General features: G+C 45.1%; 108 protein-coding genes, 1 rRNA gene and 2 pseudogenes. 78 read left to right on the top strand and 33 right to left on the bottom strand.

Annotated features, from left to right (window positions below; genetic code table 11):
- The first annotated feature begins 8 nt into the window (after positions 1-8).
- The 6 genes from ACU1JV_RS22550 (at position 9) to ACU1JV_RS22525 (ending at position 6525) form a co-directional block, all read left to right on the top strand.
- Entirely contained in the window at positions 9-317 is a 309-nt protein-coding gene (locus tag ACU1JV_RS22550) for a hypothetical protein (protein ID WP_337684207.1), read from the top strand.
- Between the two features lie 719 nt (positions 318-1036).
- The gene (locus ACU1JV_RS22545) at positions 1037-1492 is read left to right on the top strand and encodes a MarR family winged helix-turn-helix transcriptional regulator (protein WP_014599429.1); all 456 of its coding nucleotides are present in this window, start codon (positions 1037-1039) and stop codon (positions 1490-1492) included.
- A gap of 153 nt (positions 1493-1645) precedes the next feature.
- On the top strand, positions 1646-2524 hold the full coding sequence (locus tag ACU1JV_RS22540; RefSeq protein ID WP_413987445.1) for a (Fe-S)-binding protein: 879 nt from the start codon (positions 1646-1648) through the stop codon (positions 2522-2524).
- A 121-nt stretch (positions 2525-2645) separates the two neighbouring features.
- Positions 2646-4148 carry an HD-GYP domain-containing protein gene (locus ACU1JV_RS22535; protein WP_413987446.1) on the top strand — a complete coding sequence of 501 codons (1503 nt, stop codon included), beginning with the start codon at positions 2646-2648 and terminating at the stop codon, positions 4146-4148.
- A 174-nt stretch (positions 4149-4322) separates the two neighbouring features.
- The gene (locus tag ACU1JV_RS22530) at positions 4323-5768 is read left to right on the top strand and encodes an ATP-binding protein (protein WP_413987447.1); all 1446 of its coding nucleotides are present in this window, start codon (positions 4323-4325) and stop codon (positions 5766-5768) included.
- Between the two features lie 37 nt (positions 5769-5805).
- Entirely contained in the window at positions 5806-6525 is a 720-nt protein-coding gene (locus ACU1JV_RS22525) for an NAD(P)H-binding protein (protein ID WP_058830599.1), read from the top strand.
- Between the two features lie 78 nt (positions 6526-6603).
- Here the strand turns inward: ACU1JV_RS22525 and ACU1JV_RS22520 are convergent, their stop codons facing one another.
- The gene (locus ACU1JV_RS22520) at positions 6604-7869 is read right to left on the bottom strand and encodes a DUF4179 domain-containing protein (protein WP_413987448.1); all 1266 of its coding nucleotides are present in this window, start codon (positions 7867-7869) and stop codon (positions 6604-6606) included.
- Positions 7866-8393: an RNA polymerase sigma factor gene (locus ACU1JV_RS22515; RefSeq protein WP_064964277.1), complete on the bottom strand. Its 528-nt coding sequence runs from the start codon at positions 8391-8393 to the stop codon at positions 7866-7868. The genes ACU1JV_RS22520 and ACU1JV_RS22515 overlap by 4 nt, the downstream gene beginning before the upstream one ends.
- Before the next feature lie 240 nt (positions 8394-8633).
- Between ACU1JV_RS22515 and ACU1JV_RS22510 the strand changes: the two genes are divergently transcribed.
- Positions 8634-9014 carry a RidA family protein gene (locus ACU1JV_RS22510; protein ID WP_013308546.1) on the top strand — a complete coding sequence of 127 codons (381 nt, stop codon included), beginning with the start codon at positions 8634-8636 and terminating at the stop codon, positions 9012-9014.
- A 124-nt stretch (positions 9015-9138) separates the two neighbouring features.
- Complete coding sequence (locus ACU1JV_RS22505) at positions 9139-10203, top strand: undecaprenyldiphospho-muramoylpentapeptide beta-N-acetylglucosaminyltransferase (RefSeq protein ID WP_413987536.1); 1065 nt, start codon at positions 9139-9141, stop codon at positions 10201-10203.
- Between the two features lie 93 nt (positions 10204-10296).
- Here the strand turns inward: ACU1JV_RS22505 and ACU1JV_RS22500 are convergent, their stop codons facing one another.
- Positions 10297-11052 carry a tryptophan-rich sensory protein gene (locus tag ACU1JV_RS22500; protein ID WP_025676216.1) on the bottom strand — a complete coding sequence of 252 codons (756 nt, stop codon included), beginning with the start codon at positions 11050-11052 and terminating at the stop codon, positions 10297-10299.
- A gap of 297 nt (positions 11053-11349) precedes the next feature.
- Here ACU1JV_RS22500 and ACU1JV_RS22495 point away from each other — a divergent pair, with 297 nt between their 5' ends.
- From ACU1JV_RS22495 to ACU1JV_RS22485, 3 genes are all read left to right on the top strand, one after another.
- Positions 11350-12300: a bile acid:sodium symporter family protein gene (locus ACU1JV_RS22495; protein ID WP_040102248.1), complete on the top strand. Its 951-nt coding sequence runs from the start codon at positions 11350-11352 to the stop codon at positions 12298-12300.
- A gap of 255 nt (positions 12301-12555) precedes the next feature.
- Positions 12556-13680, top strand: a complete 1125-nt coding sequence (locus tag ACU1JV_RS22490; RefSeq protein ID WP_058710976.1) for an NADH-dependent flavin oxidoreductase — start codon at positions 12556-12558, stop codon at positions 13678-13680.
- A 109-nt stretch (positions 13681-13789) separates the two neighbouring features.
- The gene (locus ACU1JV_RS22485; RefSeq protein WP_165083502.1) at positions 13790-14377 is read left to right on the top strand and encodes a GNAT family N-acetyltransferase; all 588 of its coding nucleotides are present in this window, start codon (positions 13790-13792) and stop codon (positions 14375-14377) included.
- Here the strand turns inward: ACU1JV_RS22485 and ACU1JV_RS22480 are convergent.
- Together ACU1JV_RS22480 and ACU1JV_RS22475 are read right to left on the bottom strand one after the other, a co-directional pair.
- A complete protein-coding gene (locus ACU1JV_RS22480; protein WP_058830592.1) occupies positions 14307-15959 on the bottom strand; it encodes a response regulator in 1653 nt (550 codons plus the stop codon). The two genes, ACU1JV_RS22485 and ACU1JV_RS22480, sit on opposite strands and share 71 nt — an antisense overlap.
- A gap of 7 nt (positions 15960-15966) precedes the next feature.
- Positions 15967-17781 (bottom strand): sensor histidine kinase, encoded by a 1815-nt coding sequence (locus ACU1JV_RS22475; protein ID WP_413987449.1) that lies wholly within the window; start codon positions 17779-17781, stop codon positions 15967-15969.
- A gap of 207 nt (positions 17782-17988) precedes the next feature.
- Between ACU1JV_RS22475 and ACU1JV_RS22470 the strand changes: the two genes are divergently transcribed.
- Genes ACU1JV_RS22470 through ACU1JV_RS22460 form a run of 3 tightly spaced genes read left to right on the top strand, consistent with a single transcriptional unit; the run spans position 17989 to position 21050 of the window.
- The gene (locus tag ACU1JV_RS22470) at positions 17989-18870 is read left to right on the top strand and encodes a carbohydrate ABC transporter permease (protein ID WP_013369185.1); all 882 of its coding nucleotides are present in this window, start codon (positions 17989-17991) and stop codon (positions 18868-18870) included.
- Entirely contained in the window at positions 18871-19707 is an 837-nt protein-coding gene (locus tag ACU1JV_RS22465) for a carbohydrate ABC transporter permease (protein ID WP_013369186.1), read from the top strand.
- Between the two features lie 47 nt (positions 19708-19754).
- Entirely contained in the window at positions 19755-21050 is a 1296-nt protein-coding gene (locus tag ACU1JV_RS22460; protein WP_165083510.1) for an ABC transporter substrate-binding protein, read from the top strand.
- An 83-nt stretch (positions 21051-21133) separates the two neighbouring features.
- On the opposite strand, the gene ACU1JV_RS22455 is transcribed toward ACU1JV_RS22460, so the two are convergent.
- Positions 21134-21673, bottom strand: coding sequence for a dihydrofolate reductase family protein (locus ACU1JV_RS22455; protein ID WP_040102242.1), 540 nt, complete (start codon positions 21671-21673; stop codon positions 21134-21136).
- 103 nt (positions 21674-21776) lie between these two features.
- Between ACU1JV_RS22455 and ACU1JV_RS22450 the strand changes: the two genes are divergently transcribed.
- From ACU1JV_RS22450 to ACU1JV_RS22410, 9 genes are all read left to right on the top strand, one after another.
- Positions 21777-22709, top strand: coding sequence for a helix-turn-helix transcriptional regulator (locus tag ACU1JV_RS22450; protein ID WP_165083512.1), 933 nt, complete (start codon positions 21777-21779; stop codon positions 22707-22709).
- A 145-nt stretch (positions 22710-22854) separates the two neighbouring features.
- Positions 22855-25980 (top strand): DEAD/DEAH box helicase, encoded by a 3126-nt coding sequence (locus ACU1JV_RS22445; RefSeq protein ID WP_413987450.1) that lies wholly within the window; start codon positions 22855-22857, stop codon positions 25978-25980.
- A 20-nt stretch (positions 25981-26000) separates the two neighbouring features.
- Positions 26001-26726 (top strand): hypothetical protein, encoded by a 726-nt coding sequence (locus ACU1JV_RS22440; RefSeq protein ID WP_058710970.1) that lies wholly within the window; start codon positions 26001-26003, stop codon positions 26724-26726.
- 151 nt (positions 26727-26877) lie between these two features.
- Positions 26878-27783 carry a M15 family metallopeptidase gene (locus ACU1JV_RS22435; RefSeq protein ID WP_013369192.1) on the top strand — a complete coding sequence of 302 codons (906 nt, stop codon included), beginning with the start codon at positions 26878-26880 and terminating at the stop codon, positions 27781-27783.
- 352 nt (positions 27784-28135) lie between these two features.
- Complete coding sequence (locus ACU1JV_RS22430) at positions 28136-28429, top strand: hypothetical protein (protein ID WP_235329958.1); 294 nt, start codon at positions 28136-28138, stop codon at positions 28427-28429.
- Complete coding sequence (locus ACU1JV_RS22425; protein WP_013369194.1) at positions 28429-28767, top strand: hypothetical protein; 339 nt, start codon at positions 28429-28431, stop codon at positions 28765-28767. Before ACU1JV_RS22430 ends, ACU1JV_RS22425 begins: the two co-directional genes overlap by 1 nt.
- Before the next feature lies 1 nt (position 28768).
- Positions 28769-30202, top strand: a complete 1434-nt coding sequence (locus ACU1JV_RS22420; RefSeq protein WP_446724677.1) for a glutathionylspermidine synthase family protein — start codon at positions 28769-28771, stop codon at positions 30200-30202.
- Positions 30203-30273: 71 nt separating this feature from the next.
- Positions 30274-30687, top strand: coding sequence for a DUF350 domain-containing protein (locus ACU1JV_RS22415; protein WP_016819503.1), 414 nt, complete (start codon positions 30274-30276; stop codon positions 30685-30687).
- Positions 30688-30924: 237 nt separating this feature from the next.
- On the top strand, positions 30925-32001 hold the full coding sequence (locus ACU1JV_RS22410; RefSeq protein WP_413987452.1) for a Gfo/Idh/MocA family protein: 1077 nt from the start codon (positions 30925-30927) through the stop codon (positions 31999-32001).
- A 49-nt stretch (positions 32002-32050) separates the two neighbouring features.
- On the opposite strand, the gene ACU1JV_RS22405 is transcribed toward ACU1JV_RS22410, so the two are convergent.
- Positions 32051-33520: an MFS transporter gene (locus tag ACU1JV_RS22405; protein ID WP_413987537.1), complete on the bottom strand. Its 1470-nt coding sequence runs from the start codon at positions 33518-33520 to the stop codon at positions 32051-32053.
- A 164-nt stretch (positions 33521-33684) separates the two neighbouring features.
- Here ACU1JV_RS22405 and ACU1JV_RS22400 point away from each other — a divergent pair, with 164 nt between their 5' ends.
- Complete coding sequence (locus tag ACU1JV_RS22400) at positions 33685-34107, top strand: MarR family winged helix-turn-helix transcriptional regulator (RefSeq protein ID WP_025675684.1); 423 nt, start codon at positions 33685-33687, stop codon at positions 34105-34107.
- A 119-nt stretch (positions 34108-34226) separates the two neighbouring features.
- Here ACU1JV_RS22400 and ACU1JV_RS22395 read toward each other — a convergent pair whose 3' ends face one another.
- Complete coding sequence (locus ACU1JV_RS22395; RefSeq protein WP_346835139.1) at positions 34227-34805, bottom strand: TetR/AcrR family transcriptional regulator; 579 nt, start codon at positions 34803-34805, stop codon at positions 34227-34229.
- Between the two features lie 188 nt (positions 34806-34993).
- Between ACU1JV_RS22395 and ACU1JV_RS22390 the strand changes: the two genes are divergently transcribed.
- Positions 34994-36217, top strand: a complete 1224-nt coding sequence (locus tag ACU1JV_RS22390; RefSeq protein ID WP_413987453.1) for an MFS transporter — start codon at positions 34994-34996, stop codon at positions 36215-36217.
- A 14-nt stretch (positions 36218-36231) separates the two neighbouring features.
- On the opposite strand, the gene ACU1JV_RS22385 is transcribed toward ACU1JV_RS22390, so the two are convergent.
- Together ACU1JV_RS22385 and ACU1JV_RS22380 are read right to left on the bottom strand one after the other, a co-directional pair.
- Positions 36232-36660, bottom strand: a complete 429-nt coding sequence (locus ACU1JV_RS22385) for a DUF3995 domain-containing protein (protein WP_013369203.1) — start codon at positions 36658-36660, stop codon at positions 36232-36234.
- 12 nt (positions 36661-36672) lie between these two features.
- Positions 36673-37182, bottom strand: a complete 510-nt coding sequence (locus ACU1JV_RS22380; RefSeq protein WP_413987454.1) for a TetR/AcrR family transcriptional regulator — start codon at positions 37180-37182, stop codon at positions 36673-36675.
- 592 nt (positions 37183-37774) lie between these two features.
- Between ACU1JV_RS22380 and thrS the strand changes: the two genes are divergently transcribed.
- Entirely contained in the window at positions 37775-39688 is a 1914-nt protein-coding gene (gene thrS / locus ACU1JV_RS22375; protein WP_413987455.1) for a threonine--tRNA ligase, read from the top strand.
- A gap of 159 nt (positions 39689-39847) precedes the next feature.
- Here the strand turns inward: thrS and ACU1JV_RS22370 are convergent, their stop codons facing one another.
- Complete coding sequence (locus tag ACU1JV_RS22370) at positions 39848-40648, bottom strand: GTP pyrophosphokinase (protein WP_013369207.1); 801 nt, start codon at positions 40646-40648, stop codon at positions 39848-39850.
- Between the two features lie 276 nt (positions 40649-40924).
- Here ACU1JV_RS22370 and ACU1JV_RS22365 point away from each other — a divergent pair, with 276 nt between their 5' ends.
- Genes ACU1JV_RS22365 through ACU1JV_RS22355 form a run of 3 tightly spaced genes read left to right on the top strand, consistent with a single transcriptional unit; the run spans position 40925 to position 43073 of the window.
- Complete coding sequence (locus tag ACU1JV_RS22365; protein ID WP_013369209.1) at positions 40925-41386, top strand: S-ribosylhomocysteine lyase; 462 nt, start codon at positions 40925-40927, stop codon at positions 41384-41386.
- A gap of 5 nt (positions 41387-41391) precedes the next feature.
- Entirely contained in the window at positions 41392-42162 is a 771-nt protein-coding gene (locus ACU1JV_RS22360) for an SDR family NAD(P)-dependent oxidoreductase (protein ID WP_413987456.1), read from the top strand.
- A gap of 29 nt (positions 42163-42191) precedes the next feature.
- Positions 42192-43073, top strand: a complete 882-nt coding sequence (locus tag ACU1JV_RS22355; protein WP_413987457.1) for a MetQ/NlpA family ABC transporter substrate-binding protein — start codon at positions 42192-42194, stop codon at positions 43071-43073.
- A 66-nt stretch (positions 43074-43139) separates the two neighbouring features.
- On the opposite strand, the gene ACU1JV_RS22350 is transcribed toward ACU1JV_RS22355, so the two are convergent.
- Complete coding sequence (locus ACU1JV_RS22350; protein ID WP_413987458.1) at positions 43140-43979, bottom strand: AraC family transcriptional regulator; 840 nt, start codon at positions 43977-43979, stop codon at positions 43140-43142.
- A gap of 241 nt (positions 43980-44220) precedes the next feature.
- Between ACU1JV_RS22350 and ACU1JV_RS22345 the strand changes: the two genes are divergently transcribed.
- The 6 genes from ACU1JV_RS22345 (at position 44221) to ACU1JV_RS22320 (ending at position 53576) form a co-directional block, all read left to right on the top strand.
- Positions 44221-46404, top strand: coding sequence for an alpha-galactosidase (locus tag ACU1JV_RS22345; protein ID WP_413987459.1), 2184 nt, complete (start codon positions 44221-44223; stop codon positions 46402-46404).
- 129 nt (positions 46405-46533) lie between these two features.
- Positions 46534-48315, top strand: a complete 1782-nt coding sequence (locus ACU1JV_RS22340; RefSeq protein ID WP_413987460.1) for a sensor histidine kinase — start codon at positions 46534-46536, stop codon at positions 48313-48315.
- Positions 48312-49862 (top strand): response regulator transcription factor, encoded by a 1551-nt coding sequence (locus ACU1JV_RS22335; RefSeq protein ID WP_264218028.1) that lies wholly within the window; start codon positions 48312-48314, stop codon positions 49860-49862. The genes ACU1JV_RS22340 and ACU1JV_RS22335 overlap by 4 nt, the downstream gene beginning before the upstream one ends.
- Positions 49863-49948: 86 nt before the next feature.
- Positions 49949-50905, top strand: a complete 957-nt coding sequence (locus ACU1JV_RS22330) for an ABC transporter permease (RefSeq protein WP_264218027.1) — start codon at positions 49949-49951, stop codon at positions 50903-50905.
- A gap of 14 nt (positions 50906-50919) precedes the next feature.
- Positions 50920-51858, top strand: a complete 939-nt coding sequence (locus tag ACU1JV_RS22325; protein WP_264218026.1) for a carbohydrate ABC transporter permease — start codon at positions 50920-50922, stop codon at positions 51856-51858.
- A 38-nt stretch (positions 51859-51896) separates the two neighbouring features.
- The gene (locus ACU1JV_RS22320; protein ID WP_040102227.1) at positions 51897-53576 is read left to right on the top strand and encodes an ABC transporter substrate-binding protein; all 1680 of its coding nucleotides are present in this window, start codon (positions 51897-51899) and stop codon (positions 53574-53576) included.
- Positions 53577-53868: 292 nt separating this feature from the next.
- Here ACU1JV_RS22320 and ACU1JV_RS22315 read toward each other — a convergent pair whose 3' ends face one another.
- On the bottom strand, positions 53869-55839 hold the full coding sequence (locus ACU1JV_RS22315) for a glycosyl hydrolase (protein WP_434954335.1): 1971 nt from the start codon (positions 55837-55839) through the stop codon (positions 53869-53871).
- A gap of 442 nt (positions 55840-56281) precedes the next feature.
- On the opposite strand from ACU1JV_RS22315, the gene ACU1JV_RS22310 reads away from it, so the two are divergent.
- From ACU1JV_RS22310 to ACU1JV_RS22300, 3 genes are all read left to right on the top strand, one after another.
- Complete coding sequence (locus ACU1JV_RS22310; protein WP_413987462.1) at positions 56282-57076, top strand: GNAT family N-acetyltransferase; 795 nt, start codon at positions 56282-56284, stop codon at positions 57074-57076.
- A gap of 21 nt (positions 57077-57097) precedes the next feature.
- Positions 57098-57364 carry a hypothetical protein gene (locus ACU1JV_RS22305; RefSeq protein WP_413987463.1) on the top strand — a complete coding sequence of 89 codons (267 nt, stop codon included), beginning with the start codon at positions 57098-57100 and terminating at the stop codon, positions 57362-57364.
- A 129-nt stretch (positions 57365-57493) separates the two neighbouring features.
- A complete protein-coding gene (locus ACU1JV_RS22300) occupies positions 57494-58828 on the top strand; it encodes an SMI1/KNR4 family protein (RefSeq protein ID WP_413987464.1) in 1335 nt (444 codons plus the stop codon).
- A 112-nt stretch (positions 58829-58940) separates the two neighbouring features.
- On the opposite strand, the gene ACU1JV_RS22295 is transcribed toward ACU1JV_RS22300, so the two are convergent.
- Positions 58941-59702: an SDR family oxidoreductase gene (locus ACU1JV_RS22295; RefSeq protein WP_064964304.1), complete on the bottom strand. Its 762-nt coding sequence runs from the start codon at positions 59700-59702 to the stop codon at positions 58941-58943.
- 290 nt (positions 59703-59992) lie between these two features.
- Positions 59993-62428: a UvrD-helicase domain-containing protein gene (locus ACU1JV_RS22290; RefSeq protein WP_413987465.1), complete on the bottom strand. Its 2436-nt coding sequence runs from the start codon at positions 62426-62428 to the stop codon at positions 59993-59995.
- 312 nt (positions 62429-62740) lie between these two features.
- On the opposite strand from ACU1JV_RS22290, the gene ACU1JV_RS22285 reads away from it, so the two are divergent.
- Together ACU1JV_RS22285 and ACU1JV_RS22280 are read left to right on the top strand one after the other, a co-directional pair.
- Positions 62741-63586, top strand: coding sequence for a zinc ribbon domain-containing protein (locus ACU1JV_RS22285; RefSeq protein WP_019686039.1), 846 nt, complete (start codon positions 62741-62743; stop codon positions 63584-63586).
- 65 nt (positions 63587-63651) lie between these two features.
- Positions 63652-64440, top strand: coding sequence for a TrmB family transcriptional regulator (locus tag ACU1JV_RS22280; RefSeq protein WP_413987538.1), 789 nt, complete (start codon positions 63652-63654; stop codon positions 64438-64440).
- Positions 64441-64448: 8 nt separating this feature from the next.
- On the opposite strand, the gene ACU1JV_RS22275 is transcribed toward ACU1JV_RS22280, so the two are convergent.
- Positions 64449-65081: an NUDIX hydrolase gene (locus ACU1JV_RS22275; protein ID WP_413987466.1), complete on the bottom strand. Its 633-nt coding sequence runs from the start codon at positions 65079-65081 to the stop codon at positions 64449-64451.
- Between the two features lie 172 nt (positions 65082-65253).
- Here ACU1JV_RS22275 and ACU1JV_RS22270 point away from each other — a divergent pair, with 172 nt between their 5' ends.
- Together ACU1JV_RS22270 and ACU1JV_RS22265 are read left to right on the top strand one after the other, a co-directional pair.
- Positions 65254-65547 (top strand): hypothetical protein, encoded by a 294-nt coding sequence (locus ACU1JV_RS22270; protein ID WP_013308601.1) that lies wholly within the window; start codon positions 65254-65256, stop codon positions 65545-65547.
- A 72-nt stretch (positions 65548-65619) separates the two neighbouring features.
- The gene (locus ACU1JV_RS22265; protein ID WP_264218017.1) at positions 65620-66321 is read left to right on the top strand and encodes a histidine phosphatase family protein; all 702 of its coding nucleotides are present in this window, start codon (positions 65620-65622) and stop codon (positions 66319-66321) included.
- An 84-nt stretch (positions 66322-66405) separates the two neighbouring features.
- Here ACU1JV_RS22265 and mscL read toward each other — a convergent pair whose 3' ends face one another.
- Positions 66406-66900, bottom strand: a complete 495-nt coding sequence (gene mscL, locus ACU1JV_RS22260; protein WP_413987467.1) for a large conductance mechanosensitive channel protein MscL — start codon at positions 66898-66900, stop codon at positions 66406-66408.
- 151 nt (positions 66901-67051) lie between these two features.
- Between mscL and ACU1JV_RS22255 the strand changes: the two genes are divergently transcribed.
- The gene (locus ACU1JV_RS22255) at positions 67052-67495 is read left to right on the top strand and encodes a carboxymuconolactone decarboxylase family protein (protein ID WP_337684139.1); all 444 of its coding nucleotides are present in this window, start codon (positions 67052-67054) and stop codon (positions 67493-67495) included.
- 18 nt (positions 67496-67513) lie between these two features.
- On the top strand, positions 67514-68452 hold the full coding sequence (locus tag ACU1JV_RS22250) for a sigma-70 family RNA polymerase sigma factor (protein WP_413987468.1): 939 nt from the start codon (positions 67514-67516) through the stop codon (positions 68450-68452).
- Positions 68453-68536: 84 nt separating this feature from the next.
- Here ACU1JV_RS22250 and ACU1JV_RS22245 read toward each other — a convergent pair whose 3' ends face one another.
- The 5 genes from ACU1JV_RS22245 to ACU1JV_RS22225 all read right to left on the bottom strand — a co-directional run bounded on the left by ACU1JV_RS22245 (position 68537) and on the right by ACU1JV_RS22225 (position 72706).
- Complete coding sequence (locus ACU1JV_RS22245) at positions 68537-68875, bottom strand: DUF4870 domain-containing protein (protein ID WP_040102217.1); 339 nt, start codon at positions 68873-68875, stop codon at positions 68537-68539.
- A 144-nt stretch (positions 68876-69019) separates the two neighbouring features.
- The gene (locus tag ACU1JV_RS22240) at positions 69020-69703 is read right to left on the bottom strand and encodes an MOSC domain-containing protein (RefSeq protein ID WP_043886083.1); all 684 of its coding nucleotides are present in this window, start codon (positions 69701-69703) and stop codon (positions 69020-69022) included.
- Between the two features lie 458 nt (positions 69704-70161).
- Positions 70162-70443, bottom strand: coding sequence for a hypothetical protein (locus tag ACU1JV_RS22235; RefSeq protein ID WP_019686045.1), 282 nt, complete (start codon positions 70441-70443; stop codon positions 70162-70164).
- A 30-nt stretch (positions 70444-70473) separates the two neighbouring features.
- Entirely contained in the window at positions 70474-71625 is a 1152-nt protein-coding gene (locus tag ACU1JV_RS22230) for an MGDG synthase family glycosyltransferase (protein ID WP_413987469.1), read from the bottom strand.
- 43 nt (positions 71626-71668) lie between these two features.
- Positions 71669-72706, bottom strand: coding sequence for a serine hydrolase domain-containing protein (locus ACU1JV_RS22225; protein ID WP_413987470.1), 1038 nt, complete (start codon positions 72704-72706; stop codon positions 71669-71671).
- A 363-nt stretch (positions 72707-73069) separates the two neighbouring features.
- Between ACU1JV_RS22225 and ACU1JV_RS22220 the strand changes: the two genes are divergently transcribed.
- From ACU1JV_RS22220 to ACU1JV_RS22210, 3 genes are all read left to right on the top strand, one after another.
- A complete protein-coding gene (locus tag ACU1JV_RS22220) occupies positions 73070-73258 on the top strand; it encodes a hypothetical protein (protein WP_007428354.1) in 189 nt (62 codons plus the stop codon).
- 102 nt (positions 73259-73360) lie between these two features.
- On the top strand, positions 73361-74143 hold the full coding sequence (gene map, locus ACU1JV_RS22215) for a type I methionyl aminopeptidase (RefSeq protein ID WP_013369239.1): 783 nt from the start codon (positions 73361-73363) through the stop codon (positions 74141-74143).
- A 183-nt stretch (positions 74144-74326) separates the two neighbouring features.
- Positions 74327-74839, top strand: a complete 513-nt coding sequence (locus ACU1JV_RS22210) for a GNAT family N-acetyltransferase (protein ID WP_264218078.1) — start codon at positions 74327-74329, stop codon at positions 74837-74839.
- Here the strand turns inward: ACU1JV_RS22210 and ACU1JV_RS22205 are convergent.
- Positions 74828-76087, bottom strand: a complete 1260-nt coding sequence (locus ACU1JV_RS22205; RefSeq protein WP_413987471.1) for a DUF438 domain-containing protein — start codon at positions 76085-76087, stop codon at positions 74828-74830. The genes ACU1JV_RS22210 and ACU1JV_RS22205 overlap by 12 nt on opposite strands.
- Positions 76088-76101: 14 nt before the next feature.
- The gene (locus ACU1JV_RS22200) at positions 76102-76329 is read right to left on the bottom strand and encodes a DUF1858 domain-containing protein (protein WP_025675801.1); all 228 of its coding nucleotides are present in this window, start codon (positions 76327-76329) and stop codon (positions 76102-76104) included.
- A gap of 237 nt (positions 76330-76566) precedes the next feature.
- Here ACU1JV_RS22200 and ACU1JV_RS22195 point away from each other — a divergent pair, with 237 nt between their 5' ends.
- Genes ACU1JV_RS22195 through ACU1JV_RS22175 form a run of 5 tightly spaced genes read left to right on the top strand, consistent with a single transcriptional unit; the run spans position 76567 to position 80911 of the window.
- Positions 76567-77286: a hypothetical protein gene (locus ACU1JV_RS22195; protein WP_025675800.1), complete on the top strand. Its 720-nt coding sequence runs from the start codon at positions 76567-76569 to the stop codon at positions 77284-77286.
- 41 nt (positions 77287-77327) lie between these two features.
- Positions 77328-77729, top strand: coding sequence for a GntR family transcriptional regulator (locus ACU1JV_RS22190; RefSeq protein WP_013369244.1), 402 nt, complete (start codon positions 77328-77330; stop codon positions 77727-77729).
- Positions 77730-77734: 5 nt separating this feature from the next.
- Positions 77735-78700 carry an ABC transporter ATP-binding protein gene (locus ACU1JV_RS22185; RefSeq protein ID WP_013369245.1) on the top strand — a complete coding sequence of 322 codons (966 nt, stop codon included), beginning with the start codon at positions 77735-77737 and terminating at the stop codon, positions 78698-78700.
- Positions 78697-79599 carry an ABC transporter ATP-binding protein gene (locus ACU1JV_RS22180; RefSeq protein ID WP_413987472.1) on the top strand — a complete coding sequence of 301 codons (903 nt, stop codon included), beginning with the start codon at positions 78697-78699 and terminating at the stop codon, positions 79597-79599. The genes ACU1JV_RS22185 and ACU1JV_RS22180 overlap by 4 nt, the downstream gene beginning before the upstream one ends.
- A complete protein-coding gene (locus ACU1JV_RS22175; protein ID WP_413987473.1) occupies positions 79592-80911 on the top strand; it encodes an ABC transporter permease in 1320 nt (439 codons plus the stop codon). Before ACU1JV_RS22180 ends, ACU1JV_RS22175 begins: the two co-directional genes overlap by 8 nt.
- Before the next feature lie 211 nt (positions 80912-81122).
- Here the strand turns inward: ACU1JV_RS22175 and ACU1JV_RS22170 are convergent.
- From ACU1JV_RS22170 to ACU1JV_RS22160, 3 genes and pseudogenes are all read right to left on the bottom strand, one after another.
- Positions 81123-81407: pseudogene (locus tag ACU1JV_RS22170) on the bottom strand (Tn3 family transposase); the annotation flags it as partial.
- A 139-nt stretch (positions 81408-81546) separates the two neighbouring features.
- Positions 81547-82398: a radical SAM protein gene (locus ACU1JV_RS22165; RefSeq protein ID WP_446724675.1), complete on the bottom strand. Its 852-nt coding sequence runs from the start codon at positions 82396-82398 to the stop codon at positions 81547-81549.
- Between the two features lie 120 nt (positions 82399-82518).
- On the bottom strand, positions 82519-82959 hold the full coding sequence (locus tag ACU1JV_RS22160) for a YybH family protein (RefSeq protein ID WP_058712425.1): 441 nt from the start codon (positions 82957-82959) through the stop codon (positions 82519-82521).
- Between the two features lie 137 nt (positions 82960-83096).
- Between ACU1JV_RS22160 and ACU1JV_RS22155 the strand changes: the two genes are divergently transcribed.
- From ACU1JV_RS22155 to ACU1JV_RS22140, 4 genes and pseudogenes are all read left to right on the top strand, one after another.
- Positions 83097-83990, top strand: coding sequence for a helix-turn-helix domain-containing protein (locus ACU1JV_RS22155; RefSeq protein WP_040102208.1), 894 nt, complete (start codon positions 83097-83099; stop codon positions 83988-83990).
- Positions 83991-84113: 123 nt separating this feature from the next.
- Positions 84114-85442: pseudogene (locus ACU1JV_RS22150) on the top strand (replication-associated recombination protein A).
- 47 nt (positions 85443-85489) lie between these two features.
- On the top strand, positions 85490-85837 hold the full coding sequence (locus ACU1JV_RS22145; protein WP_413987474.1) for an MmcQ/YjbR family DNA-binding protein: 348 nt from the start codon (positions 85490-85492) through the stop codon (positions 85835-85837).
- 74 nt (positions 85838-85911) lie between these two features.
- Entirely contained in the window at positions 85912-86337 is a 426-nt protein-coding gene (locus ACU1JV_RS22140) for a MaoC family dehydratase (RefSeq protein ID WP_129548662.1), read from the top strand.
- Between the two features lie 92 nt (positions 86338-86429).
- On the opposite strand, the gene ACU1JV_RS22135 is transcribed toward ACU1JV_RS22140, so the two are convergent.
- Together ACU1JV_RS22135 and ACU1JV_RS22130 are read right to left on the bottom strand one after the other, a co-directional pair.
- Complete coding sequence (locus ACU1JV_RS22135) at positions 86430-86558, bottom strand: hypothetical protein (RefSeq protein WP_434954151.1); 129 nt, start codon at positions 86556-86558, stop codon at positions 86430-86432.
- A 166-nt stretch (positions 86559-86724) separates the two neighbouring features.
- A complete protein-coding gene (locus ACU1JV_RS22130; RefSeq protein WP_165084255.1) occupies positions 86725-86892 on the bottom strand; it encodes a hypothetical protein in 168 nt (55 codons plus the stop codon).
- A gap of 523 nt (positions 86893-87415) precedes the next feature.
- On the opposite strand from ACU1JV_RS22130, the gene ACU1JV_RS22125 reads away from it, so the two are divergent.
- Positions 87416-88015, top strand: a complete 600-nt coding sequence (locus ACU1JV_RS22125; RefSeq protein ID WP_058830556.1) for a hypothetical protein — start codon at positions 87416-87418, stop codon at positions 88013-88015.
- A gap of 167 nt (positions 88016-88182) precedes the next feature.
- Here the strand turns inward: ACU1JV_RS22125 and ACU1JV_RS22120 are convergent, their stop codons facing one another.
- Entirely contained in the window at positions 88183-88785 is a 603-nt protein-coding gene (locus ACU1JV_RS22120) for a lysozyme (protein ID WP_058830555.1), read from the bottom strand.
- Positions 88786-89082: 297 nt separating this feature from the next.
- On the opposite strand from ACU1JV_RS22120, the gene ACU1JV_RS22115 reads away from it, so the two are divergent.
- From ACU1JV_RS22115 to ACU1JV_RS22055, 13 genes are all read left to right on the top strand, one after another.
- Positions 89083-89502: a VOC family protein gene (locus tag ACU1JV_RS22115; protein WP_058830554.1), complete on the top strand. Its 420-nt coding sequence runs from the start codon at positions 89083-89085 to the stop codon at positions 89500-89502.
- 220 nt (positions 89503-89722) lie between these two features.
- Complete coding sequence (locus ACU1JV_RS22110) at positions 89723-90421, top strand: response regulator transcription factor (RefSeq protein ID WP_058830553.1); 699 nt, start codon at positions 89723-89725, stop codon at positions 90419-90421.
- A gap of 2 nt (positions 90422-90423) precedes the next feature.
- Positions 90424-91884 carry an ATP-binding protein gene (locus ACU1JV_RS22105; RefSeq protein ID WP_446724673.1) on the top strand — a complete coding sequence of 487 codons (1461 nt, stop codon included), beginning with the start codon at positions 90424-90426 and terminating at the stop codon, positions 91882-91884.
- A gap of 3 nt (positions 91885-91887) precedes the next feature.
- Positions 91888-92523: a hypothetical protein gene (locus ACU1JV_RS22100; protein WP_413987475.1), complete on the top strand. Its 636-nt coding sequence runs from the start codon at positions 91888-91890 to the stop codon at positions 92521-92523.
- Between the two features lie 466 nt (positions 92524-92989).
- Positions 92990-93511, top strand: coding sequence for a GH-E family nuclease (locus ACU1JV_RS22095; protein WP_434954046.1), 522 nt, complete (start codon positions 92990-92992; stop codon positions 93509-93511).
- Positions 93512-93530: 19 nt separating this feature from the next.
- Positions 93531-93947, top strand: coding sequence for a hypothetical protein (locus tag ACU1JV_RS22090; RefSeq protein WP_322161578.1), 417 nt, complete (start codon positions 93531-93533; stop codon positions 93945-93947).
- Positions 93948-93958: 11 nt separating this feature from the next.
- Entirely contained in the window at positions 93959-94381 is a 423-nt protein-coding gene (locus ACU1JV_RS22085; protein WP_337684117.1) for a hypothetical protein, read from the top strand.
- Positions 94382-94951: 570 nt separating this feature from the next.
- The gene (locus ACU1JV_RS22080; protein WP_413987477.1) at positions 94952-95260 is read left to right on the top strand and encodes a hypothetical protein; all 309 of its coding nucleotides are present in this window, start codon (positions 94952-94954) and stop codon (positions 95258-95260) included.
- A 251-nt stretch (positions 95261-95511) separates the two neighbouring features.
- Positions 95512-96021 carry a hypothetical protein gene (locus tag ACU1JV_RS22075; protein ID WP_337684115.1) on the top strand — a complete coding sequence of 170 codons (510 nt, stop codon included), beginning with the start codon at positions 95512-95514 and terminating at the stop codon, positions 96019-96021.
- Positions 96022-96514: 493 nt separating this feature from the next.
- The gene (locus ACU1JV_RS22070) at positions 96515-97477 is read left to right on the top strand and encodes an ABC transporter substrate-binding protein (RefSeq protein WP_413987478.1); all 963 of its coding nucleotides are present in this window, start codon (positions 96515-96517) and stop codon (positions 97475-97477) included.
- Between the two features lie 159 nt (positions 97478-97636).
- Positions 97637-99304 carry a helix-turn-helix domain-containing protein gene (locus ACU1JV_RS22065; RefSeq protein ID WP_413987479.1) on the top strand — a complete coding sequence of 556 codons (1668 nt, stop codon included), beginning with the start codon at positions 97637-97639 and terminating at the stop codon, positions 99302-99304.
- Between the two features lie 272 nt (positions 99305-99576).
- A complete protein-coding gene (locus tag ACU1JV_RS22060) occupies positions 99577-100311 on the top strand; it encodes an SDR family NAD(P)-dependent oxidoreductase (RefSeq protein WP_413987480.1) in 735 nt (244 codons plus the stop codon).
- Between the two features lie 131 nt (positions 100312-100442).
- Positions 100443-100871: a MarR family winged helix-turn-helix transcriptional regulator gene (locus ACU1JV_RS22055; protein ID WP_090739142.1), complete on the top strand. Its 429-nt coding sequence runs from the start codon at positions 100443-100445 to the stop codon at positions 100869-100871.
- 67 nt (positions 100872-100938) lie between these two features.
- On the opposite strand, the gene ACU1JV_RS22050 is transcribed toward ACU1JV_RS22055, so the two are convergent.
- Both ACU1JV_RS22050 and ACU1JV_RS22045 read right to left on the bottom strand, forming a co-directional pair.
- A complete protein-coding gene (locus ACU1JV_RS22050) occupies positions 100939-101913 on the bottom strand; it encodes a bile acid:sodium symporter family protein (protein WP_013369275.1) in 975 nt (324 codons plus the stop codon).
- 84 nt (positions 101914-101997) lie between these two features.
- Positions 101998-102879 (bottom strand): AraC family transcriptional regulator, encoded by an 882-nt coding sequence (locus tag ACU1JV_RS22045; protein ID WP_413987481.1) that lies wholly within the window; start codon positions 102877-102879, stop codon positions 101998-102000.
- Between the two features lie 249 nt (positions 102880-103128).
- On the opposite strand from ACU1JV_RS22045, the gene ACU1JV_RS22040 reads away from it, so the two are divergent.
- Positions 103129-104415 carry a cellulase-like family protein gene (locus tag ACU1JV_RS22040; protein WP_045245097.1) on the top strand — a complete coding sequence of 429 codons (1287 nt, stop codon included), beginning with the start codon at positions 103129-103131 and terminating at the stop codon, positions 104413-104415.
- Between the two features lie 78 nt (positions 104416-104493).
- Positions 104494-106851 carry a beta-galactosidase gene (locus ACU1JV_RS22035; protein ID WP_413987482.1) on the top strand — a complete coding sequence of 786 codons (2358 nt, stop codon included), beginning with the start codon at positions 104494-104496 and terminating at the stop codon, positions 106849-106851.
- A gap of 117 nt (positions 106852-106968) precedes the next feature.
- On the opposite strand, the gene ACU1JV_RS22030 is transcribed toward ACU1JV_RS22035, so the two are convergent.
- Positions 106969-107952, bottom strand: a complete 984-nt coding sequence (locus ACU1JV_RS22030) for a glycoside hydrolase family 5 protein (RefSeq protein ID WP_413987483.1) — start codon at positions 107950-107952, stop codon at positions 106969-106971.
- A gap of 495 nt (positions 107953-108447) precedes the next feature.
- Here ACU1JV_RS22030 and ACU1JV_RS22025 point away from each other — a divergent pair, with 495 nt between their 5' ends.
- From ACU1JV_RS22025 to ACU1JV_RS22000, 6 genes are all read left to right on the top strand, one after another.
- Positions 108448-109011 carry a 5' nucleotidase, NT5C type gene (locus ACU1JV_RS22025; RefSeq protein WP_016819574.1) on the top strand — a complete coding sequence of 188 codons (564 nt, stop codon included), beginning with the start codon at positions 108448-108450 and terminating at the stop codon, positions 109009-109011.
- 126 nt (positions 109012-109137) lie between these two features.
- Positions 109138-109932, top strand: coding sequence for a Nif3-like dinuclear metal center hexameric protein (locus ACU1JV_RS22020; RefSeq protein ID WP_017427980.1), 795 nt, complete (start codon positions 109138-109140; stop codon positions 109930-109932).
- A gap of 81 nt (positions 109933-110013) precedes the next feature.
- Positions 110014-112356, top strand: coding sequence for a glycoside hydrolase family 2 TIM barrel-domain containing protein (locus ACU1JV_RS22015; RefSeq protein ID WP_413987484.1), 2343 nt, complete (start codon positions 110014-110016; stop codon positions 112354-112356).
- A 150-nt stretch (positions 112357-112506) separates the two neighbouring features.
- A complete protein-coding gene (locus ACU1JV_RS22010) occupies positions 112507-113172 on the top strand; it encodes an ArsR/SmtB family transcription factor (RefSeq protein WP_013369284.1) in 666 nt (221 codons plus the stop codon).
- A 77-nt stretch (positions 113173-113249) separates the two neighbouring features.
- Positions 113250-114533 carry an MFS transporter gene (locus ACU1JV_RS22005; protein WP_413987485.1) on the top strand — a complete coding sequence of 428 codons (1284 nt, stop codon included), beginning with the start codon at positions 113250-113252 and terminating at the stop codon, positions 114531-114533.
- Between the two features lie 604 nt (positions 114534-115137).
- Positions 115138-115343: ribosomal RNA gene (locus ACU1JV_RS22000) — 16S ribosomal RNA — on the top strand; the annotation flags it as partial.

The following is a 115343-nucleotide window of genomic DNA, read 5'->3' as shown; positions in this document are numbered from 1 at the left end:
GATAGATGATGTTGCCGGATTTGGAACGGAAGTTACTGCGTATTTTGTATAATTATTTTGCCCAGCATCGCCACATGCCTACAATGGCTGAATTGTCAGCAAAAACGGGTAGGCGAGATTCTGAAATTACAGCCGCATTGCGGCATATGGAACAAGAGCGCTATATCACATGGGAAAATAACACAGGTACCCAGCATATTGTGTTACTGGAAGGATGGGAGCGTCCTTCCACCTACAAGCCTGCCCAAGTGGAAGCTGGACGCCCTACTACCCAAACGATACAGTCTGGTAGTACGGATTATTGGACGAATTATTAGCAGCGATATATAGCTGGAAAATTAATGAGTTTTTAAGGTGCATATCATTTAGTTTTAAGAAAGCAAGACTATAATGACCCTATTAACCCCTTTTTGATCAAGCTATAGGCCCTGTCGATGTATCGGCAGGGTCACTTTTTTGTTCATAGATACGTTTTCCGTATATAAAAAATCCCCCGGGGATCATCCGGAGGATGTGTGCAGCTTGCGTATACTGCACGGCCTGCTCAAACTTCATCGTTTGACGGCATAATATATATTTAACCCCTGCTACCTTGTATTATATGGTCAGCATGTTCATAAGGGGCAGTCTGATTCCTCTGTTCATTTTCCAAACGACAAAAGCCCTACCTCTCTTTCGTCCTTGCGGCTCCGATGACCGCGCCAGTGTGAATGTGAAAATCTTCGGCAAAAGCTCAAAATTCTACATTAGGGTTATACATAAAATTTGGAGAAGCTCCATGCGGTATTAGGAGTATAGCTTCTTGCGTGGAATCCTATGGGGTTAATACATATTTTATTAGTATAACAAGCTAAATTCTAAAACGCAAGGTATTTATGGTTTTTTTTGATTGTAGACTGGAAATGATGCACTTTCTGCAATGAATTAGACTTATTTGCATTTGCAGAGAATGGAGACTGTGATAAATTGCCCTGACAAAGCACCCGAATTTTGAAATAGTGTAGTTACACGAAAAGATGGAAGGAAATTAAGAACTATGACTGCCTCAAGGAAAGACAAAAAAACATCACAGAATAACTCGCCCTCAGTCTGCACATGCATTAATCTGCGTCGTGCCTCGATGGCTGTAACAGGGCTGTATGACCAGTATCTGGCTCCAAGCGGACTCAATATCAGCCAGTTTTCGCTGCTCAAGCATTTAACGGTACTGGGACCGGTAAGCGTAAGCGAATTAGCATTGGAGATGCGACTCGACCGAACCACGCTTGTGCGCAATTTGAAGGCACTGGAGCAAAGCGGGTATGTGGAGGATACATCCGCCGAGGGAAGCCGGAACCGCTGCCTTACCCTGACGGAGAGTGGAAAAGCACTATATAACGATGCAGCAGAGCTCTGGGAGGAGGCGCAGTTATTTTTACAGGAGTCACTGGGAAGCGCCGATTTGCAGATATTGACTACACTGTTATCTAAAATTGAAAAATTGAGACTGTGATTAGCTTTTGCCTAATAAGGGAAGTATGCCGACTCATTCGTGTATATACACGAAAAGGGTTCGGATGTGTAACGCAGCCATTCATCGGTCAACAGGTATCCACAAGGAAGTCGAGAGAAGTCACAATAACTTAAGAAGAGGGATGTGGACAGGATGGTAACGCCCGTACCGGACATGAAAGAACTTATCGCAGTTCAGATGAAAGCCTATGTGAGCGAAGACAAGGGCAATTTCTGCGAAGAATTACAGAGCCCGTACTACGAGGAACCGATTATTCAATTTGCAGAGGCCAATGATCCTTTGTTTGAGCAGTATAAAACAGTGGTGGGCTCCGACCATGCTACGCCGCAGGAAGCCTTCGAACGGACCTTCGGCACAGGAAGTTTTGGTGGAGGCACCGTTGTCAGTGTTGTGCTGCCGATCAGTGAGACAATCCGCAAGGCCAATCGTGTGCAAAAAGCAAGAGCCTCCAGAGAGTGGGCGCTGCTACGGACCTTTGGCGATGAATATTTTGTGCGTTCGGCAAGGCAGCATTTGGCGGGATATCTGATCGGGCTTGGTTACCGAGCTGTGGCGCCGCTGGATACGGATTGGTACAGCATCCACGGTGCCGCAGGTGGTCCGGTCTCTAACTGGTCGGAACGGCATATCGCGTATGCAGCCGGTCTTGGCACCTTCAGTATCAACGATGGCTTTATCACCGAGAAAGGAATTGCCATCCGTCTGCTGTCTGTAGTAACGGATCTGCAGGTGCCGCCTGATGTCAGGGTGTCCTCGAACCTGAGCCACACCGGAAACTGCCTGCTGTGCAGCAAAGGCATTTGCGGTGTGTGCATTACTCGCTGCCCTGTGCAGGCCATCAGCAAGGAAGGTGGTCATGACAAAATCGCCTGCATGAAATTTGTGTATGGTGAGGAATCCCGAAAGTGGGCCGTGTTAAACGGCGGTGAGGCTAAATCGGGTGCCGGCTGCGGACTTTGCCAGACCAAGGTGCCCTGCGAAAGCCGCAATCCGATGCGGACCGCTCGCTAGTGTTATTTTCCTAAGATCTATGCAAATTGCTCAAGCAAGAAGGTTAACTTTTGACGGCTGGACTCCGATATTGAATACAAAGATATCTTATGAGCGTACGGATGAAAAGAGGGGTAGCATTTTGCCGATCTATAAGCGCTTTATTCAGCATGTTATCCTGAACTATATTATAGGTTCATTTATTGCTGTACTACTGGTATGTATGATTTTTGTATTTTCCACGTTAAATGTAGCCCACTATGAGCTTCTGGGTCTTGTCAAAATTGTTGCATTTTCCAGCGTCATTATGATTGTTTGTGAAACCATAGTGTTTCGAATGCATTTAAGACCTGTTCATCGTTTTTTTCAAGGAAACCAGGAGACGCTCAAGGATGTAGAAGCGGTGTACATTCGGGTTCACCATCTGCCTAATTTGTCAGTTTTGCGTATTGTTGGGCCGCATTTGTTAGGCTTCTCTATCCCGGCAGCCGTTATTGCATTATGGATGATACATACTGGACAACTTACCTTTCCCTTTTATTATGTAGGAATCGCCTGTATAGGAGCTTGTCTGGTCGCTTCCATGCATGCACTGGTTGAATTTTTTCTGACCATGAGAGCAATCAAACCGCTACTGGAGGAAATTCGGGATCGGACCTACCAGCAATATGGATTGAACCTTTCCCTGCGAGGACGAGTTCTGCTATCACTTCGGCATAAGTTTCAGTTAAGTGCAACGTTAATTGGTGCTTTTCCTCTGTTTCTGTTTTGTTTAGCTACACAGATTCGGCTGGAACGTTTGGAAGCGACGGATTCCGGCTCCTATTGGGCATGGGCGGGTACGATTTTAATATTTGGTGTAGCTTTTGCTTATCTGGGGGGAAGATTGCTGACCCGTGAGATCGAACAGCCCATCCATCACTTGTTGGAAAAAATGAATGAAGTGAAGGAAGGCCGCCTGAATAGTAACGCCAGTGACTTGTATTCGGACGAATTTGCGGAGCTTGTCGAAGGATTTAACATGATGATCGAGGGCCTGAAGGAACGAGAGGAAAAGAACGGTCAGCTATTAGACAGTTATTTTGCCACTTTGGCTGCAGCGCTGGATGCGCGGGATGCCTATACCGCAGGACATTCGTTGCGCGTGGCTGAATACTCTGTACTCATTGGGCGAAAGGGCGGTTTGAGCGAGACGGACCTTGACTTGCTGCGTAAAACAGCCTTGCTGCATGATATCGGTAAAATCGGTGTGGCTGACGCTGTGCTGTTTAAGGATGGCAAGCTGACGGACGAGGAGTTTGACCAGATTAAAATGCATCCGGTTATGGGGGAGAGTATTCTTCGGCAAGTGGAGCCGGCTTATGCTATGGCCCCTTATCTGCCTGGGGTGCGCTCTCATCATGAGCGTTACGATGGCAAGGGATACCCTGATCAGCTCTCCGGGGAAGATATTCCCCTATTTGGGCGAATCATAGCCGTAGCAGATGCCTATGATGCGATGACGTCGGATCGCCCTTATCGGAAAGGGATGAAGGAAGAGAAGGCGGTTATGATATTGGAAGAGGGTAAAGGAACCCAGTGGGACCCTTACTTTGCCGAATTATTTGTCAAGGAGTGGCGCCGGAACAAAGGCATTCTAAGCTGACTCTATAGATACTCCCACTAGGGCGAGCCGTTGCGGTTCGCTTTTTTTATACACACACGCAAGCCTCTTTGGATATGTCGAAAGATGGGGCTTCATGTTATGATGTACGAGTAAGGCAAAATCGGCTAGCATAGGCCTGGCATCCAATTTCTTGCGCAATGGGAGTGTGAATCCATGCAATTTTCAATGATGTTTCTAATGAATTTGGGGATGCTGATTGCTGTTGCCTATGTGGCGAACGTGATTTATAAATATGGTTTGAGTCGTACGTCTACGCGGTTCAAATATGTCAGTTCGGTGTTGCTGGTGGTATTTGGCGGATGGGTCAGCTCTTGCTTTGGTTTTAACTTCAATGAAACCGTTATTTTTGATCTGCGTTTTGTTCCGCTAATTATCGCAGCGTTGGTGTATCCCCGTTCCTACACGCTGATTATTATTGGGGTAGCGATCGGTCTTACAAGATTTTCTTTCGGTCTGAATATGGCGGCGTGGGTCGGGTTTCTGAATATGAGCATTTTGGGTGTATTGTGTGCCGGATTGAACTACTGGATGCGCCGCTCCACCTGGCGCTTGATTATTAAGGCATCCGTAACCATTTTAGCGGTTAATATTGTAAATACGTTAAATATTGCTTTCCTGGGCGTCATTCCCTGGCGCTATTATGTAGCAGAGGTTGTTCCTCTTACACTGCCTATCGGCGTGATCCTCAGCTTTTTATTTGCACTGATATTACGTGATTTTCAGATGGAGCAGCAGCGAAACTATCAGATTCAACAGGCGAATGAGTTATTGTCAGAGCAGCGTGATAAGTTGCAGAAGGCAAAGGTTATTTTAGAGGAACGCGCCAAGCAGCTCATGATGGCTTCCCAGTATAAATCGGATTTTATGGCAACGATGTCGCATGAGTTACGTACACCACTTAACAGCATTATTAACCTGGCACAGATTATCAACGAGCAGGGAAAAGAGCTGGATGAGGACGAGCTATACCAGTACAGTGATCTAATCTATGCCTCGGGGCATGATTTGCTCCAACTGATCAATGACATTCTGGACTTATCCAAGGTCGAGGCTGGGCACATGGAAATCGTAAGTGAGCCAGTCAGTGTGCGTGAGATTGCGCAGGGGATGATGATGCATTTTGAAGTCACAGCGAAGGATAAAAACCTGGAATTCAACTTGAAAGTGCATGAATATATACCGGATGAAATCCGATCCGATTCCAAACGAGTACAGCAAATTTTACGCAATCTATTGTCCAATGCCTTTAAGTTTACTCATAAAGGACGTGTATTGCTGGAAATCAGCACACAGCATTTGGATCGAAAAGGCCAGGAGGGAGATTGGGTTGTATTTGCTGTAAAAGATACAGGCATCGGTATATCCAAGCTTCAGCAACATGTTATTTTTGAGGCATTCCAGCAGGCGAACGGTTCGATTAATCGTAAATATGGTGGAACCGGGCTGGGGTTGTCCATCAGCCGTGATTTTTCCCGCTTGTTAGGCGGGTTTATCCGTCTGGAGAGTGAAGAGGGCAAGGGAAGTACTTTTTCCCTGTACCTGCCTATGTGTCCGTCCGACAGCAAGGAGGCGGACGAACAGCCGTTTAAATTAACCTGATCGCAATCATGGGAACAAGGAGCGTTAGGAGGTATATATGGAACGTAAAGCGGTCGTTGTGGGTGGCACAGGGCTTGTCGGGGGTTATGTTGTACGTGAGCTGCTGGTGCAAAAAGAATACACCCGCGTCATGGTTATGGGCAGGCGTCCATTGGACATCAAGCATCCCAAGCTGGAGCAGGCGTTAATCGACTGGAAACAACCACAGAAGTCGGCCTTCGCCCTCGAAGGGGTGGATGATGTGTTTTGCTGCCTTGGGACAACGATGAAAAAGGCAGGCTCCAAGGAGCGATTTCGACAGGTGGATCTGGACTATCCCGTTCTGACAGCCCAGTTGGGCAAAGAAGCTGGAGCGGTACAAATGCTTGCGGTCTCTGCAATGGGCGCTGATCCGGATTCACGTGTGTTTTATAACCGCACCAAGGGTGAAGCTGAAGAGGCGCTTGCCGCGATTGGGCTGCCTGCACTGCATTTGTTCCGTCCATCGCTCATTTTGGGAGCGAGGTCTGAACGGCGTTTTGGCGAAGCCGCAGCCACGGTTGTCATGAAGGCGCTAGACGGCCTGATGACAGGCAGGCTCGCTTCCTACCGCGCTATCCCCGCTTCGTTCATCGCACGAGCTATGGTCCGAATTGCTCTCGCGCAGGCGAGCGGTGTACATATTTATCCGAACGACATCATTCGGGTCATCGGTGCGGAACTAACCTCCGATGATGAGGAACCTGGTACAGGAACTATTCCTGATGACAATGTATAAAACCATGCTTAGGATTAGAAAATGACAATAACGCCGCTGTTGCCCAATGACTCGGGTAGCAGCGGCGTTATTCGTGTTTTATGAGTGGTTTGTATTTTGCGGCACATCGATCGTAATCTCTAATTCATCCATGTAATGGCGTGGCCAGTTGCCATTAGCATCGAGTAGGGCACTACCTCCTGGTTGGGTTGGCAAGATATACGGCTTGAAGATGATCTTCTGGGGAGTGTCCACAAAAGGAGTAAACAGTGTGATCATTTTGCTGTCACGTTCTTGGGTATGGGGAACTCCAGAACCGCTCAGCAATTGAAGCTCTCTTCCCTGCTCGTCGAATACAGCATAATCGAGTATATCCAATTCCCTTTTGGTGTACTGGATCGTGTGTCCGTTCTTCATGTTATTGTACTCACGCTCTACAGTGTACTCATCTGGCATATGTGCAATATCGGTCAGCATTTTGAATGACGTTGTGATCTTGGTTGTGATGGGGGTAATTTCTAACTTTTCTACCGTAAATGCAAGATACGGATTAGATTTGCTCATTTGCGGCTGAAGTATCTTGTTATTTATTTTAGTTTTGTGAACCGTGGTTTGTATGCGGAACGGCTCGGGTACACCTTTTAACTTTGCATATACCTCTAGCTCAAACTGATCTGGTAAGGCGGATTTACCACTGGCAGGGTCACGCATATACGCAATCAGCATAGAATTATTGTCTTTGCCCGGACGACCATACATGAGATTGAAGGCGCTACTGTTGCTGTTGACCGACGTCCCATTGATGAACAGGTCTATTTTCTCCACCATATCCTCTTCCTGTCCTTGCGTATTGGTAGTTGGATACAGGGGTTCATGTGGTGAATCCCCACCACTCTTTTCCAACGCCACGACCAAGCGTGTCCCGTCAAATATGATTTGAGGTACCTTCAATGTAATACCGCTATGGGTAATACTAAGGTTTACGGAAGTGGCCAACCCTTTCTGGTCAGCGGTTTGCAGCCCAAGATCCCCAGCTAGCTTGAACACACTATCAACAAGAGGGACCTGTTTCAATGACTCCGCCATTGTAGGCGAAACAAAGGCGCTACCAATGATCATAACGCCAATGAGCGCTGCAGAAGCAGCGGTAATTGCAGTTCCCCGAAAAAACCTTTTAACGGATAGATGGGAGGATGGGCGGTTGGGTAGCAGTTCCGGATCCGATTCCATTTGTGCATAAAATGCATCTAGGCGTTGCCTTACCAAATCAGGGATTACTACCATTTCTGCTTCCAAGTTTTCCTTTTCCAATTGTAATTTCTCATCCAGCTCTTGATCCTGTTTTTCAAACCCTGAAGGATTCATTGAAAGGTCACCTTCCTTTCTCCGCGATTTTGTAGCAGGTCCATTAATGTTCTGCGAGCACGGTGCAATCGTGTTTTGACGGCACCCTCTGATAGATCCAGTAACTCTGATATTTCCCTGATCGGCATATCGCGCAAATAGTGCAGGGAAATCACGGTTCGCATGGATTCCTCCAAATGGTCGATGGCCTCGCGCAGTTCGATTTTTTCGTATCCGCCCGAGGTGGACGGTTCCTTTATAAATTCCGCGACGGGTACAACCCGTTTTTGCTTGCGGATCATGAGATGGCATTCATTAATGAGAATACGAAGCAGCCATGTTTTAAAATAGCGAGGTTCACGTAGCTCACCCAGAGACTTGTATGCTTTGAGCATCGCTTCTTGCATTGCGTCCGCGCAATCCTCATTGCTGCGAAGAATGGAACGCGCCATGCCATACATATCGGATTCCATATGTTTCATCAAGGCGACGAACGCCTTGCGGTCCCCATTCCTTGCTTGGTGTAAAATTGTTTCGAGATTCAAAGGATGGTACTCCTTTCCCGTCTATACTACTAGCTATAATCATTGTACTTGTACCTGTATTTGATTTTGTACAATCTATTGTGTAGCAGGTTACAGGAATTAGATGTTACATGGGCGTTAAAGGTTACAGCGGAAATAAAAAAATGTAGCACCATTGCAAACCGTCACACGGAATAGTGGCTTTGGACTTCACATGCTATAATACGGTGAACCAGTATCAGGAAGGAGAATCCAACCCTTATGAAAAAAACAATTGCTACTGAAAAAGCACCCGGTGCGATCGGACCCTATAGTCAAGCGGTAGAGGCAGGCGGGTTTATTTACACCTCAGGACAGCTTGGGCTGAATCCGGCAACAGGTGAGTTTGGCAAGGATGTACAGGAGCAGGCTCGCCTGTCCTTGAGCAATGTACAAGCTATTCTGGAAGCAGCAGGCAGCAACATGAACCAGGTTGTGAAAGCGACTGTATTCCTGAAGGACATGAACGATTTTGTCAGCGTCAATGAGGTGTACAGTTCTTTCTTTGAGCAACCGTATCCAGCGCGCAGTGCGGTCGAGGTAGCTCGTCTGCCTAAGGATGCACTGGTGGAGATTGAAGTCATTGCACTGAAGGGCGAATAGTTGGCAAGGTTTGTTCATAAAATATATAGTTTGCATGACAACCGGGTGTCACTACTATAGTGGCATCCGGTTGTTTTGAATGTAATATGTGTTGTTCTTTGTATACAAAGTGGAGGTGGAGATGATGAATAAAAAAATAATGTTCACTGGTGGAGGCTCTTCAGGACATGTAGCAGTAAACCTAGCTTTGATTCCTCACTTACTGGAACAACATTGGAGTGTCCAATACATAGGCTCAGAACAAGGGATTGAAAAGAATTTGATCTCGGGGCTAGAAGATGTGTGTTATTTTAGTGTCGCAACTGGGAAACTACGTAGATATTTTGACTGGAATAATGTTAAGGACCCGTTTAAAGTGCTAAAGGGGATTTCTCAAGCATACCGGATTATAAAGAAAGAAAAACCGGATATTATTTTTTCAAAAGGCGGGTTTGTTTCTGTTCCTGTGGTATTGGCTGGGTGGCTGAACAAAGTCCCAGTCATCATCCATGAATCTGATCTTACCCCTGGATTAGCGAATAAGATTTCCAGCATGTTTGCTACCGAAATTTGTACTACTTTTCCTGAAACAACTGAATATTTTCGCTCAAAGAATACCCGGTATATTGGTGCTATTGTGAGAGATGAACTAAAAGAGGGGAAGGCAGCCAAAGGGTTGGCCTACTGCGGTTTTACTCGAAATAAGCCCAGCATGCTGATCATGGGTGGGAGTTTAGGTTCCAAGAAGATCAATGAGCTGGTCTGGTTAAATTTAGAGGCTTTGCTTGCTCATTTTCAAATCGTGCATATTTGTGGTAAGGACCAAGTGAATGAATCTATTCGTACGAATGGTTATAAGCAATTTGAATACATAAACGATGAATTGGCGGATGTAATGACGATGGCAGATATGGTTGTTTCCAGGGCAGGTTCAAATTCCATTTTTGAATTCTTGACGCTGCGCAAGCCTATGCTGTTGATTCCTCTTTCAAAGGCAGTCAGCAGGGGAGATCAGATTCTAAATGCAAAATCATTTAAAGCACAAGGCTTGTGTGAGTTTTTAGAAGAAGAAGATCTGGAATCTGAACGATTTGTCGACATGATTCTTCGTTTGTATGAAAAAAGGTCGGATTACATTCGTAATATGGAGAAAATAAATACTGATCAATCGACAAGCAAGCTTTTAGATTTGATTAAAGTCTATGCCTGATCATATTTAATAAAAAACGAAGCAAGCGAGCTTGGGTTAAATAATTCAGACCCATGCTCGCTTGTGCTTGTTAGGAGATTATATTCGTTGACTTTAATCCCGGTCTCGATTACGGGCAAAGAATAGCCATAGCGCGTATACCAGGATGATTGCCGACAAGATCCATGCAGCCAGCCGTACATTTTCATTGTTCGGATGCTCGATGGCGATAGCGACATAGGCCCATACAAATACAAGCGGGTAGATGCTGTCACGATAAGGAAAGCTGACCAAGATGGCTAATGCGGCGCCAATAAGCAGGATGATGATCGCCCATATCGTATCGCTGAGCCCCCAGCCACTCCATTCATTCTTTTCCAGTGCTACTGCAATGTTGATGAGGGTAGCAACGGATACCCAACCGAGGTTCAGACTGAAAGGCAGCTTGACGAACCACATTTCTCCGCGAGTTGGTTGCGGTGTACGGGTACGTGTATATACGACGAATAGGGAGAGCAAGTATAGAATAATGACGATCACGCACAGCTCTACGTATACATACTGCCATAGGAAAATCCAGATGATGTTGAAGAGACAGCTCAAAATAAAGAAAATACCGATAGACTGAACGCTTGTCTTGGCTTGCCCTGTAGATGTAGCTTGGTACACGGCAAAACAGGCGAGCAGCACGTAGATGACCGACCAGATGGAAAAAGCGTAACCTGCTGGCGTAATTAAGGTAGGATACATGTTGGATACAGCCGCAGTGCTTCTTCCGCCAATAGGAAGTGTAGAAGCCAGAATGTTAACGAGAACGACAGCGATGAATGCGATAATATTCCACCATTTATACGGATGGCTTCGTGACATAGGAATAACTCCTCCTCAACGAATGATGTTCAAAATGACCGACTGGTCACTATCTTCTACTATGAATATACCCACTTTGCTTTCAAATATGTCCGAACGGGAAAAAGTTTCTTGAACCCAATATAATCATAAAAAGTTGTATGTATATACATTCATATGTAGTACAATGGTAAAAATTTTAAGCACTATATGAGCTGAATGAAGAGTTCACATTGGGGAGCTAATACGCAGACGGAAGATGCTTCCGATGTGAATTTACTTAAATTCAGCTTATATAGAAATAAGGGGATTAGTAGAATGAGAGGATTAGAGAAAGCAGGTAAATTTGTAGGTGGGACCTTTTCCATCTGGGTGCTTTTGTTTGCATGTTTGGGATTTTTCTTTCCTACGGCGTTTACAGGGTTGAAAGGATACATACAGCTATTTCTGGGCATTGTCATGTTCGGGATGGGACTGACTTTATCTGCAGCTGACTTTCGTGAAGTATTCCGGCGTCCAGTGGATGTGGCTATAGGAGTGGTCGGGCATTATCTGATCATGCCATTTCTCGCTTTTGTATTGGCATTAGTATTACAGCTTCCACCGGATATTGCGGTGGGTGTTATTTTGGTCGGCTGTTGCCCGAGTGGAACTGCATCCAACGTAATGACGCTCTTATCCAAAGGCGACGTGGCGCTTGGCGTATCGATTGCCTCAGTGTCGACGCTGATTGCTCCACTGGCGACCCCGGCGATGATTAGTCTGCTTGCCGGACGCTGGATGAATATTGATGCAAAGTCGCTGATCATGGATATTCTCATCGTAGTTATTGTCCCGATCGTGTTGGGTGTAATCGTCAAGTCGCTATTTCGCAAACAGGCGGAAGCGAGTGTTAAGGCGCTGCCGCTCATTTCAACATTGGCAATTGTACTCATTGTGGCTATTGTGGTTGCAGGCAGCAAAGGCAAGATTTTGGAGACAGGCCCGATTATTTTTGCTGTGGTTATTTTGCATAACGGTATCGGCTTTCTGCTCGGATATTGGTTTGCCAAGCTGTTTGGCATGAATCTTTCCAAACGTAAGGCCGTTACGCTGGAAACGGGAATGCAGAATTCCGGGCTGGGCGCTGCGTTGGCAGCAGCTCATTTTAATCCGATTGCTGCTGTACCGAGTGCGATTTTTAGCGTGTGGCATAATATTTCCGGCTCGTTGCTGGCGACCTGGTTCTCCCGCCGAGAGGAGAAAGATAGCATAGCCGGAGGCAATTAAGCGACTGTCAATAGCTAATGACAAGTGGCTGAAATTCGGTTTTTTCGGACAGTTTAAGGGAGATCAGAAAGGATAGATTTGACTTTGTAGGGGCGGATCATTATACTGTGGTTATTATAACCACTGTATTTAAGTAAGCACGGTAGATAGGCTTTGTCATGGAAGAAAAATGATATCGAATTCGTATTCGCAATCGTTTCATGCTCAAAAGCCTTATATGATCTGTTCTGACTTAAACTGAAGGAGAGAGAACGAATGAATCCGAAATATAATCCTTTATTTGAAGCATTTACTCTGCCATCCGGTGTTACATTGAAGAACCGCATTACGATGGCCCCTATGACTAACTTTGCTTCCCACGAAAATGGCGAAGTCAGTGATGAGGAACTGGCATACTACCGTGAACGCTCCGGTGGTGTGGGCGCGGTTATTACCGCTTGTGTGTATGTAACTCCAGATGGTAAAGGATTTGTTAATGAGTTTGGTGCGGACAAGGATGAAATGATTCCTAGCCTACGCCGTCTGGCAGATACGATTCATCAGGAGGGCGCGAAAGCGATCCTGCAAATTTATCATGGTGGCCGTCTGTGTCCGCCGGATCAAATTCCAGACGGACAACCAATTAGTGCAAGCGCAGTAGCCGAGGAAAAAGAAGGCGCACCTGTGCCGCGTGAAATGACATCTGACGATATCCACCGCGTCATCCGTGCCTATGGCGAAGCAACTCGCCGCGCGATTGAAGCAGGCTATGATGGTGTGGAACTTCACGGAGCGAACGGCTACCTGGTGCAGCAGTTCTTTTCCCCACATTCCAACATTCGTACGGATGAATGGGGAGGAAGCCTTGAAAAACGCTTGACCTTTCCGCTGGCGATTGTTCACGAAGTGAAGAAAGTGATCGCAGAACATGCGAAGCGTCCGTTCATCTTCGGATACCGCTTGTCTCCTGAGGAAGGACACACGCCAGGCATCACGCTGGATGATACGATGGTGCTTGTAGACCGCCTGGCAGATGAAGGGCTGGATTACCTGCACATTTCCGTAAATCATTTCTTCGGCGGTTCGTTCCGTGACCGTAGTGACGAACGGTCACGTACGGTTCTCATCCATGAAAAGGTTGGGAACCGTGTGCCAGTCATGGGCGTTGGTTCACTGAATACACCGGATGAGGCGCTTGCAGCACTGGAGACAGGTGTACCGCTTGTTTCATTGGGACGTCCGTTGCTGATGGAGCCGCAATGGGTTCAGAAGGTGCAAAACGGCACAGAAGATACCATTCGCACGACATTATCCAAGCAAGCCCAGCAGGAGCTGGTCATTCCTGATTATTTGTGGGGTGCACTGACGACCATCCCTGGCTGGATGCCGGTTACGGACTAAATTTTGAATAATAATACCCTAGGCTGCGTTCATGCGCCTAGGGTATTTTCTTGTCTCATAACCGTGATTTACAATTATATAGGAATAACATAGAAAGAAGGTAATAATAATGTTTCATGAAACGAATGGTGTGATTTCGATGAGGTCCACCCATCTGGGGTTACAGATTCGATTGTTACAAGTAAGTGATGCTGAACGTTTATTGGAGATCAGACGTGAAAATTTTGATTTCTTCAAGCCGTACGAGCCAGAACGACCTGAATATTACTTTACCCTGGAAGAACAGGCGCGTCTGATTTCCAACGGCTTAGAAGCCGCACAAGCTGGACAGGGATATACGTTCGGACTTTTTTTGCCGGAAAATGACAAGCTAATCGGCAGAATGGAGCTGTCTGGTGTTGCCAGAGGTCCTTTCCAAAATGCCAATCTGGGCTACCTCGTAGATCCTGCATATCATGGACAAGGCTATGCAACCTCCGCAGTGAAGGATATTGTGCACTATGCCTTGAATGAGTTGGAATTACACCGTATTCAAGCTGGAGTCATGCCAAGAAATACGCCCTCCCATCGAGTGATGGAAAAGGCGGGATTTCGCCGCGAAGGGCTGGCTCTCAACTATTTGAAGATTAATGGTGTGTGGGAAGATCATGTGTTATATGCGATGACGGCTGAGGATTTGCAGAATGGCGCCTTCTGAATTCGCCAGGCGTGACACCCTCAAGCTTTTTGAACACCTTGCCAAAGTATTTCTCATCCTGATATCCGACCATACCGGCAATATGATGAAGCCGCAGCTTGTCATTCAGCAGTAGTAGCTTTGCCTTGCCCATCCTGATCTGGCACAAATAATCGGACAGATTGACCCCGTACTCCTGCTTGAACTTACGAGAAATATATTCTCGGCTGAGATAAAAGCGGCTCGCTATATCCTGTAGAGAAATGTCCTCGTCGTAGTGAGCATCCAGATAGCGGGCAATATCACGGATCGTCGGATTGTTGGGGCTATGGCTTGGTGTAAGTGCCTGACCGGCTGCCAGCAATCGATTTTCGATTTGTTTTTTCCATAAAGGCAGGGAAAGCATGCCGCGATTGTCGACCGGCAAGGCAGGAATGGTGCTCGACTCATCCGTCAGTTCCTCGCCTTCGGTATCTCCAGGTCTGTCATTCAGCCAGCGAGCCAGCATCCAATCCAGCTCTTGATTCCAGCCGGCTAGCTGCTCTGCTGTAACCGAAGGCAGTACGGCTACGGCTTCCATCCAGCTGCTTACCGCCATAGATACGCGACTGGCATTACAGCTGAGCGCACTAAGCCGTAGTTCTTCTTCCATTTCAGACAACTGGGGAAGACGAACGGTCTGCCGGGCCGGAGAACTCTCGTGCATCCAGTTGGTGGCCTGTAGCACATCCCGTTTCCACAGTGCTTGCCGTGCTTCTTGGTAGGCTGTGGCTGCCCCCACGGGAAAGGTTCCGAAAGAACCAATCCCGATGTGCATGTAGCATCGCAGCGCCGTTCTAATCCCTGCGTGAATGTCCTGCAAGAGCACTGGCCAACGAGCCGGCTCCCCCCAATATAGCAGAATAATTTCGTCCGTACGCTCCAGATGACGGAATGCAACTCCGGTCTGAGAGGTACCCAGAAATTCGTTGCAGATGTTCATGAGGGAAAAGCCTAGAAGCGCGCGACGCGTTTTATATTTGTCGAGTATATCGGCATCCAGTTGAGTGGTACTCATCACTGCCGCATTACATACCTGAATAGCTGGCGGGAGACGCAGCTCCTCACGTAAAGGCGTGATGGAAAGCGATGTACCGGAAATGAGCTCGGTCAGGAGTTTATCAGCATAGTGCGGCCTCATCCGGTTGACCTCCATAGCCTGCATGGTCTGCCTGTTCCGGTCTTGTTCCGCTGTCCGCCAAGCTTGAGTAGCTTTACTGAGCGCCTCATTGATCTCTACCGGATCTACAGGCTTAAGAATATAGTCCATACCTCCCCGGCGAATGGCCTGCCGAACTAACTCAAAATCATCATAGCCACTGACCACCACGACTCTGGTAGCTGGAGAATTCGCCTGAATCCACTCCATCAAGGCTACTCCATCTCTACCAGGCATTCGCATATCTGTGAGTACCACGGGCGGGGAAAGTGCGGTAATGACCTCAATCGCCTGATCGCCCGATTCAGCCTCAATCACCTCGGTCACACCGTAAGCTTCCCAATGTACAAGCATCCGAATGGCGTGACGTACATGCTTTTCATCATCCACAATCAGGACCTTCATTGACAGATCACTCTCCCTTAATATGAATTTCTGTATGGGGCTCAGTGCGAATTTCAAGTGTGAAACGAACGCCATGAGGCAGAATATTGTCTACACACAGGGTATTAGAACCATCCTCCGAGTGAAGTTGGATACGTAATAGAACATTACGAAGACCAATGGAGTTCTGCTCGCTAGGGTCTGATTCTTCATGGGCTTTCAGCGGACGTTTCAGCATTTGCTGGAGCTGCTCCAACTCGGTTGGTGGAATCGACGCGCCGTTATTTTCCACTTCAATCCTCACAATGCCTTCCCGGATTCGGAAGGCTGTAATACGAATCTTACCAGGCCCCAGCCGGGGATCGGCACCGTGTTTAAAGTAGTTTTCCACCAATGGCTGGAGAATCATTTTAGGCACTCGATCATTCAGAACTTGATCATCCCATTGATAGGTGACTTCTAATTGCTCACCGAAGCGTTCCTTTTGCAAATCAAGATATTGTTTTACATGCTCAGCTTCTTCCTTAAGTGTAACAACCGTATGGTCTCGCATGTTATAGCGCAGCATTTTGGCAAGGGAAGAGAGCAGAGAATAGATTCGCGGCACCTCATGCTGTAGAGCCAGTGTTCCAATAGACTGTAGCGTATTATATAAAAAATGAGGATTAATCTGTGCCTGAAGCGCTTTCAATTGGTGTGTCTTGTTAGCCAGTTCCAGCTTGTATTCCCGCAAAATGAGGTTATTGATGGTATCCATCATCTGTCTGAAACGACGCGACAGCACTCCAATCTCATCGTTACTCATCGCCCGGATGTCTACATCCAGCTGACCGGACTGAATCTGGTTTATGTAGCGAGTCAGCCGTTTAATAGGTTCCGTAATTTTTATTGAAATCCATAACGTGGCAACAATAACGAGCAGCAACGCTGTGCCTGTAATGACCGCATTGATCTGGGTCAGTTGGGTAGCCCGCAAATAAAGCGTCCGATGAGGGATTTTCTTGACGAGCGTCCAGCCTGACAGATTGGCATCCAGTTTGCCATATACGTGCAGTGCTGTATCATCTTCAATTACACCGTGCTCGTCTTCTTTAGAAATTCGCTTGAGTAGGCCAGATTCCTTCCAGTGTGTTCCAATGGATGATTCTTTTCCGCTATATATGATCGTTCCGTTCCGATCAATTAAAAATAGCTCCTCTGTATCTGCATCATACAACTGACGGCAAATACTGCGCAGCGGCTCCAGATCAACATCTATAGCCAGTACCCCAAGCGTTTCTGAAGACGGAATGTTCCGAATCGCCCGGTGGAGTGTAAATACCTGCCGCTTTGTATTCTGCTCAGCATAGGAAACTGCTGAAAAGCCGTACAAATGCTTTATGTGCGAGGGTTGTATGAACAGCCCGGAAGAACCGTAATGAATAGAACCGGTGAAGGGCTCCAGCCGGAACTCCCGTAGAGGGACCGTGCTGGTAATCAGTGTAGATTGCCCAGCCTCAAACGAATGCAAGTACACCTGGTCAATGCCTGAGGAAGCATTCATCATCGTTTGCAGCGTGGTGTAAATCTCGGCAACGGCCCGGTAATCATCCGGAATTTTAGCCAGGTTGCGCAGAAAATGAGGGTCATTATAGACTCCGATCGATGCGCGATTTAATCCCTGTAAATAGTTATCCAGATTCGTAATTCCCTGAAAAATAAGCCGTTCGTTTTCTTGGGTGGCCTGTTCCCGTAAGGATTGCTTGGTGAGGATGAAGGTCATGGTCATTGAAAGCAGCAACGGAAGAGTGACCGCAATGAGTAGAAACCAGATTAGGCGAGAACGAATGCTATGAAATTTCATGCAGGTAGCTCCTTTCACAATTCAAGGCAAGCCAGAGGTCAATATTTTCCCCCCTAATGGTTCACGATCTTGCGTGTTCTCCAGAGCGCTTATTCGACATAATGAACATGTGAATCGCATATCCATACGGATTCAACGTCCACACTGCTTGCAAGGATGCCGTAGAGGAGCGTTCCAGACACCAAAGAGAACAAAGGGGGGATCGGTTTGAATCGCGCCAAGTCGTCGCAATGGCTCCAGCAATGGATTTTTGTAGGGCCATCGACGTTATTTTTCGTTATCATTATTGTAATCCCTTTCATGCTAGGAATGTACTATTCTTTTACAGAGTGGAATGGGGTAGCCAATCAGGCAAAGTGGGTCGGGCTGGATAATTTCAGTCACATTTTATTTAATGATGACAAATTCGGGACAGCGTTCTGGTTTACCGTCCGTTTTACGGTGATTGGAGTGGTAGCTGCCAATATTTTTGGTTTTCTGCTGGCGTATTTTCTAACCAAGCCGCTAAAAACAAAAAATGTGCTTCGAACTATTTTTTTCATGCCTAATGTGATCGGAGGTCTGTTGCTCGGTTTTATCTGGCAGTTTATTTTCGTCAAGGGATTTGCAGCGATCGGCGAGAGTACGGGGTTATCCTTCTTCAACCTATCCTGGCTGGGAGATGAGATTACGGCCTTTTGGGGCATTGTGATCGTGTTTATCTGGCAAACAGCCGGATATTTAATGGTGATTTATATCTCTTCCCTTACCAATGTGCCCCGGGATATGCTGGAGGCAGCCGAGATTGATGGGGCGAGTCGGATGCAAATCTTGCGGTCGATTATACTGCCTTTGATCATGCCCGCCATTACGGTATGTCTCTTCCTGGCGATATCATGGTCGTTTAAAATGTTCGATCTCAACCTGTCATTGACGAAGGGTGGTCCCTTTGGTTCTACAGAGTCAGTGGCACTCAATATATACAATGAAGCGTTTGTCAATAATCGTTATGGGTTGGGAACGGCTAAAGCACTTATCTTCTTTATCATTGTTGCTCTCGTTACGAGCCTTCAGGTACGCCTGACGAAAAGCCGGGAGGTGGAATCGTAAATGGAAACAAACAATCGCTACCGCGTTGGAACCTGGGCGACCGAGTTGGTGATGATCCTCGTCGCATTGGTATTCCTCGTCCCGTTTTACTTTTTGTTCGTGAATTCAGTCAAAAGCTTTGGTGACTTGCTCACCGATTCTGCGGCCTGGCCACAAACCTTTGTATGGAGCAACTATGCTAGAGCTTGGAGCATCACGCGTTTTCCTGAAGCGTTATGGAACTCACTCGTGGTTACGGTGGTCAGCAATCTGCTGCTCGTACTGATCAGCTCAATGGCTGCCTATCGAATGGTTCGGCGTCCAACACGTTACAATCGGGTACTGTTCAGCCTGTTCGTGGCTGCGATGGTCATTCCTTTCCAATCGGTGATGATTCCTTTGGTCAAGGTTGTAAGTACGCTGGATTTAATGAACAGTATTAGTGGTCTGGTAATCTGTTATCTGGGATTCGGGGCTCCTATGTCCATCTTTCTCTTTCACGGATTCGTCAAAGGTGTGCCTGTTGAGGTGGAAGAAGCAGCTACAGTGGACGGTTGCACGCCTTACGGGGTGTTTTTCCGGATTGTATATCCGTTGATGCTGCCCATGATGGTAACGGTTATTATTTTGAATACACTCTGGATCTGGAATGACTATCTACTGCCTTCTCTGGTACTGCAAAAGGCTGAATTGCGCACCATTCCGATTGCAACCTATGCCTTTTTCGGACAATACACGAAGCAGTGGGATTTGGCTTTGCCAGCTCTGGTGCTGGGTATTTTGCCGGTCATCGCGTTCTTTCTGGCCATGCAAAAATATATTATACAAGGTATCATGGCAGGCTCGGTTAAAGGTTGAGTGTTGATTATGGTGCTATGAAACCTAGAATAGAAAGGAACATCAAAATGAAAACGCATACTTTTAAGAAGAAAGCCCAAGCACTGATTTTGCTTTTTGCAGCTTTTGCTCTGGTTTTGGCGGGATGTAACAGCAGTGGGGGGCAAGATGCAAGCAATGAGGAAGTTAAGGAGAAAACCATTCACATTTTTCAGTTTAAAGTAGAGATTGCAGAAGCACTAAATCGCATGAAGGGGGAGTATGAAGCGACTCACCCGGGGATTAAGCTCGACATTCAGACCGTAGGTGGGGGTAGTGACTATGGGGCGGCGTTGAAGGCCAAGTTTGCCTCTGGCGAACAGCCGGATGTTTTTAACGTCGGCGGTTATCGTGAGCTGGATACGTGGCTGGAATATTTGGAGGACCTGTCCGACCAGCCTTGGGTTGGTGATGTGGTCGATGTCGCCAAAGAACCGATGACCAAGGAAGGCAAACTGTACGGTCAGCCGATGAATCTGGAAGGGTACGGCTTTATTTACAATAAGGATTTGTTCAAAAAGGCTGGAATCACCGAGCCTCCTAAAACACTATCCGAGCTGGAGGCTGCTGCGCAAAAGCTGCAAGCCGCAGGGATCACACCTTTTTCCAATGGATACCAGGAGTTTTGGGTGCTGGGTAATCATTTGCTGAACGTGGCATTTGCCAATCAGCCAGACCCCTCGGCCTTCGTCAAGGGACTGAATGATGGTACAGCCAAAATTCCAGGCAATGCTGTATTCGCCGAATGGATTAAGCTGCTCGATCTGACGCTCAAGTATGGCAATTCGAAGCCACTCACGACTGATTACAATACGCAGGTAACGAACTTTGCCACTGGCAAAGCTGCCATGATGCAGCAAGGGAACTGGACTCAGGTCCAAATTGACGGAATTAATCCGAAGCTGAATCTGGGTATCCTGCCTATGCCGATTGGTGAAGACGCAACAGCCGGAGATAAGCTGTTTGTAGGGGTTGCCAATAACTGGGTGGTTAATAAAAATTCGTCTGTCAAAGCTGAGGCCAAAGAGTTCTTAAACTGGATAGTGACATCCGAGCAGGGGAAAAAGTATATCACCAAGGAGTTTAAGTTCATTCCGGCGTTCAAGAGCATCAAAGGCGACGAGGCCGATATGGGTCAACTGGGTGCCGAAGTAGTGAAATATAGTCAGGAAAATAAACTGCTGGGCTGGTTCTTTAGCCGTTATCCTGAAGGAGCACAGCAAGAATTCGGAAGTCAGATGCAAGCCTATGTGGCAGGTAAATCGGATGCCGGGAAGCTGTTCGAGGATTTCCAGAGAACATGGGATAATTTAAAGACCAAATAATGAAATGAAATACGCAGTAGAGCCTTCGTATGTCAGGGAGATTGCATGATCCTGAGCATACGAAGGTTTTTTTGTGAACATAATTATAAATGATAATGAAGTAGAACAATATCCCCGCGGCGTTCGATTTCTTGGAGTTCAAAAGTACTTGGCAGCGTTCCTTCTGGGAATAAGGGTATTCCTTGTCCCAGTACTTTGGGAATGATCGCAATGATCGCCTTTTCCAGTAGCCCAGCCTGCATGAAGGCCTGAACTAACTGACCCCCACCTACTAACCATACCAAACCTTCCGATTGTTTTTGTAGACGCGGAACCAGTTCAGACAAAGCCTCGTCCGTAAATGTAACATGTGGTGCCTGCTGTTGCTCCGTCAATGACCGGGTGAGTACATAACACGGCTTTCCGGCATAAGGAAAATCATCCGAAAGCTTTAACACTTCCTCATACGTCAGCCTGCCCATCAGCACTGTACTTACAGTATCGTAAAAATCAGCGTATCCATTGTCCCCGCCATCTCCTTTGACATCATACAGCCAGTCCACCGACCCGTCAGGCAACGCAATATACCCGTCGAGACTCATGGCGATATACAGCACTACTTCATTTGATTTCAAATCCTTCATCGTTCATCACTCCTTTTTATCTCTATGTTACAATCTATTTATGACATACTTTGTCGTAGTTAAATGATCGTCTAAACTTTATTTTTGATTAGAGGAGTACCTTATGAACGAACGCAGAATTGCTCTTATGAGGATACTGGATTCCCGAAAAAAATATACGGCGCGTGAGTTGGCCGAACGCTTTGGCGTCTCCGTCAGAACGATACAAAGAGATCTCGATTATCTGCAGCAAACCGGGTTGCCCCTGTATACCGAGACGGGCCCTCATGGCGGATACCGGGCACTTCCCAATCGGCTTCTTCCTCCCCTTCATCTTGCGCGCGACGAGGCACTGGGTCTTTTTCTCATGCTGCAACTGCTGGAAGACATTCCGGATATCCCTTTTGGATCGGTTCGTGGACATTTGTCCGAGCATTATTATGCCGAGCTTCCCCAGGATGTACAGGACAGCATTGACCAATTAAAGGATTACATTTCTTTTCGTATGATACCTACTCACGCAGACTCACCCTACACCTCGCTCATTTTGGAGGCTGCACTAAACAAGCGCAGGGTGAACATGCACTACCGCTCCGCTTCCGGGGCAAAGTGGACCCAGGTATATCCGATTGGGCTTTATTTTGATCACGGATATTGGTATATGCCAGCGCATAACAAAGACCGCATCATTCTGTACCGTTCAGATCGGGTGATCACCATCACGATACTAGATGAAACCTTGGACAGCCTCCCCACCCTTCAAGCATGGTTGGCTTCAGAGGATTCCCGTGTAGGAATTCCGTCCAAAATAAAATTTACCGCATTGGGTGCTAGGTTGGCCGAATCAGATACCCTCTTCCACAATGTCTCCCATCAGGAAGGCCTGGGTCAGGAATGGCACGGACATATCCCCGTTGAAGAGTTTAGGTATGTATCCAGACTTTTGTTAAAGTATGGGCCAGAAGCCGAGGTCGTATATCCGCAAGAACTGCGTATGCTGGTCAGGAAATTGCTGCAAGACAGCCTGAATCCTTATCTGAAGGATGATGAAGAATAAGAGGCAGTGCTTATAGTTAATCACATGAATATTTAAGGTTATTAACGTATGACTTTCCATTTATTTTTGTGATAAAGTTTTGAAATGAGCCCGTTTTCGTATATGATGAAGAGTAATAATTCAAAAGGCTGGACGGGAGACAGATATGAATCAACCGCTTTATGGAATATGGCTCGGAGATGTGTTTTTTTGCTTTTCTGGTGAGACGTCGGAACCACGTATTGATGCGTGGAGCAGTGTAATCCGCAGGCTGACGCTAAAGGGAGACCTTCGGCCGTTTCGGCAGGCTGCGTTGCGTCTTGCCGAGGTGCGGATACCTAACAATGCTCGCGTGGAAACCGCAGGCAGAGGTGGCAAGAGACGTTCCATGCTGGGGCGTACGCTGGAGGGTCTGGCACTGGAACCCCGCGAGACGATGACTCTGCTGACTCGCATGGACGAGAAGGGCTGTGCGGCATCGGGCATTACGCTTGGCGAGGAAATGCAATATTGGCAAAAGGCTGCTTATTTTGCGCTGGAGCTGATGCAGCGGGGCGAAATCGTGCCATCACTTACAGAGGCGCGTCCATCTGGACCGCGACGGCGCGGCCCGGATGCGGCGGTAGGGGTGTGGATTCCTCGGCTTCGCGAAGAGGAGGACATCCGCCGCTTTCATGAGCTGGCAGCTGCGATGCCGGCTGTTTGTATGGCAGCTCCGGCCGTTTTTGCGGGCAAGGAGCCAGAAACACGTGAGGATGCAGCTGGAATGGTGCTGTATTCCTTCTTGTGTGCGGTCGTTCATGCAGAAACGACCGCGGTGCTGGCTGCGTCAGATCGTGAATTGGGACGATATCGGGCAGATTATCGGCGCGGAGGATCACCACTGGCGGAGCTGTGGTGGAACAGTCTGTTGACAGGTTCGCGTCAGGTTGCGATTCAGGGAACGCCTGCTGAGATGGAGGAGCTGGTGCTTCAGGCGTCCTCTCTTAAGGGAAGCACGATGCCTATAACGGAACGGGAAGCCAAGGAACCCGTTGAAGGGCAATTGCGTCTGTGCCTTCGTTTGGAGCCTTCTTTGGAAGAGAGTATCCAGGAATGGCGCATTACCTTTTGGGCAGAAAGCGATGCTGAGCCCGGATTACGACTGCCTGCTTTGGCATTGTGGGCATATCCGGAACGTGATCTGGTTCGCGGTGAAATTGTGTACCGTCAAGTACAGGCGCAACTGCTGACGAGGCTCGGACAGGCGGCTGAAGCGGCACCTATATTGCAGGAAGCATTAAACCGCCCTTATCCCGAGGGACTGACCCTGGAGCCGGAGATGTTCTTCCGCTTCCTGACGGAAGCCGTACCTTCTTTACAAAAGAATGGTATCACTGTGCAAATGCCTTCACGCTGGAGCCGGGAGGGGCGAAGACGTGCAGGCTTGCGGCTTAAAATGCGCTCGACAGAGCAGGGTGCCAAGCCAGATGGTGTGATCGCCGATACATCGTCGGTTGGCATTAACCGCATGATTTCGTTTGATGCCGAGGCTGTGCTGGGGGATACGACCTTGACGATGGAGGAATTGGAAAGCATCGTCGCGGCCAATTTGCCTTATGTACGTCTCGGAGGGGAATGGATTGAGGTAGATCCCAAGGAAATTCGTCAGGTGCTGCGTTTTATCAAGCGCGGAGAAAACGGTGAAATGAGCTTGTCTGAATGGATGCATTTGGCTGCGGAAAATGAAAGTGCAGGCGAGGCCTCGTGGAAGGGCTTGTCCATCTTTGGCGCGGAATCCGCCGGATTGCTTGCCTCGTTGGCTGAGGGCGGGGTACTCCGTTCCGTAGAGCCGCGGCCTGTGCCGGAGACGCTGCATGGTGCACTACGGCCGTATCAAGAGCGTGGCTTTCAATGGCTGGCTGCGATGCGCGGATTGGGCTTTGGTGTGTGTCTTGCCGACGACATGGGGCTGGGTAAAACGATTCAGGTTATTACCTGTTTGCTCGATGGTGGCATCGGCGCAGATGATCAGCGTCCGGCGTTAATTATCTGTCCGACGTCTTTGCTTGGCAACTGGCAGCGGGAATTGAAGCGTTTTTCACCGGATTTGTCGCTTTATATTCACCATGGCAACCAGCGACTCCACGGTGAGCTGTTTCAGGAAAATGTACGAGAGTATGATATCGTCCTCACTACCTATCATTTGGCGGGCCGGGACGGCAGCGATTTATCTGCGGTCTACTGGTCTTCCATTGTGTTGGATGAGGCGCAATATATAAAAAATGCACGCACTAAGCAGGCACAAAGCGTCATGAAGTTGTCCGCCCCGCATCGAATTGCCATGACGGGCACGCCGGTAGAGAATCGGCTAAGCGAGCTGTGGTCTATTTTTCAGTTTTTGAATCCAGGGTATCTCGGTACGGCATCTTCATTCCGCCAGCGGTACAGTCTGGCAGGAGAGGAGCGAGGGTCCGCGTTGCGTGAGCTTCATCGCCTCGTCTCCCCGTTCATGCTGCGTCGGCTCAAAAGCGACCCGGATATTCGCAAGGATTTGCCAGAGAAGCTGGAGTTGAAGTCCTATTGTGTACTGACACCAGAACAGGCCGGATTATACCGCGGTGTGGTGGATCAATTATTAGGAACATTGGATGGGCAGGTCGGTATGGCCCGTAAGGGGCTTGTTCTGTCATCGCTGACCAAGTTGAAGCAAATCTGTGACCATCCGGGTTTGATCATCCCAGGCCGTGCTGACAGCAGTAAAACAGAAAACTCGGGTAAAATGGAGCGACTGCTGGAATTGGTAGAAACCATTCGCGAGAACGATGAATCGGCGCTGATTTTCACCCAATATGTGTCGATGGGAGAACTGCTGGTATCCCGTTTGGCCAAGATTTTGGGAGAAGAGCCATATTTCCTGCATGGAGGACTGGCGAAAACCAGACGGGACGAAATGGTTCACAACTTCCAGCAGGGAAAAGGACCGAATATATTCGTACTTTCCTTGCGTGCAGGTGGCGTGGGTCTGAACCTGACGCGTGCCAGCCATGTCATTCACTATGATCGCTGGTGGAATCCTGCGGTGGAAAATCAGGCGACAGACCGAGTATTCCGTATTGGCCAAAGCCGCAACGTACAAGTGCACAAGCTGATTTGTCAGGGGACACTGGAGGAAAGAATCGACGAGCTGATCGAGAGCAAAAAGGCCCTTTCCGAGCAGGTTGTCGGCTCTGGAGAACATTGGCTCACCGAAATGTCTGATGATGAACTGCGTGGTCTGATTGCGTTGCAAAATGACGTATGGATCGAGTGAGCAGAGAAAGGATGAAGGCGATGACGAGACCGCAAGTGAAGCTGAAAGTAACTGACGGTCGATGGATCGTGGAATTAGACGGCAATGGGCCAGAAGGTAAATCGACGGGTGTACCTTTCGCACATCCCGTTCAATGGACTGGCCCAGTGCCTGTACTGAACCTGGAACAGCGAGGGGCATGGCTGGAGCAGTTAAAAGCGGAGCCTTTGGACATCTACCGTCTTCTGAAAGGGGAAGCATGCCTGTCGCTGGATGAGATTGTTCAACTCGCAGCTGAGACCGCCATCTCCAGCAGAGAGAATGGGCTGGGTGCGGTTGAAGACGTGAAGAAAGCTCTTCAGGCCGGACTGGAAAACGAGCCACAACACTGTCCGGCGTTGATCGGAATGACGCAGGAAGAGCTGCTGGAATACGTGTTTAGTGCTTGGGCTGGAGAGTTATCCCATATGCAGAGAACATCCCCCGCGCTTGAGCCTACCTCACGCGCGGAGGGCGGACGCAGCGGAACGGCAGCGATTAGCGAGTGGATTGCAGAATCTGCAGCTGAAGGAGCGTTACATCGTCCCGGAGCAGGCTTTCATGCCATTGAAATCCGCCTACCGCAGAAACTTGCTTCCAAAAAGGAGACCGATATTACGTCCTTGCTGCCAGGGTTACCCCGTGCCGAAGAAGCATTGAAACTCATACGTGAACGGGTAGCCGAGCGAGCCCAGGCTGCAATCCCGCAAAAACGTCATAATCCGTAATAATTCGGGTATATGCTTTCTTTTTCGAGTCTGTTCACCCTCATTGGATAGGATAACGGCTTCGAAGAGTGTCCAAAGTTCAGTTACAATGAGGGAACGGAAAAGTCACTGCAAGTCATGTATCAATTGCAATATTGGAGGAGATACCAGCATGAAACGACATATACAACAGACGCGCACATCTCAGCGATGGACCAAAGCGCTCATTCCGGGGCTGATCTTGCCAGGGCTATTGCTGGCAGCTTGCCAGCAAGGAGGATCAGGTGGACAGGAAAGTGAGCCATTAAAATCATCCACAACGGTACAGGAGAATGTACAGCCTTCCACCCAGACGGATGCGGGGAATGGCAGTACTAGCGCTGGACAAGCCTCTGCGGATACAGGAAGTGGACAGGCTGATCCTGTGATGGCGTTGCGAAGCCAAAGTGCACTGCAGGCCACAGTTAAGGAAGAGGATGGAACTGCGGTTGTAACCAATGCGACTTCGGATACAGTCGTGGTGAACAAAAAGCGCAGCTTGCCTGTGGGCTACGTCCCGGATGATCTGGTAGAGCCGCAGGTGCCTTTTTCCTTCGAGGGACCGCATGAGAAGCGGCATTTGCGTAAGGAAGCGGCAGAGGCACTGGAGAAGCTGTTCGACGGTGCGAAAAAGGACGGCATTGAGCTGCGTGCGGTATCGGGATACCGTTCCTATAAGCGTCAGGTGTCTATTTTCGACAACAATGTAAAGACAAAGGGGCAGGAATATGCCTCTAAAGTCAGCGCTGTACCAGGTACGAGTGAGCATCAGACGGGATTGTCCATTGACGTATCCAGCCCCAGCGTAGGCAATGTGCTGGAGCAATCGTTCGGAGCTTCCAAGGAAGGTCAATGGCTGGAACAACATGCACCGGAATACGGATTTATTATTCGTTATATGCAGGGTAAGGAAGATGTGACCGGCTATGTGTACGAGCCTTGGCATATCCGTTATGTGGGAGTAGACATTGCAGAGGATGTAGCCAAGCAAGGGTTGACGCTGGAGGAATATTTCGACGAAAACAATATCAAGCTATAGGCGCTACAACCAAGCCGTAATCCTGGGGATTGCGGCTTTTTGTCGTATTTTTCTTCCAAATTGAACCTTTTCAAGGTAGAATCTCGTATAGTGAACGACGACAGAAGCTTGAATTTATAGTAAACCTCATGACAGAAGCGTACAGGAAGGGAAGGGAATCATCATTTATTATTCATTAACGTATCGCGAATGGTCAGAAGACACTCAAAAGGAACTGCGCAGCCTGACACGGGAATCCGTATCGGGAGATGAGCTGTTTCTGCGCAAGCTTGTAGACGCTACGCGTCTCCATGACAAACTATGGGCGCATACCTCGAATGAAAGTGAGGAGCATACGGATCATTCCGTCTATGTGACCGAATTTACAGGGGAACGTGCAAAGCCTTACGGCGCGTCGATCACGGACCTCGTGCTAGCCAGTGAGGGAGGCTATACGTCCACATTCAGCGCATTGTACTGGGTATGGCATGAGCCTGCGTTCCGTAGCATGGATCAGCGGGAAGGCTCGGTATTTACCTTAGACTTAGCCCAACGGCTATTGGATCACTATACGGTATTGGGTGGCAAAACATACGAATTTATATATTCGGTATTGGACCCTCAGTTGAAAAAGGTGCATTTGTTTGTGAAGGAGGTCGATCTGTGATGGAGCATTCTTGGGAAACCATGAAATCCAAGCCCGGCTCTCGTGCACGGATGGCGGCCTTTGCCCTGATGTTGGCTGTCCCGGCCGCTCTGACGGGTTGCGGTGATGACGAGTATTATGACTGCGACGAGCTCCCTGTATCAGAGCAAACGGCCTGTCGGGATTCAGGCAGCAGCGGGTATTATTATGGCGGATCGACCTATTATAGTGGAGGCTCCTCATATCATAGCAGCCGTTCTTCCTCCAGCTCTTATCGCAAAAGCTCGTCCTCATCTTCCAGTTCACACAGTGGTTTTGGCAGCAGTGGCTCACGCAGCGGCTTTTTTTCTGGGGGTTAAGATGAGCATGCGTACGATTCGGCAATTACCTTATGAACATGACGAGCTTTTTAAGGGTGAAATCAGCCATATGATTCCGTATCATCGCATGTACGGCAAGTCCTACTGCGTGCCGGCCTTAACGGTGTATCGGGAAAGCGAGCTGGCAGAGCTTCAGGCTGCTTCTGAGGCGGTACATCGTATTTATCGCAAGGTTCAGCAATTTATCCAGCACTATATGCCGGATGAATATCTGGTAGAGCGTTTGGGGATTCATCCAGGCTTGCTGCGTGCTGCACGGATGGAAGCCGCGCCGGATGGGATCACCCGTCAGGACTGGATTGTGGGGGAAGCGGGGATCAAGTGCATTGAGAATAACACCGATACCCCGACCGGGATTCCCGAGGTGGCTTATCTCGAAGGAAAGCTGTTGGAAGTGCTGCGTTGTGAGGGAATGTCAAGGGATGACATTGATTTACATGGACCCTCATCAGGAATGGATGAGGCGATTCAGTCTGCCTTGACGGAGCTCATTCATTTTTATAGTCGTAAGGGTTTGGGGACAAAGGTGTATTTCACTTGCTATGAATGGCATATCGAGGATCAGACGAATACCAAATATATCATGCGTTTATGTGAACAAGCCGGGTTTGAAGTGGTTTATGCGCCATTGGAAGAACTGGAAATTATCCCAAATGAAGGATTGTATCACCGTGGAGAGCAGATTCACATCCTCTATCGCCTGTATCCGCTGGAGTATCTGATTGAAGATCGGGAAGAGGACACAGGGCTTGAGGTGGGGCAGGCGTTAATGGATATGGTGGCAGACGGAAAAATAGGACTAATCAATCCGCCGCAGCATATCATTACGCAGAGCAAAGGGTTCACCGCAACCGTATGGTCGCTGTACGAGCGCAATGAACAGACACCAGCGTTCTGCGGTTTTCGTTTGTTTGACGAACGGGAGCTGGAGGTGATACGAACCTACCTGCTACCTACATATTTTGAGCCATCCGTGTTTCTGCAAAATAAAGAGCCTTATGTCGCCAAAGGCATATGGGGCCGAGAGGGTAAAGGCACGCATTTGATTGAGCAGCCTGAACCCGAGAAGAGACTGGAAGGTGTCTTGGGAGTGGCCCAAAATGCGAAGGCTGACCAGCCTGATCTGCATCATCAAGCTGATGCTCCACTAACACCTGAACAGGAGGAAGCCGCACATATTGCCGCTTATTACGAGGGACAGCCTAAGATTTATCAGCGGCTGTGGCCCATGCAGAGCGCAGAGTTGCAGACCGAGGAAGGGCTATTTCACGGCTATGTACTGACAGGCATATTCGTGATCGGGGGGCGTTTTGCGGGGGTTCTGCCGCGAATCGGTGAAAAGGTAACAGGCGATATGGCCTACTATTGCGCTGCCGCCGTTGCCAACGAACCTTCTAATCCACCCGCTGTATAAGCTGAATTGTGAAATGTAAAATATTCGAACAGATCTGTTCCTATTCACAAGTATCATAAGGAGGAAAAAAATTGGACTCTCATATCAGTTTGGGCAACGCATTGGGCAATGTAGGTATCGGCCTGCTTATCTTGTTTGCCATCTTAATCGTAGGTTATTTTGTGTTCAGCTTGCTGACACGTTATAACGATAATCAGGAAATCGCACGCGGCAATGAAGCGGCAGGCATCTATATGGGGGCAAAGCTGCTAGGTCTGTGTATCATCGTGGGAATGGTGTCGTATAGCAGCCATTCATGGCTCGATATGCTGACCTGGTCGGCCGTGGGCATTGTGGTGCTGTGCCTGGTGTATGTGATTTTTGATCTGGTGACGCCGCGCACCAAGGTGTGCGAGGAAATTGCCAAAGGTAATGTAGCTCTGGCACAGCTGTTGCGCTCAATCATCATCGGGGTATCTTTTGTCGTAGGTACATTTTTGATGTAGTCGATGTAGTCGATATAAAGAAGAAGCATAAAGGATCTGCAAAACCTGACAACGGAGCTGCAGATCCTTTTTTTATGGGGAATTGTATTCACTGTCTGCTATCTGTCTGTGGAAGTAAAACTTACGACGATCACTTCTGATGGGGACTATTCTACGAAGGTACGGGTGATACTGCATAGCAAAAAGGAATGTGCTCCAGATATCAAACCAAATTGTAGAGAAGGGAATTCTGAACATATGAGTACCTCTACCTCCCCAACCCTACCCATTCGGATGGGTATCATCGGCTTGGGCCTGATCGCTGAATATCACATCAGATCATTACACAGCATGTCGGGGGTATCGATTGTGGCCGTTAGTGATGTAAATGCGAACCGCCTTCAAGCCATCGGAGAGCAATTGCAACTGCCTGCCTCCAAGCGGTACTCCCATTATGAAGCATTGATCCGTGACCCAGAGGTAGATGCGATTCTGTCGCTGACACCCAATGATGTGCATTTTGACATTATTCGTATTGCGCTGGAAGAACACAAAGCTGTACTGGCAGAGAAACCATTGACACTCACGTGGTCGGAGGCAGGTCAGTTGAAAAAGCTGTATACCGCGAATCCGGTGCCTTTGCTGGTTCACTACAAGCATCGCTACGGCGCGGCCTTCCAATATACCAAGCAACTGCTGGATGAGCACAAGCTGGGCAAAATCTATAATATTCAATTTCGTTATCTAATGGATGCATTTTCACCGTATCGTCAGCATCCGTATACATGGCGACACAATTTAGCCAAGGCCGGCTCTGGAGTAGTGGGGGATACGGCCTCACATATTATTGATCTGGCCCGTTTTCTGATTGGTGAATTTAAAAGCGTCGCGGCGCTGCTACATATCATTACACCTGAGCGGCCCGATCCGGTCACGGGTCTGCCTGTAAAAGTGGATGTGGAAGATCTCGCCGCCTTTCATGGCATCATTGGCGATAATACTGTGGGTACCTTCATCACTCACAAAAATGCCATCGGCAAGCGCCACGATATCGAAGTGGATATTTACGGTGAGCTCGGTACGCTGCACGCAAGTCTCAATAATCCGGAAAATATTCGCATCGTGTTGCGTGACCTAGAACACCCGGATGCCGAATACGAGACTTGGGCTGTTCCTGCAATCTATAATCATACAGCCGATGGAGACTTTATTAAGCTGGCAAGAGGGGAGTTCGTAGACCGAGCTCCCTTGTTCGATGACGGATACAAGAATCAATGGGTACTTGAGAAAATTCTGCAATCCTGGAGAGAGAACGGACGTTTAGTAGAAGTGTAAGAGGATACGTAATCCTTATTACAATAGCCTGTTTGGCATCCTGAAGGCTCTATCTCTTTTCTTGCTGCGTTCTTGCCCGTTTTGCCCCGATCAGCCTCCAGCCTGTTAACAATGCCGACACAAGACAGATGGAGGCAGACGTCATAAAGACTGCATGCATTCCTTCCAGAAAAATTTCAGGGTGACCCGGAACCAATCCGGTGACTCGATAACCAGCCTCTTTACTCATAACATTAAAGAGAATGGTTGTGGCCAGCGTGATCCCTACAACCATCCCGACGTTGCGCACCAGTGAATTAACACTTCCGGCTGAGCCAAGCTGTGTACGGGGTACCTTTGACATAATCAGCGAATTGTTCGGCGATTGGAATAAACCACTGCCAATACCCAGCATGGCAATCCACAGACCGACGAGCGGGATGGAGCTACCTGCATGCAGCTCCGCTAATCCAATTTGGGCAACGACCATAACGACCAGCCCGGCGAAGGTGAGTAGTTCAGACCCGATTTTATCGGAAAGCGCGCCGCTGAGCGGGGCCACAATAACCATAGAGATGGGGAACAACATCAGCAGAAATCCGGCATAAAAAGGCGACAAGTTCAGCATATTCTGTGCATAGAAAGGCGAAATGATGTTAAAGCAGAAGTTAGCGACAAACACCAGAAAAGCACACAAAATACTGAGCGAAAACAACGGATTTTTGAATAGAGCGAGCTGTAACAGCGGCTGTGGACGACGCAATTCTAACCAAATGAATATGGCAAAAGCAACTACGGCTACTAGCAGCGAAGCAATAATACGTGGGTCTCCATACCCGACCTGCTGTCCCAGCAACAATCCGACGAATAAAGTGAGAATAAAAATAGCAAACACCAGGCTGCCAGGAACGTCGATCTTATCCTTCACCTTGATCAGATCCTTAGGCAGAAGCCTCCAGCCTAGAAAGACAGCGATCAGGCCTATCGGTACATTGACCCAGAAAATGTATTGCCAACCCAGCGAGGAGACAATAATACCGCCCAAGCTCGGCCCGGCGATACTACCCAAAGAAACGAAGGTTCCGATGAGGCCAAGCGCTTTGCCCCGTTCAGTAGACGGGAAGATATCTGTTACGATCCCTTGGCTGTTCGCCATGGTCATGGATGCTCCAATTGCCTGAATGATGCGCGAAATCAGCAATAGGGAGAGTGAAGAGCTAAGACCGCACAATAGGGAGCCAAGAATGAATATGATGGTGCCGATTTTGAATATTTTGATTTTACCGACCATATCCCCTAGCTTGCCAAAAAATAAAATAGCGGTACATATCGCCATTAAATAGGCGGTTGTCACCCATTCAATCTGTGCCACAGGTAAATGTAACGTGCGAGACAACACAGGAAGAGCAATATTAACAATACTTCCATCCAAGGTGGACATAAACGTAAACAGATTTAAAACAATCAAAATCATCCAACGTTTCTTCTGAACTTCGATATTCTCTTGATAGGTTGCAGCAGTTGTAGCAGTTGAACTCATCATTAACACCTCTTTATCGTTGACAGTTCCTCTTTAGTTGCATACGCAACTAAATGAACGGTTCTAGTTTACAGCAAATTAGTTGCGTGCGCAACAATATTATTGTAAACTTTGTTTTGGTCCCAGCTGGGGATTGCCATTTTCAAGCCAATGAGGTGTATTTAATGAGGAAAAAACCGATTGGAAAGCTAATTTCCCACCTGTACCGTCGAAATCAAAAAATACTGTCCAAAAAACTGGCTCCTTACGGAATCGGCAGTGGGGGGCAACACAGTTTTTTAAAGATTATTTTGCAGCGGCCAGGTATTACACAGGAGCAGCTGACGAATGAACTTAAATTTGATAAGGCAACCACGGCACGCTCTGTAAAACAATTAGAGGAATCAGGCTACATTGAACGTAAAACGGATCCGAATGATCGACGTTCTCAACTTGTGTCTCCCACGGCCAAGGCATTAGAATTCGCTCCTGTCCTACAAGCAATACTGGACGAGCTCAATGCCGGTCTTGTCCACAATTTATCCGAAGAGGAAGAGGACCTTCTGATCGACTTACTGCAAAAGATTAGTATAGATCCTGACGAATAAATAAAGCAGGAGTTAGCATAGAGGATCGGCGGGTAAAAGAAAAAGGAAAAAAGAAATAAGCAGCCACCACGGAGAATACTCTGTGGTGGCTGCCAGCCCCGCTATATGGCATTCGCCATTCAGTCCAAGCTAATTCCTTCGAACGCATTCATGACTAATTGTCGTACATAGGCATCGTCTAATGGATAACCGGTCACCAGCAAACGATAAAAAATCGGTCCATAAATGAGATCGATACATAATTCAACATCCAGATGCTCCCTCAATTCCCCGCGCTCAATTCCCCGCTCAATAAGATGCCGGGCTTCAAGTCGCCGTGGATGGAAATATCGTGTTCGGTATGCCTCTGACAACCCTGCATCAAGTTGCCCTTCACCAATTAACTCCGTAATGATTTTACCTTCTCGACTTATTAAGAACCGCACTAAATTCGTAGCATGAATGAGAATATCGTCCAATACACGACCCGTGTCGGGCACGGGCAATCTTGCCATGGTAGCTGACAGGAAACCATCCATCACTACGGCAGCTTTGTTAGGCCACCATTTATATATGGTGGCTTTGCTCACTTTTGCTCGCTCAGCAATTTTTTCTACCGTAACAGCCCCAAAGCCTTGCTCCAACAGTAGATCATAAGAGGCGGCAAGGATAGATTTTTGCGACTCGACATTACGCGGACGTCCTCTTTTACTCTGCACTGGAATGCTCACCTTCTTACATAGATATAAGAAAACATTAAAATAAACTATACGTTCAGTATATCAAATATCAGGTAAGAATAAAAAGTTGAATTTGCCTATTTACAAAACGAAACGTTCAGTATATTATTTGATTATCGAATTAAAGAACTATACGTTCAGTATTTAAATTATTGAGGAGGATTATCATGCAAAGAGAACAACAAGCCGTAGAAGGTAACCGTATTTCAAATTGGATGATGTTTCTGTTGGCAGCGGCATGCGGCCTTATTGTTGCCAACCTTTACTATGCTCAAACCCTGGTAGGACCTATTCATGTAGCGATGGGCCTTTCTTCCACAACAGCGGGCTTCATTGTCACTTTAACTCAAATCGGTTATGTTGTGGGACTGCTGTTTATCGTACCCATTAGCGACATTATTGAAAATCGACGGCTCATGGTCGTATCGCTCATCATTACAGTCTGTGCATTGCTTGTTGCTGCCTTTGCCCCCAATGCCACGTCGTTCCTGACCGCATCCTTGTTCATTGGAGTTGGATCTGTAGTAGCCCAAATACTGGTACCGTACGCTACCTATTTAGCATCCGAAGAACAGCGCGGTCGGGTTGTCGGGAATGTCATGAGTGGACTCCTGCTAGGCATTATGTTCGCACGTCCATTGGCAAGCTTCATAACCAGCATTTGGGGATGGAAAGCCGTATTTATTATGTCCGCCATCGTTCTGACATTGTTGACGATTCTTCTCTCGCGGGCTCTTCCAGAGCGCAAGCCTGTACCTACGGTATCTTACAGTAAACTGATTCTCTCGCTAGGTACTCTTTTCAAACAAACGCCTGCATTGCGCCGCCGTGCCTTATATCAAGCCTGCCTATTTGGTGCTTTCAGCCTGTTTTGGACGGTTGTTCCTCTACGCTTGGCGGATGATTTCGGCATGTCCCAGCAAGGAATTGCACTGTTTGCTCTAGTAGGTGTAGGGGGCGCAATAGCAGCTCCGATTGCCGGGAGATTGGCTGATAAAGGTTGGAGCAAAGGTTTAACCGGGCTAGCTATGGTCATTGCCGCCTTGTCCTTTTTGGTCATCTATATTTTCCAAAGTCATTCGACGGCTGCGCTCATCCTTCTCTTTGTTTCAGCGATTACACTGGATATGGCTGTATCAGGAAACCTTGTGCTTGGGCAACGCGTTATTTACTCCTTGGGAAGTGAAGCGAGAGGGCGTCTGAATGGATTATTCATGTCTATCTTTTTCATAGGTGGAGCGATTGGATCATCATTAGGTGGTTGGTCTTATGCGTTGGGTGGTTGGAATTTCAGCGCTCTGATTGGAGTCATTTTGCCTGTGCTGGCTTTACTGTACTATTTCACTGAGAAAGAAACTGGTGGAGACGTACGAAAGAAACAAATCGGGTAAAGATCAGCTTTAAGCTATGCCGTACGTAAAAGCATCATCATTAAAATGGCTGTTCCCAAGAGAAAACAAAGGGGCGAATAGAGCACAGTATCCCATTTTGCAAAAACCGTTCCTTTTTTTCTCTTGAAGAACCCTACCCATTTGAAATCTCCTATAGAACGTAAAATAAATAAACATGACAACAAGCCTGCACCGTAGAAATAGAAGAAATGGAAAAACTGAATTGGCACGACTCTCCCTAACTCCAAAACGAACCAAGCGGCTAAGGCTAGTAAAATGGCAACAATCGACGTCCCTATTTTGGAGGGTTTAAAAAGCAAATCCGTTCCCGTGCTTGGGATCGCTGCCTTAGCACCTTTTTGTCCGCCGAATACCCAATATAAGTGCATACCGCTCAGTACAAATAGAATTCCGCCAACTGCCCATGTAAGTAACTCCAACATCTGATATCCCCCTTAATTTGAAATCCACTCTGTCCAAATCATATGAATATGCTGCTGGATCGCTTCTTCACTTAACGTCTCTTGCTTGTGACGCTCATACCAACCCAAATAGTAATGGTACAACATCCATGACCTCTGAGAGGCTTTCTCTGGCTGCATTCCCTTCTGGACTAAAAGCTCTTTCATAAACTCCATTCGCATCTGTTCGACTTCATTGAGCAAGGAACGGTAACTATCATCCTTCAATGACAGCTTGCGCAGATAAAACAGAAAATCGCCCCGTTTTGTCTTGCCAAACATCTGGGTTAGCAACTCTTGGATTCGCTCATCTATAGCAGCATGGGTGATGGACGCGGTCATCACCTGTTGTGTCGTCTGTGCCTTCCATGTCTCTACAATTTGTCTAATATAGCTGCTGCGATTGGTAAAATACCAATAAAAACTGCTCTTACTGCACCCTAAAGCAGTAGCCATTTTTTCAACAATGAGTTGATCAATTCCGCCCTGTTCAAAACGTTCCATTCCTTTTTGAATCCATTGTTCTTCTGTGACAATGATCTTAGGTATCTCTTTCTCCTTCTTTCTGTACGGTATCGTCTAGATGAGAAATATTCTACAGTGTTTTTAGTGGGGTGTAAATATAGGCTTATTCGTCTTCATAGCTGGATGATAAATAAGACAGAAACTTACATAAACGTCCACTTGAAATACCTGCAAATTTGATCTATAATGCTGTAGCATATAGTAATATTCAAGGCATTGACCAAAGACATGATTTCCTTGAAGGGCCGTTCAGAGAGAAAAGACGAGGCTGAGAGCTTTTCCGGCAACCGCATGTGAAGTTACCCCTTTGTAGCCGTGACGTTGAACGTGTAGCTGTGCAAGCTGGCAGTGACATCAGTAAGCGCCCACCGATTTATCCCCGTTAACGGATACCAATGGAGGGCCATGCAGGTCGTGCATGAGCATGTTTGGATGAACATGAATGTATGTACAGTAGCGGGCCGAACTAGGGTGGAACCACGAGCTGAACGCACTCGTCCCTTGAGGGAGAGAGGCGTTTTTTTGCGTTCAATTTTGATATAGCACACAATTTGAAATGGAGGCTTTAATCGTGAGTATTCAAGTGAAATTGCCGGATGGAGCCGTACGTGAGTACGAGCATGGCGTAACTATCGCCGACGTGGCGGGTTCGATCAGCTCCGGGCTGAAAAAAAACGCAGTAGCAGGTAAAGTGAACGGGAAGGCTGTCGATCTGAACACCGTTTTGGATCAGAACGTTGACCTTGAAATTGTTACGCTGGACAGTGCAGATGGTCTGGAAATTTACCGTCACAGCACAGCGCATTTGCTGGCCCAGGCGCTCAAACGCATTTACGGTGAGAAAAATGTGAAGCTGGGTATTGGTCCAGTCATCGACAGCGGCTTCTATTATGACATTGATATCGAAAACCCACTGTCCGTTGACGATCTGGCGAAGATCGAAAAGGAAATGGCGAAGATCACGCAGGAAAATCTGCCGATTACACGTCGTGTGGTTAGCCGTGAGGAAGCAACTCGTATTTTTGGTGAAATGGAAGATCCATTGAAGCTGGAACTGATCCGTGATTTGCCAGAAGAAGCGGAAATTACGATTTATGATCAAGGCGAATTTTTTGACCTGTGTCGTGGCCCGCATCTGCCGTCCACTGGCCGTATCAAGGCTTTCAAACTGTTAAGTGTAGCGGGTGCATACTGGAGAGGCGATTCCAACAACAAGATGCTGCAACGTATCTACGGAACAGCTTTCCCTAAAAAAGCACAACTGGATGAGCATCTGCACTTGCTGGAGGAAGCAAAAAAACGCGATCATCGCAAGCTGGGTAAGGAGCTGGAACTGTTCATGTTCTCCGAAGAAGCACCTGGCATGCCGTTCTACCTGCCTAAAGGTATGGTTGTGCGTACTGCGTTGGAAGATTACTCCCGTGACATTCAACGTCTGCATGGCTATGAGGAAGTACGTACACCGCTGATGATGAACAACCGTCTGTGGGAACAATCGGGACACTATGAGCATTACAAGGAAAACATGTACTTCTCCGAAGTAGATGAAACTACTTTTGCTTTGAAACCGATGAACTGCCCGGGGCATATGCTTGTATTTAAAAATGAACTTCATTCTTACCGCGATCTGCCGATTCGTATATCCGAATTTGGACAAGTGCATCGTCATGAGCTGTCCGGCGCGCTGAACGGTATGATGCGTGTTCGTACATTCTGTCAGGATGATGCGCATATTTTCGTTACACCAGGTCAGATTGAAAAAGAGATTACGGACGTAATCAAGCTGATTAACGAAATGTATAGTGTGTTTGGCTTTGACTTCACAGTGGAATTGTCCACACGTCCAGATGACTTTATGGGCGAGCCAGCGCTGTGGGATCAAGCGGAACAAGCTCTGCAAAACGTGCTGGATCACCTGGGCATCAACTACCGTATTAATGCGGGAGATGGAGCATTTTACGGTCCGAAAATTGACTTCCACATTCTCGATGCGCTCAAACGCAGCTGGCAGTGCGGAACGATCCAATTGGACTTCCAAATGCCTGAAAAATTCGACCTCACTTATGTGGGCGAGGACAACCAGAAGCACCGTCCGGTCGTTATTCACCGTGCTATCTACGGTTCAATCGACCGCTTCATGGGCATCCTGACTGAGCATTTTACAGGTGCATTCCCATTGTGGCTGGCTCCTGTTCATGCGAAACTGTTGCCTGTATCCGAGAACTATATCGAGACTGCCAATGAGGTGCAGGAAGCGTTGCTGAAAGCGGGTCTACGCGTCGAAGTGGATACTCGGAATGAGAAGCTTGGTTATAAAATCCGTGAAGCGCAATTGGAGAAGGTTCCATACATGTTCGTTATCGGGGAAAATGAAAAAACAACCGGTACTGTAGCCGTGCGCAAACGGGGCGAAGGCGATCTGGGGTCATTCAGCATTGCGGACATCGTTGAGAAAATCAGCACAGAGATTCATGAGAAGCAGTAATATTTGATTTGACTGAAAAAAAGTGTAAAAGAGCCGTCAAAACCATGATCATAGTGGTGTTGACGGCTCTTTATTTATACATTTTACATAAGTTCCTAAGTTCCAGCACGAGGGGGAACAGCCTAGAATGAATGATTTAGTTATCCTGTGGCTGTATGCCTAGCACGTCTGCGACCGAGAAGTGGCGTGATCTGCGGGGAGGGAAAGTGCCTTCAAAGCTGACTCCTCGGCTCGTTTGACCGGGGCCTCTTCCACATCCTGTTCCTCGCTAAGCGATAAAATTTCCCCGCGCAGCTTGAGCATTTTCTGATCCAGTTCGTAGGTTGCACGTGCAGCTTCGGTCAATCCGTTAACGACATGTTCGGGCACTTTCTTATCAAACTTATAGTACAAAATATGCTCCATACTGGCCCAAAAATCCATAGCCAATGTGCGCAATTGAATCTCGACCTTAATCCAGCGTGTGCCCTCAAACAGAATCAGTGGAATTTCCACAATAACATGTAGGCTCTGATAGCCGTTGGGCTTAGGATGGGCAATATAGTCCTTGACCTCCAGTATGCGAATGTCTTCCCGTGTGCGGAGGTGATCCATCAGGCGATAGATATCTTTGACAAATGCGCATACCACACGCATGCCTGCGATATCATGAATTTCACGCAATATATTGTCCAGGGTGACCTCATGCCCTTTGCGCCGAACTTTTTCCACAATGCTGTGGGGTTCTTTGATCCGGGTTTTAATGTGCTCAATCGGGCTAAAACCATCTATCAGCTTCCATTCCGTTTGGATCAGCTTAATTTTGTTCTTTAATTCCTCCAGAGCTAGTTGATAAAGGACGGGGATTTTTTTCCATTCCTCTAGTTGCTTGGCGTCAACACTGTTCTGGTCCAGCTGTAGCTGAAATTCCTGCAAGGGCAAAGGGACAGCATTCAAGTGCTTCCAATCCGGTTCATTCACAGAGCATTCTCCTAAATGAGGCTTACGATGTCCTCGATCTATTTCGTAAAGATGGATTACCGTATATATTGTACACTATGTCAAAACGTACAGGCAAAGGAGAAACGGACAAAGAAATGAGAAATAAAATAATAATTATAGTGGTAAAACCGAGTAATCCGATGTATAATTGCAAAAATGCTGATTTAAAGCATTAAATTTTAAAAAAATAGCACAAATGTTGAGTAGTCGTCATTAGACTAAAAATAAAAATTACAGAAAATGAGGATGAGAAAAATGGCAAAAGTAGAAAGCTTCCAATTAGACCACACGATTGTAAAGGCTCCTTATGTAAGAGCAGCAGGAGTAGAGCATGATGAAAAAGGAAGCACGGTACAAAAGTATGACTTGAGATTTCTGCAACCGAATGAAGACGCACTGCCAACAGCAGCTGTACATACGCTGGAGCATTTATTGGCAACGTATCTGAGAGACGAAATCAAAGGCATTATTGATATTTCTCCTATGGGCTGCAGAACGGGATTCTACTTGATTTTATGGAATGAACACGAGCCTGAGGAAATTGCACTTGCTTTGGAAAAAACCTTGAAAAGAATTCTGGAAACGACAGAAGTTCCGGCTGTTACTGCTTTGGAATGCGGGAACTATAAGGATCATTCTCTTTTTTCAGCACAGGAATATGTGAAGATTGTGTTGGAGGCTGGCATTAGCCGCGATCCTTTCAAAAGAGTATTTTAAAATCTATGATTTCAATAGACCTATCTCATCAAACAGCAGTAGTGACAGGCGGCAAGTCAGGTATAGGCAAGGGGATTGTAGAGCTGTTCATTCAGAGTGGAGCTAAAGTCATTTCTGCTGATATTTCTTATGAAGAGCCGTATAGAGTGGTCAATTCACAGCTAGTTGAAACTCAATTGGACATATCCAAACCGGGTGATATCGAAAGATGGTGCAATCTGCTAATCAGCGAATCGGGAGTTCCTGACATTTTAGTGAACTGCGCAGGTACTTCTACGATGGATTATGTCATTGATAGTGAGTTGGCTGATTGGGAAAAAGTATTTTCGATTAATTCAACTGGGCTGTATGTAGCGTCCAAACGGTTTGCCAAGGAAATGGTGGATGCGCGTAAACCAGGGCGAATTATCCAAATTGCTTCGCAGGCTGGTAAAAATGGATATCGGGCCATGGGCGGATATTGTGCATCCAAACATGCGGTTCTCGGCTTGACCAAGGTGATGGCCATTGAGCTTGCTCCGCACCAAATTTTGGTGAATGCGGTTTGTCCAGGTATCGTAGAAACGCCGATGAAGCATCGCGAGCGGATTGAAGGGGGCGTTATTCGCGGAATGACCGCCCAGGATATATATGAAGAAGATTGTTCGCAGGTACCTTTGGGGAGAACGGCTGAGGTAGAGGATGTCGCCAATGTGGTGTTGTTTCTGGCAAGTCCGCTCTCCGCATATATGACAGGACAAGCGATTAATGTTACAGGTGGAATGACGATGCACTAGCATACTAGCATGATCTGGGGGAAAACAACATGAAAAAATCGTTCGTTTTACTATTAGGGATTAGTTTGTTACTCGTAGCCGCAGGATGCGGTAATAAAAGCACAGACAGTAATGGATCCAGCTCCGCTTCCGGTGCGGAAAAGCAAAAAGTAGTCATTGGTTCCATGGGGTCTGACGCGCAGATTTGGAAGCATATTGCCCAATCCCAGGCCGCCAAGGATGCCAAGCTGGATATTGAAGTAAAGGAAATTAACGGTGGGATCGAAACGAACAATGCGACTAGACAAGGCGATGTGGACGTGAATGCATTCCAATCATGGGCGTATCTGGTGAGCTATAACAAAGAGAGCAAAGCCGATTTGAAGGCGATAGCCACTACCTACCTGGAGCCGATGGGGATTTATTCGCAAAAGTTCAAAAGCATTGATGAAGTGACTGACGGAGCGTTGGTGGCTTTGGCGGACAACCCGGCGAATACAGCAAGAGGTTTGAAGCTGTTGGAAGCATCCGGTTTAATTAAGCTTAAAGCTGACTTTAATGATGCTTTAGGTACAGTCAATGATATTACTAGTAATCCTAAAAACCTGAAATTTGAACTAATCGACGACAAAACAGGTCCGCGCGTGATTCAGGATGTAGGCTTGGTGTTGATCGGGAACACGATTGCTTTAGAAGGCGGTCTGAACGTACTGAAGGATTCCTTGTTCCACGAAGAGATCAGTCAGGCAACAAAGAACAATATTAACGTCCTGGTTACTTCATCGGATAAGGCAAACGATAAGGGACTACAAAAATTAGCGGATCTCTATCATAACGAGGATACCCAAAAATACATTAAGGATGAATTTGGGGGCACCAAAGTAGAGGTTAAAGAACCTGTTTCTTATTTGGAAGGGCAAACCACAAAATAAATAAAAGAGGTCAGCCAGTTTTTCTGGTTGACCTCTTTTGTTCATTAGAGGTTTCTACTTGTAATTTCAGTAGTCGTTTTGAATTTGAGCATGGGTTTCGGATCGATAATGCTTGGGAGAGAATCCCTTTACCTTTTTAAAAATTTTGGAGAAGAGCAAAGGATCATTATAGCCGACTGAACGGGAAATATCGCCTATTGAAAGTTCAGCGTTACCCATCATTTCACAAGCTTTGTTGATCCTATAGCGAATCAAATAATTCTGAATGCTTGTGTTTACTCGTTGTTTAAATAACGAACATAAATAGCTCCGATTGAGTCCGATAAAATGTGCAATATGCTCAATGGTAATTTTCTGAGCATAATTCATTTCAATAAAATCCTTCACTTTTTCAACGTAAATCTCCGCCCGACCTTCTTTTTGTTCGGAGGATGTTGCCGGGCTGAATTCTATAAGCTCCGATAACATTAAGTAAAGCAGCCCGGTCAGTTTAGTTTCCCGAGCTTTAAGGCACCTACTTGATTCGTTCATTTGCTGCAAATACTGATAAATCAAATGGTCTCCTTCAAAGTAGAGGATTGGGGACGTCATCGTCAGGCCTGCTTGCTTGAGGAGTGTTTCTGCCAGTGTCCCGTTAAAACCAAACCAGCAATAAGACCAGGGATTTACGGCATCGGCTTGATAATAAGTGATGACTTGCGGGCAGATTAGAAACCACTGTCCTTTCCGCAAGCTATAACTGAACCCGCCAACCTCGAAGGTACCCTCTCCGTCCAAAACATAATGGAGCAAATAGTGATCTCTTATAGCAGGTCCAAAAAAGTGACTGGGTATGCATTTCTCTATGCCAAACTGAGTTAGATACAATTCAGAGTGCTGTTTACTACGTGGCAAATACTCTATCACGGTAAAATCTCCTTATGTAAATTATCAAGCATTATAACATAAATAGTGAGCACCATGCCATGTACTTCATATCTAAAATTAATATATGATTTCTGTAGAACCTACTGCTATATTGTTGGATCTTATCAAGCTTTACACCATATGAACTTAGTTGATGGTTGTTACAAAATGCTTCTTCTGAGTGCCTTTTTAGGTGTGGAACTCTGATGATTATTATTTAAGAGAGGGGTTATTTTTCCCAATGGCTATCATTGTTCAAGAGCAACCGGGGCTGTTTCATTTGCAGTCGTCGGGCATGAGTTATATTATTCAGATTGTCGATGGATTTCCTGTGCATGTATACTGGGGAGACAGGTTGAAGCACCGTGAGCCCATGGCTGATCTTTTGCTTCACACTCCTACGACGGCTGGATTGGATCGGCTGCCGCAAGAATACCCACAGTATGGAAGTGGGGACTTCCGTACCCCGGCGTATCAAGTAGAGCTTGAGGATGGAACTCGCATCACGGAATTAAAGTACGATGGTTACCGGATTATTAAGGGAAAGCCATCTCTACCGGGTCTTCCGGCCGTATATACCGAGAATGAAGCTGAAGCGGATACGTTGGAACTGGAATTAAAAGATGCCTTTTCAGGTCTTAAAGTGGTTCTTCTTTATACTGTTTTTGCGGATCGAAACGTAATCGCTCGTTCGGCTCGTCTAAGTAATGAGGGGGAACAAAGTCTTCGACTCCTCCGTGCGCTAAGTGCCAGTGTCGATTTCTCGGGGAAAAGCGATTTAGAGTTCATGTATCTTTCGGGAGCATGGGCACGGGAAGGGAATATTACCCGTAAACCGATCCTTCAAGGTGAAACCCGAATTGATAGTAAAAGGGGCATGAGCAGTCACCAACTTAATCCTTTTACTGCATTGGTCACGCAGGAGACAACAGAACGCCATGGTGAGGCATTCGGCTTTAGCCTTGTGTACAGCGGGGGCTTTGAGGCTGGCGCGGAATTAGATTCATTTGGCTCTACACGGTTTAGCATTGGCGTAAACTCCTTTGACTTTTCATGGTTACTGAGCCCAGGAGAGAGCTTCCAGACACCAGAAGCCGTTATGGTTTACTCTGGTCAAGGACTGGGAGAAATGTCGCGTACATATCATCGCTTGTATCGAACTCGGCTTTGCCGAGGGACATATCGGGATGAAGAACGCCCTATTCTGGTCAATAACTGGGAAGCTACCTATTTTGACTTCAATGCAGATAAGCTGGTATCGATAGCGAAAGAGGGGGCAGAGCTAGGCATCGAACTTTTTGTCTTGGATGACGGTTGGTTCGGAAAACGGGATTCTGACAATTCGTCTCTCGGTGATTGGTACGAGGATCGTCGGAAGCTGCCAGACGGACTGGCTGATGTCGCGAAACGTATCAATCAATTGGGGCTTAAATTCGGGCTCTGGTTCGAGCCGGAGATGATCTCCCCAGACAGTGAGCTGTACCGGAAGCATCCAGATTGGTGCCTTCACGTTCCAGGACGGCGGCGCAGCGAAGCCAGATGGCAGCTGGTGCTGGACTATACTCGCAAGGAAGTACGCGATTACATCTACGATTCGCTGGCTGCCATTTTCTCCAGCGCCCCGGTCTCTTATGTGAAATGGGATATGAATCGCTGTCTGACGGAAATTGGTTCCGCCGAACTGCCGCCGGAACGTCAATCCGAGACTGCGCATCGCTATGTTCTTGGATTGTATGAGCTGCTAGAGCGCGTCACCACCGAATTTCCGCATATTCTTTTTGAGAGCTGTTCAAGTGGCGGAGGACGCTTTGACCCAGGCATGCTTTACTACATGCCTCAAGTCTGGACTAGTGATAATACCGATGCGGTGGAACGCCTGAAGATTCAATATGGAACTAGCCTTGTCTATCCTGTAAGCGCCACCGGAGCGCATGTGTCAGCAGTTCCGAACCATCAAGTTGGACGCATAACCCCCCTTGATTTTCGAGGTGATGTGGCCATGTCCGGAAATTTTGGATATGAGCTTGATCTCACGAAATTCACCGATGAGGAAAAAGAGACGGTCAAACGCCAAATCGCAGTATATAAGCAGATACGTGGCTTAGTACAGAAGGGTGACTTGTATCGCCTAAAGAGCCCGTTTGAAGATAACGAATCGGCTTGGATGTTTGTTTCTGAAGACCAAGAGGATGCCATCGTCTACTATTTCCAAGTGATGGCTGTTCCGAACGCGCCTTGGCGAGCCCTGCGCCTTGATGGACTAAATCCAGAGCTTGAATATGAAGTTCAGTCAGGAAATAGCGGGCAAAAGTCTATCCATGGGGGGGATCGGCTTATGAAGTTGGGCCTCCCTCTTGTCTACAGACAGAAAGACTATGAAAGTGGATGGTTCAGGCTTCGGGCATTAAGGTCCAACAAGGCTTAAGGCTTAAAGGATCAGTACAACAGTACAATTGGCGAAAGTTAGAAAACAATTGATTGAGTTATGCATGCCCCTTTTTGTATAAAAGGGGCATTTTGCGCGCATCAGCGTACTGATTGGGGAGGACAAGCCATGTTTTTTATACGAATGATGAATGACATGAAACTGAGAAAGAAGATGACGCTTACATTCATTTCGGTAGCTGTTCTTCCCTTGCTGTTATGCGGCCTGTTTCTGACAGGGAAGCTTCGAGAGTCCGTCATTAAGGACGCCTTTATGCAAGCATCCAACAATGTCGAGCGGGTCCAAAATCGTACAGAAGAACTGATTAAAGTGCCGCTGGACATCTCGTATCGGCTAACCAATGACAATCGGATGAAAATGGTGGCCAGCCAAAAGTATGACAGCTACATCGAAGTCATTCAGGCTTACCGGGAGTATACAGGTATTCGTGACTACCTCCAATTGTACAAAGAGATATCCGGCATTCGTGTCTATGTCCCTAATCCTGGAGCACTTAATAATTGGGAATTTATCCAGCCGGACGAAAGAATCACAACCGCAGGTTGGTACAAGGAGGCCATAGAGCAGAAAGGATTGGTTGGCTGGAATTTAATTAAGGATGAGAGGTACAATGCCGATTATCTCAGCCTGATTCGATCATTCTCAGTAAATTCACCAGGGCGCAAAGGGGTTCTGGTCATAAATGTTAACAAGCGCCAATTAAATTCAATTCTGAATCAGGAATCGTTCCCTACCTTGATCGTGGATAACCGGAATCAGATTGTCGCGTCCAATGAAGCAGAGTTGTTTGGGAAGAATCTTTCTGAAATTCATGCCGACGAAAATATACTTTTCCAACAGGAAGGAAGTTACAACACACTCATTAACGGAAAAGCATCGAAAGTGGTGATCGCAAATCTAACTCCACAGAACAGCTGGAATGGACTTCGCATTATTTCCGTTTTTACCGTTTCTGAAATTACCCGAGATGCTAATCAAGTGATATGGCTCGGCGGAGTCGTGATCACAGCTAGTCTAATATTTGCAGCCTTACTTATCTATGCTTCTGCTTCGCTATTATCCAGAAGGCTTCTCCGCTTGAGCAAGCATATGACCCAAGTAGGAGCGGGCTCGTGGGAAACCTATCTCCATATCGACGGAAAAGATGAAGTTGGTCTACTATCGAGGGAATTTAACGCGCTCGTCAGTAACGTAAACCATTTGGTCCAGGAGGTTCAAGAAACGAATCGTCAGAAAAGCCTGGTGGAGCAGAGACAGAACGAGATCAAGTTCAAAATGCTGGCAAGCCAGATCAACCCGCATTTTCTCTTCAATTCTCTAGAGTCCATTAGAATGGAGGCCCACATTCGCCAACAGGACGATATCGCTAAAGCCGTATGGCAGTTGAGCGCGTTGTTGCGCAGCAGTCTGGAGGCCGGTAACGACAAGATTCCACTGCGTAAAGAGCTTGAGCAAGTGTGCTGTTATCTTGATCTTCAAAAATTCCGGTATGAAGACCGTTTGGAGTATCGCTTAATGGTTGATCCGGATTTGGAGGAAACACTGGTTCCACCTCTGATTATTCAACCATTGGTGGAGAATTCTATTGTACACGGTCTGGATAATCAAGCAGAAGGAGCTGTCATTGAAGTGAAAGTTAAGAAAATCCCGGAGGGGGTTCGAGTTATAGTATGTGACAACGGCGCCGGTTTCACGGACGATCGTCTCGTCCTTGTACAAGCAGAGCTTGCTGCATCTGTACATGAACAGGAGGTCCAGCGAATTGGACTACGAAACGTAAATGATCGTCTCGTCTTACTGTATGGGACCTCTAGTGCCTTACATATTGAGAGCGAGCCTGGAAAAGGCACTTGTATTCAGTTTTTCATACCTGGAGGTGAAACCAAATGATTAAGGTAGTCATCGTTGACGATGAACCGAAGCTTCGTCAAGGGCTTCAAACATTGATTCCATGGGAAAGCCTCGGATGTATCGTTACAGCTACGGCAGCCAATGGAAAAGAAGCATTGGAAGTCATCGAGGAAAAAGCTCCTGATGTCGTAATTGTCGATATCCGCATGCCGGTTATGGATGGCTTACAGTTGATTGAGCACTTGAGGTCCGGTGGTCATCATTTGCATTTTATTATCCTCAGTGGATATGCCGACTTCGAGTATGCCAAACAAGCGATTAAATACGGGGTGTTCGGCTATCTCCTTAAACCGGTCGACATTGATGAAATGACGTCCAGTATAAAACGGATACGCGAGCGAATCGAAGAGGAGCGCCTTCAAGAGGAGTGGCGTAAGAGAGAAGTTATTAATCGCGATTTATACCTGCACAGTCTGCTCGTCCCTCAAGAGAAAACTGAAGATCCCGCCAAGTTGAGAAGTAAAGCAATAGAAGCGGATTTGTTGTGGACCAGCTACGAAGTCGTGGTCGTTTACCCGCGTGTTTCTGAAGTGGACCGTTCCGATGTCGCATACCAGCTTTCGAATGGATTAAAGGCAAAGATCGAGGGGCAGATGATAGGGCTTGTCACAGTAATCCCACCGTATACAGTCCTGTTGCTCAACGCGCCGCTGCGCGGAAGAGAACGGCGTGAAATTCTGCACAATGAGATTCGTAATGCTGCGGATAATGTTAGGTTCGTCGCTGCAACCGGAGGGGCAGTATCTGCTCCTGAAGATATTTGTAAATCTTTTTTAAAGGCCCAGGAAGCGGTAAAACAATCCTTTTTCAGTGAGAAGAACCGACTGCTAGGTCCGTATCCTTTCTTTTCTCCTGCGCTGGATTCCCCCCGATTATCTGCTGATAAAGCTGAAGAAACGATGGAGGAATTCATCTTCCGCCTGTATTACAGTCTGGAAGTAGGGAACCAGACTGTAATACTTCCATTGTTGAACGAGGCGGCAGCATTTTTTCTCCAACAGGGGCAAGATGAGAAGTCGATCAAAGAGTCGTTCTTCTTTCTGTCCAATGCGGTCATTCACAAGCTGACCGCGGGTTTCTGTATCGAGTTGAAAGAGACGGAGGAAGTTTCCCGTTTTTTGAATGGGATATACCAGCATGATCATTTACATGATCTTTTGGAAGAGACCTACCGTTTCCTGCTAGCTTTGGCGAAAGACTCCGAACCTCGTGGAAAGGAGCAGGAATTCAAAAAAATGATCGACTTCATTCACAGTCATTATACAGACAACCTGAAGCTGGAAACGCTGGCTGGACTACTAAACTATAGTACTGCCTATTTGGGTCAGCTATTCAAGAACAAGACTGGGGAGTACTTTAACACCTATCTGGACAGAGTCCGTATTCACAAGGCAAAGGAGTTGCTGGACCAGGGAATGAAAGTTTACGAAGTCGCTGAAAGCGTCGGCTATACAAGTGTTAACTACTTTTACAGCAAATTCAAAAGGTACGAAGGCTGTTCACCGTCGGAATATAGAAATCCATAATTTGTGGATGATTTTTCCCGAAATCCGTTGTATGGGCTCTGACTCTCCTCTGTTTTATGATGGATTTAAGAGAGGGGATGAAAAAAATGAAAGCGGTAACAGTAAATTCGGAAAACGTATACAAAAAACCGAAGCGGAATGCTTGGAAGGTATTTAAAAGCCAAAGGTATCTTTATTATATGTCCATTCCGTTTGTGATCTGGGTCTTCATCTTTCAGTATTTGCCGCTATGGGGCTGGACAATGGCATTTCAGAAATACAGACCCGGTTTGAGTTTTTTTGAACAGAAGTGGGTGGGCTTGGAGCATTTTCGTACTTTGTTCCAAGATGATCATTTTTACCAAGTACTGCGGAACACGTTGGCTATGAGTCTTATGGGACTGGTCGCTGGTTTTATTGTACCGGTTGTCTTTGCTCTATTGCTCAACGAGGTCCGTATTCAGGTTGTAAAACGATTTGTTCAGACTGTATCTTATCTGCCGCACTTTGTTTCATGGGTGGTTGCTGCAGGCATTGTCACCAAAATGCTTTCAGCGGATGGCGGTGTCGTAAACGATATGCTCATGGGTCTAGGCATCATCGATCAGCCAGTCCAGTTTATGGCCCAAGGTAAATTATTTTGGTGGGTTGTAACTTTCGGAGACATCTGGAAGGAAACCGGTTGGAACGCTATTATTTATCTGGCTGCCATCGCCGGTATTGGTCCTGAATTATACGAGGCTGCACGGGTGGACGGCGCTAGCCGATTCCAGCAAATGTGGCATATTACGCTGCCGGGGATCCGGCCGACCATTATCATTCTCCTGATTATGTCTATTGGCCATCTGCTCGGTACGGGATTCGAGAAGCAATTTCTGTTGGGCAATCACCTGGTCATCGATTACTCTGAAGTACTTGATTTGTATGCGCTTAATTATGGTCTGGCGATGGGACGCTACTCTTTCGGGACGGCCATTAATATCTTCAATTCGGTGATAAGCCTGGTCCTATTGTTTGCGGCTAACGGAATCTTTAAGCGCTATACCAACGAGAGCATTATGTAAGGAGGAGAATAGACATGGAGGCTGTCAAAAGCACTACGCCGGTCAGCGGATTAAATAACAAGCTTAAGTCTAAATCACTACAAGACCGAATCCTAGAGGTAGTTGTTTATGTTTTCATGATTGTGGTAACCGTTCTGACGATCTACCCGTTCTTAAATGTGCTGGCTATCTCTTTTAACGATTCGGTGGACACCATTAGAGGTGGAATCACCATCTGGCCAAGGCAATTTACTTTGAAAAATTACGATTTGATTTTCACCTATGAGGGGTTAATCACTGGATTCAAAATCTCCTTTCTGCGGACCGTCATTGGCACTGTAGCGGGCTTGGTCAGCGGCTCGATGCTTGCCTATACGCTTGCACGAAGTGATTTTCAAGCCAGAAGGTTCATCTCAATTTTTCTTGCTGTTACCATGTATGTTTCCGGAGGGTTAATTCCAGGTTTTATCCTGATGAAGGAATTGCATTTAATTGATACATTTGCCGTCTATATTTTACCGGGCCTTGTAAGTGCGTTTAACGTCTTCATTATTCGTTCCTTCATTGATGGTCTGCCTTATGCGTTACAGGAATCAGCTAAGCTGGATGGTGCCAACGATTTCACGATCTACTGGCGCGTTATTCTTCCTCTTTGCAAACCAGCATTAGCGACCGTAGCGCTCTTCTTGGCGGTTGGACAATGGAACTCTTGGTTCGATACTTATCTGTTTAATGGGTCCAACGAATCGTTGACGACCCTGCAATATGAATTGATGAAAATTTTGCAAAGTACGACAACAAGCGCAACCAATTCCCAGGACGCTGCCAATATGGCGGAGCGTATGGCACAGGTTTCGCCGGAATCCGTCAAAATGGCAATCACCATCATTGTTACCGTACCGATTCTAATCGTCTATCCTTTTCTGCAAAAATATTTTGTTAAAGGTATGACGCTTGGAGCGGTAAAAAGCTAAAACGAGGCAACATTCATTATACAGGGAGGTTTAGCTCCATGAAGTCAAGAAAAAATAGAATGATCGTACCTTTCGTAATGTCACTAACTTTAGTGGCGACCCTTGCAGGGTGTAGTGGTAATAATCCGTCTGAGGCTACCAAGGCCGTAACAACAGGAGACATCACGCTTACTTATTTTTCGGAAGACTCCAGTACAAATTGGAATAACATGAAGGATGAAGTCGGTAAGGTCATCGCTGAAAAAACCGGAGTAACCCTAGATGCTGAATTCGCTGTCGGAGACCCGGTCCAAAAGATTTCATTGATTGCAGCCACAGGAAACTATCCTGATTTAATCGCTGCTAAGGCGGATGTCGGCAAACTTGTCGATGCTGGTGCAATTATTGATCTGACGGATTTGATCGACAAGCATGCACCGAATATCAAAAAAATGCTGGGAGACAAGCTTGTTCGGACGAAGTACAGTTTGGATGATCAATCCATCTATGTTATTCCGACCTGGTCTGCTGTCGAAGAGGAAAAAATCAAACCCGACGTAGGATTTAAACTCCAACACCGTGTCGTCAAGGAAGCGGGATACCCAGACATCCGTACAGTACAGGATTTCGAAAAAGTCATTAAGGACTATATCACCAAGCATCCGACGGACGAAAATGGCAACAAAAATATCGGACTGTCCCTAAATGCCGACGATTGGCATATGTACCAGGTAACGAATTCAGGCTTCCAGACGACCGGGGGACCAGACGACGGCGAATACTACATTGATCAAAAAACTCACCAAGCGACTTATCATTTCCGCCGACCGGAAGAAAAGGAATATTTCCGTTGGTTGAATCACATGAATGCCATTGGATTGCTTGATTCGGAAAGCTTTGTGCAGAAGACCGATCAGTTTAAGGCAAAAGTGGCATCTGGCCGCGTACTGGGTCTGGCCGATCCGGAATGGGACTATGGCGACGGACAAAATGCGCTGAAGGCGGAGGGCAAATTCGATCAGACTTACGGTCATTACCCAGTCACCATGAGCAAGGAGTACAAGGATACCAACTTCTGGCTGCCTGGTTTTGATGGGGGATATGGAATCTCGATCTCTAGCAAGTGTAAGGACCCGGTACGTGCCATCCAGTTCCTCGACTTTCTGGCATCGGAAGAGGGTCAAGTCCTGAATAATTGGGGGATTGAAGGCAAGCATTACACAGTTAAAGACGGCAAACGGACGATTATTCCGGCTGTACTTGAACGGATGAACAATGACAATGCGGCTTTCCAAAAAGAGTCCGGAATCGGTCTATATTGGAACTTGATGGTCCATTATGGTGATGGCATCAAGGACTCAACTGGCAACTATTTTACTCGTAGTTATCCGGAACTGCTGACAGCGACTTATAACAAGTCGGAGAAGGAAGTGCTTAAGGCCTATAAGATTGAGCACTGGAAGGATCTATTCCCGAAGGAAGATGAATTCCAACCGAGAGCATATGGAGCAGCGTATACGATGCCTCTTCCCAATGACGATCCGGCTGTTATTCTCGGAGCCAAGATGAAGGATATTACATGGAAACGGATTCCGGAAGCTGTCATGACTAAACCGGAAAACTTCGACAAGGTTTGGGACGACTATATGGCAGAACTGGAGAAAGCCGGAGTACAAGAAATGGAACAATCCTTTACCAAGCATATCCAAGACCGAATTAAGCTGTGGTCCACTAACTAACTCGTTTCGCATAAAAGAACGGGGCCGTTTCCACTTTCCAATTGGAGAGGAGACGGTCCTTTTTCATTAAGGTTTGCGATAGACTGCATTCGTTCAGGTTATAAATCAAAAGCGGCCACCCCGGTTACTTTCTGAGGTGGCCGCTGTTCTTTAGAGACAGGCTTCTACGCTGCTTCATGGTGCTGGATGGGACGGTACAGTTATGGGCACGTTCAAAGTAATACCAAGTTATCACCGTTGTTATCGAATTCGATCACATACCCAAAGTCCGAATATCCAAAATAAGAGTGCCTTACTCCGCTTCATTCTTGGACGAAGTAAATAGGTCTTGGGGAAGCTCATCCCTCGTAATCACGTAATCGCTGTTGAACACTTTTATGAGATGATCCAGGGAGTTATATTGTCCGTTGCGGATGAAGTCGCCTGTCCATGTGGTGAAAAAGAGCCAATGTGCTGAATATGTTTGAAGTAATTCAGGATCGCCAATCGGGCCGTTTTCGGACAGACCAACCAGCTTCTTGCCTTGTACGAGATTCACCAAGCTGTCATACTTGCCGATACTGGGGCTATAATTAGCCGCCTGGTTGTAGATATCCACACTTACAATATCGACGACATCGTCTCCCGGATACCACTCGGGGCTCTCGGAGTTCCATACCCAGATCAGGTTGTTCAGGTGATGGTAGTTTGTTAGGCGGTCGTACATGATATGGTAAAGTTGCTTGGCGGAGTCTGGCCCTTGGGCGCCCCACCAGAACCATTTGCCCTCCGCCTCGTGCAGCGGTCTCCACAGCACCGGAACGTGAGCGTCTTGGAGGCGTTTCAACTGAGCAGCAATAGCATCGATATCCCTTAGGATAAGCTGATACTCTTCCGACTCGGGATGAGTAAGCGCATATTGAACGTCGAATGTAGTAGCGTCCGTGTAAAACCCGCGCCACCATTCTTTGCCGGGAATATCATGCAGTCCCTTAGGAGCATTCCAGTGCCATGCGAATGTGACAATTCCACCTTCTTTGGCCCATTGAATCGCCTTTTCCACTTCAGTTGAGGTGGCGCCATGTTCGATGCGAGAGGGGGAATAATCCATCATGTCCGTTGATAATATGGCAGGATACTTTCCAGTTTGGTCTTTAATCCACTGGGCATCCTCAAGAGTGTGCTGACCGGAAAGAATGTTGCTGCCGTAACTATCGACGAGATAACCCATAAGTGCCTTGGTTTCCGCAGTCGCATTCGGGTTTACTGGCTTTTTCTCAATCTGATACAGTTTCGGGGGAGACACTGCTGACAGCTTGACGTAGTCGATATGATATTGGTCCGAATCGACATTGAACTGTATGGTATTGTTTCCCGCACTCAGCATCAGTTTACCGCCAGATACCTCTGTGTAGCTTGCTGTTGTCGGGAGTGATGTTTCGCTGGTCTGGCCATTGACCACCAATTGGGTCTTTTTGTCTCCATTGGGGTTACTGTAACCGATTACAAGATTGTAAAGCCCGCTTGAGGCTGCGTTATAGGCAAAGGTTAACGACCCTGTGCCTTTAAAGGCTGCGTAACCGGTACCGGAATAACCCGTATCAGCAGCCTCGATGCTGACCTCACCAGTAATGGCTCCGTCTTCGGCTTCCATTTTGCTTATTGCAGCTGGCAGATTGGCGAATTCAACCTTCACATACTCGATCCCGTAATATCCCCAGCCTCTTGAAAAAGTCAGCTCGTTTGTGCCAGCATTCAGCATGATCTTAGTTACCATTTTCTCGTTCACCGCCACACCTTTCGGAGGAGCAGCCAGCGTTATGTTTTCAGCTATTGTGCCATTGACTTTGATGCTGGTATCCTTGGAGCCGGTGTCCGCCGGAATGTAGTAGCCGAGGCTCAGCCTATAAAGACCTGCTGTAGGTACGTTCACTTTAAACGTAGCCGTCCCGTCAGACTTGCCGGAATTAGGGTCATAGTCATAAAAGAAGGATACATAGCTATCGCCTTTATAAAGCGTATCGCCGGTATAGGGTGTATCCCGTTTTTCTACACCGTAACCTTGAAGAATTGCATCTTTGGAGCTGACGACTATAGGAGAGGAATTGCCGTTAGTGGATAAATCTTGACTTGCATTCATCACCGGTCGGTCTTCAACATCGGTGACCAAGGGAGCTGATTCTGCTTTTGCTAAGCTTGGAATTAAACTGAGAGATACCAACAAAAAGGATAAGAGAACAAAGCTGAGAATACCGAAAGACCTTCTTTTCCATGGATCTGGCATATTATTCACTCCTTGAATTAGTAGATGTTACCGCCTCGATTGACCTGCAACGCATATTACAGAAAACGCTTTCATTAGTGTGTACATATTAAGTACACTTTGAAGTAATCGATGACAGGTGATTAAGGACCAGCTTGCATTTTTAAGCATTCTTTCTTCGTTTGTATGCGTTTTCAATATTTGTCATTAATTTTTTAGGACCTCACCTCTCTTTAATTTCATCATAAATTAGAGGCGAGGCAGGAACCATACAATGAATTTCGGAGAAAATCATCCTTAAATTATGGATTTTTATACTTCGATAGCAAACAATCTTTATATTTTTTGAAACGCATAGCTCAAGATTGTTAAGGCTACATGGGATAAGCGGGAAGGATCATTTCCATTTGTGGTATTATGCCAATAAGAATATTACCCACATGGGAATGAAAGGGACTAATACATGATTTCTCATCGACTGCTTAGCGACGAAACTGTTTATCAATTAACGAACCAGATTCATAGAGACCAACACTTGTTATTCTATAGCTATTTAAGTCAACGTAAGGAGCAGGCTAAATTTGTTGGTCAATATGTAGATGACAAGCTGACAGGGGTCTTAGCATACTTTTGCGGGCTCTCCTTCCCTGCGTTTTCTTTCCACTGCATAAACCGAGAGAAACTTAACTTTTCAGCTCTTATTGCTTTTACTGAGGAACTCATTCAACTTAAGAAAAATACCGTTTGTGGTACAATCCTGTGTGATCGTGACCTACAACTTTTTCAGTCTCATGGGCTCATAACGGGTAACCCACAACGTTTCTTAACGATGAAACATATGGATCAATCGAAACTGCTTGATTCTAACTTGGCTGAGTTAGTTAAGGAAAACGAAGTTCCAGAAATAGTGGATTTATTACGAAATGGGGGCATGAAATTTTTTACGAGGAGCGAACTCGAACAATATCCTTTCCTTGGGATCAAGGAATGTGGTCATTTTATTGCCGTAGGTGGCTTTCACTTTTATGATTCTAAGCTCGTGGAGCTCGGAAACATATATACAAGCCCTGCTCACAGAGGGAAAGGGCTAGCAAAGCACTTGACGAGCCAACTTACAAAACTGGGCAGAACGCTATCATCAGATGTCTATCTGGGAGTAATGGAGGAGAACCAAGTTGCTGTACAACTTTACAAGGGCTTAGGCTATGAGGTTACGGCTGAACAGACGATTGTTGATTTTAAACTATCTATTGATTGACGAAAGAGGAGGGAGAAGGTTTTGGAACAGAATGATATTAATATTCATCAACTGACTGACGAGATCTATCAAATTTTACACAAGAGAATGGATAAACTAGGTATAGCATACGGCATCGTTAGTGAATTTAGTTACAATCCTGAGGAGCCACCGTCATGGATTATTAGTATCGAGGATTCTGAAATCATGCTCACCTCGTCCATCTTGTTCCAATATATGAAACAGCATCAAAATTTAGAGGATACGTTAACTCATTTTATGCGTGATCACTTTTCATACTTCAATTAAACAGTATCCACCGTATTATAAAAACTTACTTAAAGATCATATCAATGTAAAGAGGTAAGACCCATAAAGAATGAAATTGCTGGATAAGCAAGTAAAGGAAACTGGCTAAGTCTACTGGAGGGTGCAAATATGTGGTTTGGGAAGAAAGAAACGCAACTGGATCGAATAAAAGACAAACTGAATCAGGCCATGCGCAAAGACAAGGATTTCTCGGTGTTTGGAGCATCCTCACATCAGTACAGGGTTAAAGAGAAGCTTACAGCAAAAGAGCTGGCGGACTGGCAAGCCCACAATCAAGTCACCCTACCCGAGCCTTACGCGCTGTTTTTAACAAACATCGGCAACGGAGGCGCCGGACCCTATTATGGAGTTTATCCGATTGAAAAGGCAACTTCCTATACCGAGCACCAGGCACTCCTTGCAAAATCCGTTCTGCATCCCGGGATGGCCAAAGAGGAATGGAACCATCTGATTGAGCCCTTGACCAAGGATGAGGACATCCCTGATGAGGAATACGATGACGCCCGTAATAAGGTGCTGGGCGGCATGTTGTGCATAGGTACCCAAGGCTGCGAATACGACATGTATCTCGTACTTGAAGGGAAATACAGGGGGAGAATTGTGTACACCTCCGATTTTCATCCCGATCATCCCTTTTTCTTTGTCTATGAAGACAGCTTTCTGGACTGGTACGAGCGCTGGCTGGATGAAATTATTTTGGATTATGATATCGGGTGGTTTGGCAGTCGAATGCCGGGTGATGAGAATGCACTGATCCAGATGTATCAGAGCGCTCCAAACGAAGAAATCCAAGCAAAGGCGCTTGATGGAATGTTCAAGTTTAAGGAAGTTGCCCAGCCAACCCTTGGTTTTTTGAAAAACATTGCGGAGCAAAGCCCAAAAAATCGGACCACAGCTGTTTGGCTAATCTGCAAAACTTCTTTTGACAAGGGTAGAAAATATCTTCTGGAATTGTTGCAATCGGATGAACATAGGGATTTTCTGCAAGCTTTAACGATTCTGCACGCTTCCAGTAAAACAGCAAATTTAACGGAATTTATTCCAGTGATTTTGCAAAGTCTTGACAGGATTCATGACCCGGAAACGTTGCGTTATGCAGGATATATTTTAGAGGATTACGGTGAGATTACGCTCCGAAATTTTGCGCCTTTCTTGTGTCACGCCGACCCGAAAATGCAGACCACTGCCATCTATGCCGCGCGTAGTTGCGAAAACAAGCAGGGAAGCTGGCAGATCATTGAACAGATGTTGATAGGGGGCGACCCGCAGGTTCTGAAAAACATGATTTTATACTGGGGCATTATTCCACATGAGAAGTTGCTGCCTTACTATAAGGCGGTATGGCCGGAATATAAAAAAAATCCGAATTTCAAAGAAAAATTTATCGGTTGTTTGCGAGAACTACATTTGCCAGATGATTATTTCGATAAAGACGAATCGTGAGAAATGAGATTTGGGAATTATGATAACGTGCCAGCAAATTCTACAAGGTAAATCAATAAAAAGCGAAATAAAGGAAAGGGCCATCCCGCAAAAGGATGGCTCATTAAGCAAGTTATTCTATTGAGTTTTTCGTTGCCTTATACATATTTTCTACGTGTTCGTCGACTTCATTTCGTGACATGCGTAGGCGAGCCACAGAAGTACCATATCCTATTTCTATTTTACCTTCTTCTAATCCTTTGAAAATTCCATCTGCGAAGTCATCTAATGGTTCTCCTTGCGTGTGCAATCCTGCTCCACCTAAATCTGTATTCACTGCCGGAGGGACAACTTCAATTACCTCTACAGACGTATCAGAAAGTTGGTGTCTTAGGCTAATTGTAAATGAATGAAGTGCCGCTTTCGTTGCTGAATAAATCGGAGCAATCACAAACGGCGTAAAAGCTAACCCAGAAGTGACATTAATGATAGTCGCCTCTTCTTTTGTTGCAAAATATGGAGCCAGCAGCATGGATAGATGGAAAGGTGCTTCAATGTTAGTTGTGATTTCTTTACTGAAATAATCCCAATTGTTTTTTGCATCCGTTTTTAGAACGTTAAAGCGTTGTTGGATACCGGCGTTGTTAACTAACACATTTACTTCTGGATAGTTGGTTGTTACCCAATCCGATAATGCTATACGCTCGGATTCAATATTCAAATCACTTACATGAGTAATAAGGCTAGGCAATTTCTCTTTCGCTTTTTGAAGTACATGTTCACGTCGTCCAGAAACAATGACTTTATTTCCAGCTTTTAAAAATCGTTCTGCAAAAGCTAATCCTATTCCAGTACTTCCACCCGTAATTAGTATTGTATTTCCTGAAAGTTTCATTATATGTTCTCTCCTTTTAGGGATTCAATTTTTAACGAAATTTATCTAGAATAAATGAGGGTTAACTTAGATAAAATGATATATAAAAAAACGGCAGATTAGGATTTTATTCTCACATCCTAGTCTACCGTTTTTTATTTGATTTAGTCTGTCTAAAACTTATTTTTGCAGGGTGCCGGGAAAATGTACATTAGTGCTTTTTTGGATTCATTACAGGTCTGCACAAGCCGGACTGGAAATGACGAATGCAGTGGGAGTACAGCTCCATAGCGGCTATACACGCCTCGCACTTATCTGGCCGGGATGTTGCGCGTTCCCTCCGTCATCGGGGAGGAGCAAAGCGGACACACCGGTGGCGTGCCTGCACTGGCCCCCGTGGTGCGGCGTCCACCTACTGTGTCGCGCCGCATCCACGCCTTGCAGGCGGCGTCCGTGCATTTCCACACAGGCACATCGACGCGTGGCTCTGTCTGTGACCTAGCCGCCGCCGAGGCCGTCCGTGCTGTAGTGGCGGCTGGGGTTGACCCCGGTCTGCTGCTCACGCGGGTTGCCGTGCCAGACGCTGGCGAACCACCACCGGCCCGGCTGCCATAACCCGAAGTACCCTTCGGTTGGCCAAAGCTGCTGCGACGCGTGTCCGGCTTGGAAGTCTCGGGGGGAGTGACCCCATAGGCTTCCAGCAAGAAGCGAGACACGGGGGCAGGCTTGCCGTGATTGGAGGCGGGGGAGGTGATGTACAGCAGCTCCTTCGCCCGGGTGACGGCCACGTAAGCGAGGCGGCGCTCTTCCTCCAGCGCAGCATCGTTATCCACAGCCGTTGCGGGGGCGGCGCCTGCCCGACGATCCTCTGGCAGCTCGCTGTGTAGAGCCGAGCTATGCGGAAGGATGCCTTCACTTGCTCCGATCCAATATACGCAAGGGAACTCCAGTCCCTTGGCACGGTGGATCGTCATGAGCCGAACAGCATCGCTGTCTTCCTCTCTGCGCAGAGATTCCATCTGGCGGTGGCGCTCTGAAAGCTCGTCCGCAAAGTTGACGAATGCCTCTACCGTGTCAAAGCGCTTGGCTGCCGTTTCAAGCTCCTCCAGACTTTCTTGCATCGTTTCCTTATAATGTGTCCACGCGCCCGTATCTCCGCTTTCCAAATACTTGTCATAAAAGACGCGCCGCATTTCTTGAATGGCATAGGCAGGCTTCATGGTAGTGAGACTGCGAATCAACCGAATGCGTTCTTTCACCTGTTCACGCTGAAAATCACGTAGTCGATCCCAGCGGCTGAGGTGGATTAGCGGGTATTTTTTAGCCTGCTGTTTCTCTTCGCGCATAATCCATTCCATCCCAGCCTCACGGGAGACATACAGCGGTCCAAGGGTACTTGGAATGGATTCCATTCGACGGGGATTCAGCGACAAGCGCAAGTGATCCATTAAGGGACGAATCAGAGACTGATCGTAAAATACGGCTCCTGCTCCGTACTGAATAAATGGGACATCCCGCATAATTAATTGCTCAAAAATAGATCGGCTTCCGCTGGCTGTCCGATGTAAAATAGCGATATCCCGGTAGCGAAGACGACCTTCTTCTACCTGCCCTAGCAGATGAGTAACAATATGTCCCGCCTCTTCCTCAGGCCCGGATGGGGTCGCAAACTGTGGCGGCAAGCCCTCGCGCCCGGCAGCCGCAAGACGTTTGGAGCGTCGATGAACATTTTTGGCGACGATGTTGGAGCCCAGCCCCAAAATGCGTGCATCACTGCGATAATTAATATCAAGAGTAATGACCTTTGCATCTTTATAGACCTTATCAAACTCCAGAATGGATTCCTGGCGGGCTCCATTAAAGGTATAGATCGTCTGGTCATCATCTCCGACGACCATCAGATTGCGATGCCTCGCAGCCAATCGTTGCACCATTTCGTATTGCAGGGCATTCGTATCCTGAAATTCATCGACCATGATATAGGAAAAACGTCGTTGAAGCGGCTGAAGCACATCCGGATCACGCAGGAGAACGGAGGCACGCAGCAGAATATCGTCAAAATCCATTTTGCTCCGTTCCTGTTTCCACGCTTCATAGGCGAGCATGGCACGCTTGGCATCCGCTTCCTCGCGTATGGTTTCCGGCAGCTCATCTGCGCTACGGCCTTCCGCTTTCCAGGCGGAGAGGGCGGACAGCAGGCTTTCCGGCTGGAAAGCCTCACTCAGTCCAAGCTGGCGCAGCATCATTTTCATAACGGTATGCTGGGCCTGTGTTTCACCGAACACTTCATCTTGCACACCGCGATGTCGAAGCATCGCCAAAGCGAATGAGTGGAAGGTACGCGCCTGTACTGCGCGTGCAGCGGCAGGTCGCACACCGGGTAGTCCCGCGATGCGCAGCTTCATTTCGGCAGCTGCTTTGCTGGTGAAGGTCACCAGCAGGATGGACGATGCAGGGACATCCCGCATCGCCATGAGGTAGCCTGCACGGGCAGCCAGCACCGTAGTTTTACCGCAGCCAGCCCCTGCCAGGGTTAGAAGGGGGCCTTTACCATGGCGTACAGCCTGAATCTGCGGGCGGTTCAGATGAATGCCCGCGTTCTCTATAGCACGGAAAAAAGCCGCGTCTTGGTCGGTGTCGGGTACCAGCGTTATACTGGTATCCATAGAAGCTCGACGCGCCTGAGGGCTCGTCGTTGAATAAGGAACCCCGATGGGTCGGGGGTAAAATGCAGGATTTGGGTTCATGATCCTGAAACCCCTTTCGTTCTTAAAATCTTCCATTTTCACAAATGGGGGTAGTTTTTGGTATGATAGAGTTCTAGTCAGCTTTAGTTGATGATAAGAACAAGGCGAATGGACTAAAAATGATGCTGAATTCATGCGGATCTAGAGCAGGAGCGTCAGAACGTTAATATGTTGACGCCAATGCCTATAGCCTCAAACAGGCGATATGACCGCATTCCATTATACAGGAGTTCGAGGCTTGCCAACAGAAAAAAACTTTGGGATATACGGACGGTACAGTGAAATCCGGCTGGATATGGGGAGGAAATGACGATGAAGCTGATTCAACGTATAAAGGAAGGCGCTAATCGCGCAACAGAAAAGGCGCAGCATGCTGTCGAGATTAGTAAGATTAATTCGCAAATTACAACGATTCAGCAGGAAATGGATGTTCATTTCTTACGAATGGGTCAAATCTTTTACGAAGGCTACCGGGCATCCGATATGTCAGTGGCTGAAACCGAGATGACACAGTTGTCTACTGCTTGTGATGAGCTTCAGGATGAAATTGATGAGCTGCGCAGTAGAATTGCAGAATTGAAAAACGCCCATTTATGTACCTGTGGTGCAGTTGTGCCGCTGGATGCGAACTTTTGTCCCAAATGCGGACGCAAGTTAAATGGAGGGCAGGCTGCCTCCAAGCAAGTAGCGGCCGTGCGGGAAGAGGTTCCAACAGACGCCTATTCTTTTGATCTGCGCAAGCCTGAGGCAGCGAAGGATGCTGTGCCTGCCTACATGGAGTATGCAGAAGATGAAGTCATCGATCGGCATGAACAGGATGAGCGGTATGAAACGCACGATCCAACGGAATCAGACCGCAATTACACGGTGTCTGATTTTACTCCGGAAGAAAAAGCGGCATTCGATGAAGAGTGGGAGCGCCGTCGTCAGGAAGAACTGGAGAAAGAACACCATCGTCTTGAAGAACTGGAACGTGAACGGGAGCGTCAGGAGGAGCTGGACGAGCGCATTCGATATTGGAAGGCCAACAATTCGGGGGCAGAGAAGCCGGCAACACCGTCAACGCAAATACGCGAAAATGTAAAATGCCAAATCTGCACAGCGGAATTACCCAAAGGCTCCAAATGGTGCCCACGCTGTGGAGCTGAACAGATTTGACGCAGCCGAACAGGCTGCCGCAGGACACAGACATAACGCCGGGCAGCATAGGGGGAACAGAACATATGGAGCGTTTGCTGCAACATCTGCGGAATCTGGGTTTTACGGAGATGGAAGCCAAGGTGATGGTCGAGCTTTCGAGACAAAATGCGGCTTCCGGCTATGAAGTTGCTAAGCGTTTGGGGGCATCGCGCTCCAACGTGTACGCAGCTTTGCAGCGTTTGGCCGGGCAGGGATATCTCAGAGCGAGTGCGGGAGAGCCTGTACGCTACAGCATGCTGCCGCCGGGTGAGCTGACCCGAATGATCGAAGGGCAGATGCGGGAGTCCCTGCTGGCGGTGGAGAAGGAGATGCCACGAACAGAACCAGCCAAGCCGACCTTCTACAACGTGGAAGGTGACCGGAAGGTGCTGGAAAGTCTGACACGCGAGCTGGAACGGGCAGAGCATGAGATTGTGCTGAATTTGTGGCGCGAGGAAGCCGAACTGCTGCGGGAAGCGTTGAAAAAAGCCGAGAGTCGGGGTGTGCGTCTGCTATGGTCCTGCGACAACGGAGAAAGTATGTTGGGACCGTGGCTACCGCGTGCGTCTGGTACAGACGGACAGGAACCGTCAGGGCGTAAGTTTTCCTTTGTTATTGATCGGCGTTGGTGCATGCTGGGTATGCGGGGAGAGAATTGTCCGACACAGGCGCTTATTACCGAGCATCCGGTGATGACAGGTTTGCTGCTTGATCATTTTGCCCAGGATCTTATTCTGTATGAGCTGGAGCATGATATGGGCAGCGAGCTGTCGACCCGATATGGCTGGCGATATGAAGGCATTATCGGCAAATATATGTCAGCTGGAGAATAGTATAAGGATTACTGGGAGGGAAGTTCCATCAGGGCCCGGCATACAGTTGTAATATAGCCCGCTTGATGAGGCACGAATTGATCCGGTGTAATCAGGCGGCGAGTTTTTTCTGGGTTCGGCCCCGACGTAATACCTTGGGCTTCGATAAATGGAATATGGCCTTCAAACAGATATAGTGCTTGGTCAAGGTCTGCTTCGTACAGTCCGGCTACTTCTTCCTGCTGGAGACAATAGGCTTCCAGGGGCTGGTTGGACAGCAGTCCAAACACCGAGCTGACCTCCCGATCCCAAAAAGAGGTGCCCTGTGCGGTACCTTTACTTTCATACCGAACGGTCATCAGTGGTGTTAAGGAGGTAAAGGGAACATAAATGCCTAGTTCTTCCTCCAGCTCGCGAGCCGCCTGGGACATATCTTCGCCTGAAGTCAAATGCCCGGCTGCTGTAATATCGTAGCATCCGGGAAAGGTGTCCTTTGTATCCTGACGCTGTTGGAATAGCAAGCGGCGGCCTGTCGAGGTGTCTCGTGCCAGCCAGCAGTGAAAGGTATGATGCCAGTAGCCCTTGGCATGTGCTTCCTGTCGGGAGGCTGTGCCGAGGGGGTTGTTTTCATCGTCGTAGATATCCAGAAGCTCGCTAGTCATCGTGATTCCTCCTATAATATGCAGAAAATCAAAGTCTACTTTACAGTATAACGTGTTTTCCGTTCTGACGATATGATGGACGATGTGGAATGCGGAGTAGCTTTTGGGGTATGCTGGGAACATGGGGATTTGCGCCATAACATAGCTTTATGATTGAAAGGAGCGATTTTACATGGAATGTATTGTACATTTCCGAGTTATGCATCCAGAGGAGCCCAAGGAACTGCGTGGGCTGATTATGCTGGAAAGCGGAGGCAAGCCGGGGATTGATCAAATAACAGATATGTTCAAGAATATGGGCTATGATGTGCGTCCAGACAATCCCGAGGAATTGATTTTTAAACCCGTCGATGCCAGAGCGAACTATACATATATCCGGGTAATTGAGCTGGATACGGGTGAGGAAGTTTATCAGGAAGACAGGGATTTGCGCGCGATTTTGGAAACCTTGCTGAATAAGCATTAAAAATTAGGAAAACTCACTGTTGGAATGAGATAAAGCGATCCTGTCGCCATTCATAGGAACGGAGAACAAATAATGAGATTGTATATTATCCGACATGCAGACCCCGATTATCCTAACAACACCATCACGCCAGAGGGTCATTTGGAAGCCAAGGCATTGGCCAAACGGCTGTCCAGTCACGGACTGGACCGTATTTACGTCTCTCCTTTGGGACGGGCCTTGGATACGATGCGGTACACCGCCGATTCTCTCGGTATGACTTATGAAGTGGAGGACTGGACGCAGGAGCTGGCTCTAAAGCTGGAGGATACTCCATACGGTCGTCTTTCCCATTGGGATTTGCCTGGTGAAGTGATTCGTTCCGGGTCGCCTCTGCCGACTCATGATTCTTGGAAGGAAATTTCCTATTATCAAGGGACGCAAAGTCCTGAAACCTTCGAGCGACTGAAAGTTCATTCTGATGAATTTTTGAAGCGGCAAGGCTTTGAGCGGGTGGAGGGCAGGTACCGAATTCTGAAGCACACGGAAGACAGGGTAGCCGTATTTTGTCATGGCGGCTTCGGGCTAACCTGGCTTGCACATCTGTTGGAACTACCGTTGGCTTTGGTCTGGTCCGGTTTTTGGATGCCGCCTAGCTCCGTAACCACCATCTTGTTTGATGAACGCTCCAAGGAATGGGCAGTTCCCCGTTGCATTGGCTTCGGTGATGTCTCCCATCTGTACGCAGAAGGTTTGCCAGTCAGACCTCGGGGTATTATCACCAACTTCAATTAATGATTTTTAGAGCCATGCTAAAAACGGCTTAAGACGATGCACCGTCTTAAGCCGTTTGTTGTATTCATAGGAATGTAGTTCGAGTCAGCGTGCTTCAACGAATCCCTCTAGCTTGGAAGTGCAATGTGCACAGCGGGTAGCAGCTATAGGGATTTCGGACAGGCAATGTGGACATTCCTTGATTGTTTTTTCCTGAGGAGGTTTTTCTTCCTCTTTGCGCTTCAGCATGTTAATCCCTTTGACGAGCATGAACACACAGAAGGCCACGATGAGGAAATCTAGCAGGACATTAATAAACTGACCATAGGCAAGGACCGCAATCCCTGCTTCCTTGGCTTGTGCCAAAGTCTTGCGTGTACCGTCAGCATTTAGAGGGTCGGCAGCTTGTAAAGCTACATATAAGTCTGGAAAATTCATACCGCCCAGAAGTTTACCAATCGGAGGCATAATAATATCGTTTACCACAGAAGTAACAATCTTGCCAAACGCTCCACCAATGATAACACCGACCGCGAGGTCAATCACGTTACCCCGTACAGCGAATTCTTTAAATTCTTTAATAAAACCTTTTTCACTCATGTGAGTGCACACCTTCTTTGCATAAAATCATTTATCTATAATACATGCTATGTCAATTGAGGGCAATTCCAAATTGATGTATTGCACTTTGTCACAAAATCACATGTTCATTTGTCTTCTGTATGTAAACCAATAATGGAGGCGATGTATCGTGAGTTTAAGATTTAACCACAGAGCAGTGAGTCCTAGTACATTCAAGGCAATGATGGAGATGGAAAAGTATATTTCCGGTCGTTTTACAGACAAAGTATTGTACGAACTGCTGAAAATTAGAGTATCCCAAATCAATGGCTGTTCCTATTGTCTTGATATGCATGCAAAGGATTTGCTAAAACTAGGGGATTATGCTGACCACATTTTGCAGCTTGCTTTATGGCGGGAGGTTCCTTTGTTCACAGAAAAAGAACGTGCTATGCTTGAATTAGCTGAAGCGGTCACTCATATTTCAGAGCAAGGGGTACCCACAGACTTGTATAATCGAGTCAGAGAACATTTTACAGAGGAAGAGTACTTAGATTTGATCACTGCCATTAATGTGATCAACAGCTGGAACCGGATTGCCATCGCGACCGGGATGTATCCAGGCAGTCTTTAATGAACAGGGGGCTACGTTTTGACTGGCAAAGAACAAGGGATTGAACAAGAATCGGGGGAATCGGTGGATGTAAGTCTGGAGGAGCTGTATCAAAAATATCGCAAATATTCTTTTGCCATTGCTTATCGCATGCTTGGAACGGTTACGGATGCCGAGGATGTCGTTCAAGACTGTTTTGTTGAGCTGGAGAATAAGCCCCTGAATGATATACAGAATCCCAAAGCCTATGTAGCCAAAATGACGATGAATCGGTGTCTGAATCTACTGAATTCTGCGCGTAAGCAAAGAGAGACATATGTAGGAGAATGGTTGCCGGAGCCGCTGGGTGAGAGTGCAGATCTCCCTGCCGATTGGTTGGAACGTAAAGATATGATTTCTTACGCATTTCTGGTTCTGCTGGAGCAGCTAAAACCGATAGAGCGAGCTGTTTTTGTGCTGAGAGAAGCTTTTCAATATGATTATAAAGAAATTGCAGAATTACTGGGCAAGACCGAGAGCAACTGTCGGCAGTTGTTCAGTCGTTCCCGTCGTATTCTATCTTCCGGAGAATCTGCTCCTGAAGCTCCAATCAGTCCTAATATAAATAACTCTTCCCGGGTAAAACTGCTGGAGCGTTTTACAACCGCCTTTCTCGCCTACGATGTGACTGCTATGCTGGAACTACTGGCTGAACAACCTATATTCGTGTCAGATGGTGGAGGTAATGTGCATACAGTGATGAGGCCGATGGTTGTACGCAAAGGCGTTCTCGCCCTGTTGACCTCTCGTCGGGTATTAACCGTTTTACGAGAAAGAGAAGTGGTCCACACCGTCATTAATGGTGAGGTTCAGCTGGCATTTCTGAAAGACAGTGAAGTGAGAGAAACCTTATGCCTCATACTGACACCGGACGGGGAGCATATTCAGAATTTTTATTTAATGGTTAATCCAGATAAGCTGGGACACATCCATATATGACAGAAGAAGCTAGCGTAAAAAAATGAACTGCCCAAACATAAAAAACCTTGATTCCTTGCTTAGGATCAAGGTTTTTTGCTGTTTTCATAACTGCCGAGCTTGATGAAGAGCCAGATCGCCTATCCAGGGAAGCTTGAGCCACTTTCCTTGTCCCGCACGAATTAACAAGATAATCCACAAGGCAAGGCTTGCCAGCGTTAGCAGGGAAGCGAGGAAAGGACCGAGTAGCGGAATGAATCCGACCAGCACATGTCCGATCATGAGGGCTACAAAAAGAAGTATGGATTGCAGTGCGTGAAATAATACGAATCGGCTTTTCTTTTCCAGCATGACAAAGGCCAGCGCGCCAATAAAGGCGAACAAATAGCACAGGACAGCTGCTATATTTTCATCCAATCCTGTGGAAGACTTATAGACTGACATGTCAGGCATATCCTCCTTTATAAAAGATTCAAGCTAAGTCTCCGTACTATACAAGCTATGAGGATAGGATTGAAAGATATGCCCGATCTCGGTAAAAAAGTTGTCTCTACACAAAACATACTAACTCATTGAACCACTTCCACCTTACGAATTGCCTGATAGTCTTTCCCGAGAATCCGTTTCGGTTCCCGCCAAACGTTTTAGAAACGTATTTCTCCAGTTTACGGACAATTCTTCCACTTCGAGAATTTGTTTAATACCCTCGATATGATCCTTCTCTTGATGCATAATTCGATTGGCAAATGAAACTGTAATTGCTTTCGGATGGCGATGGAGGAGGGATAGTCCGTCGGCTTTAGAGGCAACTCCCTCTTCCAGAACGCGGAAGTAGAATCCCGTGTAGCCTGTTTGCTGTACCTTCAAGGGCATGTCCGGTACGCCGTACTTGATGGACAACTTGTAGCAAGGCTGTCTCGGCTGGCTAACTTGAACGATAGCTTTGCCAAGCTTAAAGACGTCTCCAATGCAAACGTCGGATTCTAGCAAACCCTTTATCGTTAAATTTTCCCCGAACGCGCCGTAATCGAGCGGTCTCCGCAATTCATTTTCCCAGAACGGATAGTGCTCGTAGGGATAGACGCATACAGCTTTCTCTTTACCCCCGTGATGAACTAGATCGCCCTGCCCATCCCCTTCGAAGTTTAGATAAGATAAATACAAATATTCATCTGTGGCCGACTTGAATATCCCCGTAGAAACGTCCTTCTGATTAAACTGGATCTGCTTGGGCATGCCGACATTAAGTGAAAGGATTTTAATAGATGCCATTCGGATCACCCTTACTCTTTTTACATTTCGGTAATTTCTTCTTTTGACTCTGTTCGTCCCCGTTTCCATTTTACACTCCTCTATGCGCTATTTGCGAATTTTTGATTAGTCTCCGTTAATGGGATAGAGTCCTTTTTGGGCAACTCATCGTTCCGGGAGCGATGTTCTCGTTCGAACATACCCGATCTCGGTAAAAAATGAATTAGAGAATGTGTATAAAAATACGAAAAAGGCTGAACGAAAAGAATTCGTTCAGCCTTTTAAACGGTTATGCACATGTTTTGCACATGTTGTATACACTTTATCCACCGCATATTAATGTTTATCCACAGAAGTAGCATGATTTATACACAAATTGTGCACAATCTGTAGATAATATTACGATAATTTATACTTTGCACACAGTTTGTCCACAAACTATCAACATATTGGGTGTAATTGTGGATATACTTCCGTAATTATCGGTCACCAGTTTTCAAATGGCGGCGTGGGTGTGTGATTTTACCCATTTTATTCTTGTCATCCTCTTTGGGGATAAGTCGTTCATCGGTACGTCCTTCGTGATGGTTATCAAAGGCATATTCGGTCATTTTCCACTCGGAAGTACCCAAAACAACATCAGCTGGAAAGTGCTGGCCTCTGTGCAAATGTTGCTCATGTCCATCCTCATCCACATAAATACCATCCACTTCTACCTTTTCACCCGTTAGTGGGAGTAAATCCTTTCCTTTGTGTTCCATTGGTATCCCCTCCGTCTGGCTTATTCTTCGTTAATTTGTCCGGACAGAGGTTCTTTTATCCTCAAGCTGCTGTAAAATATCCTCGGCAATCTGGTCTGCGGGATGAGGTTTGCGAAGTAACTCAATCGCCTGCTTCATTTCCTTAGCAAGAGAGGGGGTGGAGATCAGATCCAGACAATGTTGAATCAGTTCCTCTGTTGTGCGAGCAATGCGGGCTGCTCCTTTTTGCTGCAGATACAGAGCATTATTTAGTTCCTGCCCGGGTACGGGTTTGAACACCAGGATAGGTAAACCCGATGCGATGCTTTCCGAGAGTGTGATACCGCCAGGCTTTGTAATCACCAGATTGCTTGCTCGCATAAGTGCCGGGACGTAGTCCACGAATCCGTAGGTGTAGATGTCGGGGTGGTCCGCATACAGCGCATCCAATTCTGCTTTTAGCTGCTGGTTGCGTCCGCAGACGATCAGCAGTCGTAGCTGCGGAAGTCGGCTTAAATGACGACAGATATCCAGTATGCCGGATAACACACCATATGCACCTGCCATAATGAGCAACGTGGTCGTCTCAGTTTGTAACGGTGGGATTACCTGTTGCTGATCAGGGACTTCGTTGACAGATAGGTTATAAAAAGAAGCGTGAATCGGAATCCCGGTCGCGGCAATACGTTCGATAGGTATTCCTCGCTGTGCGGCTTCCTGCTGAAGATCCTCAGTGGCTACATAGTAGCGATCAATATCGGGATGCAGCCAGCGCCCATGCAGGTCAAAGTCTGTAACCACGTTGACAATAGGCAAATTCATTCCCATTTTGCGGCGTAACGCCGGGAGAGCGAGCTGCGGGAACGTATGGATTACGAGATCCGGCAACTCCTTTTTCAGTGTGAGAGCAAGTTGACGCATTCCGAATGAATGCAACACATGGCCAAAGGCCGATTTAGCCTGCATACCGCGCGTGATGTTATAGACCCAGCCGTAAAGCTGTGGAATGGTTTTGAAGCTTTGCATATATACAAATTTGGTCAGCCCATTCAACCATGGATGTGATTCAGCCATCAGGTCGAGTAGTTGTACCTCGCAGTGTCCGAGTCTTCGCAGACTATCCATGATTGCCCGGGCGGCCTGCACATGGCCTTCCCCGTAGCTGGCGTATAATATTAGAATTTTTGGTGCTGAGACTTCCATGATTGTTTAGCCCCCTATATTCAATAAGCACATGTAGCTCATTTTAGGAACGTTCCAAGTTGAGGGAGGATACAGCTGGCAAAACGAAACGTTCTAGCAGTGTTCGTGGGTTTTTCCAACGGCTTACCTTGCTGTCTGCTGTAAATACCACGACTGCATTCGCTTCCGGTATCAGATAAATTTGCTGTCCTCCATGTCCGTGTGCACAGGCATAATCAATGCCGTGGAGTCGTCCAGTCCACCATTGGAATCCGTAATCTCCGAATTCCGGATAGCCTTCAATCTGTCGCTGCGTCGCCTCATGCAGCCAATCGGCTGGAATCAATTCTCTGCCATTCCAGATGCCTTGATGAAGGCAGCAATCGCCGAATTTAGCCATGTCTCGCGACGTCAGATACAGTCCGATGTGGCCCATGGTGTAGCCCTCTGGATCTTGTGCCCAACCACTTCTCCCGAACCCTAACGGTTCGAATAAATGCTGGAGAGCATACGTATAGGCGTCAATCCCACAGCAACGGGTGAGCAGAACGGACAACAGATGTGAATCCACACTGCGATATTGGAATACGCCGATTTGATCCTCCTGTACAGGTAAGCGTAGGGCAAAGGACGGCCAGCTTTTGCTGCGATGAAAACGGTGGATAAAGGCTTCACCGAGCTTTTTGCCCGTCTGCCAATACAAGCCTGACGTCATAGTCAACAGATGACGAATTGTAATCCGTTCTAGCAGTGTTTCCTTCCGCTTGGGTAAATACTCAGGCAACAACTTATGCACAGCAGTCTCTAGTCCGGGCATATCCCCACGTGTCATAGCAATGCCGACGAGCGTGGAAGTGAAGCTTTTGGTTGCGGAACGCAAATCGTTCAGAGAGCTTGCTTCATGACCGTTGTAATAGCGTTCCCAGATCAGCTTGCCGTGGCGAAGCAGCAGAAAGCTATGCATTTTCGGAAATTTGGCTCGGATTTCGTGGTCTGCCTGATCAAGTAGGGAGGCATCGATGTCTTCCTCTTCACAAGTTCCGAGGTTCAGCGCAGATAGACGGGCAACAGGTGCAGTGAACAGTGGAGCATAACGGCTCATCCTTTTCCCCCCTTGTTATGTTTATTTATTTTACCCCAAACACATACGCTCCAAAAGCCGATAAATAAGGTATACCTCTATGCAGCAGCTAATTGAGAACTCCAAATGATATGAAGCGTAAAAGATAGGTAAAATCAATGTAAATTTACTGGAAAGCTGAAAGCTGTATCTGAATATGGTATAATGGGGTAGTGATTCAGCCAAAAGAAAATCGGTTAATAATAGTGTCAGGTACATGCCTCGCATAAGGCATTCCCGACCTAAGCTGCACTAGACATACTACTTCACTGCATAAGGACATCAATACTTTTCGGCATTCTCTTCAACGGAGCACTTATTTTCAACGTTTTGGGAGGGAGTTACATGGCAACGAAAGGTCATAATGAAGTTAAGGAAAGTCTGCGGGAAATGACTCGAATTTTCCGGCCTAAGGATCCCAAAAAATTTGTAAAGGAATATGTGCGAAAATACCGGATAACAGGAGGGTATGAGGAAGAGTTGACCATGGTGGTGGAAAACGAACTCGGCCGCATAAATTCTTCAGTATCTTAAGGGTTCGCTTACGAACAACTAGAAACACGACTTTTATAAACCGTCTATCCACAGAGGAGACGGTTTTTTTGTGTCCGTCCTGCATACAATGGGATAGGTTTAGTGAATTTGTATGCTCAAAGGAGGCGGATTCCAATAGAAATAGCGATACGAACACCGGAGGAAATCGGCTACATGAGGGAGGCCGGACGTATTTTGGCAGATTGCCATCGTACGCTGGAAAGTCGTATTCTTCCGGGAATCACAACGCTTGAAATCGATGCTTGGGTGGAGCAATTTCTAAGCAAGCGTGGAGCTACGCCTGAACAAAAGGGCTACAAAGGGTTCCCTTATGCTACCTGCGCTTCGGTCAATGAGGTGGTATGTCACGGCTTTCCCTCGGAGCGGGTGCTTCATGACGGGGATATTGTGACCATCGACATTGTGGTCAACAAGGACGGGTGGCTGGCTGACCGGGGATGGACCTACGCAGTGGGTAACATCAGCCGGCCGGTAGCAAAGCTGTTGCGGCAGACCCATAAGGCGCTAATGCGAGGCATCGACGTTGCCCGCCCCGGCAGGACATTAGGGGATATCGGGCATGCGGTGGGAAAAGCGGCAGGCTGGCGGCGGTACGGTAACGTCAAATCTCTGATTGGGCATGGGATCGGCCGCCAAATGCATGAACCGCCGGACGTTCTCCACTACGGTCGTGCCAGAACAGGATTGCCACTGCGCGAAGGGATGGTGATTACCATTGAGCCGGTATTTACCCTCGGACCCGAAGGCGCGGTGCTCTGGGGGGATGATGGTTGGACCATCAGCACAGCAGACGGCAGTTGGGGCGCTCAATATGAGCACACCATTGCGATTACAAAGAACGGTCCTTATATTTTGACCTCGTAAAAGAGTATTGTGCCATAGGGAGTCCAATGTGCGGGTCGTGTGCATAAGACTCTCTTGGTAAGTTTTTTAGGATGGCATATCCACTTCACCAAACAATGAGCTTCTTGTTATAGATCATAGATCGAGATTCGGATCGTCGGTATAATAGGAGGCATAATATTGGAAACTAGGAGTGGAACCCACATGATGATCAGGGAAGCGATGATATCAGATGCCGAAGACATCGCCAAGGTGCACGTAGACTGCTGGAGAACGACATACAAAGATATCATGCCTGCCGAGGTTCTGGAACGTCTTTCCTATGAGCAAAGAATAGAATTATGGAATGCGAATCTATCTACTGAAGACGGTCACCTCGTATATGTGGCTGAAAATGAAAAAGGGGAAATTATCGGATTTGTGAGTGGAGGTCCGGAAAAGTCAGGGGAATATCCCCCGTATGGGGGAGAGATCACGGCTATTTATGTTTTGAGTGAATACCATAGTTTAGGGCTCGGTAAGAGACTTTTTCTACGCTTGCTTCAACATTTTAATAGTATGGATATTCACTCTGTTATGGTGTGGGTGCTGGCAGATAATCCAGCGTGTACTTTTTATGAAAGACTGGGGGCCAAGCCTATAGTAGAACAGCATATTATAAATATGGGTGGCAAAAACCTGAACATGGTGGCTTACGGCTGGCTGCTATTCCGATAGAATACGTTTTTGTCCTTCCAAGGCGCGAATAGGAGCGATATTTTGCGTGAATTCCAGCGTTCCCAGATAGCGTCCTTCGTTATCCCGAACGGCAAAATAACGGATGTAGACAAATTTGTCCTTGATTGGAATCCAAAAATCCTCAACATCCTTGCGGCCGGCCTTAAAATCCTCCAGCAGTTTCTCAACGACATGCACGCTTTGCGGCGGATGGCAATTTTGCACGGTACGACCAATGACGGCCTTTGTGCGGGCAAAGATCCGTTCTTTACCGTGAGAGAAATAGCGAACAACATCATTTTCATCGATAAAGGTCAGGTCCACAGGCAGATGATTCAACAGCAGTTCCAATTGTTGTACAGATACAATCCCTGTCTCAAATCGCACGAACCCTTGCGGAGTGCCAGAAGTGTCTTCTTTTTGCTCAAGGGCTTCTACAGGCTCCTCTGCCCGTTCAGGTATCCATTCACGCTCAGGAGCGGTCAGGCAGAAACCGATTTCCTCGCTTTCCCGGGCTATTTTTAGCCATTCATCCTCGGTCAGCTTACTGAGTGCCATCGGCAGCAAAATATTTTCTTCCTTGAATACCATTTCATTCACTTCGCTCATGATATGGGCAAGCGCCTTCCCGATCTGCTCACGATCTCCGTTATATTCGGTGAGCAACTTCTTCGCATCCTTGATTGCGGCACGAATGCCGTCGTCCACTCCCCACATTACTTTGGTTGGACCAAAGATTCCATAACGTTCTAGATAAGGAAAGACCAGATTTTCTTTGCGGCTATAGTGTTTGTCTACATCCATCAGCAGACTTAAATCCTCAAGCAGCTTGTAAATAACCTTGGGACTGTCTTCTTTTTGAAATTGCTCTGCATGCAATGCCAGCTTAAAGTTGACTAGCCGTTCGATCTCACGATTTTCCAGCTTAAAGGTGTGAACAGGATGTCCCGGTTGTTCCTCAGGTCCTGCAGGACGGTGAATATCCTCAATAGAGCCCTTGAATATCGACGTATGAACGGAACAGAGGCGTTGGACTTCCGACACCGGAATTCCTTCCTCAGTCATTAAGGCATGCTCCATCGCTGAAATTTCTGCCACACTTACTCCACCAACAGCCTCTGCAAAACGCGCTTTGACTTCCTCCACGCTTTTCCCAGCATGTAGTTCTTTAATAATTTCCTTCAGTATTCGCTGACGCTCCGTTAATTCCTGTGCTGTATGTTCACGGTTGTTAATTAGCTCGCTCATGATCGTTAACCCCTTTATTTTTGAATGGTAAAACCATGTTGCATAAACGTCTGCTGCACAGTTTCCATACCTATTTTCTTCAATGCAATTCCCTTGGACAGTGTCATAAAACGTCCTGCGGTTTGGAGCATACCGGGCTTGGCAATATCGTGAAAACCTAGTTCTACCATAATGTCCTTCACTTCAGGATGACGATTAACAAGGTTAAATATGGACTCATCCCAATGCAGTATTTTATCCATTTGTTCATCCCCTCGATTGAGAACGTTTTTCATTTACAGAGTAGCATAGGTCCAAACGAGCTATTGTGATTGTACGCACAATATTGTTCAGGTGGTTGACAACTGTAAATCTTGGTTTATATACTGTGTATAAGGATATATACAGTAATAACACTGAATACTGTCGTAACACCTTCGAAATGAAGAGCGAACGAGGTCGTTATTCACAGGCAGTGCAGAAGGGATCAGGATAAGAAAATGACGATCATGAAGCAAGCATGGATGATTACCCGTCAGGATTTTCGCAAGAATCCATATGCAGCACTATGGACGTTGCTGTTTATTGCGTATTTGGGATTTACCATGAGTTTTGCGGTAAGTGTGCAATGGGGTGAGCATGCAGCCTTGAGTCCAGTAGCTGATTTCATCATGCTGACGTTGATTCCGTTTTTGGGGTTCATTTATAACCGTCGAGCGTTCAAATATTTGCAGGAAGATTCTTATACGCACATGCTAGCCTTTTTCCGCACCTTGCCTATACCGATGAAAGCGGTAATTATGAGTCGAATTCAACAGGCGGTGTTGGCGTTTGTTGCGAATAGTGTGATATTTTTTGCTCTTTTGTTTACGTTGTCAGGTACGCTTCGGGTATATGCCAGCACAGGTTTCTTTGTATCGTTTGCTCTGACCTGGATAGGCTACGGAATGCTCATTCAAGCCATTTATATTCACTTGGAATTTTTGAAAAGAGGAAAAGAGTACTTCTGGCTATCTATTGTGATCATGCTAATGTGCGGGATGGTTACGATTATAGCTCGAGTATGCGGGGCCAACCTGGTATCGATAACGGCTTCTTATAGTAAGGAATGGTTGCTGTTGTCCCCGGTGATGTGGGGAGCATTGTTAGCAGGAGTTCTGGCTATGTCAGTGTCCTATCGGGTGACACAGCGTAAGCTCATGAAACGGAACTTAACTTAGTAGTATGTGTACAAAAATAACTAAAAAGGGGGGGAAAGCAGGTGAATATTCCAGTGCAAATTGATGAGAATAGCGCGGAACCGCTGTATGCGCAGATTGAAAAGCAGCTTCGTTCACTCATTGTAACCGGACAAATTGCAGCGGGAACGCTGCTTCCCTCCATTCGTGAGTTTGCAGGGACGCTTCGTTGCAGTGTAATCACCGTCCGGCGGGTCTATCAGGATTTGGAGAACGAAGGCTTGCTACGTACCCGGCAGGGAACGGGCACCTTTGTCGCTCTGGTCGAGGATGATATGCGCTCAGGTTACCGCCTTAAAGCGGTGACCGAGGCATTGGAAACGGCGATTGCCACAGGCATCGCTGTACAGATGACAGAGCAGGAATTATTGGAGCTTTTTGCAGAAATGGTGAAAAGAAGGTATGAAGTCCAGGTGAAGGAGTGACAGCTGTGAACAATCATGTGGAAGTTCCTACGCAAATACAGAGGAAAGCACCAATTATTGAGATGAGCCAGGTCTATAAAACCCGGGGTAACCGGAATATTGGGCCGATTAATTTAACGGTTGAACCAGGATATGTGGTCGCTTTGGCTGGACATAACGGATCAGGGAAAAGCACATTGATTCATTTGCTGACTCAGCTTGTTCATCCGGATTCCGGTGAGATTCGTTGGTTCGGTCAAGCATACCCCGACGGCATGCCGGCAGATACACGACAATGGGTTGGGTATATACCGGAGCAGCCGGTTCGTGAGGAGGATCGATTAACGGCAGAAGCAGCAGCGGCTTTTCGAGCATTGTGGTATCCCGGCTGGGATGAAACACGTTTTCAGCGTTTAATGGACCGCTTTCAGGTTCCATCACATACGAAATTATCGCGTATGTCCAAGGGACAGCGTCGGAAATTTGAATTGGCTGCTGCCTTGGCGCCACACCCTCGTGTGTTGCTGCTGGATGAGCCTTCATCAGGTTTAGATCCTTTTGCCTGGAAAATCATGCTAGATGAACTGCGGGATTGTATGAAGAACGGCAAAACGACGATCATTATTGCTACCCATATCATGGACGAGATCAAGCGTTTGGCGGATTATATTGTCTTGATGCACGATGGCAGGCTGCTTGGCAAACTGGAAAAAGACCATCTGCTCGAAAATGGCAAGGAAATGTGGTTTGAAGGTACACCAGAGGAGGCATCAGAGCTTCCGGGAGTTGTAGAGACGGAGAGTGATGGGAATTTACAGCGAATTATAACGCTGGCAGCCGGGGAGGCCAGTGCTATATTGGAACAAGCGGGGATTCGCCCCATCCGTGTGCGGCGTCTGGAACTGGATGATATTTTAGTATATTGGTCTGCAGGACAAATATCTGCGAATGCAGAGACATTTATGGAGAAGGAAGGGGTAAAACAATCATGAGTATGCTGCAATTGGAAAAGGTCGTGAAGCAATATGGGAACCATACGGCGGTAAATGGAATATCGCTGAATGTGAACGGCGGCGAGATTTACGGACTGCTGGGAGGCAATGGAGCAGGCAAAACGACAACGATGCGCATGGTGCTCGGTCTGATTTACCCTGACGGGGGAAGCATCCAATATGAGGGCAAGCCCTACAGCAAGGAGCTTCAGCGGACAATGGGCTATTTGCCCGAAGAGCGTGGGTTGTACCCCAAGGTGAAGGTGAGCGAGCAAATTAACTATTTGGGCAGGCTGCGCGGAATGTCGGCCAAGGAGGCAGACAAAAGTCTACGCTACTGGCTGGAGCGCTTTGGAGTGCTAGAATATTATGACAAGCGGATTGAGGAGCTATCCAAGGGAAATCAGCAAAAAATGGGTTTTATTGCCGCGGTTGTGCATCGCCCGACGCTGCTCATTTTGGATGAGGCCTTTAGTGGACTAGACCCGGTGAACGTCGAATTGCTTAAGGATACGGTGAAGGAATTACGGGATGATGGGGCTGCGATTTTATTCTCAACCCACCGTATGGAGCATGTGGAGGAACTGTGCCGACATATTACGATTTTGCATCGCTCAAATACTGTGGTGCAAGGAAGTGTGCAAGAGATTAAAGGCCGCTATCCACGTGAAAAAGTTCGTCTCATCACTACGGGTGAAGTGAGCGGGCTGGAACAGCTGCCAGGCGTACGCAGCATAGAGAATATGGATCGTGGCTGGATGCTGCATATTGAGCAGCCGGATGCGGCGAAGTTAATTTTGCAAACAGCATTGGGGCAAACGGATGTGGAGCATTTTGAGATCAAGGAACCTACGCTCAACGAAATTTTCATAAGAGAGGTGGGGGATTCCCATGAATAGACTAGGTACGGTGATCGGTTTTACGTTTCGTCAGAAGGCGAGGACCAAATCTTTTATCATTACGACACTGGTACTGGCCTTGCTTATTACGGTTGGCATGAATCTGCCATATTTGATTTCTTTGTTTAAAGGAGAAGGGGCCGGAGGTTCCGGTACAACGGCAGCTGAGCATCAACGCTTGGGGCTGATTGCCGGGAGCCAGACAGAAGTGGCGAATCAGCTGGAGCAGTTTACCAAGGAGCAGTCCAACCCGGCAGCCATCTGGGTACGTTATGACAGCGTACAAGCGCCAGCAATGCAGCAAGCCTTGAAAAATGGGAAGCTGCAAGGTTACGTGCGGTTTACGGAGCCTGCCGCCAAGGAAGACACATTTCCCAAAGTGGAGTACGTCTCTGTAGAAAAAGAGCCATCTCCGGCTGTAATCACATTGGTGCAAACGGGACTTCAGGAAGCAAAGGTCAAGGCTATTATGGGCAATAAATCGTTGACCAGCGATCAAATTCGTGAAATCAGTACACCTGTAATGGTGGATAGCAGAGAAGTAGACAGTCCATCTGAACCAGGGGGAGCTGTAGGGACAGAGGAAAAAGAAACCTCAATGATTAACTATGGTTTGGTCTATGTATTGATGATATTATTCTTCACCTCTTCCATGATGACAGGGAATATGATTGCTGCAGAAGTAACATCGGAAAAAAGCTCACGGATCATGGAGATTCTCATCACAAGTGTTTCGCCGTTGACCCAAATGTTTGGGAAAATTATCGGCATCTTCCTGGTTGGTCTGCTGCAAATTGCTGTTTTTGCAGCCGTTGTGTGTGCCAATCTTATGCTGCCACATAATAATGTGATCCTTAGCTCTGCCGGGCTGGATCTGTCGCAACTGAATATCGCGGTGCTAGGATATGGTCTCATATTTTACATTCTTGGCTACTTTCTATATGCAGTACTGTTCGCTGCGGTGGGCTCCATTGTTAGCCGTACCGAGGAGTTGGGACAGGCCATTATGCCAATTACCGTGCTGTCACTGGCAGCCTTTTATATCGGTATCTTCAATATCGCCGCACCTGATACGATTTTCGTTAAGGTGGCTGGGTACATTCCGTTCTTTTCTCCTACCGTTATGCTGTTGCGGATTGGTCTGGAGCGGGCGAGCTTGCTGGAAATCTGGCTGTCACTTGCCATTCTGGTCGCTTCCATTTTGTTGTTCGGTTGGTTGGCCGCCAAGATCTATCGTACGGGTGTCTTAATGTACGGGAAACGACCTTCATTCAAAGAGCTAAGAAAAGCAATGAAGGCTTATAAGATTTAAAAAATTAAGAAAACGTGTCCGAGTATAAGAAGGTTGTGTACAGACAATAAAGTTGTATACTAATTATTAATGACGGATAACAAGAATATCTCTTCTTAATAAGAATTTAATAAAAAGCCCGATGAGCACGTATCATCGGGCTTTTTATTAAATTCAGAGGGTGACTGCTTAGGTTTCAATCAGAGCGAATATAAATTGCATAACAAGTCAAAATCTTTTGAATCTTTTCCTGTTGGGGAAATCCGAGCAAATGCGTTAAACCAAAGACTTGATCGGTGTAACCGGCTGTATCCGTATAATGCATCTCGATGGCCAAGTCCGTTTCATGGTGGAGCAAACCGTCGATGACGTGTACGGCATCCCAAGTGTTCGTATTGATGACTTTCGTGTAGAAAGAGGAGAATTGGTCGCTCACGAACCGATAAATCGTAGCTCCTTTTCCCGTCCCGTAATGGGGATTCGCATCTACGTGAAGCGTCGAAACTCCAATCTGGACGGTAATTCTATAATTTAAATTATTTTACATACAAAAAAAGAGTAGCCTGTTTAGTTGCTCTTTGTGTATGTAAAACATATTGAGTTTTCATCAATTGAATCTCCTAATAGAGAATATGACTGTCCCATTTTTTTGTAGATTAATCAATTGTACATATTTTCCCCTTTAGAGGATACTCTCTACTAGAAGATAAGAATATAATCTTTTCGTCAAAATATTTATTAAAATAGTTGTTCGTTTTTAAATGAATATCAGGCTGATACCATTTAGAAAACCCATTTCGCTGAAACAACAAAGGCATACCCAATTGCTCGGATCGATTCCCCTTTAAACCATCTCCAATGTTCAGCGAATCAATATATATTCGATCAACAATCCCCTGTAATCTTTTGGGGAAATCTGGCGTGAAAGGCAAAAGAGGAGAAATGGATGCCTGTGTAGCAATTCCTGCTGCATGGACATTTCTAAGAGCCTTTAAGCGCAGGTTGATCCCTGGAGCTAAAGGTGCAAAAAGTCGCTTTACATCTTCTCGGTCTGTTTCAATAGTCATAGAAACTAATAACCCACAACGTTGTTGTAATTCTAAAAGTATATCGAGGTCTCTAACCACCAGAGGACTTCTTGTTTGGATTTGAAGGAAATCTGGTGGAGATTCAATCATCTCCGTTAATATTTTTCTTGTGATCTCAACCTTACGCTCGATGGGTTGGTATGGATCTGTAGCAGTAGACATGAATATATTGATAGGTTTATTTCTTCGGCGAAGACTATTAATTTCTTTACTATAGTTTTCAACAGCGTTAAGTTTAATATCAATCCATTCTCCCCAAGGAATATCTTTATATTTTTGAATGGGCATTTCTCTAACATAGCAATAACTACATCCAAAAGCACAACCACTGTAAGGATTCAAAGAGTGAGTAAATCCAACGGTAGATGCTCCTTTGGTTTCGCTCAAAATTTTTTTTGCCATCGTATTATCAATCTGCATGTTAGATACCCCTTCATTTTAAATATTTACATAAATGAAATTCCGAATGAACAGAAACTCCCTCCATCAGTTCAACTGATAAAGGGAGTTTTAATTAATTATAGTAAAAGGTGTGTTTATTTAGAACGTATCAAGACCCGATATAATCCCAGGATGGCGGACAAAAGACCAATGGGAATGTACTGTGCGCCATTCGCCATTAATTAAACGAAAAACTTCAGTAGTATTCCAACTTTTTTGAAGTTTTTCTTGTCCATCTTCTCCTGCTACGTAATTGTATAAATTATAACTCAACACAGCCAAATCACCAGCTTGAGTGACAGCGACATCGGGATTGAGATATTCACTCCGAATAATATTAGGATTTTTATAGCGTGACAAAATATGTTCTCTCACCGCTGAATTACCTACAATAAGTTTTTCAGTCACAGGATCGAAGTATGAAATATCATCACTGTAACTATCCAGGTACCCATAGCAGTCTCCTTGATTCCACCGTTCATTATTAGCGCGTTCTATATTCAATACAGTTTCAGCTACTTCTTTGATATTTACACTCATTTTTTTTACTCCTTTTTTTAGATGTTGGAAATGATATGATCATTTTAGGTCATTCAACACAAACGATAAAGGCAAAACCGGGAAAATAAATGATACTTTTCGGACATTCTGCATTTTTAGTATAGGAGGTTTATGTAGTGGTTCGCATATCAAAACAGAAAATAAATATAGAACGTCTTAAATATCAACCTGTACTACCTTATCCATACGATGTGGAAATTTTTCGAGTCTCTGATCTTAAACAACGGACACCCAAAGAAAGGATGAGTGTAACTTATAGATATGAATTCTATATGCTCATATGTGTTACTCAAGGTGAGTGTATACAATGGGTCGATTTTGAGCCGATTTCCTGTAGCACAGGAACCTTTCTTGCCATATCCCCAGGTCAAGTTCATAATTTCGGACATGATGAGAATTGGGATGGTTGGATTATTTTGTTTCGTTCGGAGTTTCTTATACCTAACACATCAACATTAAATGAGCTTAAACTAGCTTTTGATTTTGGAAGGCTACCAAGCATTCTAAATTTAAATCATAATGAGTTGCGTCGTAGCATCGCTTCTATCGAACGAATGATCGAAGACTTGTTGATTGAAGGGACAGAAGAAGATATTCATATGTTGTTGCGTTACCAACTCTACGCATTTGTAACTTGGCTCAGTATTCTTCATAAATGCAAACGGATGAATGAAACAATAGATTCTCAAACATCGCTGCGTTTTATAAGCTTCCAGAAACTCGTTGAAAAATACTTCGCTAAGTTGAGCCATGTCAGTGAATACGCTACTCGTCTAAACTGCACGGAAAAAACTCTAACTCGAGCAACTATGGCAGCAGTTGGAATAAGTGCAAAGGCTTTCATTTCGGCCCGGATTAATCTTGAAGCAAAACGTCTGTTAATGCATACGGACTATTCTATTAGTGACATTGCGGAAAAACTTAACTTCAAGGAAGCAACCCACTTTAGTAAATTTTTCAAACGTGAAACAGGTTGTACGCCTGCAGAATTTCGACAGCAGCATCTTTGAAATTATTAACTTACTCGAGTGTCTACTACTATATTTCATAATTGAATAAAACACTAATTGTAGTTATATATTAATGTTATCTTATGAACTCTTTTAAAATGCGTTGTTTAAGGAAGTGATTTTATGATCCAAGGATCTTTATTTGATGACGAGTATGATCAGGGGCGGCCTTTAGCAAATCGGGTACGTCCACAAAATTTAGAAGAATTTGTAGGTCAAAAACATTTGCTTGAACCCGGAAAAGTATTACGTGAAATGATTGAGAATGATCAAGTTTCATCTATGATTTTTTGGGGGCCACCAGGAGTGGGAAAGACAACGTTAGCTAAAATAATCGCCAATCAAACCCAATCTAAATTTATTGATTTTAGCGCTGTGACTAGCGGTATCAAAGATATTCGTAGTGTCATGAAAGAAGCTGAAGGAAACAGGCAATTAGGTGAGAAAACACTTTTATTTATTGATGAAATTCATCGTTTTAACAAAGCACAGCAGGATGCCTTTCTGCCTTATGTGGAAAAAGGAAGCATTATATTGATTGGAGCAACAACCGAAAATCCATCGTTTGAAGTGAATTCAGCCTTGCTTTTTCGTAGTAAAGTGTTTGTGCTTCATCCGCTCAATCATGCAGATATTTTAGAGCTATTACAGAAAGCATTAGCGAACCCAAAAGGGTTTAATAATCAATCAATCGAGATCGAAGAAGGCGTTCTATCAGCGATTGCTGAATATTGCGATGGAGATGCCAGAATAGCTTTAAACACACTAGAAATGGCTGTATTACACAGGAAAAAATCAGATGGAGCCATTGTAGTGAATAAAAATGATTTAGTACAAATGTTAAATCGCAAGTCATTATTATATGACAAAAATGGTGAGGAACATTATAACATCATATCTGCTTTGCATAAGGCGATGAGAAATAGTGATGTTAATGCTGCAATTTACTGGTTATCGCGCATGTTGGAGTCCGGAGAAGATCCATTATTTATTGCCCGAAGATTGGTCAGATTTGCAAGTGAAGACATTGGTTTAGCAGATAACCGAGCTTTGGAGATAGCAGTAGCTGTCTTCCAGGCTTGTCAGTTTATTGGTATGCCATAGTGCGATGTACATCTAACCCAAGCTGTCATTTATCTCACCTTGGCCCCGAAGTCCAACGCAGCTTATTTAGCCTATAGAGCTGCCAAAAAAGACGCCCTGCATTCCGTAAATGAACCTGTTCCCTTGCATTTACGAAATGCTCCGACTAAGTTGATGAAAGAACTGAATTACGGGAAAGGTTATAAATATGCCCATGATACACAAGAAAAATTAACAATGATGCAGACCATGCCAGATTCTCTCATCGGACGGGAATATTACCACCCCACTATACAAGGATCTGAAATGAAATTTAAACAACGGATGGAAGAGATTTCAGCATGGTATGCAAGCCACAAAGAAACCTAATTGCGTTTAATGCATAGAAGATCCAATAGAAATCGAGGTAATTCGTCATGACAATAAAAGAAATTATTGAGCATTGCTTATCATATCCAAGTTCATATGAAGATCACCCTTTTGGAGACGGATGGACTGCGATGAGACATCAAGGGAACAAAAAAATTTTCGCCTTGATATACAATCATGATGAGCATCTTTGCGTCAACCTAAAATGCAACCCTGATCATGCTGATTTTTTGCGAAAAGCGTTTGAAGAGGTAAAGCCCGGTTATCACATGAACAAGGAACATTGGAATACAGTAATATTAGATGGTAATCTACCAGAAGATGAAGTTCACGATATGGTGCATCATAGCTTCGAATTGACCAAGCCAAAAAGCTCCAAAAAACATACTAGCTAGAGAGTAAACTCCTTGTTGACAATTAAATTTTGCGGAAGTCATTATGGAAAAGTATCCGTTTCGAGAGGTGTAATATGAAGTTTAATGAATTCTTTGTAGGGCAGCGGTTCGAGACTGATTCTATAAAAGTAACCAAAGAAAAAATTATGGAATTCGCATCTGAATTTGACCCTCAGTACATGCATTTGGATGAGAAGAAAACTCAGGAAGGCATATTTGGAGGAATTATTGCTTCAGGAATCCAAACATTAGCTCTAACATTTAAACTATGGGTAGAGTGTGGTTTATACGGTGAGGATGTAGTGGCTGGTACTGCTATGGATAATATCCGATTTATGAAACCTGTATACCCTGATGATGAGTTACATGTAGTTGTTGAAGTCATTAATCTAGAAGATAACCGAAAGAATACAGGAATTGTAACTGTGAATTTATCCACTTTTAATCATACGACTCAAAAAATTTTTGAAGGGGATCTTTCTGTAATAATAAAAAAATAACGTATCGTTAAATAAATGAAATTGACGGGATATCCCTAATTTACGTATTGGGGTAATACCAGCGTCGCTGTCACCAAGTGCAAGCGTATGGGTTAGATTGGAAATTTTTTGATAACCTCGTTGTACTCGTTTTGTGTTTCGGTAATGGCGAGCTTTGAATACATTTCTAATGACTTGCGGCTTTCATGGCCGGAGTACGGTTGTATGAGTGCGTCGTCAATTCTCTTCTTTTTCAGCCAGGTTAGTAGGAAGTGGCGTAGTTTATGTGGCGTAAGGTTTTATGTAAGACCTGCTTCTTCCGAATACTTGGCTAAAATTTTCCAAATACCTCGATCCGTATATTTCTTCTTCCACGATGACTCAATAGATACATTGCCTGTTTTTTCTTCATCGCGTCAACATACATGGCCAGTACTTCTTTAAATGACTGCGGGAAAATGGAACAATGCGATCCTTGCAGTCCTTTCCGTTATTAATGCGAATTTGGCAGCAATGAAAATCAATGTCCGTCAGCCGAATATTGATGAGTTCGCTTACCCCGATTGCGGTATACATGAGCGTCTTAACAATCAGTGTCCGAAGGTATAACGACAGGATGATTTCCTGAAATTTTCCAACAAAAAAATGACTTGGGTAGGTTCAATTTGGGCGTATTGTTGTTTGTGATTTAGATAACATAAAGTTAACCTTATTCATAAATAATGTTAATTTTATGTCATTCATCGCTTCAATTGCTCTGATATAATTTCTGCTAGGTAGATGAGTTTTGCTTTCAGGATGTGGGTCAGATAAGCCTACAATGGTTACGCGAGGTGCGAGCGAGCCTCCCAGTAAACAAGTAACAACTCAACCGGAACAAAATACTGAGGCAAAACTGATAAAGGCATCGGAAAATAAAGAAAAAGTATCACCCCATTTGTTATACAGCAGTGAAGGATTACTCGCTGTATGGAAGTAGCTTTTAGCACATGGTGATATAAAAACGATGGAATAGGAGATTTTAATCCATACGGGGATTAATTCAGTTAGCAAGCGAGTAAACATGCGAAAACATAACTTTATAGTAGGAGTGTGAGATATGAAAAAAACATTATTGGCTTGTATTATGATAATGTTGATGCTAGCATCAGCTTGTGGAAATGTTGACACGACATCAAATCCAAATACTTCTAGTGAGCCTAAACCTGAAACGGAAGAGTCTATTATTCCAAAAAACACATCCGAATATTGTACTGTAGAACGTATAAGTCTGGATAGTGAAACTGAAAAATATTTCTATGGAACTTGGAAAGTTGAGAAGCTTTTAGGATTTGCAAATTCATATAATGATGCTTCTGAATATCCAACAGGGCAAAAATTTATTGGAGACGAAATTATAATCAAAAAAGACTTTTTTTCATCAAAAGGACTTAAAAACTATAGTAATTATCAATATGAATTAAAAAATCCATTATATGAGATTACAGCGACATGCCATAACTCTGACTCTTTTTATAGATTATATAAAATAGATATCCCAGACTTAAATATAAATGATGTAGTAAAAGCAATAGATATAAGTGACCCTTCTACAAAACTTAGCATACCTGTAAGTGTAAGTTTTTTTGTTGTTAATAACGATAGGCTTATCTTGTTATCAGAGGCAACTATTTTTGAACTTAAAAAAATTACTGATTAAATGAATTAAGGTTATGTAATAAGTTCTGTGCTAATAAAATAGAAAATATCCAGGAAGGTAAGTATATCCTATAAGCGATTCTGAAAATGCCTGTGAATATAATTTTTTAAACAAGAAAGGTCAGCCTTTAGGCTGACCTTTCTTGTTTATGTCGTATAACGATTAAACTATAGTGTATATACTGGATATTTGTGAGTATACTTCCTTTCTTTACAAAATAAAGTTGCTTCTTCATTTCTTCTTTTTTGTAAATTTCTATCATATGAAAATGCTTTGCTGACTAATTTTGAACAAGTATCAATTTGACTTTGTGAAAGTGGACCAACAAAAGTTGGATATATATGCGCATTGGCAAGCATAGCTTTTACATCATTGGTTTTTAGCACCCCAGGACCTGCATTAAAAGTGAGCGAAACAAGTGCATCAAACTGAGATTGTGAAAATTTATGACCGCTAGGAAGTACCAAGTTATTTACTGCCGCTACAGCACTTGCAGTATCATTAGAAAAAAAAGTATTTGCTTTAGACTGAGAAATTGGTGAAGTATAACCTAAATTTAAAGATTTTGATAGAGCATCAGCTTGTACTTGAGAGAGAAGAGAATCATTTGGATTACCTGTTGTATTCTTAGTATATACTTTAGACTTTGTTATCAAATGTCCCCATCCAACTGTTGGATACCCATAAGGATCTCCATAAAATTTCAAGGAAAATCCCTCATGTTTTTTGATAAGGTTTGCTCCATCTGTGCCTAAAGAAAAATTTGCCATAATAATCACTCCTGAAATTAATATTAGTAGAAGAACAATAAGGAGGAATCATAGACAGAGCACCATTCCCAAGTTTTCTGCAATGCCGTATTGCCTTCACATATATAAAGAGAAATGAGTCTCTTTTTTACAACCACTCTCTAAATTTTATTTCAATTCACTAATATCAAAAGTTTGTATAACCTCAATCATTTTGACATAGAGTTCCTGTTAATCTATAGGAGGAATGAAAATGAAATTTAACAAGTTGTTCTGTGGATAAATGAATTCGAAGATACGAAGGTATTTTACTCCAAATTGAATTATTTAATTGCGGATGATAAGGATGATAATGAATTTACGGTTTATATGGGCTACACGCAAGTGGTCTTCAAAAAGGCGGATGATCGATTCTTAGTGCAGTATGGTAAGCCTTATTATCATATAGCCATCAACATTCCAGAGAATAAATTTACAGAAGCGAAAAAAAGGGTATCTTCTCAAATCAGTCTTATTGAAGAGGATCACGAAGATGAAGTGTTTTTCGATTTCTGGAATTCTCATTCATACTATTTTGAGGACCTGTCAGGAAATATCGTAGAATTCATTGCTAGGCATAATATGAAAAACCAAAAGGATTATCCATTTTCAATGAAGGATTTGATCGGGGTGAGTGAGATCGGTATCGTTTCGAAAAACGTTCCAAATGCAGTGAAAAAGTTAAATGAACTGGGATGAACTTCCTATAAGCAACTTTAGTTTGTTTATCGACTATGGTTGCTTAAGTTTTTATCGAAAAACGCTCATGGTACGGCTTCTTATAACAGAAAAGGTGGGGCTATATGCTGATAGCGGGTATGAGGATTTACAATATACATTTGATTGTTTTTCCCTGATTGATTAATATAATGGGCGATGTCCTAAACCTGTCGTATTAAAAATAGAGATGAGGATTACGATGAATAAAGCAAAGATTCTTATTATTGAAGATGATGCCCCGATTGCCGACTTGCTATCGTACGGACTTTCTATGGAGGGGTTCCAGACATGCACAGCGGCCAGCGGAGCAGCGGGAATGCATGAACTGCAGTCGTTTCAGCCCGATTTGCTGCTGCTGGACTGGATGCTGCCTGACCAGAGCGGCCTAGACATTTGCAAAAAGGTGACTACGAATTATAACATACCGATCTGCATGATTACCGCTAAATCGGATATTACCGATAAAATTCTCGGTCTTGAATTCGGAGCCGATGATTATATTACCAAGCCTTTTGATCTGCGTGAAGTTGTTGCACGCATTCGAACCATTTTACGCAGAGTGGAGCAGGCGAGCAGCCCCGACAGGGAGGAAACAACGAAAGCCGTCATTCGGTTTAAAAACATTGAGGTGATCGAAGAAGAACGACTTGTCCAAAAAGAAGGTCGTCCCGTTGAGCTGACCCCCAAGGAATTTGACCTGCTTATGATGCTGGTTAAACATCCGGGCAAAACTTTTTCACGTTCCGAACTGCTTGATTTGGTATGGGGTTATCATTTTGCTGGAGATACACGTACAGTTGATACGCATATCCAGAGACTCCGCAAAAAGCTGGATGACACCGAATGCATTGCTACCGTCTTCGGAATCGGGTACAAATTTAAAAAAATGGGTGAATAAGCATGATACGCAAAATCAGCATCAAATTTCTGATCGGTTTTTTTCTGATTTTTTCGCTTTCTTTTATCGTGCTTAATCAGACCGTCAAGGAATTTATCCGAACAAGCAATCAGAACCTGGTTACCTCGGAACTGGTCGGACTGAAAAATAACAGCAATGTTTATGTGCGCCAAGCGTTCCTGATTAACCATTTCAGCAGCAATGAGCTGTATTTTGGAGGAATTGCCAAGGAGATAGCAACTGATCTGAACCATACCACGAACAGCAGTATTGGCGTGTATACGGTGGAAGGCAAATTGCTGTATGCCCCGGACAACTCCCCGTTTCAGCAGCAAATGCAAAGCGATCTGCAGCAGGCGATTGGTGGCAATACAGCGTACAGCATTACTTATGATCGTAATAAGACGACAGTCCTCTTCTCCTACCCGGTTGTTATAGACGGTTCAAAGGTGGGCATACTGCGTTTTTACAAGGATTTCAGCTCACTCTACGAACAAACCGGACAGATTCGGGAGATTACCCTCTATATGGCCCTAGCGATTTTTGCGGCAGCCTTTCTGTTTTCCTATATTCTTTCCAGGCATATTACCATCCCGCTGACCAGATTGACGCAAGCATCCACCGAGGTGAAAAACGGGAATCTGGATATCCGTCTTCATTTTAAACGCAAGGATGAAATTGGCCGATTAGCTGAGAATTATAACGATATGATTGATCAAATCAGTAGACAGATCCATATTATTGAGAAGGACCGGGACCATTTGAAGCAGCTTCACCAGCAGGAAAAGCGCTTTTTTGACAATATTACTCACGAACTGAAAACGCCATTAACCTCAATTCTGGGATATGCGGAGTTGATCAGGCTGAACGGTGAGAAAGACCGTGCTTTTTTTGACAAAGGAATGAATCATATTATCGAGGAGAGCAGGCGCCTGCATGCGATGGTGCTAAAACTGCTGGAAGTCTCACGCAAAAATATCATGCTCAAGGAGCTTGATCGGGTGGATATTGGGTTAATCCTGCAGGATGTGTGTGAATCGATGATGATCCGAGCGCAGCGCTATAAAAAGACCATTGAATATGAGATCAATGAGGAATTGTTCATGTTGACTGATGGGGACAGAATTAGACAGATGTTCATCAATTTGATAGATAATGCGATTAAATATAGTTTGCCGTTTTCGGCAGTATCTGTAAAAGCAGTACGGGCAGAAGAAAAGATCCGCCTGATCTTCAGAAATCCAAGCGATCCGATTGAGGCAGAACATCTGTCACGCCTGTTACAGCCATTTTATCTGGCTCATTCCGACAGCGCAGAAGAAGGTAGTGTAGGATTGGGGCTTAGCATTGTGAAATCCATCGTTGAAGAATTTGCGGGTTCCATCATGATTACCAACGAGCAAAATGAAACCATCGTTACGGTGGAATTTGATGCTCTGGAAACCGCACGGAACGGAGAATAAATAATGGGCAATAAATATAAACATTTTGTAATGCTTGTGGTCGTATCTCTCGTAGTATTTTTGCTGTCAGCATGCGTTTCAGAACCAAAAACAGAGACCGTTGTCATCGCCGATAGTAATGAAGTTTCCAATGCCGATCAAAGCTCTCGTCCGTTTCAGGTCCAAAAAATATATCGGCTTCCTGAGCGTTTTGCAAATAGTGGTCAACTGCTGGGCTGGTCGTCTGGAGATGCCGTCATCGCATCGTTCGGAGCCATGACCATACTGAAGCGAGGTACGTTGGAACGTTTAACTTATCCGTATGAGCAGAGCAAGGTCATATCCGGAATCGGCAAGGTAACTTCCAATACGATACTTTCTCCCGATGGGAAATATATTTGCGAAGTTTCCCCTTCTTCCTTGGAGACAACCTTAAAGCTTATTTCCTTGCAGGATGGAAAGGAAAGGGAAATAGACAGGATCAGCACCAGGAACGAGTCTTATGTACAATATGTTTCCTGGTCGGCTAACAGTTCGCACGGTATCTCCCAACTCAGGCATCACGTACCATCCGCTATGTCCTTCCGCAGTATAAGGAGAAACATAGGTAAACCAGTGGGCCTTCGCAGGGTCTTGAACGGCATCTATATTCAAATGTAATTTGATACGATCTCGCTCTACCTGAATGACTTTACCTGGTAAAGACAGACCGATAAGCTGTTCGTTAAACACTTCCTTGTGCCTCAACCCCTTGTGAGAGGTTAAGGTATACACGTGCTGCATCACACCCTTTTGCATGTGAGTGTCTACCTTGTACACGTACAAGTTTTTACCTTTAAAAGTAACGGTGCTGCCCAACTCCAAAACTTGCTCCGCCTCAACCAGGTAATCAATAAAATCATGCTCGTTTACATGTGCTGTATCATTGCCGTTAAAATAACGATAATCTGCAACTCGTTTGCTGACGGTATAATGATAATTTGTTAAATCAAGTCCTGACTGGGTCTCCTCAACACCAAAATAACACTTTGGTACATCAAACACCGAGGCAGGCGTAAGTGAAGTATGGTAACGCGAAGCGATCCGCTTTAGGAACTCCCAATCTGTTTCACGATACTGGACCGCTATGCACGGTGCTTCACCAGGAGGATCACCGCATAAGAAGGATGATCATTCTTCTGAGGGGACGGTTAATGTCCCTGAGGGTTATTATCAAGATACAAGCGGAAGATGGCACCGCCCTGACGGGGGGTATGCAAGTAACAAAGAAGTGGGTTTACCTGAACCAAGTGGCCTCACAAAACGTTTAGAGTATATGGGGGATACACCTGGAAAAAATTCTAGAACAGGTAAAGAAGTAATAGACCGAATGAAGAATGAAGTTCCACCAAAAATTCGAACAACACGTGATGGAGATATGGAATTTATGGCAAGTGACGAAAAATGGTATCCTATAGATCAAGCAGATATGGCTCATCTAACTGACGCTGTCTCATGGTGGAACAGTAAGGGGAGATATTATGGTGCAAAGTCCCCAGAAGTTAGGGAATGGATGCTTGACTCCGATAATTATGTGTTAGATCATTATAGTTTGAACCGATCCGCAGGTGCGAAGTTAAATGAAACCTATTTGCCACCAGATAAATAATCATTTGGAGGGACTGATATTGGAACTAGATGATCAGGTATATGAGCAAATTTTACAATTGTGTAAAGAGGGAAATGCTTTAACTGAAAAAGGACAAATTATTAAAGCTATCGAGAGCTATACAGCCGCTCTGGAACTAGTTCCGTTACCGAAGAACAACTGGGAAACAAGTACATGGATTTATACAGCGCTAGGCGACACTTATTTTCATAATAATAGCTATGAAATGGCAAGAAATAATTTTTATAATGCTTTAAACTGTCCAGATGGGATTTCAAATCCATTTATTTTATTGAGACTTGGAGAGAGTTTGTTCGAGTGTGGGGAGCTTGATAAAGCTAAGGACTACCTGTTAAGAACTTACATGTTAGAAGGATATAAGATTTTTTTTAGTGAAGATGATAAGTATTTTGAATTGATTAAAGATATGATTTGAGGAGGATTAATATGGCTATTTTGCAATCGCCCATCAAAGAAAAGTTTGAAAGTCTTGTGAATAAAAGTGATGAACAATTTAATAATGGTAATCATGAAGATTCTATTTTGTTGTTAGAAGAGGCTTGGAATTTAATACCCGACCCAAAGGGGATATATTGCGAAGAAAGCTATCATTTGGTGAAGGATGTTGTTGCTACTTGTTTAATTATAAATGATCTTAAGAAAGCAAAGGTGTGGGCAGATAAAATATTTTTAACTGGATTTGATCGCATAGATTCGGGTGATAAGGAATTTATTTCTGGAAAAGTTGCTTTCGAACTAGGTGATTTAGAAACAGCGAAAGAATTTTTCAGCATCGCCAATAGGAAATCAGAAGGTAGATGTTTTGGAAGTCCAAAGAATACTAAATATCTCAAATTTTTTAAAAGTTAAAGATTTAATTGCGGCAATAAGCTATGAATTAGTGTGTAAACTCATGAACAATACTATTAACAACTCCACAACACGGACTATTCGCCTGTGTTGTGGTTTCTTTATATCCGCCGCTATATGCTGTGAACAATACTAGCATACAGGCGGCGGCTTCTCAAAAAAGACCCCACCCACTGCCGAGTAAGTCATCTATTCATTCAAAAACACATATAACCCATGTAATACCTGTATAAAGATCCCTCCATTATGTTTGCGCATCAAAATGGTTTAATTTTGTAACCTAAATAACGCTATTGACGTTGCAACGAACAGGTCGATTATGGTTAGATACCACCATGATTGACTTGCTATTTTTTCTATTTTTTCTATTTTTGCTTTCTCGCATTTTTAAGATTAATTGCAGCAATATACATAGAACAATAATTAGAGTGGAAAGAACATTAACCAAGTCTAAAATATCGGGATGATTTGAAAGGGTACACGGCAGAACAGGAAAAATATTTAATTGATTTTCTGAATTCGATTGACGAATATAGAAAAGAGTATGGGCTGTATAGGGAAAGTCCTTTTATGAAAGACCTGAATGAGACTGAGCGGATTGTGTTTAATGAAATCAAAAACTCTGCCTATGAGAGTGTAGAAGCGACATGGGAACGAATACGTAACTTCCCTAATATAGATATTCGTCAAATAGTGGTTGATAACTTCGAAGGAAAACAAGACGTAGCAGACAAAATTGTTAACGTCATAACGGATCCAGATGCTGTATATGAAAAAAACGATAAACAGCTCCAAACAAGAAAATGTCGTCTGTTAGTAGAAACAACATTTCTATTTGCCGTTGGAAGGAAAGGAAAGGAAAGGAAAGAAGCATTCTAAAGATGACCGTACTTCACCAGGAGGATCACCACCTAAGAAGGAGGACCATTCTTCTGAGGGTACAGGTAATGGTGGTTCGAAACCTTTTGAATGGAATACAACCGAGTCTGTAGACACTTTTGTTAAGAGGGGTGCAGTTGTTTTAGTTAATCGACAGGCAAACGAAATATTGACTTTCTTAAATAAAAAAAAGATCGTTTATCAAGTAAATTAAAATCTGAATTAGATTTGATTGGAGAGTGAGGACGACTATGAATAACTATATAATATCTTATACAAAAAAGTTTGATTATTTTTTCGAGCAAAAAGAAATCTCAAATATTATTTATTTACATGATGAGGAGGATAATGAGAGATTAGACCATGTCTTTTTCCTTGAGAAAGAGGAAGGTAATGTTATAGGCCTGTATATAAGAGGCATGAATCCGTTAATCTCAGTGAATAGAATTTATGATTTGGATGATTTTAATCTATTTGCAAGTTATGAAGGATTGGTTGAATCTAAGGAAAATATTAAACTCAGAATAGAGTATATAGATTTGTTTTTTAGTACTCAATACAACGAATTATTGGGTTTGTATTTGGCTAATAACGATGCGTCTAGTTCTATATTTATATTATTTTTACAAGATGAAATTTATGTAGAAAAAGATTGTAGTAAATATGAGGCTAGCAGGGCGCTTGTAAAAAGGTTTTCGGCTGAAGGTTTTATAACATACGAAAAAAAATGTGAGGCTGACTGGAAGAAAATAAGCTTCTAGCCGGAAAAAATACTTTTTATTTTAATGTATTGCGACCTTCAGTGGAATTACTGAATAGAAATTATCTTCAATTATAAATAAGATTTTTCGTTTGGGGAACAATTGCAACTACCACCAAAAACTCAGATGATTCTTAAGAGGTTCAATGAATTAGTCGGTGATTTTCAGAGTACGTAGCCTAAGCGAAGGCGAGGGAATGACCTTTTTATTGAACTAACGGGCAGAATAGTTGAACAGCTTCTCAATGTTCTGAGGGGAGGGTTACAAGGCGACCCTTATCATTACGAACTATCGCTTGGCTCGTGTGCAGAGCTTATGTCCAAAGGCGGGGAGGGCTGCTAGTAGTTGGGTTGAGATAATAATACGATCATTGACATTTATCCAAATAAACCTTTGTGTTTTTTTCATTGTTTCCCCTTTTCATACTACCTATAATAATGCCGTAAATGATAACCATTTTCAATTAATAGAGAGAAGGAAAGGGGTAACAAGTGTGAAGAAACAACGTGGAAAGCAAATTATACTCTGGTTAGGGAGTTTCCTCTTGTTATTGATAATATCGGCATGCAGTACTTCTATTGCTAATAGCAGCGTGTCTGATGAACAGAAAGAGGAAAGTGAGAAAACTGTTCAATATACAACGATAACAGGTCAACAGGTTGAAATACCTGCAGATCCAAAACGAGTTGTTTATATTGGCCAGACAATTGGTGATTTCTTGGCGATGAGCATTCCAATTGTTGGTAATAACCTTCCCCAAGATACTCCTAGTTACTATGAAGGTAGATTTAAAGGAATCGTTGATGTTGGAAATCCTGGTGACTTAGAGACGATTCTGAGTTTAAAACCCGATCTGATTATTAATGGTTATTACAAGGCAGAAGCAGATCATAATGAGGCATTGTCGAAAATTGCTACTACTATCCCCTTTAACCCAGCTCTTCCTTATACAGAACGTGTAAAGGAGATTGGAAATATCTTTGGCAAACAGAAAGAGGCAGCTCAAATGATTGCTAAGTTTAAAGCACAGTCGAAAGAAATGTTTGATAAGTTTCAATTAGCAGACGGGGAGACAGCAACAATTTTCTACCAGTTGGGTAAAACACTTTATGTTATGGGCAATCGTAGCCTGGGTGCTATTATTTATGGGGAGAACGGTTTTGCCGTCCCACCAGCTGTACAGGAGAATATTCTTGATAAAGAAGGCGTGTCTTTCGTTAATATTTCAGAAGAAGTGCTTTCAGAATTTGCTGGTGATCATTTGTTTGTAGTTGTACAAGATGATGGTGAAAGTAAAACAGAAGCTGACCGACTGCTACAAAGACCGATATGGGCAACTTTGCCTGCAGTTCAAAAGGGAAATGTTCATATTGTTCCTAGTGAATGGAATACAGATAATTTGTTAGCTTTGGAGCAATTGTTTAAACAAATGCCACAATGGATGGACCAACAGTAAGAACTTATTTTGGCACATTCAGTTCTTTATATTGTTAGTTTTCTAAAATAGCACATACTCCAACTATTAAAAGCTGAACTATAGTTATAGTTGAAAGCAGGTCATTATATGTTACAATATCGATAATGATTCTCATTTTCAATTGTTGGAGAGTTGCTTATGAATCTAGCACCCCTGTATATTAGGCTGCAACACTATGATAGGTTTCAAGTTGACCAGGTAATTCCAGCGAACGGCCACAATGAGGGGATGAATGACAATGAAACAAATTTATGCACATTATTGATAGCACTCAGTCACGGCATACGGCTGTATGTAGACAATATTGCAATCGATCTGCGACAAGGAAGCTGCATTCTGGTTTTGCCTGTACAACGCTACACTATGGAATCAAGTAACAAAGAGGCACAGCTTGCACGCTTTACCTTTGAAGCCTTTAAAGTAGAAGGAATGACTTTGAATCCGGTTGCTCATCCACCTTTGCTTTGTGGTTACCCCTATAATCTGTTGATTTCTCAAGTCAATCGAGTATTAGGAAATGAAGCATGGACAAGTAACCAATGTTGTTCCTCTCTATCCACATCAGAAATGGCTATGATGCAAGGTAGACTTCAGCTCATTCTGGGGTTGATGGCTCAGTTCGATGAGCAAGTTTCCCAGTTGCAGAACAATGAAAAGATAAACTTGGTTCAACAAACCGTACAGTATATGGAACAGCATTATGATGAGGACTTAACAGTTGAAAAACTTGCTAACATGGCTGGAATGGTCAGATGGCAATATAGTCAAAAGTTTAAAATAATGACCGGCAAAAAGCCAAATGATTATTTGGTCCAATTACGTATAAACCACGCAAAAAGACTTCTGTGTAATTCCACCGAGACATTGGGCAAAATATCTCGACAAATTGGGTTTAAGGATGAATACTATTTCAGCCGGTGCTTTCATAAATTAACTGGACACACCCCGCGTGAGTATGAGAATATTCATCTTCGTACTGGGCAAAAAACAGTTATCGATTCATTTGGCAGAAAGATTCATATTCCCAAAGATACAACACGTATCGTGACTGATGGCAAATTTACGCTTGGAGAATTACTCGTTTTAGCCATGCCCCCTATAGGAGCAGCCATCTCTATCATGAAAGATAACGTGATTTATCACAATAAGTTGCGAAATATTCATAATATCGGGCATTGGGCAGATCCAGATAAAATTGCACAACTGCAGCCGGAGTTATTATTGCTTAGCTATGTTCATCCCGAACAAGATTTGCAGAAACTAGATGCGATCGCTCCTACTGTTATATTGAACAGTAAGTTTAGACTATTTGAGCGGTTACGGTATATTGCTAAACTAGTTGAACGTAGTAAAGCGGCGGAGAAGTGGATTACCAGATATGAGAACAAAGTAAGATGGGTACGCAGGCAATTAGCAGATGCTTATGTTGCTGGGGAGACAGCTGCTGTTTATCTCAAGTTTGGTGCAAAACTTTATATTATGGGCCAGAGCGGATTGGCTGCCACCTTGTATGAATCTCTTGGCTTTCGTCCTTCTGCCAATGTGATGCACCTAATCGAGCAAGGGCAAGCATGGATAGAAATTCAGCAGCATCAAATGAATCACTATGCGGGAGACCGTAATTTCGTCTTGGCTTCTCGGCAGGAATTGCAAACCGTTGCTCACTGTCCACATATCGCGGCTTTAGCCGATCTAAGTAGCAGTAAGACTCATTTTGTGGATAGTATATGGAATTATGATGATCCCATTACACGCGGACAGTTGCTAGAGGTGCTGCCGTATATTTTTAATAAGAAAATTAAGTGACCAGCGCAGAGCCGTGAGTTGGCAAATGTCTTAGAATTATAGCGGGAGCACCGGAGAAATCTCCGGTGCTTTTTATTATCCGGGAGCGATAATATTAGTCCGTTCTACATAACATGGCATTCCTCTGCTAACCATACAGCTGGGATAAAGCAGCAGTAGTATGTTGACTACAAAAGGAATATAATTTAGACATCTAATATTTAGGTATCTAAATAATGTCTCTAAATATATAGGATTTGAGCAGATTGATAATGATAAAAGGAGATATCGACATGAATAGACTGGCAGATAAAGTTGCTATTATCACAGGCGGAGGATCAGGGATAGGAGAACGGATGGTTGACCTCTTTAGTGAGGAGGGAGCTGTAGTTATTGCTGCAGACATCAATGATCAAGCTCTAGAACGGGCTAGTAAGAAAACGAATGTGTACGGAATGAAACTGGATGTTTCTTCTGACGAGGATTGGAAGGCTCTTTCCGCAGAAGTGAACATTAAATTCGGTAAAATTGACATTCTGGTTAACAATGCAGGAATAACTTCTGAAAAAGGATATCAGGATATCGACCAAGATGACTGGCATAAACTGATGACGATTAACGGATATGGTCCGTTTGCAGGTATTAAGCATGTAGCTCCGTATATGGCTGCCCAAAAGAGTGGCTCTATTATTAATATTTCTTCTTACACCGCTCAAATCGGTCAGGGATTTAATCATTATTCCGCTTCAAAAGGTGCTGTACGTGCTTTGTCGAAGGCTGCGGCAACAACGTTTGGCCGGGTTGGAGTCCGTGTAAATACGCTTTTTCCGGGCATTATCGAGACACCAATGACTGAAGCGCTCAGCACATCCAGGGAAATGCTGACCCACTTAATTCAAGCGACTCCGTTGCAGCGGCTTGGTCGACCTGATGATGTAGCTAACGCTGCCTTGTTTTTGGCTTCGGACGAGTCTTCATACATTACGGGATCGGAGCTTGTTATTGACGGTGGTTTTTCTGCCCAATAAAATTAGGATTCACTTTACTGGGAAAAGGATATATGCCTGACCTTCTTTCAATAAAGAATGACTTTTATACAAGCCCCTATACAATATAGGGGGTTATTATTTTATTTGAGAAAGCAGGTTAAAGAGTGTTAATGAAAGAACAAAATATATTTACGTTGATTCATGCTATGGACCAAGTTACCAACAACCTATTAATTAGATGGAATAAAATGTTTAATGAGAATCTAGGGATATCACATATCCTTATTCTTTCGTATCTAAATAGTTACGGAAAGTATCGCCCTTCTGATCTGGCCAGATTATTGGGGCTAACTCCTCCGACATTAACCCATCTATCTGGAAAGCTTGTGAAAAAAGGGTTGATTGTCCGAGTGGCGGATGAGGAGGACCGGCGGATTGTGTACCTGCAAATAACTGACGCTGGTGACGAAATGCTAAATAAAGCGCAGGAAGAAGGACGAAAGCTTAGAAGAAAACTATTTGAAAACCTAACCGAAGAAGAAAGAGAGTCTTTATTGTCTGTTTATGAAAAACTAAATAAGGTAATGAGTGAGGATTGATACAGGTAATCATAAGGAAGCCGCCATATTGGCGGCTTTTTTATTGATAATTAGAACCGCTTCGATTTTAAGAAGCAGAGACCGTACTGCGCTTATTCTTAGCGTTGGCGCGGTCGCGGCGACTCAGCAGAAATCCGACCAGAGATGCCGTGGATTGCTGGAAAATCATTCCGAGTACAACGGGCAGCGCTACCGGAGCCGGGAAGTAGGTAATGGCAAGCACAGCCCCCGCGCTAATATTGCGCATGCCGCCGTTAAAGACAAGCGCCGTACGGTCTGCATTATTCCACCGCATCAGCCCAGATATGAGGTAACCTATCGCATACCCTGTGGAGGCAAGGATAATGATGGAGACGCATACTCCAACAAGCTTGAGATTAAAATCGACCAGGTAAGGTGCGATGACAGATCCGTTAATCATGACGACAAGAGCCATGGCGAGCTTGGAGAACGGGCCCAGCCGAGGTCCCCACACCTGCTTAATCTTCCCTTTGGTCCATTCGTTCAACACCATGCCAACTAGTGAAGGAACGACAATCATCCAGAACAGGCTCTGCATCATCGCCCAGGTATCAAGCTGCACATTCGCTCCGATCAACAGAGACATGATGCCGGGTACGGCGAACGGGGCCAAAATTGTATCAATAAGAATGATCGCCAATGTCAGCGCTGTATTGCCTTTGTAGATACTGACCCACACAAAGCTGGAAATCCCGGTAGGGATAGCCGCGCCAAGAATCAGTCCAGTAATCGTATAAGGATCATCACTGAAAGCCAGATGCCCAAGCATCATGGCGAGAAGCGGCATGGCTAGGTGAAGAATAAACAGACAGGCAATCAGCGGACCAGGATGCTTGATCACATGGATAAAATCCTTGAACCCCATACCGATACTGCCCGCGAAGGTCATGAATGCAAACAGCCAGGGAGAAAGCTCGGTATATTGGGACAACGGCGTACCGATGAGGACGCCGATGAGAATGCTGATGGGTGTGATTAGCGGCATAGCTGCATTTAGTCTTCGATTCAACGTTAGGAGCATACAAAACTTCCTTTTTTGAACTTAAGTATAGACCTTGCTCTTTGATCCGTAAATGATCCGTGTAGGGGGAAGATCATCTATGATTTAGCCCTTTAAATTATGTCGGTAATCCAGAGGAGAGCAGCCCATTATTTTTTTGAATAGCCTGGAGAAGTAATAAGGGTCCCTAAAACCAAGTTGTAAGCTGATTTCTTTAATAGAAGCATTCGTTAAATCCAAGAGCTGACTGGCCCTCTGAATTTTCATTCTTAAATAGTAATCGACAGGAGAGTAGCCGGTTGATTGCTTGAATATCAAGTTTAAATGCTGCTTGGATACCTGAACATGCCGGCTAAGCTCATCAAGTGAAACGGTAGATTCCAATTGTTCGCCCATATAACGTGTGGCCTTATCGACATGGCTCTGGTATGTGCTGTCTTCCTTGCGAGATGCAACAGATACAACAAAACTTAGCAGATAACGGATGGTTTGCGACACTTGAACTAAATGTATCATGGAGTATGATTTGTTCAGTAAAAGGTCGTAACACTGATGAAATAGCTCCAGCAGTTTGATTTCATCACTGGCGGCCATTGAAATATACATTTTAAACGGCTCAAACAACGCCATAAAATCATCCATTTGATCCCCTTGAAGATGAAACCAGTAAATTGTCCATGGATCTTCATCGTCAGCCCCATAAGCATGCGGTATGTCCCTGGGAATGTAAGCAAAGCTTCGCTCTTTCAGGACAATGGTTAGGTTATCCTCGGTTCGCACCCAGCCTTGTCCACTCGCACAGTAAATGAATATATGCGAGTCACAGCCGTGTGTTCTTTCACGAAAATGATGACGGGCATGGCTAAAGCAGCCTATATCCGTAATATATAAATCTTTCGTAAGCGGATTCATTTTTAATTTTCTCAGCATATAGGGAGGAAGGACATATACCTTTTTACGTTCAAAATCATCGGCTTTCTTAGTCATAATCTATTTATCTCCCAGCCGTAGGCGGCTCTAATGATGAAATACGTATATAGTCCATCATAAACAGTGGATTGTCAATTGTCTGTGATACCGCTTACTTGTAAGCTTTGATATAAGAGCGATTATGAGGGAGTGATGAATTGAAAATGAAGGTAACCGGTCAGAGTGAACAGGCTGTAGAAGGGCTGCGGAAGGCTTGTAGATTAAGGAGCATTGAACCCTATGGACTGGAGCTGGGAGGGAAATCACATGAGTAATCTGATGAGAAATGTACCGCGTAAATTGACGATCACGATGTGGGACTTCTCTTGGTATACCATGACACAGGAGAGGGAGCCCTACAGCGACCTGGCAGCTCGTTTTCAGGAAGCGGTCGAAAGAGGATACAATACGATCCGAATATGCGCTATGCCCTTTATGTTGTTTACGGTGGATGGCAAACGCCCAGGTCCATTGGAGTTTGCGAGTCTGGGAAAAGTGGGCCAGCGTACGCGCTGGTATAACTGTCGCGGCGGTGCAGTGCTGGATGGGCATGCTCATTTGCTCGAACTGTTTAGACAGGCAAAGGCTCATAATTGTTACATTATATTATCCTCTTGGGAATATCAGCAGAGTCCGACCTTCCTGGCCCATGCTGAGCTTAGAGATGAATTAGCTGCGATCCCACCTAAGGAAAGATTCATGACGATTGCAAAATCAATGGATCAGTTGATTCGTTTTGTTACAGCAGCAGGCTATAGGGATCAGATTATCTATACAGAGTTACATAACGAAGTGGAGTTTGGGCAGTTAAACGCTGTCGGAACGTCTGAAGGCATAGCGGAAACAAACATACCAGCGCTTATTGAAGCAATGCAGCCCTACGTAGAAGAAGCGATTGAATATCTTCGCCAAAGCCATTCAGATATTATGATGACAGCCAGCTATACGTTAAATGAAGCCTACCCCAAAGCTTACGTCGCGCGCAATATGCAGGTGGCCCATTTTCATCTTTATATTAAAGGGGTGCTGAATGAGCTGATGGAAGCGGCAGGGCTTGATAATGAGTTGGCGACATTCCCCAATTCATTCGTCCAATCCCTATTGAGGGAAGATGCCCCTCCATTTGCAGAATGGGCTCTGCCTCCAGAGCAAAATTGGCGGATGGAGGGCAATCCCGTTGGCATGAGGCTTATTTATTTACACGACTGGGTAGATCCGGATCAATGGGATTTATTTTTGTACGATCGGTACGGAGATCATAAAATGGCCATGTTGCAGAAGGCCGACTCCCGATTGGAGGAGATTCATGAGTGGACCCGTCGTTCCGGTATTCCAATTGTCATAGGAGAAGGATATGTAGGCTATACGCCCCTGCATGCCCAATTTGAAGAAGGTCCGGTCGGTAAATATATAGCCGAATATGTGTTGCGAAAAGGAATGGCACTGGGGTTCTGGGGAATGACCCTCTGCTCCAACTGTGCTCCGCATCATCCGTTCTGGAATGATATAGCCTGGCAGCGCAAGTGGAACCAATTTATCCTAAATTCAGATTAGAGGTTCCTTCCTAGACAATCTATTGTCTCTGAGATAGCTGGTGTCATTCAATATGAACGATTGAGGGGAGTGAACTTTATGAGAAACTATCGAATTACGGTCCAAGATGATCATAAGCATATTGTGAAAGGCCAACTCAGACTTGGCGGCATCAATCCAAAGGGAGAACAAATCGGCTTCACCAACTATTTTATGGAGAAGGATGGAGAGCTTTTTTTCGGGATTTGTGGTGAATTCCATTATGCACGCTATGATGAACGCTATTGGGAAGACGAAATTATTAAAGTAAAAATGGGTGGCGTCAATATCATTGCTACTTATGTTTTTTGGAATTTACATGAAGAAGTCGAAGGTATTTTTAATTGGAGTGCGAACAAAAACCTCCGCTATTTTATTGAGTTATGTGGCAAACATCAGCTCTATGTCATTATCCGAATCGGACCCTTCAATCATGGCGAAATCCGAAACGGCGGTATACCGGATTGGCTATTTGGCCGCCCATTTGAGGTTCGTTCTAATGATGAGGGATATTTGTTTTATACGAGAAGAATGTATAACGAAATCGGTATTCAGGTTCAAGGGTTGTTATATAAGGAGGGTGGGCCGATCATCGGCACCCAAATCGAAAACGAGCATCATCATTCCTCTGCTCAGTGGGGATTGACTGTAGGAATTAATGATATGTGGTTAAACTCTGGGAGTGACGGTAATTCGCATATGTTAAAACTTAAAAAAATAGCTCTGGAAGCGGGTATTGATACTCCGATCTATACATGCACAGGATGGGGAGGAGCGACAACGCCTGTTCCTGATATGCTGCCCTTATGGGGCGGATATGCCTACTGGCCGTGGATCTATTATGAAGAGGGACGGTTGGAGGGGAAGGATGAGCATCCTGCGACACCGGAATACATTTTCCGAGACAAGCATAATAACAAGATTCCGAAAAGCTACAATTTTGAGCCCCTATACGCCCCGGAAGACTATCCGTACGCTTGCTGCGAAATGGGTGGCGGTATGGTTCAGTTTTATAAATACCGGTTTGCCTTTCCCTATCGCAGTGTTCCAGCGATGACTGTCATGAAGGTTGCAGAAGGCTGTAACCTGATCGGATACTATATGTATCATGGGGGTTCCAATCCGCGAGGTAAGGTTAACCCGTTCACAAACGATATGGCTACACCTAAAATATCCTATGATTTCAATGCCATGATTGGAGAATTCGGTCAAATAAGGGAGTCATACCGAAGAACAAAGCTACAGCATTATTTTCTTTCAACGTTTCAAAAGCAATTCTCTCTGACGAAGACTATTCTGCCAGAGGACACGTCCCCAATGGACCCTTATGATGTGGATACCTTACGATATGCGATTCGCTCCAGTGCCGGGGCGGGGTACCTGTTTCTAAATAATTTTCAGGACCATGTTGAAAATTACGACCTGTACAATTTCAATGTAAGCATTGAGCTGCCTGAGGAAACGATTGTAATCCCTAGTCAAGGTGAACTGACATTAGGACGGGATAGCTTCGCTATTTTGCCTTTTAACCTCAATTTGGATGGAATAAAGCTCAAATATGCAACAGCCCAGCTGATAACAAGAATAGAAGAGGATGGAGAAATATATTATTTTTTCTTTGTACCAGACGGGATGAAAGGAACGTATGCATTGGAATCAAAACATATCATCCGTGCCACAATCGACAAAGGTTCGATAGAGCAATTGGATGAGAATACGATCATTCAGGTTGCTGAAGAGGAAGAGAGTCTCATCCGCCTGGTATCTGAAAGTGGCCAAAAAGTTGTCATCTATACGATGACTGATGGTCAAAGCTTGGAGTTTTGGAAGGTCAACCTGCAAGGTCGAGACAGAGTTATCCTGACAAGTGCCAATTTACTTGTATCCGGAGCTGAGGTGAAACTGGAATCAACAGATCAGGAGATTGTAACACTGAGTGTATTCCCGGATTTTGACGACTCAATCACATCCATATCCGGTGGAGAGTTGCTTGCAACAACAGAAAGTGAATTATTTACAACGTATCAGTTAAGAGTTTCAAAGAAAGAAATACACTTCCATCTGAAAAGGGTGAATCATGATAAATTCGTCCTTGATTTTGAAAAAAATGCCCTTGATGGGATCAAAGAGGCTCTGCTGCGTATCAATTATACGGGAGATATCGGTTATGCATTTATTGATGGCGAACTGATTCACGATAACTTCTGCAACCATACGACCTGGGAAATAGGTTTAAAATCATTTGAACATCGGCTCATCGAACGAGGGATGTACGTATATGTTTCTCCAATTCGAAAGGGCAGGGTTGTAAACAGCAATACAACCATGGCTGGCTGGAAAGAGACAACGGAGGAACGAATCGCGAACATTGGCGCGGTCAGCATAGTGCCTGTGTATGAAATCAAAATCACTGTATAACCCAGAAAGTGTAAGATCAGAGACGCTCAGCGAGTGCTTTTAGTACGAAGTATAAAAATGTAATAGCTCATGGTGGTTCAACCATGAGTCTATTACATTTATTTTCCTATATTGCTATTAGTAGATACCGGCTTTTTTCGATGTTTCTTTGATACCGTTGGTTCCTTCTACCACAGTGCGGCCCCAATCGGTCAGATTGCCGTTAGGTCCTGTTACAAGATCAAGATAAGAAAGGTTGGAGCTATTACCGTACCAGGACCAAGCTAACCAGCCTATGCTTTTAGATTGGCCGTATCTCATGATTTCTGTCTCGTCGACGTCTGCTCCCTGGTGGTAACCGCCAAATTCACCAATAATCAGAGGGAGTCCTTGATTCAGAACGTTATCAATATTGGTTCGAACAGTTTGAACATCTTTACCAGCGAACTCATACATATGGATGGAGAATACCGTATTCTTCAAAGAATCAGCTGCAAATACAGACTTACCGAAGTCATTGATAGATTGAGGATATTGTCCCCAACCAGCACAATCGACGATGAGTGTATTTTTAATACCTGCGTTTCTCAGCTTGGGAATCGCTTGCTTATACCCATCTGCCCAGCCGCCTCCATTCCAAGAGCCATACCATTCGTTCGCAATGTTCACGATAACCCGATCTTCCTTGCCGATCAGGGCATCTTTTATGCTAATCCAGTAATTCACAGCCGCATCCAAAGACGCATAGTCGTCTTTACCCGTAGCGTCATGAACCTCAAGTACAGGAATCATTTTATAACTTGTGACTAGGGAGATAATATTTTTTACGGAATTTATGTCATCCTTGGTGTATTGTGTTCCGTTAGAAAGGACAATCCGAACGGTATTAGCACCTGTCTTGGCAATGGCTGGGATGGCAGTATAAAGATCGTTTTTGTACCAAGTGTGAGCATGATTGACGCCTCTCATAACGAACGGCTTGCCTGTAGAGTCATACAATTTGGTACCGCTTACATAAAAACCTGAAGCAGCTTGCGCCTTGGAGAAGAATCCCCCCAAACCAATCATGATAAGCAGACCAGCGAGTCCAGACAATAATGCTTTTCTTAACAATGTTTTCACTTTTATTCCTCCCTAAATATATTATTCAACTTCCTGCTATATAGAGGTGGAGTAGGGGGGCAAGTATGTAAATAGCAGTAAGCTAAACACGTTATGAAGCGCTTTCATTTTTGTTATTAGTTATTTTTCGTTATTCTACCATTTGTGTTTTTGTTATTCAATTGATTTTTTTAATTTTTTTTGTTTTCGGATCATATCTGTATAGGTTTCTTATTGAAGTGTGATTTATAAAGGTTTTATTATAACTTTTCTCTCTATTATGATATGTTTACTTGATTTTTCTGTAGGATAAGTTAGCTAAAAATAATAAAATAAAACCTAACTATTTTGATGATTGATTTGTTGGATATAAACCAACCTAACGATATGTTTGGTTAGCTATCAGTAGTTATGTGAGGAACCGATAGTATAGCTTCATGCCAAGCTTCACCCCAGTATTAAATTATTGTATGATATTCTCGTAATACTTTTACCAGAATGGATAGGGGCAAGATGATGAGAAAACCAATCATAGCAGTCGATATGGACGATACGATCTGTCATCTCGTCAAACGGGCTATATACCATAACAATAGTGAATTTCCCACTCATCCGCTTCGTTATGAAGAAATGTTAGATTGGAACACCGATCATCTACGTCATCCCAAAAGCACACATGATGTATTTTATGGACGACCGGGTTTGTTTGAGGAACTTGAACTGTATGACGAGTATGTCGTAGAAGAAATGGAGAAGCTTTGCAATGCTTTTGATGTCATTATTGTGACAGCGGCAGAACCAAAAACCGTCGTGGAGAAATGGAATTGGCTTCAAAGACATATGCCATTCATTCCGATTGAGAACTTTTTCCCATGTAAACGAAAGAATCTGATTAACTATGATCTCCTGATTGATGATGGTCCTCATAATTTAGTGCCTGCACTGCAGGAGGGGAAGCAAGTGCTTTGTATTCCTCATCCATGGAATATGAAGGCAAGAGAGCAATATGAGTTCCCGGTCATGGCATCTTGGCAAGGAGCAAAAGAACGAATTGACTCCATTTTGGGAGTTCTGAAATAAAAAAATAGATGCATTCGTAAAACAGCTGGCTCACTTGGAGCTGGCTATTTTGCTAGAAATAATAGACCCCATAACAGAATAAAATGGTACAATTGATACATATTTTTCATGGGGAGGGATACGTGTATGACCATGACTATGGGGCAGATGGTGAATCATCTGACAAAGGGAATAGACATACCCAATACGACCGTAGATCTGCTTAACCCAGAGCTCAGGGATATTGAGATTCAAGGAATTGTAACCGCTTTCTGTGCATCGCAATATGTGATAGAACAAGCTATTTCGCTTGGCGCGAATTTTATCATTACACATGAAGGTCTGTATTATAGCCATCACGGGATGCAGGAATATTTACTACATGATCCCGTCTATTTGCACAAATCTCGCCTGGTCGCCGACTCAGGCGTAGGGATTTATCGTTTTCATGACACCATACACCGTTATCAGCCAGATGGAGTGATGGTTGGACTTCTTCAGGCGCTTGATTGGCATCCTTACGTTGTGAAGCAGCAGCCCTCTTCCGCCATTTTGGCTATTCCAGCTATGGAAGTTAAGGAGATCGCTGAATATATGAAAGCCAAACTTCATATTCGTTATGTACGAGTAGCTGGCGAGGTATCCATGCCGTGTGAACGAGTGGGAATCTTAGTCGGATATAGGGGAGGTGGTGAACTAGCCATACCATTATTTCTACATGAAAATGTAGACCTGATCATTGCTGGTGAAGGGCCCGAATGGGAAACACCGGAATATGTGAAAGACGCTGTCTATCAAGGGCAAAATAAAGCACTTATCATGCTGGGACATGCTGAAAGTGAAGCACCTGGTATGAAGTATCTTGCTGAAACACTTTCCGTCCAATTTCCAACGCTCCCCGTCTACTTTGTTGAGGATCGCCCTGTGTTTGAAATATTGTAAGAGAGAACATACCTATGCTGATGATCATCCCGCACTGTTGTTTATATCCGTTCATCTACTTTATGAAATGGAGGCAAGATAATGGGAAGCAGAGTGATTATGCCGTTCAGAACGGACTGGAAATTTATAGAAGGCAATTACACAGGCGCTGAGAAGACAAACTATAACGATGGGCATTGGCAGGACCTTCATATCCCTCATGATTGGAGTATTGAAAAGTCCTTTGATCCACATATGCTGTATGGCGGCAATCAAGCTTATTTGCCCAGGTGGTCTGTTGGGTGGTACAGAAAGCATTTTAATGTGAAGCCCTCCTCTCCAAAACAGCGCGTATACATACAATTCGATGGCATTCACAGTAATAGTGAGGTTTGGCTCAATGGGCATTTTGTGGGCAAGCGGCCCTATGGGTATGTTAGCTTTCAATATGATTTGACTCCATATATTCGGTGGGACGAGGATAACGTAATTGCGGTCAAAGTGGACAATACGCTTCTTCCGCCTGACAGATGGTATTCGGGGGCCGGTATTTATCGTAATGTGTGGCTGATTTATACGGATTATCTTCACGTAACCGAATGGGGAACTACTATTACCACACCTGAAATTTCGCCAGATGAAGCCAAGGTGAGTGCCAGAATTAAGATCAGCAATCACCATGAGCATGCCGTAGAGTGTACGATTAAGACTGAAATACTGGATTCACAGGGACAACTAAAAGGAAAAATTGAAAACCGAGTAGCTCTTGCGGGCTTTGAAACAGAGGAAATTGAGCAGAGAACGAGAGTTATAGAACCAGAATTATGGTCACCGGACAACCCGGTGCTCTATGAAGCCCAAACGACGATCTATTGCGACAATACTGAGGTGGATCGTTATCGTATCCCTTTTGGCATAAGAGAAGTGATCCTCGAATCTCAAAAAGGATTATTGCTAAATGGAAGCAGCTTGAAGCTGAAGGGAGTGTGCATTCACCATGATTTAGGCTGTCTAGGGGCTGCTTACCATGATACGGCCATGAAGAGAAGGCTGGAGAAGCTGAAGGAAATGGGCTGCAACTCAATCCGTTTTGCGCATAATCCTATGGCGCCCGAATTATTAGACTTATGTGACCATATGGGTTTCTTGGTGGTGGATGAGGCTTTTGACAAATGGAAATCTCTTTCCTATGAGCATGTATATGATGAATGGTGGGCAAAGGATCTGGAGGCCATGCTTGTTAGAGACAGAAATCATCCTAGTGTTTTTATGTGGAGCGTTGGTAATGAAGTGGAGAACCAAGGTCAACCGTCCATGCTAAACATGTTGGAGAAGCTCGTTGCCTTTTGCCATGAAAAAGATCCAACCCGGCCTGTTACCTGCGCGCTTGAGCCGCATAATACACCGATCAGCTTGCGTGATGGTTCGATTGAGGCCAAGGTGGAGCATACCAAGCTACTGGCCCAACGAGTGGATGTACTGGGGCTGAACTATCAAGAACAGTGGTACGAGCACTATAGAGCGGCCATGCCGGATACGCTTATCCTTGGAACAGAGACGTTCCCATATTATCGGGGTAAAGATAACCGGGTTAAAGGTTATTTGCCCCTGAATCCCTGGTTTGATGTCGCTAATCATGATTATGTGATTGGTCAATTTGTTTGGAGTGGAATCGACTATTTGGGAGAAACAGGCTACCCCTCCAAAGGGTGGTCCTCCGGCCTGATTGACACGTGTGGGTTTCGCAAACCTGTATCTTATCTCCAGCAAAGTCTTTGGTCTGATCAGCCAGTTGTGCACATAGCCGTATTTAATGAGTATATGAAATCGGAGTATAATCCGACATGGACAATGCACTGGAAATCGCCAGCTATGGAAGATCATTGGACATTTCCTGAATACGCAGGAAAACTGATACGGTTGGTTACCTTTACCAACTGCGAGAGCGTAGAATTGATCGTTAACGAGGAATCATACGGTAAGAGAAAGTTGGCTGATTACCCTAATCATTTAATCCTATGGGAGCTCCCCTATACACCAGGCAAAATTCGGGCTATAGGCCGGAATGGAAATCAGCAGGTTTGTGAACATGAACTGACTACCGCCGAGCTTCCTTATGCTCTAAAAATGGAGGCTGATCGGGCGATTCTCCCTGCTGATGGGCATGAAATATCTCATGTGGAAGTAACCGTTATAGATCAACATGGGATTGTTGTACCCAACCAGGATGTTGATTTGAGCTTTGAACTGCATGGTGATGGTCGTATCCTTGGAATAGACAATGGAGATCTCACCAGTGATGAACCCTACAAGGGGAAAGGGAGACGAACACACAGAGGAAGGTGTCTTGTGATTGTACAATCAGGGGATGTGGCTGGTGAGCTGTTGCTTCAAGCCTCAGCGGATGGGGAGTTACAGGGAGAAGTCAGTCTGAAAGTGGAATAAAGGGGAAAATGGATATTTGCCAGCTCATGCAGCTGGCTTTTTTTGCGTGAAAACTGAATGTATTTCAGAATTGACATGAAAAAAAGGAAGAATTATAATTTCATTATTAAAGGAGTTAATTGAATAGTTTAATGAATGGGGTGTTTGATAGTGAACGAACGAGATTTCAAAGATGGTCTTTTCACCGAATACGCACGGATCGGAAAATGCTTGTCCAGCCCGAAAAGGTTGGAAATTCTTGATATTCTCATACAAGGACCCAAATCAGTTGAAGTTCTATCTAAAATGACTTCGATGTCCGTTGCCAATGTTTCTCAGCATCTACAAACTCTATATCAGGCTAAGTTGGTTCAATCCAAAAAGCAGGGAAACTTTGTGTATTATGAACTTTCTGATTCATCTGTTTTGCACTTTTTAAATTCACTGTATGACCTGTCTGAAAAGCAGTTAATTGAAGTTCAGCACATTAAGGAGCAATTTTTGGGCCAATTCTCAGATGTTGAAGGAGTCACAATGGAAGAATTGGCAATGCGGATGGAAAAAGGGGAAGTGACACTTCTTGATGTACGGCCGCGAGATGAATATGAAACTGCGCATATACCGGGAGCTGTTTCCGTTCCAATTGAAGAATTAGCGGAGCAGTTATCCTTGTTGCCAGCCGACTCGAAGATTGTGGCTTATTGCAGAGGCCCGTATTGCTTAATGGCGGTTAGAGCTATTGAATTGTTGCAAGCTCATGGTTTCGAAGCTAGACACTTGGATAAGAGTGTTCACGATTGGAACGACTTTATTCTTAACGAAGTGACAGGCTCATGAAGATTGGAATGCTTGTCACTTTTTGATGAAAAACAGATAACTGTTTTGAAGGGAATCAGGGGAGGATGTTAGCCTTAATGAATTTGACGAATGCTTCGCGGAAGAAGCAAGCGCTTATCAATTCCTATGTGGAATCTTCAGATAAGCAAAGAAAACTGTATCGTCGTACGCTTATCACCGTTATTTTCTCTCAAATTTTTGGAGGCGCCGGACTGGCTGCCGGAGTAACCGTGGGTGCGTTATTGGCGCAAGATATGCTGGGTACGGATAAGTTCACGGGGATTCCTACAGTACTATTTACACTTGGATCAGCGGTTGCAGCGCTCCTCGTTGGTCGGTTTTCCCAAAGATTTGGCCGACGGATGGGGTTGGGACTCGGTTTTATTGCAGGGGGAGTTGGGGCGATCGGTGTCGTTGTTGCAGCTCTTATGAATAGTATTACCCTGCTTTTGGTCTCCCTTCTTATTTATGGATCGGGAACGGCTACAAACCTGCAGGCTCGTTATGCCGGTACAGATCTCGCGAATTCAAAGCAGAGAGCAACAGCTGCGAGTATGGCTATGGTCTTTACAACGATCGGAGCGGTAGCCGGTCCCAACTTAGTTAACGTTACGGGAGAGTTTGCGTTATCCATTGGAGTTCCCAGTTTAGCGGGACCTTTTCTTTTAGCGGCTGTAGCCTATACACTAGCAGGCATAATATTATTGCTACTTCTTCATCCAGATCCTTTATTGGTAGCCAAAGCGGTTGCGAATCAGGCGGCACAAGGAAGCCAGTCGTCTTCTGATCTTGAAGCTACTCGTGATGGCAAAAAAGGAATTACTCTTGGCGCTTTAATTATGATAATAACTCAAATTGTCATGGTTGCGATTATGACGATGACTCCCGTACATATGAAGCATCATGGACATGGACTTGGCGAAGTAGGATTAGTCATCGGTTTTCATATTGGCGCTATGTATCTTCCGTCTCTGATTACAGGTATTCTTGTCGATAAGATTGGTCGTATAGCGATGGCGCTGGCTTCGGCTGTAACGTTACTTCTCGCTGGCGTAGTAGCTGCGTTGGCTCCCACTGATTCCATGGTTATGCTTATTGTGGCGCTTTCTCTTTTAGGGATAGGGTGGAATTTTGGACTGATTAGCGGAACCGCTTTGATCGTAGATTCGACGACAACATCTAATCAAGCTAAGGTACAGGGGGCGGTGGATGTACTTATTGCTTTGGCAGGAGCGTCGGGAGGAGCACTGTCTGGGATGATTGTAGCAAATTCAAGCTATTCCATACTTTCTTATGCGGGAGGAATTCTGGCGCTGGCGTTACTTCCTATTATGTTATGGATGCGTCCAAAGAGAGCATAGACTAGAAAAAAACGACCTTAAGGTCGTTTTTTTGTGTGTTTATTTAACTGTCAGGGGGGAGGAGTTTGCATGAAACCGAATAGAGAAGTCCTAATTTCAAATTTGCACCGGTCCTTATCCTAAAACTAAACGATTTCATTGCTCTTAGCATCAACCAAACTAGGTCAGGTCTGGCGATCTATCTTGATGCCCAAAAACAATAGGTATAAACCGAAATGCTATCGTTATATATAATTAATTGTATAATTTACCTGTGGTAATTAGCAAAGCTAAATGGTATATTATTTGAGCTGACAACAAAACAGCCGTTTCGAAAGAGAATCCACAGGGTGAAATGATCTTCAGAAAAAAAGAAGAAAATAACCCTTGCATTTTTGAAATGAACATGGTATGATCTTATAGCTGCTGAAAAACGCAGCGAAAAAAGAATTTGATCTTTGAAAACTGAACAACGAGTGAGTACGGATTTTGTTTACAAAATCCAACGTTGAAATTTTGGTACATGCCATCTGGCTGTATGAAATGGAAACGAAAATGAGATATTTTATCTCGTCAGTTTCAAAATGAGCTAATCGCTCTTTCTATAACCAACTTCGGTTGGTCTTTAATGGAGAGTTTGATCCTGGCTCAGGACGAACGCTGGCGGCGTGCCTAATACATGCAAGTCGAGCGAGGTTGTTTAGAAGCTTGCTTCTAAACAACCTAGCGGCGGACGGGTGAGTAACACGTAGGCAACCTGCCCACAAGACAGGGATAACTACCGGAAACGGTAGCTAATACCCGATACATCCTTTTCCTGCATGGGAGAAG

It is taken from the genome of Paenibacillus sp. T2-29, from assembly GCF_052921365.1.
This window is presented reverse-complemented; position numbering and strand designations above follow the sequence as displayed.

Coding starts and splice junctions, on each gene's coding strand:
- ACU1JV_RS22550 (WP_337684207.1), top strand. CDS start 9: ATGTTGCCGGATTTGGAACGGAAGTTACTGCGTATTTTGTATAATTAT.
- ACU1JV_RS22545 (WP_014599429.1), top strand. CDS start 1,037: ATGACTGCCTCAAGGAAAGACAAAAAAACATCACAGAATAACTCGCCC.
- ACU1JV_RS22540 (WP_413987445.1), top strand. CDS start 1,646: ATGGTAACGCCCGTACCGGACATGAAAGAACTTATCGCAGTTCAGATG.
- ACU1JV_RS22530 (WP_413987447.1), top strand. CDS start 4,323: ATGCAATTTTCAATGATGTTTCTAATGAATTTGGGGATGCTGATTGCT.
- ACU1JV_RS22525 (WP_058830599.1), top strand. CDS start 5,806: ATGGAACGTAAAGCGGTCGTTGTGGGTGGCACAGGGCTTGTCGGGGGT.
- ACU1JV_RS22520 (WP_413987448.1), bottom strand. CDS start 7,869: ATGAATCCTTCAGGGTTTGAAAAACAGGATCAAGAGCTGGATGAGAAA.
- ACU1JV_RS22510 (WP_013308546.1), top strand. CDS start 8,634: ATGAAAAAAACAATTGCTACTGAAAAAGCACCCGGTGCGATCGGACCC.
- ACU1JV_RS22505 (WP_413987536.1), top strand. CDS start 9,139: ATGAATAAAAAAATAATGTTCACTGGTGGAGGCTCTTCAGGACATGTA.
- ACU1JV_RS22500 (WP_025676216.1), bottom strand. CDS start 11,052: ATGTCACGAAGCCATCCGTATAAATGGTGGAATATTATCGCATTCATC.
- ACU1JV_RS22495 (WP_040102248.1), top strand. CDS start 11,350: ATGAGAGGATTAGAGAAAGCAGGTAAATTTGTAGGTGGGACCTTTTCC.
- ACU1JV_RS22490 (WP_058710976.1), top strand. CDS start 12,556: ATGAATCCGAAATATAATCCTTTATTTGAAGCATTTACTCTGCCATCC.
- ACU1JV_RS22485 (WP_165083502.1), top strand. CDS start 13,790: ATGTTTCATGAAACGAATGGTGTGATTTCGATGAGGTCCACCCATCTG.
- ACU1JV_RS22480 (WP_058830592.1), bottom strand. CDS start 15,959: ATGAAGGTCCTGATTGTGGATGATGAAAAGCATGTACGTCACGCCATT.
- ACU1JV_RS22475 (WP_413987449.1), bottom strand. CDS start 17,781: ATGAAATTTCATAGCATTCGTTCTCGCCTAATCTGGTTTCTACTCATT.
- ACU1JV_RS22465 (WP_013369186.1), top strand. CDS start 18,871: ATGGAAACAAACAATCGCTACCGCGTTGGAACCTGGGCGACCGAGTTG.
- ACU1JV_RS22460 (WP_165083510.1), top strand. CDS start 19,755: ATGAAAACGCATACTTTTAAGAAGAAAGCCCAAGCACTGATTTTGCTT.
- ACU1JV_RS22455 (WP_040102242.1), bottom strand. CDS start 21,673: ATGAAGGATTTGAAATCAAATGAAGTAGTGCTGTATATCGCCATGAGT.
- ACU1JV_RS22450 (WP_165083512.1), top strand. CDS start 21,777: ATGAACGAACGCAGAATTGCTCTTATGAGGATACTGGATTCCCGAAAA.
- ACU1JV_RS22445 (WP_413987450.1), top strand. CDS start 22,855: ATGAATCAACCGCTTTATGGAATATGGCTCGGAGATGTGTTTTTTTGC.
- ACU1JV_RS22440 (WP_058710970.1), top strand. CDS start 26,001: ATGACGAGACCGCAAGTGAAGCTGAAAGTAACTGACGGTCGATGGATC.
- ACU1JV_RS22435 (WP_013369192.1), top strand. CDS start 26,878: ATGAAACGACATATACAACAGACGCGCACATCTCAGCGATGGACCAAA.
- ACU1JV_RS22425 (WP_013369194.1), top strand. CDS start 28,429: ATGGAGCATTCTTGGGAAACCATGAAATCCAAGCCCGGCTCTCGTGCA.
- ACU1JV_RS22420 (WP_446724677.1), top strand. CDS start 28,769: ATGAGCATGCGTACGATTCGGCAATTACCTTATGAACATGACGAGCTT.
- ACU1JV_RS22410 (WP_413987452.1), top strand. CDS start 30,925: ATGAGTACCTCTACCTCCCCAACCCTACCCATTCGGATGGGTATCATC.
- ACU1JV_RS22405 (WP_413987537.1), bottom strand. CDS start 33,520: ATGAGTTCAACTGCTACAACTGCTGCAACCTATCAAGAGAATATCGAA.
- ACU1JV_RS22400 (WP_025675684.1), top strand. CDS start 33,685: ATGAGGAAAAAACCGATTGGAAAGCTAATTTCCCACCTGTACCGTCGA.
- ACU1JV_RS22390 (WP_413987453.1), top strand. CDS start 34,994: ATGCAAAGAGAACAACAAGCCGTAGAAGGTAACCGTATTTCAAATTGG.
- ACU1JV_RS22385 (WP_013369203.1), bottom strand. CDS start 36,660: ATGTTGGAGTTACTTACATGGGCAGTTGGCGGAATTCTATTTGTACTG.
- ACU1JV_RS22380 (WP_413987454.1), bottom strand. CDS start 37,182: ATGGAACGTTTTGAACAGGGCGGAATTGATCAACTCATTGTTGAAAAA.
- ACU1JV_RS22365 (WP_013369209.1), top strand. CDS start 40,925: ATGGCAAAAGTAGAAAGCTTCCAATTAGACCACACGATTGTAAAGGCT.
- ACU1JV_RS22360 (WP_413987456.1), top strand. CDS start 41,392: ATGATTTCAATAGACCTATCTCATCAAACAGCAGTAGTGACAGGCGGC.
- ACU1JV_RS22355 (WP_413987457.1), top strand. CDS start 42,192: ATGAAAAAATCGTTCGTTTTACTATTAGGGATTAGTTTGTTACTCGTA.
- ACU1JV_RS22345 (WP_413987459.1), top strand. CDS start 44,221: ATGGCTATCATTGTTCAAGAGCAACCGGGGCTGTTTCATTTGCAGTCG.
- ACU1JV_RS22340 (WP_413987460.1), top strand. CDS start 46,534: ATGTTTTTTATACGAATGATGAATGACATGAAACTGAGAAAGAAGATG.
- ACU1JV_RS22335 (WP_264218028.1), top strand. CDS start 48,312: ATGATTAAGGTAGTCATCGTTGACGATGAACCGAAGCTTCGTCAAGGG.
- ACU1JV_RS22330 (WP_264218027.1), top strand. CDS start 49,949: ATGAAAGCGGTAACAGTAAATTCGGAAAACGTATACAAAAAACCGAAG.
- ACU1JV_RS22325 (WP_264218026.1), top strand. CDS start 50,920: ATGGAGGCTGTCAAAAGCACTACGCCGGTCAGCGGATTAAATAACAAG.
- ACU1JV_RS22320 (WP_040102227.1), top strand. CDS start 51,897: ATGAAGTCAAGAAAAAATAGAATGATCGTACCTTTCGTAATGTCACTA.
- ACU1JV_RS22315 (WP_434954335.1), bottom strand. CDS start 55,839: ATGCCAGATCCATGGAAAAGAAGGTCTTTCGGTATTCTCAGCTTTGTT.
- ACU1JV_RS22310 (WP_413987462.1), top strand. CDS start 56,282: ATGATTTCTCATCGACTGCTTAGCGACGAAACTGTTTATCAATTAACG.
- ACU1JV_RS22300 (WP_413987464.1), top strand. CDS start 57,494: ATGTGGTTTGGGAAGAAAGAAACGCAACTGGATCGAATAAAAGACAAA.
- ACU1JV_RS22295 (WP_064964304.1), bottom strand. CDS start 59,702: ATGAAACTTTCAGGAAATACAATACTAATTACGGGTGGAAGTACTGGA.
- ACU1JV_RS22290 (WP_413987465.1), bottom strand. CDS start 62,428: ATGAACCCAAATCCTGCATTTTACCCCCGACCCATCGGGGTTCCTTAT.
- ACU1JV_RS22285 (WP_019686039.1), top strand. CDS start 62,741: ATGAAGCTGATTCAACGTATAAAGGAAGGCGCTAATCGCGCAACAGAA.
- ACU1JV_RS22280 (WP_413987538.1), top strand. CDS start 63,652: ATGGAGCGTTTGCTGCAACATCTGCGGAATCTGGGTTTTACGGAGATG.
- ACU1JV_RS22275 (WP_413987466.1), bottom strand. CDS start 65,081: ATGACTAGCGAGCTTCTGGATATCTACGACGATGAAAACAACCCCCTC.
- ACU1JV_RS22270 (WP_013308601.1), top strand. CDS start 65,254: ATGGAATGTATTGTACATTTCCGAGTTATGCATCCAGAGGAGCCCAAG.
- ACU1JV_RS22265 (WP_264218017.1), top strand. CDS start 65,620: ATGAGATTGTATATTATCCGACATGCAGACCCCGATTATCCTAACAAC.
- mscL (WP_413987467.1), bottom strand. CDS start 66,900: ATGAGTGAAAAAGGTTTTATTAAAGAATTTAAAGAATTCGCTGTACGG.
- ACU1JV_RS22245 (WP_040102217.1), bottom strand. CDS start 68,875: ATGTCAGTCTATAAGTCTTCCACAGGATTGGATGAAAATATAGCAGCT.
- ACU1JV_RS22240 (WP_043886083.1), bottom strand. CDS start 69,703: ATGGCATCTATTAAAATCCTTTCACTTAATGTCGGCATGCCCAAGCAG.
- ACU1JV_RS22235 (WP_019686045.1), bottom strand. CDS start 70,443: ATGGAACACAAAGGAAAGGATTTACTCCCACTAACGGGTGAAAAGGTA.
- ACU1JV_RS22230 (WP_413987469.1), bottom strand. CDS start 71,625: ATGGAAGTCTCAGCACCAAAAATTCTAATATTATACGCCAGCTACGGG.
- ACU1JV_RS22225 (WP_413987470.1), bottom strand. CDS start 72,706: ATGAGCCGTTATGCTCCACTGTTCACTGCACCTGTTGCCCGTCTATCT.
- ACU1JV_RS22220 (WP_007428354.1), top strand. CDS start 73,070: ATGGCAACGAAAGGTCATAATGAAGTTAAGGAAAGTCTGCGGGAAATG.
- ACU1JV_RS22210 (WP_264218078.1), top strand. CDS start 74,327: ATGATGATCAGGGAAGCGATGATATCAGATGCCGAAGACATCGCCAAG.
- ACU1JV_RS22205 (WP_413987471.1), bottom strand. CDS start 76,087: ATGAGCGAGCTAATTAACAACCGTGAACATACAGCACAGGAATTAACG.
- ACU1JV_RS22200 (WP_025675801.1), bottom strand. CDS start 76,329: ATGGATAAAATACTGCATTGGGATGAGTCCATATTTAACCTTGTTAAT.
- ACU1JV_RS22195 (WP_025675800.1), top strand. CDS start 76,567: ATGACGATCATGAAGCAAGCATGGATGATTACCCGTCAGGATTTTCGC.
- ACU1JV_RS22180 (WP_413987472.1), top strand. CDS start 78,697: ATGAGTATGCTGCAATTGGAAAAGGTCGTGAAGCAATATGGGAACCAT.
- ACU1JV_RS22175 (WP_413987473.1), top strand. CDS start 79,592: ATGAATAGACTAGGTACGGTGATCGGTTTTACGTTTCGTCAGAAGGCG.
- ACU1JV_RS22165 (WP_446724675.1), bottom strand. CDS start 82,398: ATGCAGATTGATAATACGATGGCAAAAAAAATTTTGAGCGAAACCAAA.
- ACU1JV_RS22160 (WP_058712425.1), bottom strand. CDS start 82,959: ATGAGTGTAAATATCAAAGAAGTAGCTGAAACTGTATTGAATATAGAA.
- ACU1JV_RS22145 (WP_413987474.1), top strand. CDS start 85,490: ATGACAATAAAAGAAATTATTGAGCATTGCTTATCATATCCAAGTTCA.
- ACU1JV_RS22140 (WP_129548662.1), top strand. CDS start 85,912: ATGAAGTTTAATGAATTCTTTGTAGGGCAGCGGTTCGAGACTGATTCT.
- ACU1JV_RS22130 (WP_165084255.1), bottom strand. CDS start 86,892: ATGTATACCGCAATCGGGGTAAGCGAACTCATCAATATTCGGCTGACG.
- ACU1JV_RS22125 (WP_058830556.1), top strand. CDS start 87,416: ATGAAAAAAACATTATTGGCTTGTATTATGATAATGTTGATGCTAGCA.
- ACU1JV_RS22120 (WP_058830555.1), bottom strand. CDS start 88,785: ATGGCAAATTTTTCTTTAGGCACAGATGGAGCAAACCTTATCAAAAAA.
- ACU1JV_RS22110 (WP_058830553.1), top strand. CDS start 89,723: ATGAATAAAGCAAAGATTCTTATTATTGAAGATGATGCCCCGATTGCC.
- ACU1JV_RS22105 (WP_446724673.1), top strand. CDS start 90,424: ATGATACGCAAAATCAGCATCAAATTTCTGATCGGTTTTTTTCTGATT.
- ACU1JV_RS22100 (WP_413987475.1), top strand. CDS start 91,888: ATGGGCAATAAATATAAACATTTTGTAATGCTTGTGGTCGTATCTCTC.
- ACU1JV_RS22095 (WP_434954046.1), top strand. CDS start 92,990: ATGCACGGTGCTTCACCAGGAGGATCACCGCATAAGAAGGATGATCAT.
- ACU1JV_RS22085 (WP_337684117.1), top strand. CDS start 93,959: ATGGCTATTTTGCAATCGCCCATCAAAGAAAAGTTTGAAAGTCTTGTG.
- ACU1JV_RS22080 (WP_413987477.1), top strand. CDS start 94,952: ATGAAAGACCTGAATGAGACTGAGCGGATTGTGTTTAATGAAATCAAA.
- ACU1JV_RS22075 (WP_337684115.1), top strand. CDS start 95,512: ATGAATAACTATATAATATCTTATACAAAAAAGTTTGATTATTTTTTC.
- ACU1JV_RS22065 (WP_413987479.1), top strand. CDS start 97,637: ATGAATCTAGCACCCCTGTATATTAGGCTGCAACACTATGATAGGTTT.
- ACU1JV_RS22060 (WP_413987480.1), top strand. CDS start 99,577: ATGAATAGACTGGCAGATAAAGTTGCTATTATCACAGGCGGAGGATCA.
- ACU1JV_RS22055 (WP_090739142.1), top strand. CDS start 100,443: ATGAAAGAACAAAATATATTTACGTTGATTCATGCTATGGACCAAGTT.
- ACU1JV_RS22050 (WP_013369275.1), bottom strand. CDS start 101,913: ATGCTCCTAACGTTGAATCGAAGACTAAATGCAGCTATGCCGCTAATC.
- ACU1JV_RS22045 (WP_413987481.1), bottom strand. CDS start 102,879: ATGACTAAGAAAGCCGATGATTTTGAACGTAAAAAGGTATATGTCCTT.
- ACU1JV_RS22040 (WP_045245097.1), top strand. CDS start 103,129: ATGAGTAATCTGATGAGAAATGTACCGCGTAAATTGACGATCACGATG.
- ACU1JV_RS22035 (WP_413987482.1), top strand. CDS start 104,494: ATGAGAAACTATCGAATTACGGTCCAAGATGATCATAAGCATATTGTG.
- ACU1JV_RS22025 (WP_016819574.1), top strand. CDS start 108,448: ATGAGAAAACCAATCATAGCAGTCGATATGGACGATACGATCTGTCAT.
- ACU1JV_RS22020 (WP_017427980.1), top strand. CDS start 109,138: ATGACCATGACTATGGGGCAGATGGTGAATCATCTGACAAAGGGAATA.
- ACU1JV_RS22015 (WP_413987484.1), top strand. CDS start 110,014: ATGGGAAGCAGAGTGATTATGCCGTTCAGAACGGACTGGAAATTTATA.
- ACU1JV_RS22005 (WP_413987485.1), top strand. CDS start 113,250: ATGAATTTGACGAATGCTTCGCGGAAGAAGCAAGCGCTTATCAATTCC.